Raw genomic sequence first — 115,343 nt, forward strand, 5'->3', positions numbered from 1 at the left:
TTAGGGGCGTCGCCAAGTGGTAAGGCACCGGGTTTTGATCTCGGCATCCGTTGGTTCGAATCCAGCCGCCCCTGCCATTCTCTTATTTTAAAGACAGACTTAATTGCCATGCTTTTTGTTGATTGATCTTGACATTGTATTGCAAAAATATTAAAGTTCTGCCGCATTAGGGGCGTCGCCAAGTGGTAAGGCACCGGGTTTTGATCTCGGCATCCGTTGGTTCGAATCCAGCCGCCCCTGCCATCTATTTAATTACATACCAACCGCCAAGGGTGCTTCATGCCCAATCTTGTCGTTTTTAGTGGAAATGCTCATCCACAGTTCGCTCAAAAAGTCGTAAGTCACTTACATATCCCTCTAGGTGCTGCATCAGTCGGTCACTTTTCTGATGGAGAAATTTCAGTAGAAATTACTGAAAATGTTCGTGGTAAAGACGTATTTATCGTTCAGCCTACTTGTGCCCCTACCAATGATAACCTTATGGAAATCTTGGTTATGGCAGATGCTTTGCGTCGTGCAAGTGCTGGTCGTATTACCGCTGTTATTCCTTATTTTGGTTATGCTCGCCAAGACCGTCGTCCACGTTCTGCACGTGTACCGATTACAGCTAAAGTTGTTGCAGACATGCTTACCACTGTTGGTATTGATCGTGTCGTAATGATTGACTTACATGCTGACCAAATTCAAGGTTTCTTCGATATTCCAGTCGACAACATCTATGGTACTCCTGCTTTGCTTGCTGACTTACGTCAACAGCAGCATGATAACCTTATGGTGGTTTCTCCTGATGTTGGTGGCGTAGTACGTGCTCGTGCCGTTGCCAAACAAATGGGTGACATCGATTTAGCAATTATTGATAAACGTCGTCAAAAAGCCAATGAGTCGCAAGTTATGCACTTAATTGGTGACGTACGAGATCGTGATTGCGTTATTGTAGATGACATGGTTGATACTGCCGGTACATTGTGTAAAGCAGCTGATGCGCTTAAGCAATTTGGTGCACGCCGTGTAGTTGCATACGCAACTCACCCTGTACTTTCTGGCAAGGCTATTGAAAACTTACGTAATTCAGTTATTGATGAATTAGTTGTCACTGACACTATTCCTCTTTCTGAAGAAGCATTAACCTTGGGCAAAATCCGTCAGGTTTCTGTTGCTAGCATGGTTGCTGAAACGATTCGTCGTATTAATAACGAAGAATCTATCAGTGCGATGTTCGATAGTTTATAATACCGCAGCTTTTATAAACCCTGGCCTTGGCTGGGGTTTTCTATCACTAAACTGGTCGCAAGTTTAGTACATTTAAACTTTAATGAGGATTTACTCATGGCAAACTTCGTATTAAACGCTCAAGCGCGTGCTGAAGACAAACAAGGGAAAGGTGCGAGCCGCCGCCTTCGTCACGAAGCATTAATTCCAGCTATCATTTATGGTGGAAATGCTGAGCCTGTAGCTATTACTTTAGAACTTCGTCAGCTTGTAAAAGCTTTAGAAAACAATGCTTTCTTTGAAGAAGTTATAGAAATCCAAATGGGCGACAAAGTTGAAAACGTTAAAATCCAAGCGTTACAACGTCACCCAGCGAAAAACACTCCTATGCACGCTGACTTTAAACGCGCATAAGTGTTGAAAGGCGTAGATTAGTGTCAAATATTTCGCTAATTGTTGGTTTGGGCAATCCTGGTTCAGAATATGCCCAAACCCGCCATAATGCAGGTTTTTGGTTCATCGAACAACTTGCTAATAAGTATGGCATTACATTAAAAAATGATCCGAAATTTCACGGAATCAGTGGACGTGGTAATATAGAAGGACACGATGTCCGTCTACTTCTACCTACTACATTTATGAACCGTTCTGGACAAAGTGTAGTTCCATTTGCAAAATTTTATCAAATTGCTCCCGAAGCAATTTTGATTGCTCATGATGAACTTGATATGAACCCTGGTGTAATTCGTCTAAAAACAGGCGGAGGACATGGTGGTCATAATGGTTTACGTGATATTGTCCCTCATATTGGTCCAAATTTTCATCGTTTACGTATTGGTATCGGACACCCTGGCTCGAAAGAGAGAGTTTCAGGTCATGTACTTGGTAAAGCACCAAGTAGTGAACAAAGTCTGATGGATGCAGCAATTGATCATGCCCTTTCTAAAGTGAAACTACTTGTTCAAGGTCAAGTTCCACAGGCCATGAATCAAATTAATGCATATAAACCCACATAAATTGTTGAACAATCAAGCTTGCTATCTTGCTTTTTTAAGAGCAAAATGCGCATCAGCCACTTTGCCAACCGCAAAAGCTATATAGATTTCACCATAAGATCTTAATCTTCTTAGGTCTACTTAGGAGACGCTAGCCATGCTATCTCGTTTATTAAAATGCAAAATTCACCGTGCAGTTGTAACACATGCTGAACTTCACTATGAAGGTTCTTGTGCAATTGATGGCGTATTGATGGACTTAGCTGGTATTCGTGAATATGAAGAAATTCATGTTTGGAATGTAACCAATGGCAAACGCTTCACGACCTATGCGATTCGTGGTGAAGATAACTCTGGAATTATTTCAGTAAACGGCGGTGCTGCACATCAGGCAGACGTTGGTGATTTAGTCATTATTGCTACATTTGGTGATTTTACTGAAGCTGAAGCAAATATTCATAAACCACGTTTGGTCTATGCAAACCCCAATAATACAGTCAATCACACAGCGAATTGTATTCCTGTTCAAGTTGCCTAATTTATTCTAAGAATAAAAAAAGCCCGCATTAACGGGCTTTTATAATTTTATAAATCCTAAATAGTTCCTTCCCACCAATTCTTTTGCTGTTTGCAATTCAATGGTTGAAGCCCCTCTCCTCGTAAATCAAACAGAATCGCCTCTCCTTTTGTATTTACCTTAAATTCAGCATATTTTGCTTTCTCATAGCATTGAGCTAAACCTTCGGCAAACAAGAAACTTCGTGAAGCGGGATATAAAGCCTGTAAACGATTTTCAGGATTTTTTAAAATTAATCTTTGTCCAGCAAATGAATTATTGATATCTAAAACTGTACGAACTACACGATTTTGTGAATCCAAAATAACTTTTGCTGGAACAGATGAACGATTAAAAATCACCTGATCTAGAGCATCACTCTCACTTCCTGCAAGAGCTTTAAGAGATTGTAAATTTAATTCATAAGCCAGTGCCATATAGTCACCTTGTAAAATTGAACGAGGATCAACAGGCCTGAGTTCAATAAAAATACTTTTACTATGATGCAGATGCCATTCGTTTTTCGCCACTAATCCGGCAAAAAACAAGATAGTGACTAGTGCAAGAATAAGAGAAAAATACTTCTTCATTATTTTTCTCCTTCAATCAAATTGCGTTGATTTTCATGGTGAAGTAACCAATATAAAGCCAACAATACAATGCCAGAAATAAAAATTGATGCACTCTTGGCTAGAAAAGTTACTTGTAAGTTGTAATAGAGCTGCCAGAACACTAAAACAAATACAGCTAAGCTAACTCCATAAACAATATAATCTTGCTTTTTTAATGCCCACGTTAAAATAATAAGCAGAATGAAAATTTCAAAATATCCCAATGCAATAAGTAACGCACCAAAAATTAAAAAGGCGAAAAAAGTGATTCCCTGAAGTTGTCTATATAAATGAAAAATACTAAAGCACAACAACCAGATACTAGGCAGTAAATATAAAATCCATATCTGCTGATCTATCGAGATTTCTGGAACTAAACCCACAAAAGCATCAAAGAAAGAAGCTACCAAAATTACTGCAAGTACACATAACAAAATACTACGCTCATATAGAGCTATTGGTCCACTCTTAGGCAAGAGTACCAAGCTAAAAACCAAGTAGCTGAGCAAAGTTAAATTTAAATAGATCTGAGTAGAATGTATTGACCACAATAAATGGTCTAGTTGCAACAAATAGATAAAAGCTATGCCATATGTAGCGAGCATTTGAATTAAAATGAAGAACCAGTGCGGTTTAAGGAAATAACTCACAAATAGAATAAAAATCTGTGCAATTAAAACCCATAGAATTTGATCTGTTTCTGAACCAAGATGAAATAAAAAAGCGGTCTGCCCACTAATAAATAAACAATAGGCAAATTGGCGAATGAAGTGATGTTGGGTTTTTTTCAATAAAATAGCGGCTATACAAACAAAAATAGCCCCTATAACTAAAGAAACAGCTTCCCAAAATACTAGTGTAAAAGCAGCAAGTGCCAGACCTGCAAGCCAAGCACCAATTGCTAAAGGAATTACATAAAAGCGGCTTTGACGAAAGATTTTTATTAGAAAATAACTAATTAATGCAAACCAAATAAAAATAATGCCCGCAATTAATAAAAAGATGAACTCATTAGAATCTTTAAATAAGTTATTAATGCCATCTACAAGCCATATTGTTGCGGTCACACCGAGAACGGCAGCCATTAAACTAGCACATAGCTGATCGTCTTTTTTGAAAAAATAATAAAAAGCGATTATTCCAGCAAAGAAAGCAGAGATCAGGTAAGGAATATGTTCACTTGATAAAAACTGGATCATTCCCGTTATCGAAATAACTGCAAACCAAGCAATAAAGACGAAACGTAAAGCAGGATATCTCTTTATACATATCCAAAACTCGATAAGGCTTAATAAATTTAGAGCAAATAAATATAAATAAGGAAATTTTTCTGACCAAAAAGTCTGCTTAAAAAATAAAAAAAGTGTGAGCTGACTGGTAATACAAATTAAAGCAAAGATTCCAATATTCGGTCGATATAACCACGGTAGTAAAAGTAATGTCCAAATTAAGAAAAGCAGATAACTGTCTGCACCAGTTTGATAAACCTGCCCGATTACAGCCAAACTTAAGCCTACCATCAAACCGCAAACACCATGTAAAGTCTGCCTAACTCCTTCACTTAAGGTATCTTTTACGCTGAACCATGCTATCACAAGTAATATAAGTGGTGGGATGGCTAGCTGAATACTGTCTGGAAGCATTAACCAGTTAGCAGCAATTAAATAAAGAATACCGACCGCCATAAATACATAACTGAAAATATGGAGATGCTGAATAAATAAAGTATTCCTAAGGGGATAATCGTCTCTTATCTGCATGAAACACCTATTTTATTTATAATTTTCTATAAAAAACATAGCATTCCATTTTCATATCAACAAGTAAGCTCTTGTTAAAAAGCCTAATTCTGTTTATGAAAATACTTATTCATAAAGAAACTTAGCATTCTACAAATGCATCTAGCCAATTTTATCAAGCGCGCTATAATAAAACCCATCGCTTCAGGGCGGGGTGTAATTCCCCACCGGTGGTAAAGTTAATTTTTATGATTAGATTAACAAGCCCACGAGCTTAAATTGTGTAATTTGAGCAGATTTGGTGAAACTCCAAAGCCGACGGTATAGTCCGGATGAAAGAAGACGACGAACTGGGATAAATCCGTTTTATTTCAGTGCCAGCCTGTTTTTACATCAGTCCTGAAATGTTCAACCGTATTTTTACGAGAGCGTTTCATTATGTCTAGCTTAATTCAACCAGAACTTTTTTTCTCAGCCCTCTCTCCTGCTGAACAACGTATTCAACAAGCATTAGAAGATATCCGTCAAGGCAAACCAGTCTTGGTTATGGATGACTTCGATCGCGAAAATGAAGCAGATTTAATTGTTGCAGCCGAAACTTTAACAGTAGAAACAATGGCACGTATGATTCGTGATGGTTCGGGTATCGTATGTTTATGCCTTACAGAAGAGCTAGCAGATCATCTAGAACTTCCCCCAATGGTTTCTCACAACTCAAGCCAGTTCCATACTGCTTTTACAGTCACTATTGAAGCAGCTCAAGGTGTTACCACAGGTGTTTCTGCTAAAGACCGTGTGACTACCATTCAAACTGCAATTAAAGATGGTGTTGTCCCAAGTGATCTTAACCGTCCGGGCCATGTTTTTCCTTTACGTGCCCGTAATGGTGGAGTACTTACTCGTCGAGGTCATACCGAGGGAACAATTGATCTAGCAAGACTGGCTGGGCTTAAACCTGCTGGCGTGTTATGTGAATTAACCAATCCAGATGGCACTATGGCATCTGGCATTCAAGTTTTGGCATATGCTCAAACTCATCACCTAACTGTGATTACAATTGAAGAACTTGTTCAATACCGCCAACAACACGGTATTTAAATGAAAAAAGGTTTGGCTTTATATCAAAGCCAAACCTTTAAATTAAAATTTAATAATATTTAAGATACTTTCTTTTGTGCTGCCTGCTCTTCAACATAGTCCAAAAGTTCAGAAAATTGCGCAATCGTTGCTTTAGGCTGTGCTTGTTCAAGTTCCTCTGGTGTTCCATAACCATAAGTCACTGCAACTGCTTCAATACCATTATGGCGAGCACCCAAAATATCGTATTGGCGATCACCCACCATTAAACATTCTTCAGGATTTAGTTGCTCATGTTCAAGAATATAATGAATGAGTTCAGCTTTATTAGTCCGCTCGCCTGTTAACTCACTACCATAAATATGTACAAAATATTGGCTTAAGTCAAAATGATCCAAGATACGTTTTGCATAAATCGTTGGTTTAGCAGTGGCAACAAATAAACGATAACCTTCTTCTTTTAATGCATTAAGCGTTTGGGCAACTGATGGATATACTTCATTCTCAAATAAGCCCGTAACTGAAAAGCGCTCACGATAAGCAAGTAATGCTTGCTCAGCCAAAGCATCATCTTGAGTAGCTAACAGTTTTGCTAATGACGCTTTTAACGGGGGGCCAATTGTCCAGTCAATATTTAAATCGACAGCTAAAGGATATCCCAGTTTATCCATTGCATAGCGAATTGAAGTATGGATACCAACTTTTGGGTCTGTTAGAGTTCCATCTAAATCAATCAAAATATGTTTTATAGCCATTCAATCACTAACCCAGTAAAGTATTTAATTCAATTGGTCGAGAGTTTAATCAAACTCTCTTATACTAACGTAAATTTAAATTGAAAAGGAAATAACCGTGCGTCCAACCGTACTTTGTTTCTCGGGTTTAGACCCTTCAGGTGGTGCAGGTTTACAAGCTGATATTGAAGCGATTGGACAAAGTGGTGCTCATGCAGCAATTGCATGTACAGCCCTCACCATTCAAAACTCACAACAAGTATTCGGCTTCGAAGCAACCTCAAAAGAACTATTATTAGCTCAAGCAAATGCCGTTGTAGGTGATTTACCAATTAAATGCGTTAAGTCAGGCATGCTCGGCACTACAGATAATATTGCTGCTCTAGCTGAGTTTCTTCGCGCACATCCAGACTATCAATATGTACTTGACCCTGTTTTGGTCGCAAATAGTGGTGGTTCTTTAGGTGATCAAGCGACTCTCGTTAAAGCATTTGTTGAGCTTATTCCCCTAGCCACTATTATTACTCCCAATACAGTCGAATTACGTGCTCTAACAGGCATTGCTGACTTAGAACAAGCAACCAAAAAACTTTTCGAAATGGGTGCTAAAGCTGTATTAGTTAAAGGTGGACACGAAGATACACCAGATCATATAAAAAATAGTTTATATATTAATGGTGAACTTGCGGCGAGCAGCAGTTGCCCACGCTTAGATGGTGAGTATCACGGTTCAGGTTGTTCTTTAGCTAGTTTTATTGCTGGTCGTTTAGCTTTAAGTGATTCTTTAAAAATTGCAGTTCAGCATGCTGAAACATGGTTATTTGGTGTTTTAAAGAACGCCGACACTCCAGTACCAAATGGGCAAAAAATACCAAAAAGATTTTAAAAAAGAAAAAAGGCGCTAAAAGCGCCTTTTTTATTACCCTCAATTATTGAGGAATACGTAAAACCTGACCAGGGAAAATCTCATCTGGATCTTTTAACATTGGTTTATTTGCTTCAAAGATTTTTGGATACTGATTTGCATCACCGTAAAATTCTTTAGCAATTTTTGAAAGGTTATCACCAGATTTCACTGTATAAAATTTGCTTTCTGGTTCAGGAGTTGCAACAGTCATTTGATCATCTACATGTGCCACATGATCAATATTCCCAACAATAAGAATAATTTTTTCTTTATCTGCTTGGCTTTGTACTTGACCATTAATAGTCGCAGTATCAGTTGAACCATTATAGGTTACAGATAAGCCTTCTACCCCTAAACCTAAGCTTTTAATTAAACCTAATAATTTATTTGCGATTTCTTGTGCAGAAGGTTCTGCTGGTGTTGCTGGAGCTGGTTGTGGTTCTGCTGGTGCGGTATTTTTCTTACCAATACCTTTTACAAAATCAAAAAGACCCATCTTTTAGTCCTCATATTCTTGTTTATAATAAAGTCATTAAACTGACCCTTATTGTTATACGTGAAAAAAGAGACACCTCTGCTATCAATTGAGGTTGATCTTGTAAAAATATGTATCTCTTCTTTTATTTTGCTCAAATAAAAAAAGCCACCTTACGGTGGCCTTCTTTTTATTCAGCAATATGCGAATTAACCAAGTTTTTTAGTTACATAGTCAATTGCAGATTGAACTGTAGTGATTTCGTTAGAATCTTCATCAGGGATAGTGATGTCGAAGTCGTTTTCGAAAGACATTACAAGTTCAACTAGATCTAAAGAGTCAGCACCTAAGTCATCCATAAAAGATGCTTCGTTTTTAATCTCTTCAGCTTTAAGACCAAGTTGTTCTGCAACTGCTTGTTTAACGCGTAGTTCGATATCGCTCACAGGAATTCTCCTCATTGCTCGTGGCGTTTGATTTGCCACTAGTTTAATTGAATATAAAAAAATTTAAAAGTTTATACATCAGCCTTAGGCCATGTATAAACCACCATTTACATGTAATACCGTACCGGTAATGTAACCTGCTTTATCACTTGCAAGGAAACTCACCGCATTTGCGATATCTTGTGGCTCACCTAAGCGATTTAAAGCCACTTGATCACTCATTTTTTTGCGAATGTCTTCACTAAGTGCATCTGTCATTTCTGTTGCAATGAAACCTGGTGCCACACTGTTCACAGTGATTTGGCGGCTACCCATTTCTTTTGCAAGACTGCGGCTAAACGCTTCAATACCTGCTTTTGCAGCAGAGTAGTTCGCTTGACCTGGGTTTGCAAAGTGCGCAACAACAGAACTAATATTAATAATGCGGCCAAAGCGCGCTTTTGTCATACCTTTAAGCACACGTTTAGATAAACGATATACGGCTTTAAGGTGAATATTGAGAATGTCATCCCAATCATCTTCTGACATGCGTAGCAATAAATTGTCTTTCGTGATACCCGCATTATTAACCAAAATAAGCACAGGGCCATAGTTTTGTTCAATATGAGAAACGACTGCTTCAATCTCATCGAGATTACGCACATCGAGAGCTAAACCTGCCCCTTGCTCACCAAAGCTTTCACTTAGCTTTTGTGCACCAGATTCAGATGTCGCAGTACCTACAACAAAATAACCGTCTTGAATAAGTTGCTGGGCAATAGCAGCGCCAATGCCCCGACTCGCGCCCGTTACTAATGCAACTTTGCGTTCTTGTGTCATGCAATTTTTCCTTCTGCCACTAAAACAGCATTTAGGGCATCTTCTATTTTACTCTTGCTATCGATAGCAAAAGCTTTTTCTATATTTGGTAAACGCTTCGCGAGATTACTCAATACTGTACCAGGTCCACACTCAACAACGTAGTGAATACCTTCATCCTGTAAAAACTGCATCGTGTCTGTCCATTGTACAGATTGGTACAATTGAGCAGTTAATGCCTGACGCAATTGAGCAACATCGGTAGCTATTCCCGCGTTGACATTTTGTATTACAGGTATGGTAGGCAGCTCAATGGCAGTTTGTTCCAAAGCTTCTGCAAATTTTTCAGCAGCAGGTTTCATCAATGAACAATGCGAAGGAACTGACACAGGTAAAGCAATTGCCTTAGCAGACTGCTCTTTTGCCAAAGCCATTACTTGTTGTACAGATGCTGTACTTCCAGCAATTACGACTTGGCCTTGTGAATTATAGTTTGCAGCTTCTACTGAGCCTTGACCTTCTGCATTCACGATTTGGCAAAGTTCAACCACTTTTTCATCAGCCAAACCAAGGATTGCAGCCATAGCTCCTTGCCCTTGAGGAACAGCGCTTTGCATGAGTTTGCCACGCAAATTCACGAGTTTCACTGCATCTGCCAAGCTCATAGATCCTGCAGCAACTAAAGCGCTGTATTCACCTAGAGAATGTCCTGCAAGGTACTTAGGTGCCAGACCACCTAAATCAAGCCATACACGCCATAGAGCGATACTGGCAGTTAATAACACAGGTTGGGTATTTTCTGTTTGGTTGAGGCCTTCGCCACTTTGCGCAATATGCCACAGATCGAATCCAAGTGCATCCGAAGCTTCAGCAAAGGTTTGCCCAACCCCACTAAACTGTTCTGCTAGTTCAGCAAGCATACCGACTTTTTGTGAACCTTGACCAGGAAACACAAACGCAGTTTTTGTGGCTAAAGCTACTTGTTCAAGACGTTTAGCAGACATAAGAAATCCTTTTTTGGGTTTTCACTCATTTCTGGAGCGGAAATTTAACATGTTATTTATATTTTTATAATTGCGAAAAACAACAAAAAAAGGGAGCTTTCGCTCCCATTTTTTCTATACTTAAGCATCACGCTTAATGCATATCATACAATTATTCAGCATCAGCTGCTTTAGCGAATAATTGACGACCACGGTAGAAACCGTCTTTAGTAACGTGATGACGACGATGAGTCTCACCAGTTGCTTGGTCTACTGTTAATGCATTCTCGGTTAAAGCGTCATGTGAACGGCGCATGTCACGGCGAGAGCGACTTTTACGGTTTTGCTGAACGGCCATGATGGCTCCTTACAAAGATCGAAAAAATGGATCAGAACAAATTCAGTTGTCTTATCTCACAATTATATCACAAATTATGAGTTAAGTTTACCCTTCAAACCTGCCAAAACATCAAACGGATTATCCCGTTTTTCTTCAACAACATCTTGAACGGTAGGTTGATGTTTATTTTCACAAGCATCATGCTTGGGAGATAAAGGCACCAACAATAACAGTTCATCTTCTAGTAATGCGAGCAAGTTAATCGAGGCAGGCGTATCATAATCGCCTTTCGTCGAAGACTCACTTTCACCTAAAACGATGAAATCAGCATCCTCATCCAAGCGCTCTATCAGTGACTCATCATCTATTAATGCAATATGAAAGTCTAAGACAAGAGGTATTTCAACAGGTTCCAAACAACGTTGGCACTCCATTAAAACTATCGTGTCTATATGACCATCCATCCACACAATGCGATGATATGCATCCATTGATAGCTTACAGTCTATGTTGACCAATTGATTATCAATTGATCCAACAGCTTCACGAGCGATACGAGCAAAGCGAGACAAGGACAGTTGACCTGACCATGTAAAGCCTTGTTCAGCCCATTTAAACGGCTCAATCTGTGCCGGAAAGGTATTTGCTGACATAATTAAGGCGGCAATTCTACAAATTCATCGGTACTCTGTCAAAGATTAAGATACAATTTTGCACTTCTTTAGACAGAACTCGGGGTAAATTAAGCAATGCACCTGTTGCAGCCGCAACCTGAAGTTAACACTTCATTACTCGTTTGCACCCATTCAACTCATCAGAACACGCTTGTACCTGACATAGTGCAACTCTCACCATGGTCAAGCTCAAAATCGGAGTCTGAGCAAGTCGATTGGCTTATTTTACACTTTAATCACTGGTTTTCCCACCATAATGTGACATTAGTTCGTGGAGATTTTGAACCAGAATATTTCCCAGCAACAAATCAGGGTCCGGCTAAAATCCAATTCGCCCACGGTTTTTTGAACAGCGCGTTACATGAAATCAGTCATTGGTCAATTGCTGGCGAAAAACGCCGCCTATTACCCGATCTAGGATATTGGTACGCTCCCGATGGCCGTACGCAAGAACAACAAAGTCTATTTGAACAAGTAGAAATTAAGCCGCAGGCAATTGAATGGTTATTTGCGCAGTCTTTTGGTAGAAAGTTTAGAGTCTCGCTTGATAACCTGACAGGTGATGGCGGAGATGGCAAAATATTTAAAGATAATGTTTATGCTCAAGTACAACGTTATTTTTCAGGTGAAGCCAAGTTACCGCGTGATGCAGCAGCATTTATTGGTTTTATTTGCCAATGTACACGTTCAGGCATAGCATTACAATCAAATGAATTTAAACGTGAACTCCTTGATTAATTGACAAAAAAACCACGTTAATCACTTGCATAGGTTATTTAAAAAGCCTAATAATTATTTTAACACTGGCGTGATGGAGTCTCTAAAATATGATGCATTTACATGTACATCCTGAAAATCCACAGCAACGCCTCATTAGCCAAGCGGTTGAACGCATTCGTGCCGGAGATGTTGTGGTTTACCCTACCGATGCTGCCTATGCAATTGGCTGTCAGATCGGTAATAAAAATGCTATGGAACGTATTGCGCAGATTCGCGGTTTAGGGCCAAAGCACCAATATGCAATTATGTGCTGTGATTTATCTGATATTGCAACTTATGCAAAAGTTGATAATGCAACTTATCGGCTATTGAAAGCGAACACCCCAGCCATTACGACTTTTATTTTACCGGCAACCAGTGAAGTTCCGCGTAGGTTAATGCATCCTAAAAAGAAAACCATTGGTTTACGTATTCCAAGCAACCCAATTTGTCAGGCTTTATTAAAAGAACTTGGTGAACCTCTACTCACCAGTACATTAATTTTACCAGGCCAAGAAGACCCACTCGATGATCCATACGATATTGAAAATCAGTTAGATAAGCGAATTGATGTATTTATTGATGGTGGTTTCGGTACTTTAACAAGCACAAGTATTGTCGACTTATCAGGTGAACATCCTGAAATTATCCGCCGTGGTATTGGAGATGTAAGTGCTTTTGAATAAGCACTTACAATTTTCACCAACAGTTTTAAAAAAAGTATTATCACTCAAGAAAATACTCTTTATTTATTTTGGATTTTTTTTACACTTTAGTCGTTAATTAATTTATTAAAAGGCACAATTCATTTAGAATGATCGCCACTATCTGCTGTTCTTCTATTTACAGCTCTCTTTGACTTGAATAACAAGTCTCATGCTTTTGAAAATTCGCGTGGCTTATAATCGTAATGAATCAATCACTTCATCAATCCATGGAAGACGCTCCACACATCCGTGTTTTAGATGAGTGGCATGACAAGATTCCTGAAGATCTCTATATTCCTCCTGCTGCATTTGAGATTTTGCTCGAACAGTTTGAAGGTCCGCTAGATTTTTTAATTTATCTGATTCAAAAAAACGGTTTTGATTTAATTCAAGTCGATATTGCTCCTATAGCAAGTCAATATTTAACCTATATGGATAGCATGAAATCCTTAAATATTGAGCTAACCGCTGATTATATGGTGATGGCAGCCTTATTAGCTGATTTAAAGTCGCGTCTACTTTTACCAAAGCCAACAACGATCAGTATTGAAAAAGATCCCAAGCAGGACCTGATTGATCGACTTGAAACCTATCTACGCATTAAGCAAGCGGCAGAACGTTTAGGTCAAATGCCAATTCTTGAGCGTGATACATTCAATGCAAATGTGAGCTTAGGTCATATCGCTCCTGTTTACGAAGGCTATGATATTTCAGCATTACATGATGCATTGTTCTGTATATTTAACCGCCCAGAACCTGTTGTTCATGTTGTAGCTCAAGAGCCTGTATTACTCGAAGAACGCATTGCATATATTGAAGAGAAATTAGAGTCTGGTGACGTGTTAAGTTTTAAAGAATTACTCAATCCTCTGCAAGGTCGCATGGGAATGGTTGTTACATTTATGGCTGTTTTAGAGTTAACCCGTCAACAGCGAGTTAAAATTATTGCCTCTGGTATTGAAGCTCCTTTAGCAATTCAAGGATCTTCAATATGAGTTTTGAACAAAATAATACTGATTTGTCATTAGCCGACATTCATCACGAAGTTTTATTACAACTTGAAGCAATTATTTTTGCCAGTGATGCGCCCGTTTCAATTGCACGCTTAAAAGAAGCATTTAATAATCAGTATAATAAACAACAGCTTCGTCAACTCTTACAACAGCTCGCGCTATTACAACACGGCCGATCTATTGAATTGATTGAAACAGCGCAAGGGTTTCGCTTTCAGGTAAGATCTAAATATCGTAGTATTATTGCGCAAATTTGGCCAGAGCGACCAACTAAACTGTCGCCTTCATTACTAGAAACGCTGGCCGTCATTGCTTATCATCAACCGGTTACCCGCGCAGATATTGAACAAATTCGTGGTGTGTCTAATAATAGTCAGATTCTTAGAACACTATTTGACTGGAACTGGATTAAAGAAGCCGGTTTTAGAGATTTACCCGGAAGACCCGCGTTGTTAATTACAACGCCACAGTTTCTGAATGCTTTTGGTCTAGCTTCGATAGGCCAATTGCCTCCCCTACAGAACGCCAAGGAAGCCTTTATGGCTCTCGATGCAAATGCACCGAAATCATAAAGAGGTGGACTGTTGATCATTATGTCTAAGGTTGTGCTGTCATGAGTGAAAAATTGCAAAAAGTATTAGCGCGAATCGGATTAGGTTCCCGCCGATATATGGAAGAGGTTATTGCCGCAGGACGCGTGAGTGTAAACGGCCGTGTTGCCCAAGTGGGTGAACGTATTGAACCAGGCGATGAATTACGCATTGATGGCCGTAAAGTTCAGTTTCAAATTGAAGACGAAATTCGTCGCCGTGTATTGATTTACTATAAGCCAGAAGGTGAAATTTGTTCACGTAATGATCCTGAAAAACGCCCAACCGTATTTGATCATTTACCACAAATTGCGAATGACCGCTGGGTAATGGTAGGTCGTTTAGATATTAACAGTACTGGTTTATTATTATTTACAAATGATGGCGAGCTTGCTAATCGCTTAATGCATCCATCAAATGAAATTGAACGTGAATATGCTGTTCGAGTTATGGGTGAAGTAACGCCTAAAATACGCCAAAAAATGGTAACTGGTGTAGAGCTTGAAGATGGTCCAGCTAAATTTGAGTCTTTCTCAGAAATTGGTGGTGAAGGTATTAACCGCTGGTACCAAGTTGTCGTGAAAGAAGGTCGTAACCGTGAGGTTCGTCGTATTTTTGAATCACAAGAACTTAAAGTAAGCCGCTTATTACGTACGCGCTACGGTACAGTTATTTTACCACGCGAATTACGTACTGGCCGCTGGATGGAACTCGATAAAAATGACATCGATAACTTAGCAAAATCTGTTGAGTTAAAACCACGTCAAGGCACAGGTCTATTTGGTATGGCAAAACGCCGTACTGACCGTATGACCGAAAAGCCAATGGCAGCTCGTCGTGGCGGTTACTTACGTCAACAACGTCGTGATGAAGAAAATGAAGCTCCTGTTAACACGGGTAACCAACGTAAATCGACTGGTTTTAACCGTGGTTCTAAGAAATTCTAAAATATTGAATAATATGTAAAAAAAACCGCTCAAATCAGAGCGGTTTTTTTATAGCTTTTTTTTAAATTAATTCATTTTTTCCAGCTCAATCCATTCAGTTTCAGGGAAATGAATTGCTAAATAGTCTTTCAAATAGTTTGAAGTATCTTGAGAAATTAATGGATCTTTTGATTCATCTTTTAAGTTATATACCAAAGCTTTTAATTTCAGCCCACGAGACTTGAGCGCTTCAAGGCTAAGTAAAGTATGGTTAATACTTCCTAAACGGCCCGATGTTACTAAAATAACGGGAAACTGGTGCTGAGCAATATAATCAATGGTGAGTAAGCTTGTAGTTAATGGCACCATTAATCCACCAGCACCTTCTAACAATACAATTTCAAAACGCTCCGCCAGTGTTTGAGTTGCATTTTCAATTTTTTGAAAATCAATTTCTCGATTATCTAAGCGTGTTGCAAGATGAGGCGAAGCAGGATAGCTAAAAATTTCAGGCATGGTGAGCTTGTCATGATCTTCTTGAAACCAACCCTGCCCCATAATTTCACGATGCTTTTCAATATCTTCAGAAATATCAGCATTACCAGTCTGAATGAGTTTTTGGGTAATTACTTTTTTACCCTGCTCAGTCCATAATTTTGCTAAAAAGCCTGTAGCGTAGGTTTTACCAATGTCGGTATCAATCCCACTCACAAAATAGATCTGACCACTCATTTACTTCATTCTCCGGGCAATACAATAAATCGGATGATAGGTTAAGGAATATCCCTCGGCATGCTTAAACTGATCATAATCTTGATAAAACTGCTGTAAAGTTTGCTTAGTCCAACGGTGCTGAGCAGTTGCGGTTACGCCTGTGGCTTTTAAATGCTGCAACACGGCTTTAGGCGAATCAAAATAGAGTTGAGTTTCTGACTCTGACAAATGCAAAATTTCAAAACCAGCATGAGTTAAGGCATTATTCCAATTTTCAATAGACCAATAACTTAAACCTTGGCCTGTTAATTCTTTAATTTCGATTAAGTTCTGAGGGCCAAAAGTTGAAAAACATAACCAACCTTTTTCATTCAAAGCAGCATGGCAATATTGAAGTACACGAGGTAAATCCTGCATCCATTGTAAAGCTGAACCTGAAATAATCATCTCGAGCTGCTGTGGAAACGCTAAAGTTTCAATGTCCCCAATTAACCATTCCAAATCTTCTGGGTGAGTAAAATGCTGCTGCACATCAGCATACAGATCATTCAAAATTAACTCTTCAATCTGAAAAGATGCAGTAATAAGTCGAGTTAAATTGCCAGAACCACAACCAATTTCAAAAACGCGTGACATCGTACTCGGGCAAAATTGCTGGAGTAAAACTGTTAAATTTTGGCAAATTTGTTTTTGAACAATTGCATGCTCTGAATAGCTTTGCCCTGCTTTGGCAAAACGCTGGGCAACCAAGTTTTTATTCAAACTCACAGAAAACTCACCAATTCTTCAAGCTCATGTTGCTGCACCATTGACGTTAAAGAAATACGCAAACGAGAACTATTTTGAGGGACTGTTGGTGGACGTACTGGCATAGCATAGAAACCACTTTCTTGAACCTGTTTTGCCTTATCGATAGCAGCCTGACTTTCTCCCACAATAACTGGAATAATATGGCTGGTCGATGGACTTACATAACCTTTTTGCACAACAGCCTGTTGAAAATACTGACTAATATTTTGTAAATGTTCACGTTGCGGTTGAGCTTGTAATACTTTTTGAAAAACAAAGTTTGCCCATGCCATAACAATCGGCGGTTGAGCAGTACTAAAAATAAGTGGGCGCATTTTATTAATGAGGTAATCTTTAATAATTGGATCGCAAATAATGTAACCACCTACTGCTGCCAATGCTTTACCTAATGTACCGACTAGGAAATCAATTTCCTGAATCACATTATATTGTTCAGCACATCCTAAGCCTTGCTGACCACGAACACCAATTGAATGAGCTTCATCGACATATAACATGGTTTTAGCAAAACGTTTTTTGAGCTGTACTAAAGCGGCTAAATCCGTTTCATCACCATCCATACTAAAAATGCTTTCAGTCATCACAATGATTCGTTCAATTTTGTCATCATCATGATACTTTTGCAGAAGTTGTTCTAAGTGCTTTAAGTCATTATGTCGATAACGTACATATTGAGCGCCAGATAAACGTATACCGTCAATCATGCTCGCATGGACTAACTTATCTGCCAAAATTAAAGTTTTGCTATCAGCAACAGCAGGCAAAATACCAATATTCATGTGATAGCCACTATTAAATAACAGAGCTGACCGACCACCAAATGCTTTACTTAGGCTATTTTCCAACTGTTCATATTCATCAAAGTTACCCGTCAATAAACGGGCCGATGAAGAACTAAAATAACTCCGCTCTAACGGTAAGCTATCTAAAAACTCTTGACGAAGATTAAGATCAGCCGCCAGTCCAAGATAATCATTTGAAGCTAAGTTGAGCATTGTTTTATTTTGAATTGTAATAAAACGGCCATGTTGCACATTTTGGGTAAATTGTCTGAAATTACCTTGTTGTTTTAACTCATCTAACTCGTTAGCAAAATGATCAAGCAATGACATCTTAATGCGCTCCCTGCAACGTTTTAACAACTTCAACCAATTTTTCAAGCAAATCACTTAGTTCTTGTTGAGTGATGACATACGGTGGCATCACATAAACCAGTTTGCCAAAAGGACGAATCCAGATTCCACGGTCTACAAACTCTTTCTGTAAAGTTTTCATATCAACATTAAAGGTAAGTTCTACTACACCAATTGCACCCAGCACTCGTACATCAGCAACATAATCAAGCTGACTTAAAGGCGTTAAATATTGGCTAAGCTGTTGCTCAATTCGCTTAATATTGGCTTGCCAATCTTGTTCAATTAACAATTGCGTACTTTTCAAGGCAACAGCACAAGCAAGCGGATTGGCCATAAAAGTTGGACCGTGCATAAATACCCCAGCCTCACCGCGACTAATCATTTCTGCAACATGCTTTGTGGTTAAGGTAGCCGACAAAGTCATATAGCCGCCTGTTAGTCCTTTACCTATGCACATAATGTCTGGCTCAACTTGTGCATGTTCCCACGCAAAGAGCTTACCAGTACGACCAAAACCAGTAGCGATTTCATCAAAAATTAATAACAGACGATATTTCTCACAAAGCGCTTTAGCCTGACGTAAATATTCAGGATGATAAAAACGCATGCCCCCTGCACCTTGAACAATTGGTTCGATAATGAGTGCAGCAAGGTTTTCATGATTTTGTTGAATAACCTGTTCTAGCTCGGCAATATCTTGAGGATTCCAATCTTCATGAAATTTGGTCTGTGGCGCTGCTACAAAAAGACGGTTGGGTAAGCTTGTGCCAAAAATCTGATGCATACCTGTAACCGGATCACAGACAGACATCGCATTCCATGTATCACCGTGATAACCCGAACGCGTAGTAATAAAATTGGTTTTCTGTGGTTGGCCTTGTGCTGTCCAAAATTGCACAGCCATTTTCAAAGCAACTTCAACGGCAACCGACCCTGAATCTGCGTAGAAAATTTTGTCGAGACTTGGCGGCGTAATTTTTAAAAGAATTTTTCCAAGTTCAATCGCAGGATCATGGGTGAGTCCACCAAACATGATATGGGACATGTTTTGTAATTGGTCTGTCACTGCCTGATTGAGTTCAGGATGGTTATAGCCGTGAATTGCACACCACCAAGACGACATACCATCAATTAAAGTCCTACCATCATCTAGTTCAATCGTTGCCCCATAGGCACGTTTCACTTTAAATGTCGGTAAAGGTTGGGTCATTGAAGTATAAGGATGCCAAATATGTTCCAAATCAAAATTATCGGTCATCCTATTTACCCTTTTACAGCATTCAAATCTTTCATTGAAGACATGTTAAACCTGTTAAGAATGAAAGAAAATTGCGATATCAATCAAAGCTTATTAACTTTGCTGATGAATTGTTAAAAATTGGCAGATTTCTTCAATTGTTCTTTCGACCTGTAGGTAAGGAAAAGCATGTGTAGCATCTGTTAATAGCTTATAACTCATGTTTTTTGTCGCTATATCTTTAAAATTTTCAATAATCTTGCAAGGAATGACGCCATCTTGCTCTGTGAATAAATGAAGCTGTGGACCAGAGTAATTTTTTAAGTTATCTACCAAGTTTAAATGCTCTAACATTTCTAACCCTTGTAATAACAGCTCATACGGAGGCGGGTTTGATATATTTTGCATGTTTAGCCAATCTTTTTTAGCTTGTGCTGAACCTTGAGTAATTAAATAATAAAAGCGTTTTAAAGTCGCTTGTTGGTTTTGCAAAAAAGAAGCCTTAAATTGACTGAACACATCAGCAGGCATTGCAGTTTGCCACGTGTTATTGGCAACAAAACATGGATTAGAAGCAAGCGTAATTAAAGTTTTAGTTAGACCAGTGCTGTTATAAAAAGAATCAACTAAGTGAGTCGCTAACTGACCTCCTAAGGACCAGCCCATTACAACATCAACCTCAGCCACTAAATCAAGCTGTTCCTGGAAACTACCAGTTAAAACATCAAATATATTAATAAGTTGTACATCACAACCCTTCTGTTGCAAATGTAATTTTAATGATTGCAGAGGTTCAATTCCTACACCCCAGCCTGTAATCAATAAAATTTTATTTTGTAACTTCATATGCTTGCCCAGAGCTAGTTTTATAAAGATTATATATTAATATCAATTTAAAATATCTTTTAAAATCAACATAAAAAACAAATCCCAAAGATTAAAATCAAGTATTTACACTTATTTAATATTCTGAAATATATTGATAAATAAGACCTGTATTATTAATAGGAAACATACAAAAATTTAATTATCTAAACATTGAAGCCACTCAAAAAACAACACAATCCACACTTCGCCTATAAATCCATTATGCAATGTAATTAATGTTAATACTTATGTTTTTTTATTAAAAGAAATGACTCATCAATTCATTTTAATGTTAGAAGATTAATTGTTGAACAAAAAATATTAGGAAGGCTAATATGAACAGTCAGAATACAATATCTGATGGGAGAGAAAATAATACATATTTTGTTACACCAGATGATATTATAAAAAATTTATCTTTAGATAAAAATTACTGCTTATTTTTGGATATTGATGGGACGTTAGCACCCTTCCAAATTAATCCTGAGCAAAGTTTTATTCCAAGTACTACATTAGAAATTATAAAAAAAATTATTAAATTAAATATCCCCGTTATTGCTGTAACAGGTCGAGATGTAGACACAGCTTGCAAACTACTACAGCCTATTGAGATTCCTGTTGCTGGCTTGCATGGTTTAGATATTTATTTTGGCTCAGATCATTATATTCGACCAGATTTAAGTTCGATTAATTTTAAAAAATTAAAACAAGATATTATGAAATCTTGTGAGAAATATCCTGAATTATTAATTGAGGATAAAGGATATTCTATTGCCTTACATTATCGAAAAAATCCTGAATTAGAAAATCATGCTATTAATATTATGCATCAGATTATTCCTAATTACCCCCAATTAAAAATAAATAATGGAAAATTTGTTGTCGAGTTAATTCCAACCCAAGCTGATAAAGGTAAAGCAATTCAAACCATATTAAATCATCTTAATATATCTTCAGCTCACCCTATTTTTATAGGTGATGATTTAACAGATGAGTCTGGTTTTATTTGTATTAATCAGAAATTTGGAACTTCAATTAAAGTAGGTTCTGGTGAAACACAAGCTCAATATAGATTAAAAGATATAGATACCGTCACAAACTTTCTTCTTTTATTTCAAAACAGAATAAAAAGCTTATATGTCAAAAATAGTCAAAATCAGAATGGAGAAAAAATATGTCTAAGTTAATTGTATTATCGAATCGAATAAGTATGCCTTCAGGTAAAGCTTCGGCCGGTGGTCTTGCTGTAGCTGTACAAGATGCATTGAATGATAGCAATGGTATTTGGTTAGGCTGGAATGGTCAGCAAATTACCGATAGCGAAGCACCAGAATTCGAACAAGCCTATTCTGAGGGAATTGACTATATTACCTGCCCTCTTACTCATCAACAATACGCGCAATATTATTGTGGCTTTGCCAACAAAGTTCTCTGGCCAGCAATGCATGCTCGAGAAGATCTGATTGAATATGATGGGCAAGAATATAATACCTATCAAAAGGTCAATCGCTTATTCGCTGAAAAATTAAAACAGCTTGCTCAGCCTGAAGATATGATCTGGGTACACGATTATCATTTTTTTAGTGTAGCTCGCTACTGCCGTGAATTAGGCATGCAAAATAAAATTGGTTTCTTTCTACATATCCCCTTTGCTAGCCTGAACATCTGGCGCAAAATTCCCGTAGCCCGCGAATTAATTCAAGACTTAAGCCAATATGATGTCATTGGTTTACAAACTCAGATCGATCAAAATGCATGTATGCAAACTTGTCTAAGTTTGCTCGAAGCTCAGAAAATTCGCCGCGATAGTATTAGCTACAAAAAACGTCAAATACTTATTAAATCTTACCCAATTGGCGTTCAACCAGAAATTATTCAAAAACAAGCACAACAAGATTTATTAAGCCCTTGTGTGTTTAATTTTGAAGAAATACCTCGTCAAAAAACAATCATTGGAGTTGACCGAATTGATTATTCAAAAGGTTTACTTGAGCGTTTTAATGCATTTGCAACCTTTTTAGAAACCAACCCTGAATATCATGGTTTAGTTCGACATCTGCAAGTGGCAACGCCATCACGTACGGATATTGCAGCTTATCAACGCTTATACGAACGTTTTAAAACTAAATTGGAACTGATTAATGAAGAGTTTGCACATGAAGACTGGAGACCTGTAGATTGTTGTTATGATCCAGTTCAACACCATAATCTCATGCATATTTATCGTCACTCTGATATTTGCTGGATCAGTTCATTACGCGATGGTATGAACCTAGTCGCTAAAGAATATATTGCAGCCCAAGACTCAGAAAACCCGGGTGTGCTCATTTTATCTAAATATGCGGGTGCTGCTGAGCAGATGTCTCAAGCCTTGATTGTTGATCCGCAAGATAGAGTGGCAATGATAGATACTTTAAAAATAGCTTTAGAGATGTCTAAAGCGGAGCGTATTAATCATTATCAACAATTGATAGAGGATTTATCTGCATCTGATCTTACTCATTGGCGAAATAATTTCTTAGATGATTTGGAAAAAACACCAACTCTACTGATGAAGCCTCAGCGATTATTACAAGATAATTATCAATCTATTTATCAAGTTTTATAAATCTAAATAAAAGAGCATCAAGAAATTAAATTTCTCGATGCTCTTGAGATTATTTCTATTATTTATAAGTTAATTCGTCTTTGCGAGAGTAAAGCGATTAAGTAAAGCAATAACGAATAACAATACAGCTACCCCTGTTAAAACCGTACTTAAACCAGTCCATTCCCCAATTAAACCAATTAAAGCTGGGCCGCTTAATGAACCTGTATAGGCAATCGTTGAGACTAAAGAAAGTGCTGCTGCTTTAGGCATATCGTTTTGTCGACCTACGCGAGAAAACATGACTGGCACAATATTGGAACAGCCTAATCCTAAAAGCGCATACCCTAATACAACCACTTGCCAGACGGGTGCGGTCACAATAATAACCATACCAATCGCTGCACCAATTGCACTATAGGTTACAACATTTTTTTCGCCCCACTGTTTTAACAAGATATGGCCCGTAAAACGTCCAGTCGTCATGCTCAGAGCAAAAAAGGTATAAGCAAGACCGGCAAAGGCTGGATTAAGCTGATACTTACTTGTTAAATAAATACCTCCCCAATCCATTGCAGCACCTTCTGATAAAAAGGCAATAAAACACATCATGCCAATAAGTAAAATAATACCGTTAGGTCGATAGAATTTTTTAGGTATATCGGTTTCTTGATGTGGCTTTTCATCCTGTTCATAAGACGTTAAACAAGGAGGAATAGCAACTGCACCAATGACAAGCAAAATCATGACAACAGATAAAGTACTCATTAATGGCGAAAGACCTATTGCCAATAATGCAGTCACAAGCATAGCGCCTGTTAAGCCACCAAGGCTGCACATTCCATGAAAACTAGACATGAGCGCTCGCAAGCTATGTTTTTCGACAACCACTGCCTGTAAATTGATAGCGACTCCTAAACATCCTGCTGCCGACCCAACCACAAATAATACTACAGCCATCATCACGATACTGCTCCACATCGTGAGGCTTGGTAATAACACCATTAACAGCATCAATGCCAAACCAATTAATGGACGACATCCCCAACGCTTGACTAAAGCACCAGTTGCAGGCATCGCAATCATTGAGCCAATCCCCATACAAAGCAAAAGTAAACCAAAATCGGCATGATTGAGGTTTAGGCGCTGCTGCGCAAAAGGAATGAGAGGTGCCCAAGCCGCGGTCGCAAAACCTAAGCTAAAAAAGCTGAGTCGTGTTGCAAGACGCTGTGTGCTTAAGAGAGTAGCTGTATCTAAAACAGCAGGTTTGGTAAATAACATATTTCGCGAACTCACCATAAAATCATTGGCGATCCATACCAACCGATTTTCCATAGAAAAACCCTTGCCTCATTAGATTTCTAGGCAAGGGTTTTGTTGGCGAAATTATATCCAATTTCATAAAAAAAACAGGGGGTGTGATACAATTTTTATGAATTTTTTGTAACTGCCAAAGCCTTATATAGTAAGGCTTTGAATATGTTCAATTTGAGAAAAATGTTTTTCTATCTGTTTTATTAAAACTAAAAATCAGATAATAAAAAACCCAGCATTTGCTGGGTCATTTTATTAAATTTGAGATTGAATATAGTTTTGTAAACCAATCAATTCAATTAAACGTAATTGCTTTTCTAACCAGTATGTATGGTCTTCTTCGGTATCTGATAATTGTTGACGCAACATATCACGGCTAATGTAATCGCCTTTCTCTTCACAAAGTTTGATACCTGTCGCTAGCTTTTCACGAACATGATATTCGAGTGCCAAATCAGCTTTTAAACAAGATACAACGTCTGTACCAACATTGATGTCTTCACGATGCATGTTTGGTTTAGCACCTAAAAACAATACACGGCGAATGATCGCATCAGCATGAGAAGCTTCTTCTTGCATCTCATGATCAATACGTTCATAAATTTTATTTAAGCCCCAATCTTCATACATACGAGAATGGATTAGATATTGATCACGGGCAGCCAATTCTCCGCCAATGAGCATATTTAAATAGTCTATGACTTCTGGATTGCCACGCATAATAAATCTCCTATCGTATGAAAACTATTATGGGCAATCTTAAAAATGATTGCAAAGTAAAAAATAGTTAAGTTTATGATTTTTATCAAATTAAAATGAGAAACATACGCATTTGCAGTTTAAGTTAATTAAATTTTCTCTGCAAAAAGAAACGCTTGTCTGATTTATGAGTTCAAACAAGCGTTAAAATATAACTAAAACCATCAATTTATAAATTTGTAACTAAAATCAATGGTTCTTATTTCGGTAGGGTTATTCGCTTAAGGTCTGCCCATAGTTCGCCATAAGTGATAAGAAATCAGTCTCATTCATAACAACAATACCTAGTTTTGCTGCTTTTTCTAGTTTCGAACCAGCCTTTTCACCCGCAACAACACATTTAGTTTTGCTCGACACGCTACCACTTACACGTGCACCTAATGCTTGTAGCATTTGAGTCGCTTGATCACGAGTCATTTGCTCTAATGTGCCTGTTAAGACCCAACTTTCGCCATTTAATGGCTGACGCGTTGGAGCTGTTGGTGCATCCCAATGAATGCCTGCTGCAATTAAGCGATCAAGCACTTCAATGTTGTGCGGTGCCAAGAAAAAGTCAGCAATCCACTCCGCAGTAATATCACCGACATCTGGGGTTTTCTTTAAAGCTTCAACATCAGCCGCTTTAAGCGCTTCTAAAGTTTGGAATGTATTCGCTAACATTCTGGCAGTAGTTTCACCTACCCCACGAATTCCTAAAGCATAAATAAAACGTGCAAGCGTTGTCTTCTTACTGGCTTCAATGGCATCAATCAAATTTTGTACCGATTTCTCGCCCATTTTTTCAATACCGAGTAAAGTTTCTCGGTGCTCATGTAAATGATAGATATCGGCAACATCTTTAAGTAAATCAAGATGTAATAAAGACTCTACCCATCGGTCGCCCAGACCTTCAATATCGAGAGCTTTACGTGATACAAAGTGACGAATCGCTTCAATTCGCTGAGCAGCACAATAAAGACCACCAGAACAACGTGCTAAAGCTTCTCCTTCAGGCATTACAACTGGTGAAGCACAAACAGGACAACTTTCAGGTAAATGTACAATTTCAGCGTCAGCCGAGCGGAATTCTGGCCAAACTTTTTCTACTTTAGGAATAACATCGCCTGTACGATAAACACTAACCGTATCGCCAACACGCACATCAAGACGATGGATTTCACCAATGTTATGTAAAGTTACATTGGAAACTGTTACTCCCCCTACAAATACGGGATTTAAACGCGCTACAGGCGTTAAAGTCCCTGTACGCCCTACTTGCCAATCAATCTGATCAACCGTAGTTAGTGCAGCTTGAGCAGGGAATTTATATGCCGTTGCCCAACGCGGCTCACGACTTAAGAAACCAAGTTGCTGCTGCTGTTTTAAGTCATCAACCTTTACGACCATTCCATCAATTTCAACTTGTAGATCTGGACGTTCTTTTTGAATTTGCTCATAGCGCTGCTGTACTTCTTGAATTGAATTACATAGATATTGACGCTCAGCAATTTCAAATCCAAGTTGTGTGAGCCATTGTAGGCTGTCGTGCATGGTCGTTAAGCTATGATTTGGTTCGCACTGGGCAATACCATACGCATAAAACGCTAAAGGTCTACTAGCCGCAATATTCGGGTCGAGCTGTCTTAAACTACCTGCTGCGGCATTACGCGGGTTGGCAAACGTTTTATCACCTTTTGCTTCCTGATCAGCATTAAGTTTCTCAAAACCAGACTTTGGCATGAGCACTTCACCGCGCACTTCAAGCAAACGTGGAATTTCAAAGTGATCTGAATGCAACACTTTAGGCAAGTTGCGAATCGTTTTGACGTTTTGAGTAATGTCTTCTCCGGTTTCGCCGTCACCACGTGTAACACCACGTGTTAACACACCGTTTTCATACCAAAGCGAAATCGCAAGACCATCAAGTTTTAGTTCTACTTCGTATTGTACTTTTTGGTTTGGTAGTCGCTCTTCTACACGGCGAGCAAATGCAAATAAGTCTTCCTGATTAAAAACATTCCCCAAAGAAAGCATCGGAACGACATGAGTCACACTTTGAAATTTAGAGAGTGCTTGTCCGCCTACTTTTGTTGTTGGAGAGTCTGGTTGAACCTGATCAGGATATTGCTCTTCTAAAGCTTTTAACTGGTGAAATAAATGATCGTATTCACTGTCCGAGATTGTCGGCTGATCCATCACATAATAGGCATGGTTATGCTTTGCAATCAGTTGAATAAGCTGACGCATCTGTTCGATCACGGAAGTTGTTGCCATTATGTTATTCACCATAAAAAAGGGTGGAAATTTCTCCACCCTGAGCTGCGACTAGATATGTTGCAATTATCGCAACGAACGTAAAAAATTAAAACTAGGCAGTCGCATGTGCCGGACGATAATCAATCACATGATGACGCCAGTGCTCTTTTAACTGTGGTGTAAATTCAAGATTATTCTCATCATAAACTTTGCCATCAATTTCACGAGCAATTAAACCGGCAATACTTGCCATCATGTCAAAACCAGTCACAGCTTTACTGTTTGGAAGCGCAAGGAAAAATGCCAACCCTTGAACTTGTTCACTAGATAAGGTTTCAAGGTCAAACCCAGCTGGTCCATTGTCTGTCATACGCAGTACTGAAAACATTAGTACGCTCGGCTCATCCGTATTTTCATAGCGATGGAAACATGACATTTCGCCATAACGTAAACCGTATTTTAATAATACTTTAAGTGCTTTATCGCCAGACAACGCGCGACGCGGATTCGGAAAGACATTTAATGCAATGATCTGTTCAGCGACCGCTAATGCACTTTCATCATCATAGCGTTGCTGTTCATGCAAATGTACGTCCAGAATATTACTCTCGCCTTCAAATTCAGCAATTTCGGCAGTTTCAATATTTGGGTTTAAACTCAACTCAGGCTCAGTTTTTTCGCTTTCAGATTTTAAGTTTTCTTCTGATAAAGCTTCAGCTTCTGATTTAACAGAAACGGTATTAACTAACTCAACTGAACTATCCGTGTTAATGGTAGAGCTTTTTACAGTTTCTTCAGATTTAATTTCATCTGAAGAGTTTTCAACAACTGGTTGAGTTGGTTCGGCTGAAATTGATTTAGCGGGTTCTACAGCCAGAGTTTCTGTTTGTTTTGTTTCACTGGCTTGTACCGATGTAGATTCATTTAACGTCGGCTCTACTCGCTCTGCGCTAGTCGCCGATACACGCTCGGCTTCAGCTTGCTCAAGCTGATCTCGCACATGCCTAGGTATAACTGGTTGATTACTATCAGGATTAATATGCAAATCACTATCTAATGAAGGTTCGGCATGGTTTGACTTTTTTAAAATCATTTTTAAGCCAATTAGCATAATAACAATGGCGACAACGATGCCAATAATCGTATTGATTTCCATTCTATGACTCCGAAACTAACCCGTATTCTTTTGCCTGTTCTAAATCGACAGTGACTAATTTTGATGTACCCGGTTCAGGCATGGTCACACCCAACAAATCAGTCGCCATGGTCATCGCCAGCTTATTATGTGTAATGTAAATGAATTGTACATGTTCAGAAAGCTCTTTTACCAAATTACAATATCTCTGAACATTCGCATCATCAAGTGGTGCGTCCACTTCATCTAACACACAAAACGGTGCCGGATTTAATCTAAAAATCGCAAATACTAATGCTAACGCTGTTAAAGCCTTTTCTCCACCGGAAAGTAATGCTAGAGAACTATTTTTCTTACCCGGTGGTCTTGCCATCAGTTTAACACCAGATTGCCAGTCATCTTCAAGGCTTAAACTCGCTTCACCACCATTAAAGACCTTTGGAAACAGATTTTGCAACTCTTGATTAATCTGATCAAACGTTGTCATAAACAACTTACGGGTTTCCTGATCAATGCTTTTCATCGCATCTTTTAGTTGAGTTACCGTATTTTCCAAATCTTGGATCTGGTGACTCAACTCATCAAAACGCTGAGAAACCTCTTCAAACTCTTGTGAAGCCGCCAAGTTAACCGCACCGATTTTTTCAAACTGTTTCTGTACTTTTTCCAGTTTTTGCTGGTGCTCGGTTAAATCTATCTGTAAAACTTTTTTGATTTCGGCATTTAACTCTTTTAGCTGTTCTTGGTAATGTTCACGATCTGACTTAGCCGCTTGCCATGCCAAACGCTTCTCTTCAAGTTGTTCTCTGAGCTGTTCATCTTTTTGTTGATATTGATGACGCTGATCTGTCAGGGTTTGTTGTTTTTCCTGCACGCTATTGAGTTCAAGCTGCCATTCATTCCAGTTCTTTTGCAACTTTTCAGTTTGAGCAAATTGTTGCTGAAATTCGGACTCAAGATTTGGTAACTCTAACTGAATAGGGTCAACAAATTTTTTCGCCTGCTCCATTTGAGCATTAATCTGCTGATATTGGCTCTGCAAAAATGAGATATCTTTTTCAAGTAATTCAATTTGTTGAGTTGTTTGCGTGCTATTACGACGTAAAATTTCACGTTCTTGTTGCTGATGTTGCAAAGCTTGTTGCTGTTCTTCTAGCTGCTCTGTTAACTCTTCTACCCGAAATTGCAAAGTTTTATAGTCAGGTAGAATGGTTTCAAGTTTGATTGCTAAAGCATGCAAATCAATTTCCAGATCATCTTTTTGCATTGCATCTTCTTCAAGCTGCATGTCTAGCTGAGCTAACTGATCTTTCAATTGTTGTTTTTGCAGTAAAAATGCTTGTGCTGCGGTTTGCTGTTTAGCAATTTGCACATCAAGCTGTTGTAAGTCTTTTTGTTTTTGTTTAACAACTTGCTGTTTCTGCTGCAAGTCAGACTGCAACTGCCCTAGTTTATCTTTTTGCTGAATTAAAATTTGATCTACTGTTTGTAATTCAGGTTGTTGCTTTTCAAGGGCTTGTTCAATTTCATCTAGACGAATTCGATGGCTCAGCATACCTTGTGCACTTTGACTCTCATCATCATACATAAGAGCAATCACCCAATCCTGCCCGACATGATAACCATCTATAGTCAAAATAGACTGACCATGTTGTAGTTGCTTCTGCTCATTTAAAGCACTAGTCAAATTTTGTACAATCGCTACATTCGAAAAGATTGATAACTGTGGTGAAGCAATCCAATCATTTAAACAAGCTAAATTACCTTTAAATTGACTTGTTTGCTCTGAAGGTTTTAACTGGCGAGCAACGCCTTCCTGAAAAGTTTGTTCGGTCTCAAGAATATGAGCTTGTAACCATTTCGCTAAAAACTTTTCAACAATCTGCGCATGTGGTTTGCCTTGCTCTGTTAACTGTAAAGCCTGCATTAAACGTAGTGCATTTTGATGTTGCTTTGGGCTTTGCTTAGCAACAAGCTGGCTTAGATTTTTTTGCTCTGAAAATAAAACCTGTATTTCTGTTTTCAGCGTTTGATGCTGATTTTTACTTGATTGATGCTGCTGTTGAGATTGCTCTAAACGTAGCAATTGTTGCTCAATTTCAGTTTCAAGTGTCGTGATTTCACGACAAAGCTGTTGTTGCTGTTGCTCAAATTCGCCCTGCTCATCTTCATGAACATGCGATTGAATCTGACTTGCTTGATGTTGCAACGTTTCTTTTTGCTGTTCAATGCGTTGAACATTTTTACCTAACTGCTCAATTTGGGCAGACATCTGCATTTTTTGCTGCTGTTGTTTTTCAACCTGAGCTTTTACTTGTTCAAATTGTTGCTGTGCTTGTTTTTGCTGAGATTGTAAATCGGCAAAGTTTTGTTCAGCTTCCGTTGCAGTATGCTCAATTCCAGTTAATGATTCAGTTTGTTCATCTAACTGATTATTCAGTGTTTCAAGTTGCAATTCCGAAAGTTGTAAACGTTCTTTAGTTTGGAATTTTTGCTGTTCTAACTGAACGAGAGTCATACTATTTTGCTGGTATAAACTCTGTTTTTGTTCCAGAGTCATTTTCAGTTCAGATAGTTTTTTCTCAGCTTGTTGCCACTCTTGTTGTAGTGGTGAAGATTGCTGAATGAGGCGCTGAAATAAAGCACTGGTTGCTTCTAAATCATGTTCAATCGTACTTAACTCTGAGCGAACCAATTTAAAAGTTTCACCCAATTCATTCATTTGAACTGTATATTCTTCTTGTAAGCGTACGCTTTTATCTGCCTGAAAAGATAAAATTTCAATTTTCAGGGTACGAATCTGGCTTTCCAGAGTTTTATATTGAACCGCTGTTTCGGATTGACGTTTAAGCGTCTTCAGCTGTGATTTTAACTCGAGGGCAATATCTTCTAAACGTGAAAGATTTTGCTCAGTATGCTCAAGATGTTGCAACGTTTCGCGTCGACGAGCTTGATAACGTGAAACGCCTGCTGCCTCTTCAATAAAGATACGCATTTCTTCAGGCTTGGCATCAACCAAACGGTTAATCATGCCTTGTTCAATCACTGCATAAGAACGCGGCCCTAACCCTGTTCCTAAGAAAATATCGGTGATATCACGACGGCGGCAACGTGTGCCATTTAAGAAATATTCGGACTTACCTTCACGGGTGACCTGACGACGAACGGCCAACTCATTATAAGCATTATATGATCCGCCCAATTTGCCATAGGTATTATCAAAACGTAGCTCAACACTCGCTACACCCACTGGCTTACGCTTGGAGGTTCCTGTGAAAATAATATCTTGCATGCTACCACCACGTAGCTGACGAGCATTTGATTCGCCCATCACCCAACGAATGGCATCAATTACATTTGACTTGCCACAACCATTTGGACCAACCACTGCTGTGCGGTTAGCCTTGAAATTTAAAGTTGTACTATCTGCAAAAGATTTAAAGCCGGAAAGTTTTAAACTGCTTAAACGCATAATGCCCTAACTAGCGGCGTGAGCGTCTTGCCCAGGCCAATTCAATCTGTTTCATTCGTGTCAGCGATTCCAACACAAGGTTACGTAAGTGTCGACAAAAATCTTCCATAAATAAAGCGGCTTGTTGTGATTTTCGGATCAAAATTGCATCAGTCACGAGTTTAAATAATTCAAATGCTTCTTGTAGTTCCCGCTTTGAGGTATTTAAGGTCAAAAAATAACTACGACGTAGTGAAGGTAGTAACTCTTTATAAAACTTCATTAGGTAAGGATTACCGACCATATCTTGCTGTTCAGCGAGATATTGAAAAACACCATCATAAAATTTTTCGATATCACCTGCTTTTACATGCTCAAATAATTGTTCTAATAAGAGCTGCAATTGATCTGCTTCATGTGCTCGCCATGTTTCACTGATGCGTTGAACAATATGCCCCAATAACATCATATTTGTGTCAAACAGTGCTTTAACCTGCTGTGCAGACATTTCTGAAACAATTGCCCCGCGGCGCGGAAATATCTCAATTAAATGAGTACGCTCTAATAATAACAATGCTTCACGAACTGATCCTCGGCTCACATCCAGCTCTTTGGCAATACGTAACTCTTGAATACGCTCGCCTTCAACCAGCTCACCACTAATGATCTGTTCGCTAATATATTTGACAATTTGCTCAGAAAGACTTTCTGTCTCTTCGAGATTCATAAATCACCCGCTACTTTTTATATGCATTAATCCATGCTTTTCTTTCGCATCCTTGTTTTTAACTGATCGCACCGATTAAAAACTATGTCATTGTCTGACAATTTTATTGCATTTTAAGCCAACCCATTTAAAAACAACACCCAAATCGGATGAATAAAAGCCCCGAATGTTCTTATTTTATTGAATAAAAAAAGCTCGAATTTCTAAAAACTCAAGCTCTTAAATCATAGTTCTAGCAAGATGAATATTTTATTTTCTAGTGCATAATCCCTTTATATATAAAGTAAGTACCTACCACCACTAACAAACAGGCAAAGCATTTTTTCAACATTTGTGGTGACAATGCATGAGCAACTTTTGCGCCAAACTTGGCTGTAACAAAACTCATGACACTAATGCCAATAAACGCATAGATGTGCACATAACCAATCGTGTTAGGTACAGAGATGTGTTCTTTTGCACCAAACCACATAAAGCCAATTGCACCCGCAACAGCAATGGGTAAACCACAAGCAGCAGAAGTTGCGACTGCTTTTTGCATAACAACGCCATGACGGTTTAAATATGGAACAGTTAAGCTGCCGCCCCCAATACCAAAAATTGCAGAGGCAATACCAATACCACCACCCGCCATAAATTGCATAGGTGTTGAAGGAAGCTGACGTGTTGGGTCAACAACCACATTTGCCCCTTTAAACATACGATAGGCCATCACAACCGCAAAAACACCAATAATGAGCTGTAAATGCTGACCAGACATCAGATCGGCAATACCCGCTCCTAAAAATGAACCAATCACCAGCCCAGGTGCTAAATTACGAAAAACAGGCCAAAGAACCGCACCCTTTTTATGGTGGGCCGAAACTGAACTAAAGGACGTTACGATAATGGTTGCAAGCGATGTTCCGACTGCAATATGCATGATTACCGCTGGGTCATAGTGCAACTGGGTAAAAACGACATAGAGGATTGGTACAATAATTAGTCCACCACCAACTCCAAACAAACCGGCAGTAAAACCAGCAATTGCGCCAATGAGTAAATATATGATTAACTCCATAAATGTTTTACCACTCTGCTCATATTCAACATGGATTTAGAGACTCGCCAACTACAACAACTTTTAAGCGCAAAAAACCAGCTTCCAGAAGTGGTTTTATTAAAAGCAACCACAACTTCGACCAATGATGATATTCGTGAAATTGCCAAAAAAGGCATTACAACGGGCTTGGTTTGCAGTGCTCAACAAACTCAAGGGCGAGGTCAACATCAACGGCAATGGATTTCACCTGAAGGAAACATTTATTTAAGCACATTGGTTCAAACTCGAACACCCTTAGATGGTCGCTTAGCACTTGAAGTTGCTCTAAATATTCTGCAAATCCCCCAGTTACAAGCTCTGAATTTGCAAGTGAAATGGCCAAATGATTTGTATAGTACGCATGGAAAATGGGGTGGAATTTTGGTCGAACCGCTTTCCCAGCATCAGGCTATTGTGGGCGTAGGCATTAATTTAAAAACACCACCAGTGACTGATAGTGATCAACCGATTACATCTCTAGAGGATTTAGGTCTAGAACAAATGAGTCGTCTTGAACTCATTTCAGAGCTTTATGTGGCGATTCAAAATGCAGCTCGCTGGTTTGATCATGGTTGCTACAACTTGGCTGGACGTTTTAATCACCATGCTGCATGGCTTAATCAGTTGGTGCAGTTCGAACATAGTCAGGGATTGGTACATGGTCGTTTTGTTGGAATTTCCAATGAAGGTGCAGTAATTCTTGAAACTCCTGAACCTCAGCAGTTTTATCAAGGTCGCTTAAGACCACAAGCAAATCAATAAACAGGTGTTCTTCCATGAAAAGTTTATGGCTTGATATCGGGAACACCCGTTTAAAGTATTGGATTACTGAAAATCAACAGATTATTGAACATGCAGCTGAGCTACATTTACAGTCCCCTGCCGATTTATTATTGGGTTTAATTCAACACTTTAAACATCAAGGTTTGCATCGCATTGGGATTTCTTCAGTACTCGATACCGAAAACAATCAACGTATTCAGCAGATTTTAAAATGGCTCGAAATTCCTGTTGTTTTTGCCAAAGTTCATGCTGAATATGCTGAGTTAAAGTGCGGCTATGAAATTCCAAGTCAGCTCGGGATTGACCGTTGGCTACAAGTACTCGCTGTAGCTCAAACAGATGAAAACTATTGCATTATTGGTTGCGGAACAGCGCTTACGATTGATTTAACGCAAGGCAAACAACATTTAGGTGGTTACATCCTCCCTAATTTGTATTTGCAGCGCGATGCGCTTATTCAAAATACAAAGGGCATCAAAATTCCAGACTCAGCTTTTGATAATTTAAACCCAGGCAATAACACAGTCGATGCAGTACACCATGGTATTTTGTTAGGCCTTATTAGTACGATTGAAAGCATTATGCAGCAATCTCCTAAAAAGTTGCTCCTTACGGGTGGAGATGCTCCTATTTTTGCTAAGTTCTTGAAAAAATATGATCCGGTCGTAGAAACTGATCTTTTGCTCAAAGGACTACAACAATATATTGCTCATTATCCTAAAGACTAAAATACAGAACAAAATAAAAGGCGCTATCTGCGCCTTTTATTTTATAAGTTTATTTCTTTTGGTCATTGTTGCCAAACAGTGGGCCCATTCCGCCGCCACCGCCGCCGCCAAATTGTTTTTGCATATTGCCTAATGAACGCATCATTTTGCTCATACCAGATGGATTCGCAAATTTCTTCATCATTTTAGCCATTTGTGCTTGTTGCTTAATGAGTTTATTCACTTCAGCAACATCCATACCACAACCAGCTGCAATACGTTTTTTACGACTCGGATTCATCAAGTCTGGATTACGGCGTTCTTTAACGGTCATTGACTGGATAATAGCTTCCATTTTCTTGACCTGTTTTTCAGGATTTGCTTGCTCAATCGCTTGCTGAATTCCTGCACCGCTCATGCCAGGCAACTTATCTAAGAAGCCCATCATGCCGCCCATACTTTTCATTTGCTCAAATTGCATCAGCATATCTTCAAAGTTGAAGCTGCCGCCTTTTTGCAATTTTTTAGCCATTTTTTCGGCTTTTTCTTTGTCGATTTTGCGTTCAACTTCCTCGACTAAAGAAAGTACGTCACCCATGCCTAAAATACGTTGAGCAACACGATCTGGATGGAATGGTTCTAAAGCATCAAGCTTCTCACCCATACCTAAGAACTTGATTGGCTTACCCGTAATTGCACGTACAGAAAGCGCTGCACCACCACGTGCATCACCATCAGTTTTAGTAAGAATCACACCCGTAAGTGCTAATGCATCATTAAACGCTTTAGCTGTATTTGCAGCATCCTGACCTGTCATGGCATCAACCACGAACAAGGTTTCAGTCGGCTTAACGGCAGCATGTAATTCTTTAATTTCGTCCATCATGTCTTCATCGACATGCAAACGACCTGCGGTATCGACAATCAATACATCAGCAAACTGGATTTTTGCTTGTTCAATTGCACGATTAACGATATCAATTGGCTTTTCAGAAGCATCTGAAGGAATAAAACCGGCACCAACTTCTGCTGACACAGTTTCTAACTGTTTAATCGCTGCTGGACGGTAAACGTCCGCAGAAACCGTCATTACTTTTTTCTTTTGACGTTCTTTTAAGAAACGTGCCAACTTAGCGGCAGTTGTTGTTTTACCCGCACCTTGTAAACCAGCAAGTAATACAACAACGGGAGGCTTAGCACTTAAATCAAGTGTTTCATTCGCCTCACCCATCATCTTGGTGAGTTCGTCATAGACAATTTTTACAAATGCCTGGCCTGGTGATAACTGAGTCATCACTTCTTGGCCCAATGCCTCTTCCTTAACTTTCGCGATAAATTCACGAGTTACAGGTAACGCGACATCGGCTTCAAGAAGTGCCATACGTACTTCACGTAAGGTATCTTTAATATTGTCTTCGGTCAGCTGCCCTGAGCCAGTAACATTTCTTAAACTCTGTGTGAGTCGTTCTGTTAAGGTATCAAACATTGCAAAATCCGCTTAAAATGGCTAGTTGCAAAAAAATCTTTCTCGAAATAGAAAATTTATGCATAGAATGCTATAGGATACTTTAGTTCGCAGCGAATTTATATCTTATATAGATGAATTAATCCTGAAAAAGGTTTGACATGATTAGCCTCCCCTTGGTTTACACAATTTTGGCACTCATCGCATATACCACTTCTTTCTGGTATTTGTTTATTCGTTTAATGTCAAAACGTGAACCAAACCCATGGTTATTTGCTTTTATTGCGACTTTGGCACTTCTGCTGCATGGTACAGTTTTATGCCATGCCATGCTGACACCAGCCGGCATTAACTACGATGTTTTTAATTTAGTATCGTTTACATCGTGGCTTATGCTGTTGTTAAGTTTAATTTTTAGTATTTTTCGCCCTATTGTACCGTTGAACTTATTAGGTATTCCTGTAGCGGCTATTGGCCTTATTTTAGGTTTTGCATTCAGCCGACCAAATCAATTTATTGAGCAGCATTCATTAGGCTTAGATACTCATATTATTCTTTCACTTTCTGCTTATGCAGTTTTACTGATGGCAACCATTCACGCTATTTTGCTATGGTTCCAAAATCGTGAACTCAAAAAGAAACAAAAAAAACGTTTTTGGGTCAATTTACTTCCGCCAATTCAGGCGATGGAGTCTTTGTTATTTGATCTGATCATTACTGGATTTATTTTATTAACGATTGCACTCGCTTTTGGTTTCTTGACGATCGATAGCTTCTTTGCACAGCATCTCGCTCATAAAACCGTATTTAGTATTATTTCTTGGTTTATCTATGGATCACTCTTGATTGGCCATTACAAACTTGGATGGCGAGGTCAAAAAGCGATTCGTTTTACCTTAATCGGTTTTGTGCTTTTGGCGATTGGTTTTATTGGCAGTAAATTTGTGCTTGAAATGATCTTAGGCCGTTAAATAAATTAAAACTTCTTCGATACTAGACAGCGTTATACATATCCCGTATAACGCTGTTTTCTTTTTGCTCAGGTGACACAGACTGTGAAACTCATACTCGCTCCAATGGAAGGTTTAACTGACCCGATCATGCGGGATACACTCACATCTGTTGGTCATTTCGACTGGTGTGTGACCGAGTTTATTCGAGTTACAGACAGTATTTTGCCAGACCATATTTACTATAGTTTTTGTCCAGAATTAAAAAATGACGGTAAAACAGCAGCTGGTACACCTGTTCATGTCCAATTCTTAGGTAACAATCCAGATATGCTGGCAGCAAATGCAGCAAGAGTTGTAGAGCTTGGTGCACCAGCAATTGATCTAAATTTCGGTTGTCCTGCAAAAACTGTAAACCGACACAGAGGCGGCTCTGTTCTTCTTGATGAACCTGATGTTGTACATATGCTCATTAAAGCAGTCAGAGATGCGGTACCTGCACACATTCCTGTTTCAGCAAAAATGCGTTTAGGTTATCTCGATGAAAACCACACCATGGAAAATGCCCACGCTGTTGAAGATGCTGGTGCAAGCTGGTTAACTGTACACGCTCGAACTAAAGCAGATGGTTACACACCTCCTGCTTATTGGGAAAAAATTCTGCCCATTAAAGAAGCTTTAAAAATTAATGTAATTGCCAACGGTGAAATCTGGAACAATGCTGATGCTAGAGCCTGTCAGCAACAGTCTGGTTGTGACGACTTAATGATTGGTCGTGGTGCGGTAACGACTCCAGATTTAACACAATGCATTCGCCAAAACATGGATGAAGCGTTATTTAGTTGGGAACAACTGGTTGATTTACAAATTCGCTTTTTAAACGGTCAGGCAAAGACAGAAATTGGTATGGTTGGTCGTTATAAGCAATGGTTAGGCATGATGACGAAAGCCTACCCTCAAGCGAAAGAATTATGGGACCAAGTTAAACGTATTAAAGCTTTGGATGAAATTGTCCAACAGTTAGAACACACCAGATCAGAAAACATTTAACGCAGTATAGTCAAAAAAAAGAGGGCGATTGTTTTTACAACCGCCCTCTTTCGTTTTTCAGGTTAAGTAATTATTTTTTCTAAAAGCCACTTACTTTCATTTTAAAGTCAGTTACAGAAACACCAGTGACACCAAAACTCCCCATTGAGCCATTCGGTAAATTATTAAACGTTGTTGTATTTTGGGTACCCATATTTCCTAAAGTGACATTATTAAGTGAAGCATCAAATTTACTTGATACGCCTGTATTTCCAAAAGTTAATCCAGTTGGATCAACACCTGCATAGAAACCATCAAGTACAAAACCTGTTGAGGTATTTGTGCCAGCAAATTTAAATCCAAATGTAGCACCCGTATTATCAGACACTAAAGTAATTGGACAACCTGCAGCAGCAGAACAAATAGATTGAATTGCCCCTCCAAATTTAACCATAACTGATTGAGCAGCATGGCCAAGCTGAATATTTAAACGAGGTTTATTAGTTTGTACAAAGTTAATATCCAGATTGCCAGTAGAACGGATCAGCTCTTTTACACCCGTATTTACTGTCGTTCCCGAACTAAAAATTGATTTTGGTGCATAGCTTGTTAGTGCGTAATCGGATGGACTAGATAAGGATGCACTTGGGGCTAAATAAACTGAAAATGGTAAAAGTCGAATACCATTTACATCACTCCCCATGGATACCGCTAAATTTAAAAAAGGATTTCCACCACCAGCATCGACATCCATTGCAATATTAAAAGAAGGATTACTCGATACGGCAGCTTTAATAAACTCTATGCCAGGAACCGGATTAGTAGAATTCCCTGCAATGACAAAGCCAGCCTTACTGTTATATGAAGTTGAAGCGATACCATTTGTATCAATCAGAGCGACTTGATTAAATTTAACTTTATCAGCCTGAATACCTAAGGTTAAACCATTTTGGCCCGTTGCTGCCGCAAGGCTTTGATCATCCAAAGGCTGCATTGCAAAAACACTTGAACTACTGGCAAGTAGCAACCAGCACCCTATATTTTTATTCTTCATGTCGCTCTAATCCTTAAGAGACAAACGCTTATTATTTGTTCAGACTATCAGAATAATATACAAGTACAAAACAATTATCCCTATAACCCGACGAATGCAAATCTAATCACATTAAAATAAAAACCACATAAAAAGTGGCAATGACTGCCATTTTTTGATTAGTTAAAAGCACCATTTCTAGGCACAATACTAAAGCTACTATTTAAACGTCCACCAGTAATCGCAAGCTCACCTAAACGTGCACCTGCACCAGTTGAAGGTGGGTAAAAATTAATATCTTTAACACGCAATGCGCCGTCGATACTCTTATCAGGATTAAAATAAACCGCCGTATTTACGCCAACTTTACCTAAACCACTTGCACTGTCTTTACCAACAACTAAAGCAGTATTAAACGCAAGCTTTCCAGTAATATTATCAAAGCCAATTGCAGAACCATCGATCGGATCACTAATTTGAACCGTATTTCCAGTTGCTGTGGCAGGCATGGTGAAATCACCGAGTACAGTTAGAGCACTACCATCTGCAATTGAACTGTTTGGCACGATCGATAAGTTAAGATCTCCACCTAAACGCAGTTTTAGACCAAATAAGACATCATTATTTCTGGCAAAGTTATCAATTGGTGAGGTACATGAACCGGTAGCTGGACAAGTTTTATATTTTGCCCCAGGTAAATAACCTGCTGCAATTTCAGTTGATAAAGCAAGTAGCATCTCTTTTAAACTAATATTAAGACTGCCATTTTCTAAACCAATGCTTCCATTGCCTTTGACGAACATATCAATGTTACGTAACCCCATATAATAATCAGTCGGGTTACCCGCATTATTCGCATTTGGAGAACCATCAATTAATAAAATTGAGGTCGTTTTAGTTCCAGTCGCATCACGTCCAGTAGTTCCAGCAGCAATACCAAAACCTAAACGCGAAGTCGTTCCTGATGCAGCAACAACATTCTGAACAGGTTTACCATTGGCATCTTTTGTATAGTAATAAGCACTATTTGCTGGCGCGTCTAAACCATAAACAGCAGCATTAGCATTTAAGTTATAAAAAGGTAATGCCAAGCCCCACTGGTTGTTTGCACCATTGTCTGCAAACTGATTTGCAGGAGCGACATTCGCACTTGTCGTAAAACGACCACGTCTTGAAAATGCTTGAAACTCTGCTCCACGCATAGCAAGAATTAAACTGAATGGATTAGTAACCGTATCACGGTGAATGTTATGTTGATAATCAGCAGCTGTTGTTAAAGTACCACTGCCTAAACGAATTGCATTTAAAGTCGCGTTGTTTGGCATTAATAAGGTTTTTGTATCAGCAAGATTTAGATAAATATTTCCGCTGTCAAAATAACCACGCGTAGCTGAGTTAAGACCAGTTAAATTGCCAAACTCGAAACCGTAAGCATTCAGACCCGCTCCACCAATTTCTAAAGTGGTCGCTTTGCCATCTGTGCCTAGCATTGAATCATTATCTTTGGTGAATTCACCTTTCATACGAAAGGCAATGCCAGAATTACCTAAAATACTATTACTTGAACCTGTACCCGCAGCGGTATTTGCCGTACCTAATGTTGTTGAATCTGACGTACCGTCCATACCACGGAGTTGTAAATAACTATTTACCATACGTCCGCTAGCACCTAAACGAATCAAACCTTTCGCATTTTGTGGGCTATTAGTTGCATCTAAAGCATAAGGGTTAGTTTTATCTACATTCGAGCTGAGCATCACCTCAATATTCAGGCCTGAATTGGTTACTTTTCCGCTACTGTCAACATATGTACCCGCAGTTAAACCAGAAGCTGAATCTGCTACACGGTTAAAATCAACATAGCCATAGGTACTATTCGGAGTTTGCCCTACACCAGCAACATTAGTTCCAGTATTTGTCTGTAAAACTAAGCCACGAGTTGGGTCAATCAACATGGCCCCTTTACCAACAAAATTAAAGTTAAAATTTCTTAAAATTAACTGATTTAGCTGGCTGCGAGCATCCAATTGCCCTAGATAAATATTGGCATTATTAATACCAAGCGTCATGCTTGACTGACTATTTGCATTAAATAGCCCATCTTGGGTTGTAAGTGCCAAATTTAAAGGAGAAGTCGTTTGAATAGCCAACTGCCCTAAAGTTGGCGAGCATGTAGCTGAACTATTACAAACTTTAAAACTATTTACGGTAATAAGTGATGGACTACTTTGCATAGAAAAGTCTAGTCCAGTTTTACCCGTAGTTGGGTTACTCCCTACATCTAAACGATAATTAGTGCTTAAAGGTTGGCTAGATGCATTACTTTTTTGGACTTTTACACCACTTGCTTGAGCTCTTAATACCTGATCAGCACTTGTTGGCGTACCAGCATGGTCATCCCAGTAAGCATTATCAATATTAATTTCATTAAACGTAGTTTGAATAGAGATCCCATCTTGTCCATTGACGGCACTCAAATCAGCATCTGTTAAAGCTTCTAAAGCATAAATTTGACCACTCACTAACAACATGCTGGTTGCTAATGTATTTAAAATAAACTTTGAGCTGTGATTTTCTTTATTTTTTTTCATCACTTCAGTTCCTTTGAAATCTACATTACCCCTTAACAACGAGGATGGCTACCATCACAGCTAAAGACCATGACTTTTCCTTGAATAGCCAAATTCCCATTCATCATTAAACCCATGAACCCAGTTTCACGCCCATAGTCATAGGCTGATGGAGTTGCTGTAGCAACTTGCTGTGCAGCACTATTAGCAGTCGCAGCATATGTCGGTTTTTTGAAATATGCATAATCATACATATTTGCGCTCGAGCCTTGCGTTGTTGTTGAGCTGGTAAAGTTATCTTGTTCAATCGATAAAGCATTGAAGCCAAAATTACGAAATAAAATAGGTTGAGCTGAGCTAAAACTAAGCTGAATAGCAGGCTTAATAATTTCAGTATTACTTTTATCCAGATACTTTAAATCAGCACCATCCAAGCCCATTTTTTGAATATTTAAAGTTCCTTGTACACCTTTAAACACAAGCCAAAGTTTATTACCACTATCGCTATTTTCTGCCCAACCACTTGGTTTAGTTGCATCTGCTTGTACGAAACGTTTGTTAATCGCCAAGCCTAAATGACAGAACTCTACGTTCTCACAGACACCACCACTCCCATTATCAAATATACCGTTACTCGTCTGGTTTAAATTGAGCATTAAAGATAAATCAGCACCAGCCTGACCATTAATTGCCTGCAAAGCGTCATTATCTAAAGTTTGCAGCTCCGCATGAGTAACCGTTGCGCAAAGAGCGAGGATCAAAGTACTTAATTTTTTCATATTATTATCCTCCTCTTATAAACCTTTGGTTGTCAGTTTCAAATGTTGGATTAAAACACCGTCAATAACACCTGAACCCATGTTATTACTAATGGCTGAGCTAATTTGTGCCCCAGATAATTTATAGGTGTTCAAATCTGCATTTGGTGTGGTGGTAGACCAACGTCCATTGTTATAAAGTGCATCTGGTAAAGGTGTGGCAGTTGGTACAACATACTGAGCGCCATTTCCGGCATCAGCTAAGGTATAACCTGTATTATTTACTGTCGGGTTGTAATAAGAGGTATTGTCAATACTCGCCCAGTTAGCACCTTGAGAGTCAAATTTTAAACCTGTGCCTGCATTTCCAGTCCAGCCCGATGCTGTACGGTACTGCCAAGTATCATAACAAGTACTTAAGTTCAAAAATCCACAGCTATAACTGCCTGCACGACGTTCTTGATTTTGCAATTGGTAGAAGTTTTTAGTCTGCGTTATAGCCGCTACAGTGCCCGTAGGTAGTTTACCAAATGAAATACCGACCGCATCTTGTGTACTATTCCCTTTAAATGCTTCTAAAGTATTGTTCGAAGAATTATAAACAGTTGAACCAATTGAAATACTGCTATGTGTTGCACTAGAGCCTTGGTAAGTTTTACCACCTAACGTGACACTGGTGCCACATTGGTAAATATTACAAGTAGAACCTAAATAACTCGTATCGGCACCACTATAGTCTGTATAAATTTTCTTATAAATTTCAGGTTTATTCGGAATGCGTGCAAGTTCTAAACTAAAGTTTTTACCATCTGAGCTTAAAACTAGTGGTTGATATAAAGAACCCAAAACAAGGTTAATATTCGGGTTATAGAGGTATAAACCTTCATTTGCATCAAAAGTTGGAGCAAGCCCACCATTAATTGCAGGTGTTACCAAATTACCTTGAGTAGTTCCAGATTCACGCGTGCTCAAACGTAATACGTTATTCATAGCGCTGTCTGTTGGGGCAGTCCATGAACCAGTTGAAGTAACCGTCGTAGTTTGACTGCGAATCCGATATAACCAATCAGCGCTTGGAGAGTTATTACTTGGGGCACCCGTATATTGGGTACTATAACGATTTACCCAAGGCCCTACCGAAGATGTTGGAGTATTTGAAGTAATTGTCGCTCTTAAATTAGATGCATCACCGCTATTTAAACGAATAACACCAGCGAAACCTAAAGTATCATTATAAAAAGGACTCATTCCACCAGCAGATGTTGCGCCCCCTAATGTTTGGAAAAGCTGTAAACGACTACCATTTAAGCTAAAGTTATTCCAAACTCCTTGTAAACGAAGACGGTTTGCACGGCTTGCATCCGTACTCGTACCAATTAAGCCATTTGAGTCGCCATAATTAAATTGGTCTGCTGCACCATTTATTTTATTTGGATTTCGGACAAAGATATCTGACCATAAACCTAATTTCAGCTTATAGGCATCTATACCTGCGGAATCCTTCGTTCCAACCTCATATAAAGGAGCTTCCAAAGCTAAATAGGTTACTTGGCAAGATGGATCACTCGCACCACTACAAGTAGCCGCACTGAAATTAGGTACTGAGTTTTCTGTCGCGACTTTAAAAATCCATGGGTTGACGGCAGTCCCCCAACTTGAAATTGCAGCAGCAGTGTCAGTAGAAGCGATACGGCTATTCGTATCATTATCAGATTTGGAAAGCGCTAAACCATAAAGAAAAATATCTGCTTTACCAACAGCGCGATCACCGGAATCGACAGAGCCATTTTTATTGGTATCTGCTGCTGTCATACTTAAAGGACCGACAGGTACATAATTGATATAACCCGTGTCTTTAGTACGATCTGTTAATATCTGACTTGAGGTTTCATTAGCACCTGCGCCACGAAATACCATATAAGCATTCTGCGGCAAGATAGCAATACCTTCACCTGTAGTTGCACTTAAGCCCGCATCAGAAAGTTCTTCGAGTGCGAAACTAGCTTGGCTTATACAAAGCCCGATTAAACTTGCCAAAACGGTTTTTTGAAACCTTACCGTATAATTAAGTGTAGTCATCTTGACCTTCCTGTTTTATACGATGCCGCGCACCATATTTATTTTTCTTTAACAATCCTTGATGCCAGGTGAATCTATCCTTTTCACCTTAGGCAAAGAGGCAAATCCAAAAGATATTGCCAACCTTTCCACATTTCTATTATGCGGAATATTTGCACAAATGCAAAAAAAAGCATGTAAAAAATTACTTTTCCGATGAATGTAAAACAACTTAAGTTGCCTTCTCGGAATTTAACAAAAAGTTAAACCTGAACCATGGCAGTTTGGCTTAAAGTTTTGATTCGTTAACTGCAAGTTGCTTAAATTTAATGTGAGCGGACTATTTTTCAAATCAACTGTACCAATATTTACATCTAAATCCCCCAGCTTTAATAATCCTCCTAAATCAGAGGTTTGTGCTGGGTTAGCTTGTAAATAGGCAGAAACAGCCGTTGAAATTTGTGGAAAAAGAGGTGAAATATCAATCGCATCTTGCGGAATGATATTACCGACGTTAACTGGATTTGCAAAAGACATCCACCAACCTTTTTGAGCCACATCATCTGCTTTAGCGCCTGGCCATTGAAGCATTTGATTTTGTAGAGCAAGGTACATGGGTGAGTTAATTGGTAAATTATGAATAAGTCCCAATGACTGAGTTAAATTTAAATTCGCTGTAATATTTGAAATTGTACCATTCATATATACATTAGAAAATTTAGAACCTTGGCCTGCAATGAGACATGCTAATACACTACAGCTTGTTACTGTGGCTTCAACTTTACCACCCTGAGTATAAATACCTGTTGGTTCAGGATAAGCTGGGTCGTGTGGACCTGCCGCATTGTATTGCACAACACCATCTACTGGGTACGAACTACTATGCCCAACATAAATATTAGGGACTTTTACTGGAGCAGATAAAACTTTAGAACTGACTCGATTACCATTGACCTGAATTGGGGCAATTTCAAAATAGTTATTTTGAATGCCTGGAATATTAAATCCACCATCTGAAGTAACAAAGCTTACCTCAGCGGCCCCTCCTAAACCCAAAGCCTGTAAACGACCTGTAACTGCATTTGTTCCATATAAATTGTCCCGTGTAGCAGAAGTTGTCGCGTAACCTTTAATTAAACCACTGCTATCAGATTGAACTTTCATATAACCAGAAATCGAGTTAATGCCATTTGGCCTAGATGTATTTTCAGTACCTGCTGTAAGCAAGCCGATAAATTTCTCAGCACTTAATCTTAGACCTGCGACTTCACGGGTTGATGCAGAATTAGGATTTTTAATTGCAAACTCTATGAACGGATTTGTTAAAACAGCAGAAGACGAAGCACGCTCTTCACTAGACATCGCCAAAGGATTACCATTCGTATCGAACTTTTGACCACTTAGGCTTAGATTATCAATATCAATATCACAGCCACCCGCACCGTTAACACCACCACAACCTAACTGTAATTTACGAATATTGGTATTAATTTCTAATTCAGCTTCCAAGCCTAATTTATAGAAGCCAATATTACTACTATTGTCGCGTAGTTTTTCTAAATTTGCAGAATCCGTAGGCGCAATATAAGACATACTCATCAATGCTTGACCACGAGTTGCGGATAGTTCCGAATCTGACATAGGGACTAATGTAGAGGCAGCATACGCTGAAGAAAAGCATAAGCTTCCAAGCGCTATCGCTACATGAAGAGACGTAAACTGTCGCATGACCGACCTCCGTATCCTTGGGGGCTTAATCCTGTTTAATTTCTTTTTATTTGGTCTGTCTGAGTTTAGTAGATAACTAAGTAACCACTACAAAAAGACAACCTCTATCCAATATATTTGCTTTTAAATTCTGTGACGCAGAACAAAAAAACAAATCAATTATTGATCATATTATATTATTTCATACAAAAGGAAACTGTCATTTTTCACTATTCCGATAAACGCACTTCATGTAAATTTTATTCATAAAAGTGGGCCACCTAAGCGACCCATTATTTTAAAACTCTTCTTTATTTAAGAAAAATTATGTTTTAGGAAGTGTAACGCCTGTTTGACCTTGGTATTTACCACCACGATCTTTATAAGATGTTTCACAGACTTCATCACTTTCAAAAAATAGCATTTGTGCTACACCTTCCCCTGCATAAATACGGGCAGGTAAATTAGTGGTGTTTGAAAATTCTAAAGTGACATGACCTTCCCATTCCGGTTCTAACGGAGTCACATTCACAATGATACCGCAGCGAGCATAGGTCGACTTACCTAGGCATACAGTCAACACATTACGAGGAATACGGAAATATTCAATTGTACGTGCTAAAGCAAATGAGTTTGGCGGAATAATACAAACGTCAGACTCAATATCGATAAAACTTTTGTCATCAAAATTCTTTGGATCGACAATTACAGAATGTACGTTAGTAAAAACTTTAAATTCACGGGCACAGCGTACATCATAGCCATAGCTAGAGACCCCGTAGGAAATCAACTTTTCACCATTTTCATCAAAACGGACTTGATTCTCTGCATAAGGTTCAATCATGCCGTGTTTTTCGCTCATTTCGCGAATCCAACGATCAGACTTAATAGCCATGTATTTTCTATCCAAAAGGTAATTTCATTGATTGCGACGTACTTTAACGTAAAAAAGCAATTATGAAAACAAGGCTTGAGCTACTCTTCTCAATAAGAATAGCTCAGCAAGACTTTTAAAGGTTGAGTAAAGCAGAGTAGCTAATAGGAATTGAAAAGCTGACTAAAACGAGTGAAGCTGTTTTTTGCAAATTAGTCTGATTTAACCACGCAACTTTCTTAGAAGCTAAAAGTGATCCTAAGAAAATCCAGAATAATGCAATTGGCGTAATAAGCGCTAAGTAAGCCATCATATGAATCAAATAAATATGAAAATTGCTCCATGCAGCCACAGGAAAAATTGCTGAAGCAAAGAGTAAGGCTTTAGGATTCAGTAAGGTTGCACAAAATAATTCACGAGTACGGATCGTAGGCTGATTTAATTCAACTTCTTGATTTGCCGTATGCCATAACTTAATGGCTAAGAAAATAATATAGCAAGCACTCAATAGCTTAAGAATAGGCGGCAGCAATGGCAATGTGGTAGACACTTTACCAATCAGCATTCCCCATGCAGAAATAGCGATTACATAACCCAAAACTTCTGCTGGAATAAGTTTTACCGATTTCCGTAGTCCTACTTGCACGCCTGAAGAAGCGAGCAAAGTGTTAGTTGGACCAGGTGTAAGTAAAATTGTGGCTACTAAGCCAATAAAAAGCCATGAAATCATTGAATGACCTCACAATATAGTCATCTCAGATTAATAGATATCCTGTCACATGGCAAAAAGTAATTGTAAGACAAAGTTTTTAAAATCGTTTTTTAATTTAAAATAAAACAATTAAAAACAAATGCTTATAAAATTACCACAAAAATTGGTAAAGAAAACTTTACGGTCAGTTGTTATGTTTTTCAAATAATTTCGTACTTAAGTAACATAAGTATTTTTATTTTAAGTCTATTTTTCCATCAAAAGTCTTTATAATAAAAAATATATAGTGATGGTAAGTTTAAATTTTAAGCTTTTAATAAGTTTCAATTCATATATTGTTTCTGATTTTTTTATATAGAGCACCGCGCTCTACTACCTTAATGATTATGGCAAAGCACTTTTTTCAATCTTGGCTTCCCTCACCCGAGAAAGTTTCAAATATGAAATTTCTAAGGATTTTTGGTAAAAAGACCTTGAATCCTGTGCTTTGGTACGTCAATCGAAAATCAATTACCCGAGCTGTTTTTGTCGGAACCTTTTTTGGTTTACTGCCTATTCCTTTTCACAGTGTATTTATTGTGATGGCGGTCTTACTATTCGAAGTCAATTTACCAATTAGCTTAATGCTGGCTTGGCTTAGTAATCCTCTTACTTTAGTTCCAATTCTTTATATTGGTTTTTGGTTTGGTGCGCATATTTTTCATGTGCATATGATTAATAAAGAAATGCTGCTGGGTGTATTGCACCAAATTTCCCGCTGGATTACTCATTTCGGGCACGGGCACATTGATTTTAGTCTTGCGAAAATTTTAATGACAGGCCTAGTTGTCGAAGCTTTCGTATTTGCCGTCATTTTATATCTATCTACAGAAATTTTCTGGCGTTGGATGGTTATTAAAAACTGGAAAAGTAGACATCGTCATAAAAAGCAAGAAAATGAGGCTTTATAAAAACTCCAATCTTCTTGCTTAGTTTTAAATTATTATTTTGGTAGTTTTGATTTCATATACTCTTCGGCTACATTGAGTACATACTCTTGGCAAGCCTCTCCTGTACCAGGGTCATAAGCTCCGTTATTCGTAATATTATTAGATAAGATTCGAATTCCTAGAAAAGGAACATTCAACTGACTTGCGATTTGGGCAACTGACGCTGCTTCCATTTCCTCAACTGAAGTGCCATAACGTTGGTGGAAAAATTGAATACGATCAAGTTCGTTATTCCAAACATCTGCTGAACCAATTGTTCCCTCAACCACCTCACCTTTGTCATAACGGACTTTATGTGCCGCCATTAATAGCTCTTGATCACCTTCAAATTTGCGTATTGCAATCGGTTCCGGATCAGACTCATCTGTTGGCAAAACATCAAAAGCTTCAACCCAAGTGAGTGAATTTGACCCAGCACCCAATGGCTGTTTAGGGGTTCTAAATGCACCAATATTGGTCGCATATTTTCCTAAAACAATATCGTAAACGTGTAGATCTGGGTCGTGCCCACCGGCTGTTCCCTGATTAATGATCGCAATCGGTTTATAACGCTCGATAGCTAAAGCAGTTGCCGCAGCTGAGTTACTCATACCCATGCGAGTTTTAGAGATAATCATTGGATAACCGTTATAGGTACCCTTCCAGAACTTCCACCCACCAATTTCTTCAACAGTCTTATTCTCTAATTTTGAAGCCATTCTTTCCGATTCTACTGGCAAAGCACCCTGAATAATAATCGGCTGTAGTTTCTGTTTTTGTTCCTGAACGGTTGGTGTTTGTGCAACAGAAGAATCGTCATTATTGCATCCGACTAAAAATAAGGCACTACATAAACTGATTACGCCAAAAGCACATTTAAATTGCATTTTTTACCCTTTCTTTTTAAAAAGTGTAAAGTAGCAATCTACATGCCAATTTCAAGTTTAGCTTTGTTATTATAATTCAGTAATTTAATTTTTTATTTTAACCAGACAATAAAAAACCCGACTTAAAGTCGGGCTCTAATAAATTAAAAAATCCGCTTGTCATCACGTGTACGTTGAGGAATTTTTTCAATCTGTTCCCACATAACTTTAGCAATATCAATATAACTATCAGCTGCATCATCCATTGCTACAACACTTGGTTTACCCTGATCAGCATGCTCACGGATCTGAGCGTTTAAAGGTAAACGACCTAACAATGGAATGTGGTACTGCTCAGAGAGCTTATCACCGCCACCAATACCAAAAATTTGTTCTTCATGACCACAGTTAGAGCAAATATGGGTCGACATGTTCTCAACAACACCTAATACCGGAATGCCAACTTTGTTAAATAACTCAATTCCTTTTGTAGCATCTAGTAAGGCAACATTTTGTGGTGTAGTCACAATGATTGAACCAGTCACTGGAATACGCTGAGCAAGCGTGAGTTGAATATCACCAGTACCCGGTGGCATATCAATCATGAGTACATCTAAATCAGGCCAAAGCGTTTGATTAAACAATTGCATTAAAGCACCCGTTGCCTTTGGCCCACGCCACGCAACAGGTGTGTTGTTATCACCAGTTAAATGTCCAATCGATAAAACTGCCATTCCATAAGCATCTAAAGGCACGAAATTTTCACTTTCAATAAGAGGTGTTTTGCCTGCATTGCCTAACATTGTTGGAATACTTGGGCCATAGATATCAGCATCCAAAACCCCAACCTTAAGTCCCATTTTTTGCAAAGCAAGTGCTAAATTAACAGTAGTTGTCGATTTACCAACGCCACCCTTTCCAGATGAAACTAAAATAACATGCTTAATGCGCGGATGAAGTGGAACATCTCTTTGTTGAGGAGCAGCTTTTTGAATAGGAGGATTATTCGGATCAGGTTCTGATTTAGCTGATGCATCTAGCACAGGCGGTAAATTTGAACCTTCTTGTGTAGGGCGCTTCTGCTGAACTACATGCAGGTTTAATTCTTCAATACCACACTTTTCTAAAGCACCCACCAAATCATCATGAATTTGTTGCAAGTGCTCTTTTTCATCAGGAAAGGTATTAATGGTGAGTTGTAATACTCGACCTTGAACTTGTAGCTGACTAATGCGCTCTTTTAAAGCATCTTTTGAATGCGGTAGTAAATAATTTTGGAGTACGGTTTGGATTTCATCTTCTTTCACTTCTTGTGCAGGTGAAAAAACAGACTTCAATGAAGAAAGCCAAGACATATTGTTTACTCCAAAAACAGATCATTACAGCTTAATGGAGATAGTGTAACAGTATTGGTCCGCACTCGCTCACCTTGGGATGAATAATTACTCACTTACAATCTCATCTTTTAGGTCAGGAGTGCGGATTTTAGTTTAGATCAGCTTATTCAGCAGAATCATGGTTTTTCAATTTATTTAACTTATCAGTTGCTGTTTTCTTCAACTCGTCAAATTTTGCTGTTGCTTGAGTTTTTAACTCATCAAATTTTGTTGCAGCCTCATCTTTTAGCTCTGCTGCCTTAGCTTTGGCATCATCAAGTTTATGGCTTGCCTCAGTACGTAAATGATCGAACTTGTCTTGCAGAGTGTGCTGAGCATCTTCAAGTTTGCCTTTCAAATCACTTGCTTTATCTTCAACCGCCTCTTTACCAGCAGCTTGTTTCTCTTTTACATTTTCCTTTAAATCATCCAAAGCTTTTTCGCCTTGAGCTTTTGCATCTGCCGCTTTTGCCTTTAATTCGTCTACTGTATCTTCAACAGCTTCTTTACCCGCAGCTTGTTTAGCTTTTACGGTTTCTTTTAAATCATCCAAAGCTTTTTCACCTTGAACTTTTGCATCTGCCGCTTTTGCCTTTAAATCATCTAATTTATTTTCAGTAGTCATCGTTGTTATCCTCGTAGTTAATTAAAAAATTACCTGAATAAGTTATTAGTTATACATCGTTATGGCTTGTTTTCTGACCGTAACTGCAATTTGAAACAAAGACAATACAGGAAGATTCAAATATTTTTCGATTTGTTTATCTGTTCTAAAGAGAAATAACTTCCCCATTAAAAACCGATTTTTACAAATACTCATTGTTACCCAACAAAGATTATTATCCCGCCACTCAAGCACAGCTCTCGTCTTGCGCTCGGGCAAAGATTATTAACCTTTGCTTATCCCACCACTCAAGCTTAGCTCTCGTCTTGCAGTCGGACAAAGATTATTAACTTTTGCTTATCCCACCACTCAAGCACAGCTCTCGCCTTGCACTTGGACAAAGATTATTAACCTTTGCTTATCCTCGCTCATCAGTTAAAATCTTCCACCTTATAAATACGAATGAGAGAATGAAATCCGTGCGTAAAATTTTAGTCACTAATGCCCTTCCTTACGCTAATGGTCCAATTCATATGGGTCATTTACTCGGTTACATCCAGGCAGATATCTGGGTTCGTGCCATGCGGGCAATGGGTCATGATGTGACTTATGTATGTGCGGATGATGCTCATGGTACTGCCATCATGCTACGTGCTGAGGCAAACGGTATTAGCCCAGAAGAGCAAATTGCGAATGTTCAAAAAGAACATATTCGTGATTTTGATGGCTTCGGTGTACATTTCGATCACTATGATTCAACTCATAGCGATGCCAATAAAGCACGTTCAACAGATATCTATATTAAAAACCGTGAAGCTGGAAATATTGCAGTTCGTCCTGTAACTCAATTATTTGACCCAGAAAAAGGCATGTTCTTGTCTGACCGTTTCATTAAAGGTACATGCCCAAAATGTAAGTCAGAAGACCAATACGGCGACTCATGTGAAGTTTGCGGTACAACTTATAATGCAACTGAGTTACTTAACCCACGTTCAACGTTAAGTGGCGCAACACCAGTTGAAAAATCTTCAGATCACTATTTCTTTAAATTACCGAACTTTGCTGAATATTTACAGAAATGGACCCGTGATGAAGGTCGCTTACCTGTTTCAATTGCAAACAAACTTGATGAATGGTTTGAATCTGGTTTAGCAGATTGGGATATTTCTCGTGACGCGCCATATTTTGGTTTTGAAATTCCAGATGCACCAAATAAATACTTCTATGTTTGGGTAGATGCACCTATCGGTTATATGTCTAGTTTTGAAAACTACATCAAAACTAAACGTCCAGATTTAAACTTTGATGATTTCTGGAAAAAAGACAGCCAAAACGATGTTTACCATTTCATTGGTAAAGACATTGTTTATTTCCATGCCTTGTTCTGGCCTGCAATGTTAGATGGCGCAAACTATCGCACTCCAACTGGTCTTTTTGTAAATGGTTTCTTAACTGTGAACGGACAAAAAATGTCTAAGTCTCGCGGTACTTTTATTAAAGCAGAGACTTATTTACAGCATTTAAACCCAGAATATTTACGTTACTACTTTGCATCTAAACTTTCAGATAAAGTTGAAGACTCTGATTTAAATCTTGATGATTTTATTCAAAAAGTAAACTCTGACTTAGTTGGTAAAGTCGTCAATATTGCTAGCCGTTGCGCTAAATTTATCAATAGTAGCTTCAACAATACTTTATCTGCTGAATGCGCAGAACCTGAATTGGTACAAAGCTTTATTGATGCAGGCGATTCAATCGCTAGCGCATATGAAGCACGTGAATTCTCAATGGCTATTCGTGAAATTATGGCGCTTGCTGACCGTGCAAACCAATATATTGACGAGAAAAAACCATGGGCTCTTGCTAAACAAGAAGGTCAAGAGCAACAAGTTCTTGATGTGTGCTCAGTCGGTATCAACTTGTTCCGTCAATTAGCGGTGTACTTAGCTCCTGTTCTTCCAACTTTGGCGGAGCAAGTTCAAGGTTTCTTAAAACTTGAAAGCTTTAATTTCGAGTCACGTAAACAAATTCTTGTAAGCCATGAAATTGCGCAGTTCCAACCGCTCATGCAACGTGTTGATCCAAAAGCTGTTGCTGCAATGGTTGATGCATCTAAAGAGTCTTTAGGTACTCCTGCTCCAGAAGCAACTAAAGCAACGGCGAAAAAGGACAAATCTGCTGAGAAAAAAGCAGCTCCTGCTCCAGCAGTAGGTGAAGCAGAAATCATTGGTATTGAAGATTTCTTAAAAGTTGACTTGCGTGTTGCTCAGGTCGTTGAAGCAGGTACTGTGGAAGGTTCGGATAAATTACTTCAACTTACTTTAGACGTTGGCGAAGCTGAACCACGTAATGTATTCAGTGGTATTCGTAGCCAATACGCACCAGAAGACTTAAAAGGCAAATTGGTCATTATGGTTGCTAACCTTGCGCCACGTAAAATGCGTTTCGGTATTTCAAACGGAATGGTACTTGCTGCTGGAAATGGTGAAGGTATTTTCATTATTTCTCCAGATACCGGCGCGAAACCAGGCGATAAAGTTTCATAATCAGCCTTAATAAAAAAGCTTCCTAAATTGGAAGCTTTTTTATTTTATAAATATCAGAACTGAGTGAATCAAAGTATTAAATAAATTTAGAAAGCGAGTGCTTTCAAATTATGACCACGGCCACCCTTCACAAGGATTATTAAATAAAACATGTATGTTTCCTAACTCCTCATTTGTTAAATAACCATTCTTATTTTCATCTAGATAATGAAATAGCTCTGTTTGCTTGTTTTCACCTTGAAAACGTTTATCGCTCGGCCAGTTGTAAGGATAGAAATCTTCAACACGTTGAAATTCTTTTAGGCTGTACATGCCATCATGATTTAAATCATATTTTTCCTGAAAAAGCTCCCAATCTAAAGAAGCAGGTTCACATGCACTTACCATATTCAAAATACAGTAAGTTGCACATCCAGCAAGTAACTTAATAGTTAGATTGCTCATGATTATTCGCTTGTATATCGGAAATTTTGTAATCCTTTTCATGAACAGGAGTACCAACAATACTCATGGTCCGCTCATTTGCCGGTGGTTGCTTGCTCATCGTTCTCATCTCACATCCTGTAGTTAAGATGAGAAAAACTACAGAAATGCTCACCATTAGTTTTTTCATAGCGTGATCCTCATTTCTTTTTGTTTTATTTATTAAGTTACCACTTTTAAAGTGTTTAAGTGCTAAAAAAGATATTTCAATTTGTATATATTTTACGCAAAAATAAAGCCAGACTATAAATAGCTGGCTTTGGATTTTTTAGATATTGTAATTAAAGACTTATTATTTGAAGAAAATTAACTTTAAGCCTAATAAACTCACAATACTTCCAGCAACTCGGTCAACGCCAGTTTTTGCTTTTAAGTACATTGTTCTAGGCTTCTCTGAAGATAACAGCATTGCCACACATGAGTACCAACCAGCATCAATCATAAAACAAATCACTGGTAATGCGACGTAGTAATAATTTGGGATTTCTTTTGGCAACAAAGCAGTAAATACACTCGCTAGAACGACTGCAATTTTCGGATTACTTAACTGAGTAATCAAACCATATCGATATGCTTGTTTATAAGTCATTTTCGATTTTGCATCGTTTTCAACTGCAATTGGTTCTTTGGCATGTTTAATAATTTTAAAAGCAAGCCATAGTAAATAAAGCCCACCACCGATTTTTAAAATCAAATATGCAGAAGGCACTGCCAATAAAACTGCTTGTAACCCCATAACAGCTAATAGGCCAAACAGAGCTGCGCCTGTCCCCGTCCCTAATGCTGTAAACAAACCATGTTTACGTGATTTAGAAATTGAATTTTGCGCTACATAAATAAAGCTTGGCCCAGGACTTATTGCTCCAAGCATCAATGCCATCGCAATTGAAAAAAGAGGAATAAGGGACTCAAACATTGTATTGACCTAGCATCACGCAATTGCGCGGTATTCTAGCAGCTTTTTATGACGCATATAAAAATGCAGAAGATATAAATAATGAAAATTGAATTTTCATGTTTTTACAATTTATATCTTCACAACGGACAAAAATGTCCGTTAAATATATAACCTTTGAAACTCCCCAATCGATGACATGAGTAAACGTCAAAAAATTGCTGCCCATAATCGGGATGAATTACTCAATGCAGCCGAAGAATGTTTTCGTATTCATGGCATTAATGTCCCTTTACAAGTTGTGATTGACCACGCTGGTGTTGGCCGAGCAACGTTTTATCGTAACTTTGGTGATCGCAAGGCTTTAATTAGCGCGCTTTTAGAACATGCGATTACACAGTTAGAGCAAAAAGCAGCTCATTTTCAACAATTCGAGGACGGTTTATTTCGTTTAATTGAAGGACATATTGGGCAACTTCCTAAACTCGCAATTTTGCAAGATTTTTGGAGAGTCATTGATCGACAAGACCCAATTATGTTAAAAATTTATGAACGGCGAAATAATGCACTTAACCCACTGATTGAAAATGCGATAGAACAAAAATTGTGCCGAGCTGATTTCACTGCCGATGACTATGCAATGGTCACTGCAATGTTGGGTTCTTCATTTCAAGGACATGAGCCAGAAGAACAGACTCGCTTAGCAAAACGAGCAATTGAATTACTATTTCATGGTATTCAAATACAAAAAATTCGAGGGATAGAATGAGTAAAACGCCTCGTTATTTAGAAACACCACCCGACTGGACACCAGAAGAGCAACCGACTCTACCTGGTTCACCAGCAGCTATTGCGCATTCTGTACCTAAGCGGTTTATTTACTTTTTTATTGGTTTATTCATCGCGCTATCGGCAAGCTTAAGTAATGGTTTTATTACGGCAAATTTACCCTTAATCCAAGGCGAATATGGCCTGACGCCTTCCGAAGCTGCTTGGCTGCCTGCGGCCTATGTCATGGCAAATGTCAGTTCAAACCTGATTTTATTTAAAGCCAGACAGCAATATGGTCTGAGAGTATTTTCAGAAATAGGGCTCGTTATTTTTATTGCCGTGCTGGTTTTGCATATTTTTGTACATACCTATGAAATGGCCCTATTCGCTCGGGTTGTGGCGGGTTTGGCTGGTGCACCACTCAGCTCTTTAGGTATGTATTACACCATGCAAGCCTTTAAAAAAGCAGACATGGCAAAAGGAATATATATCGCCTTCGGCTTTCAGCAACTTGGCGTACCGTTGGCTTGGATTATTTCTCCATTTCTTGTCAGTACAGACAGTTGGTCTGTTCTTTACACCTTTGAACTTGGTTTAGCACTTTGTTGTTTAGCGATGGTGGTTTCATTGAAATTACCACGTAGCTTAAGAATTTATGTTTTTGAGAAGCAAGATTTCTTTACCTTTGCCTTATTGGCTCCAGGTTTTGCCTGCTTGTGTATTGTGCTCACGCAAGGCCCAATTTTATGGTGGTTTAATAGCGAATGGCTTGCTTACGTCTTAATTGCAGGTTTTAGCTTAGTTGTTTTAGGTTTGCTCTATGAACACTATCGTGCCAATCCATTAATTATGACACGTTGGTTAGGTGCTTCTTCGACTCTACGTTTCATTTTCGGTGCTTTTGCCATCCGACTTTTAATGTCTGAACAAAGCTATGCTGCTGTTAACTTTTTAAAAACAATGGGAATGGGTCCAGACCAATTTGTGCCACTTTATGTTGTCATATTAGTCGGGATTTTAAGCGGAACACTTTTTAGTGCACTTACCTTTTCACGCGAACGAATTATCTTTCACTTACTTTTTGCAGAATTCTTAATTCTGGTTGCCTGTGGGCTAGATTACCACTTAACCAGTGATGTTCGACCTGTGAATTTCTTTGCAAGTCAGTTTTTAGTCGGTTTTGCTGGTGGCCTATTTATTGGTCCATTGCTTCTGATTGGCTTTGCGCAAACGCTTGCTAAAGGCCCATCTTACGTAGTGACCTTTATCGTATTATTTTCTGCGACCCAAACTTTCGGTGGTCTTGTTGGGTCTTCTTTTTTCTCGACCTATCAACAACATCGTACGCAAAACTATCAGGCAGAGATTATTAAAGATTTAGAACAAGCGGACCCTCTAGTTGCTCAAAGGCTCTCTACCTATCAACGCAGTGCATCCATCACCACTACTGACCCAGTATTACAAACAGCTCAATCCATGCGCTCGCTTAATCAAGTGGTCACTCGTGAAGCCCAAGTGCGTGCCTACAATGATGTTATTGCTTTAAACGGTATTTTTGCCGTCGCCCTACTCTTATGGGGTGGATTTAATATTGCACGTAGTAAATATCTACAACGCAGAGGAATTAGCCGTCCTTAATGGCTTTCGTATTTGATGAAATAGAAATTGAGATTGATATATGTCAGATGATCAAAACAAACCGGAAAAAACACCTGCTCAGGCAGCTGCCAACGAGCCAACACCTGCACCTGCACCTGCACCTGCACCTGCACCTGCAAGTAAACTGATTCCGACAAAACGCTCAACTCTATTATGGATGTTAGGTGTTCTTATTGTCGGTATTTTAGTAATTTTATGGGCGTGGAGAATCGGACCTTTTGCAACCAGTGTTCAGCAAACTGACAATAGTTATGTCAAAGGTAAAACCACAATTTTATCGTCACAAATTAATGGTTACGTTAAAGATGTAGTCGTTAAAGACTTTGATCATGTCAAAAAGGGTCAAGTGCTCATGCATATTGATGCAACTACTTATGATCAAAAAGTAACTCAAGCAGCTTCTGGCGTTGAGCAAGCTAAAAATACTTTAGCCAATCAAACTCAATCCATTGCTCAAAAACAAGCTGACATTGTGGCAGCTCAAGCCAAAGTAGATCAGGCAAGAGCTCAATACGAACTTTCTTTAGCACAGCTCAAGCGCTATCAACAGCTAGGAAATAGTGGCGCAGCTTCTAAATCTGAGCAAGATAAAGCCGCAGCAGATGCTGAAAATAACCTTGCAGCACTGAAGCAGGCCGAAGCCAATGTGTTAGTTGCAAATGAAGCACTTAAAACAGCACAAGTTGCAGAAGCTGGTTTAGAAGCACAAGTTTCAAGTGCTAAAGCACAGTTAGACCAAGCACAAACCACTAAAGACTATAGCGTTATTGTTGCTCCGATGGATGGCCAACTTGGTGAAGTTAACCCTCGTGTTGGGCAATATGTGGCAGCAGGCTCACAGTTACTTTACCTTATTCCGCAGCAAACTTGGGTGATTGCCAATTTTAAAGAAACCCAAATTGCCAATATGCGAATTGGGCAAAAAGCATGGTTTACAGTCGATGCCATGAAACACAAAAAATTTACAGGACATGTTGAGCAGATCTCGCCTGCTGCGGGTTCCGAGTTCAGTGTGTTAAAACCTGACAATGCGACAGGTAACTTTACTAAAGTTGTGCAACGAATTGCCGTACGTATCACCATTGATCCAAATCAGGAAGGAATGGAACATTTACGCCCTGGCATGTCAGTGGTTACTTCTGTTGATACAAATTCGTAAACAGCTTTTTAAAGTTCTATTTAAAAAGCTACAATGTGATCAATCATTATTTTCTCAATTTCTAATGTTTGATCACATTACTCAATCAGTTCCTTATCAACATATTCAACTACCCTATCCCCTGCATCTCGACATTAAGCGGTTAGACTTAATTCACCCTCAAATCTCGGGTAATAAGTTTTTCAAACTAAAATACAATCTGCTTGCAGCAAAACAACAAGCGTTATCAGGCGTTTTGACTTTTGGCGGGGCTTATTCAAATCATATTGCAGCAACTGCCTATGCAGCTCATCTTTTTGGCTTTAAAAGTGTAGGCATTATTCGTGGGGAAGAATTAGCAACCCAGCCTCTTAACCCAACCTTAGCCAAAGCTCAAAGTTTAGGAATGCATTTACATTTTGTCTCGCGCACTGAATATCGTTTGAGAGATGACGTAAACTACCTTCAACAATTACACAATCAATTTCCTGAAACTTTCATTATTCCTGAAGGTGGTTCTAACGAGCTAGCAGTTCAAGGATGTCAGGAAATTCTCAGTCAAAGTGATTTGCAAAACTATGATGTGATTTGCTGTGCAGTTGGAACTGGAGGAACGATTTCAGGGCTGATTGAACGAAGCGCACCGCATCAAAAGGTTCTAGGATTTTCAGCATTGAAGGGCGACTTTCTACAACAAGAGATTCAGCAGTGGACTAAAAAACAGAATTGGTCGCTGACAGATGCTTATTGCTGCGGGGGTTATGCGAAAACTTCACCTGAGTTATTGGCATTTATAGAAAATTTCGAAGAGCAACATGCGGTACCCCTTGAACCGATCTATACGGGAAAAATGATGTTCGGTCTGTTTGACCTTATCAAAAACAATTACTTTCCTGAAAGAACACGTATTCTGGCAATTCATTCTGGTGGGTTACAGGCAGATATAAGAAATAAATAATATCAATCACTTACTCATTTTTAAGCCGGGTCGTTCTCTACCGTGATAAATGTCTTTAGCACGCCTAAGGCTCGGCATGATAGTATATGCCCCTTTTAAATTTTCAAGATTAATCGAGAATCTCTTATGTCTAACAGTCATGTCGATGTCATTGTCTTAGGTGCAGGCGCTTCTGGACTCATGTTGGCTGCACATGCTGCTAAACGCGGGCGCTCGGTTTTAATTTTAGAAAAAGCCAATAAAATTGGTAAAAAGATTTTAATGTCAGGTGGCGGTAAGTGTAACTTTACCAATCTGTATGTCGAACCTGATAACTATATTTCTCATAATCCACACTTCGTTATTTCTGCCTTGTCACGCTATAGCAACTGGGACTTTATCGGTTTGGTGTGTGATTATAAAATTGCCTATGAAGAACGTAAACATGGGCAATTATTTACGCTAAACGGCGCTAAAGAAATTTTAGAAATGCTTGTGAATGAGTGTAATAAAACTAAAAATGTAGATATTCAAACCCATTGTGAAGTTGGCCAAATTACGCCATTGGAAAAAGGTGGATTTTCACTAAACACCAATCAAGGACATTACACTTGTGATTCTTTAGTTATTGCCACTGGAGGCTTATCGATTCCAACATTAGGCGGTTCTGGTTTTGGCTATGAAATGGCACAAAAATTTGGACATCAAGTTTTCCCAACGCGTGCAGGTTTAGTTCCATTTACTTTTTCAGATCACATTAAAGAAGTGACCACACGCTTAAGTGGTAATGCTTTGGATGTGACGTTAAGCAACTCAAAAAATAGCTTTACTGAAGCGTTATTATTTACACATCGTGGCTTAAGTGGACCAAGTTCTTTGCAGCTTTCAAACTATTGGAATTCAGGAGAAAGTTTTAAAATTGATTTCTTCCCTAGCCAAGATTTAGCGACTTATTTAAAAGATAAAAAGAAAGCACAACCGAAAGTTTTATTACGTACCCTTCTTAATGAGTTTACTGCCAAAAGTATTATCCAAGAGTTACAACAACTCATCTGGTCAGAACAGAGCGAAATAGCGATTGGCAATATCAGTGATGCACAGCTAGACCATATTGCCGAGCAGATACATGGCTTTACAGTTAAACCGTCTGGAACAGAAGGATATCGTACCGCTGAAGTTACTTTAGGCGGAATAGATACAACAGAAGTATCTTCTAAGACCATGGAAAGTAAAAAGCAGAAAGGACTGTTTTTTGTTGGAGAAGTGCTTGATGTCACTGGCCACTTGGGGGGCTACAACTTCCAGTGGGCATGGTCTTCTGCCTATGCTGCTGCCCAATATGTATAAGCTAATTTGAGTTTTTCGAACTACTTGATGCGTTCGATGAATCTTGTGGCTGAGAAGTAGTCTGTTTTGAGCTTTCCGACTTACTAAATACAAATTTATAAGCACTTGCTAAAAAACCCACCGTAATTCCGGCAATGACAATCGGTGCTAAAAAACGACCTGGTTTCTTCATCGTATTTTCCTCACTTATTTGTTTTTATAACGGCCAAAAAAGAACGACCACTCAATATAGAGTGGTCGAACTTATCACAAAAATCAAAGATTTTTTGTACTGTTTATCTGAAATTTAATTTAATTCCCTTAAATTTCATCATTTTCGCCTGTAGAACCAAACGGTTTATTTACAGGAGGGTGCGCTGGATTCACCTGTACAGAATCTGCTGGTTTTGCATCAGATGGAGCTGTTGATGGTGGAGTTGTTGGCATAGATGTAGTTGTTGACGTACTTGGAGCTGAACTACTCGTACTAGAAGGTGGTTGATAAAGAGGATTGGGTTGATTCGCTTCTTTTTTAGCTTTATCAAGCAAATCAGTTAAAAGTCGTTCTGCTGGTTGACGACCACCTAAACCAAATGCAAGAGCGAAAGCCACGGCAACCGCGCCTAGAGTCAAACCAAATGCAAGGTTAACAATTGAATCCGCAATACCCATCGCTCTTAGACCAAGCGCAAGTACAAGACCAATAATTAAAACACGAACTAAACTAGCTAACCAACGCGAGCTATTATATTCACCACGTTGAACTACATTCGCTACAACATTCGCTAGCCAGAAACCAATCACTAGAATTACAGCACCCAAAAGAATGTTTGCACCGAAATGGATAAACATTGCAATTAGACCACTGATTTGGTCGAAACCAAGACGATCTGCTGCTTCAGATACTGCAAAAAGCATAGTAAAGAATACGATTAGGCACCCGACAGCACTAGAAACTTTAGTTTGGCCTAAAAAGCGTTGTACATCTAATTTGGCAGGAATTTCATCAACACCAGTTCCAGCAATTAACTCTGCAACCAAACGCCCAACAAAGCGAGAAACAATATAGGCAACCAGTAAAATTAAACCAGCCGCAATAATGTTTGGAATGGCTTGCAAGATTTCATTCAACATTGCTGTCGCTGGCTGAGAAATTGTCTCAATCCCTAAAGCTTCGAACGCTACAATTAATGTGGTAATGATGATGATGGCAAAAACAAATGAACCTAAGAATTTGCCTACATTAGAACTTTTGAAAAGACCAATTTTTTCCGCTTGAGCTTGAACACCTAAGCTATTTACTAGACCTTCAACAATACCGCGTACAATTTTTGCCAAGATATAACCAACAAAAACGATAACGCCTGCAATAAAGATATTTGGTAAGAAAGCTACGGCATCATTTACCATATTTTGAACTGGAATGAGTAAGCCTGTTAATCCTAATATTGAAAGAACAATCGGAAGGAAAAGTAACAATACAAGCCAGTAAAGAATCTCGCCAATGTTTTGGCTAATTCCACCTACACCCACTTCATTACTTAATTTATCGTCAAGTTGGGTTCTGGATAAAACATTGGTAATGCCTGCCCGCACCAGTCGAGCAACGATCCAACCAATAAAACCCACCACCACAGCAGCAATAATATTTGGAATGTAGACCAGTACCTGATTCACCATATTGCTAAATGGACCACTCACTCCACTAATGTTGAGCACATTTAGAGCCGCGACAACAGCTAAAATCAAAATAAACCAGAATACAACCTTGGAGATCAGGCCCTCAATATTTGGCGTTCGGCCAGTAGCTGAAGATAGTTTGGCATTGGTATTTACTTTTTGTAGAAGCTTTTTCACACCTGCTGCTACCAATAATGCAATTATCCAACCAACCAATAAAATCACTATTGCAGCCAGAATAGGATGAAACTGATCCCAGTAATACATCGCATCAAATTGAGCGCCGCGAGGCCCATTAAAAAATTCATTCATATTGTTATGTCCTCAATTGTTATGTTCTTTTCAGTGTTATCTCTAGGAAACACCATTCGTTGTAAAAATGACAATGAATGCGGTCTATCTCACATTATGTTTTGAATATTTTCTAATCAACACACTTCTGCATAAATACAACAAATTGATGCAAAAGGTTGCAAAAAAGCCTTCAGGTTTACACCTAAAGGCTTGATATCAAGATAAACTGATTGGCTCATTACCCTATATAGGTCTTTAAATTCAAATCAGAACTACCCTTAATTACATGTGGTGTGGTCTCATTTTGAAAAGCTCCCTCTTGTTTAGGAGTCTGGTTGTGGTCAGCAACCATATAGACAATAAGTGCAAGAAGAAAAAGCCCAACAATAATTAAAATATAAACTGGCAGTCTTCTTTTTTTCGCAGTTTCTTCAGGACTCGTCACATGAGGTGGTTTTGAAAAGTCATGCATCTTCTTTCCCCTCTTCTATTATCATTAACTTTATATTCATCATAGCAATTTGCTTTGTTGCATTGTGTGAAAAAGCATTATTCGAAGGTGTCTGTGATTGCAAAACTCTACTTTTAAAATAATAAAAACAGTATAAAATTTGCACACATTAATTTAGACAATTAAAAATAATTTCTCGTTATTTACCAACTTCTTCTATGTCCCATTTGTAATACAATATGTTTTAGCGCTTACTTTTTATAAAATAGGCTATAATAAGCCCCCTTGTTTTAAAGCTGCTCTATTTTATGATGTATCGTCAGCAAAACGTAACTCTTGATCTCGACACTGACGTCACACATCAATGTTATTTACACCAGACGAGAGATGAACATCTCATTGGTATTATTGAATTTAATAAGCCAAGTTATGAACTCAAATGGGGTGATCTAGAGTATTTTCGTCGTCGTACTGAAGAATTTTCAGTGATGCCTTTTCCTGACTGCATTAATGCCATGATTGTTGATATTCGTAATATCAATATTTTTCTGGACAATGAAGTTCCGATTTTACCTTGGCGTTTACTTGAAGAAGACTGTCCTGTTCGCTTAGTTGTTCCCCAAGACCGTTTAGAACATTATGCAGGTCTTTTTGAACCAACTTGGCTTTCAAGCGATGTAGACAGTGCTATTTCCGAAATTCGTGAATTTATGGATATGTTTGTCCATTAATAAACATATCCATAAAATAATTTTAAAGTTCTTTTAATTGTCGTTTGTTACCAGTAATTTTCTACTGCAATATTTCCCTCACCTCGACGATTCATCGTCAAACCACGGCGTTTTAAAGCCTCTTTCGTGTCATCTACCATTTCTGGATTTCCACAAAGCATGACATGGCTTGTTGCAGGACTCAGCTCTATACCAGCAACTTTTTCTAATTCACCGTTCTCAATCAAAACCGGCAAACGGTCATGCAATTGTGCTGATGGATCACGAGTGATAATTGAAATAAATTTAAAACCGACGTGCCCTTCCCCAAAACTTTCAGCAATCTCTTGAATACGATCTACATAAGCTAATTCAGCGGCGGTACGAACACTGTAGACCAAATTGATTTTTTGATATTTAGACCATGTATCGAAGTCTTGCAGCATCGACAAAAAAGGTGCTAAACCAGTACCCGTTGCTAATAACCATAAATCATGCGGTAAAGGCTGCTGATAACGAGCTAAAGTAAGATAACCATAAGGTATTTTTTCTAAGTAAAGCTCATCACCTACCTTCAAATGTTGAAGATTTGAGGTAAATGCACCATCTGGGACCACAATCGAGAAAAATTCTAGCGTTTCATCAAATGGAGAAGACACCACCGAATAGGCACGAACAACAAGTTCATCCCCAACTTTCAGTCCAATACGCGCAAATTGCCCAGCAGTAAATTTAAAATGTGCAGGGCGAGTCATGGTGAAACTAAAAAGAGTTGGGGTCCAGCGGTGTACAGATAAAACTTTTTCTACGCTAAATTTTTCAATTGACATGATTTCAACGTGGCATGAAATAGTGCGCTCATGTTAGCATGACAGTCGAAATAATGAATACTTTTAAACGTTAAGGCTTTTTAAACATGCGCATGACATTACGCCAGTTGGCTGTTTTTGTAGCAGTCGCTCAAGAAGGAACTGTCACCAAAGCCAGTGAAGCGGTCAGACTGACGCAAAGTGCAGCAAGTATGGCTTTAGCCGATTTAGAGGATGGTCTTGGTGCTCCTCTATTTGATCGTTTAGGTAAACGACTACAACTCAATGACCTTGGTCGCTTTCTATTGCCTCAAGCGCTAGAAATATTAGGTCGCTGTGAAGCTTTTGAGCAAGCTGCAAAAGGTGAGTTACAAAGCATTGATTTACGTATTGGGGCAACTCTAACGATCAGTGATTATCTCATGCCAGATTTAATGGCGAACTTTTTACAGTATCACCCTAAAGCGCACCTGCAATTACAGGTGGGCAACACACGCCAAATGATTGAAGCAGTCAATCAGTTTCAGCTTGATTTGGCATTAATTGAAGGCTCGTGTCACCTGCCTCAACTTCAATGTATTCACTGGCGAGATGACGAGCTTGCTGTATGCTGCTCCCCTAATCACCCTTTAGCACGTTTAAATCGACCTTTAACAGCACATGATTTTTATCAAGTTGAATGGATTTTACGTGAAGAAGGTTCGGGAACTCGTGAAGTGTTTGATAATGCTATTTTGCAAGACCTCCCAGACGCTAATATTCGCCTAACCCTAGGTCACAATGAAGCAATCTTGAAAATAGTTGCTGGTGGTTTAGGAATGTCTTGTATCTCTAAACTCGCTATTGAACCTTTAATTGAAAAAGGACAACTCGTTATTTTAGAAACACCATTCTGGCAACTTACTCGCCCACTTTACATGTTGGTACACCGTCAGAAATACCAAGGTCCTGGCCTCAAAGCATTCTTACAATTCTGTGAAGATCAAGTTTAAGACCTGATCTTCTAATACCATCTTGAGTCATTTTCACAAGGCTCACCATTCTTTTCATTTTATTATTTATTACTTAAGACAATTAAGGGAAGCTTACACCTCCCTTAATTTATATTACTTACTCGTTCTTCACGCCATCAAGAATCTTCTCTGCCGCTCTTAGCTAAACTCGACACCAAGCTAGCTTTGAAGATTGAGAACATGATTAACGTCGGAAATGTGATAACAACTCTGACGTAATCGCTTTATTATGATCGGTGATTTGAGTTTTTTTGGTTTTAGACGGATTAGGATCGATACGCTCAATCTTAATAGCCTTAAATTTCCCCTGATTATCTACAGCAAGAAATTTCACTTTTTCATTTCTTTTCGGTTCCCCTTCTGATGCAGGAAAATCCGAAATATGAAAGAAAATATCTCCTTCAGCCGTTCCAATAAAACCAAATCCTTTTTCAGGATCATATTGTTTAACTTTTCCGGTATAAAACTCTTGCTTCATGATCTTTACCTTACTTTTTCAATACTGATATTACAGCAGAAAATTAAAAAGAGACTTTCAATCCGCCCTCAAAACTTTACGGTTTGATTAAGTCTCTTTTTATCGTTATTTCAAAAATTAGTCTTTTTGGACACTACCAAAAATTTTATCGCCCGCATCACCTAAGCCAGGAACAATATAGCCTTGTTCATTTAAGCCGTTATCAATAGATGCTGTATAAATCTGTACATCTGGATGAGCTGCTTCAACTTTAGCAACACCTTCCGGAGCAGCAACTAATACCATAACACGTATATCTTTACAGCCACTTGCCTTTAACACATCAATGGCAGCAACTAATGAGTTACCTGTTGCCAACATTGGATCGATAATCATTGCAAGACGATTAGCGACATCTGGAACTAGTTTTTTATAATAAGTACGAACTTCTAGTGTTTCTTCATTACGTTCGAGACCTAATACACTCACTTTTGCACTTGGAATCAAATTAAGCACGCCATCCAGCATACCAATGCCTGCACGTAAAATCGGTACAATCGTTATTTTTTTACCAGCAATACGCTGCGTAGCAACTGTTCCAGCCCATCCATTAATTTCACAATCCACAACTGGTAAATCTTTTGTTGCTTCATAAGTCAACAACATAGTCACTTCCTGAGCAAGCTCACGGAAATTCTTAGTACTGATGTCAGAACGACGTAACAAACCTAATTTATGACGAATAAGTGGGTGACGAATTTCTTGAATGGCCACAGATGTTACCTAAAAATATATAAACGTATTTATTATAAACTTTTTTTAATGCTCAATAAAAAAAAGCCTCCAGATTTGGAGGCTTTTTTGTACACTAGAATTAGTGTTGTTGTGAAAGCATGAAATGTAATGGAGATAAAATTTCTGCTTTTAATGCCAAATTAATCAGTGGATCTGGATAAACACCCAAAATAATAACTAACGCAGCAGCAGCCAATACCATTAAACCACCTACTTTTTGACCCCAATGAGCATCTGCATCAATACGAGGAGTTTCTGGTGGTGTCATATACATTACAACCATCACACGTAAGTAGTAGTACAAACCAATACCACTACCCACAATAATCATTGCAGCCAAGAACCAGTGTTGAGTTGTTACAGCAGCCATTACCACCAAGAACTTACCAATGAAGCCTGCTGTTAATGGAATACCAGCCAAAGATAACATCATGACTGTTAAAGTTGCTGTAAGTACTGGACGACGCCAGAACAAACCACGGTAGTCTGCAAGACTTTGTGCTTCATCTACGTTGTTATATGGGCTAGACATTAACGCTACCGCGCCAAAAGCACCGATAGTTGTTAATACGTAAGAAACCACATATACAGTTACGCTACCCAAGCTCGCATAAGTCATGCTAATTAAAGCAATTAACAAATAACCAAAATGAGCAATAGATGAATAACCAAGAATACGTTTTAAGTTAACTTGGCGAACAGCGAGTAAGTTACCAACTAAAATCGACAATACTGCAATGATTGTCAAAATAGTAACTAACGAATCCACCATAATTGCGCCTGAAGCAAGCATGTAGCGCACGAACAAACCAATTGTTGCAACTTTAGCAGCGGTCGCCAAAAAAGTTGCCATTGGTGCTGGTGCACCTGCATATACATCTGGTGTCCATTTATGGAACGGCGCAAGCGATAATTTAAACGCAACAGCAAAGATAATGAGTGCTAAACCTAATAACACCATTGGCTGTTTGATTGCGCCAAATAAAGCCTGTACAGAATCATAGAATGAAAGTGAACCAGTATATGCATAGATATATGCCATACCCATTAACAACATTGCAGAAGCTGTCGCTGAAAGTACAAGGTATTTAATACCAGCTTCAAGTGAACTACTACGTTGATAAGTATAAGCAAGTAAGCCGTATACAGGGATCGACATTAACTCAAGGCTAATGAAGAACGATGCATAGTGAGAACTTGCAACCATCAACATTGCACCTGCTACTGAAGCAAGTAACAAAAGATAGAGTTCTTCGCGGTTATCTTTATAGGTTTCGATGTAAGCGTGAGACAAAGTACAACAAGCCAATGCCGCAATCAAAATCATAAATTGATAAAACATGGTAAATGGATCAACCATAAACATGCCCATCACATTTGACGGTACAAACTTACCGCCAAATACTGCAAATAAAATATAAAGTGCAGCGAGGTTTAAACCAACAACAGAAGCTGTTGCGATTAAATTATGATTACGCTTAATTGAAATTAACAGCATGACGACGATTGTTGTCAAAGCAACAATCATCACCGGAGCTAAAGGCATAAGCGTAGCAAGTGATACTGTGAAGTTCATGATTATTGGATCTCCACATGGTCAAGTTGAGTAGCTGTTTGCTGAACAGTTTCAACGACTTCTTGAACTGGCATAGAACTATTGACAAACCACTGCATGCTTGAATGAGATACATCCAAGAATGTTTGTGGGTAGATACCAAGCCAAACGAGACCAATCGCACAAACCATCAAAATACCAACTTCACGAGCAGATAAGTCTTTTAGTGGACTAGTGTAGTGTTGCTTTTGTTCAGGATTTGGTTCACCAAATAAAGTACGGTGAACCAAAATCAAGCCGTATAAGCCTGCAAATACAAGGCTGATAGAAGCAAGAATCGTGAATACAGGATATTTATTGAATGAACCCATCAAAATCAGGAATTCACCGATAAAGTTACCCAAACCTGGCACGCCTACAAGAGCAGCCACGAAGAACATCAAGAAAAATGGCAAATACTGAAGCTGGCCACGAAGACCACCCATTAAACGTAAATCACGTGTATGTAAGCGTTCGTAGATTTGACCAGACATAATGAACAATGCAGCTGATGACAAACCGTGTGCCAACATCATGATCATTAGACCTTGGAAGGTCAAAATATTACCTGCATAAATTGCTAGTAATACGAAGCCCATGTGTGAAATCGACGTATACGCAAGTAAACGTTTCATATCAGTTTGCTGGTAAGCACACCATGCGCCGTAGAAAATACCAATCAAACCTAAAATAATCGCAATATCTGCAAACTGAGCAGAAGCTGCTGGGAAGAAAGGAATAACAAAACGAAGCAAGCCATACGCAGCTGTTTTAATCAAGATACCCGCTAAGTCTACAGAACCTGCTGTAGGTGCTTGAGCATGCGCATCTGGTAACCAACCGTGTAATGGGAATACTGGTAACTTCACCGCAAAACCGATGAAGAAACAGATCATGAAACCATACGCTAAGCTAGGAGGTAAGTGGTTAGCTACAGCTAATAAATAGTTGTAATCAAAACCGATCATTCCAGTCATCATGTAGCCATAAACTACAAGACCAAGAATACCGATTAACATCACTAAACCAGCAATTTGCGTATAAAGGAAGAACTTAGTAGCTGCGTAAACACGTGAACGACCGTTTGAACCTTTATGACCCCATAACGCAATCAAGAAGTAGATTGGTACAAGCATCATCTCCCAGAAGAAGAAGAACAAGAACAGGTCAATCGCTAAGAATACACCGATAACGCCACCTAAACTCCATAAGAGGTTTAAGTGGAAGAAACCAACGTTCTTTTGAATTTCGCCCCATGAACAACCAACAGCAAGTACACCAAGTAGCGCTGTTAGTAAAACCATGAGTAAAGATAAGCCATCCACAGCAAGGTGAATGCCGATACCGAGTGATTGAATCCACGGTAAATAGAACTCAGCAGACCAAGTTGGGATTTTTGAGCCCATCTCATAGGTATAAGTTCCACTTTGCCAAAGTGCAAGACCTAAGCCCAAAGTAATGAGCATACCAATTAAGGCAATCCAGCGTGGCAAAGTTTTGTCAAGCTTATCGACTAACCAACAAATAAAACCAGCAATGAATGGAACAAGAATCAGCGCGGGTAAAATTAAATTGTTTTCCATTTTATTTCCCCACTACCTGAATAACGATCAAGATCATCAATAACACCACTACACCGAGTGACATACTTGATGCGTATTCACGCAATGAACCGGTTTGACGTGAGCTTGTAAAACTATTTCCGCCTTTCACAAGTGCAGGAAGAACTAACCACAAACTGTCAATCGGGTCACGGCCAAAGATTTTGGCGAAGAATAAATAAGGTTTAACAAAAACGATGTCATACAATGCATCAAAACCAAAAGCGGTACGGCAAATATGTGCCAAACCTGAACCCAAACTTGTTTGAGCGAATGATTTCACTGCACCATAAGCAAATGCGAATAATGCTATACCAACAACTAGACCAACTAGCGCAATTCCTACTGCTAAATGCTCTGCCCCATGCATGCCTTCAACAAATTGTTCAGCTACATGGAATTCAGGAATTTTTGCAGTATTAAGAATACCAGCTACAGGTGCTTTTAATACGGCACCAACAAAAGTAGACAGTACAGCTAAAATGCCTAATGGAGCCCAATAAGTTGCACCTTTAATTTCATGGTAAGGCGTGTTTTCTTGACCAAAGAATACAACCCAGATTAAACGGAATGTATAGATTGAAGTCAGAAATGCACCTGCTACACCCACCCAATATAAGGTGTGATATAGAGCAACTGATTGACCTTGTACCCAAACTTCACCAAGAATCGCATCTTTAGAGAAGAAGCCAATGGTCAAGAATGGAATCGCTGCTAATGCACCACCACCAATCGCGAAACAAGCAAATAGGAATTTGTTACGTTTGAACAAGCCACCCATTTTGAAGATGTTTTGCTCGTGGTGATAAGCCAGAATCACTGCACCAGAAGACAAGAATAATAATGCCTTAAAGAATGCGTGAGCCAACATGTGGAACAAGCCAGCTTGATAAGCTTCCGCACCTACAGCCATAAACATATAACCCAACTGACTCATTGTTGAGTAAGCCAAAATACGTTTGATGTCTGTTTGAACGAGTGCAGCAAAACCTGCAACTAACAAAGTCACAGCACCTGTTACCGAAATGAATTGCATCACTTCAGGCGCAAGTTCGAATACGCTAAATAGACGACAGCATAAATACACACCAGCCGTTACCATTGTCGCAGCATGGATTAATGCAGAAACAGGTGTTGGACCTGCCATTGCATCTGCTAACCATGTTTGCAATGGAATTTGAGCAGATTTACCAGCAGCACCTAAGAACAACATCAATGCAGTCCAGATTGTAAGTGACGAGCTCTTCGTCATTACTTCTGCTGCGTGTTCAACGATATACTGAGTATTCAGCGTACCAAATTGTTGGTAAAGCAAGAATAAAGCGATAAGTAAGAATACGTCACCTACGCGGGTAACTGTAAATGCTTTGATCGCAGCCCAACCATTTGCAGGGTTTGCATAATAGAAACCGATAAGCAAATAAGAGCAAAGACCTACGCCTTCCCAACCTAAGAATAACAACGCTAAGTTGTCGCCCAATACAAGCACAAGCATGCTGGCAACAAACAGGTTGAAATAAGAGAAGAAACGCGCATAGCCCTCTTCACCACGCATGTACCATGATGCAAAGATGTGGATTAAGAAACCAACACCCGTCACCATGCCCATCATGAGTAAAGATAAGCCATCTAAATGTAAGCTAATGCCTGGCGCAAAACCACCAACATTGAACCATGTCCACAGGTTTTGAACAAAAACTTGCTGACCACTCGTGGTAAATGCCATGCCAGCAATCAGAGCAAATAATGCAGATAAACCTACAGAACCAACACCAATAATTGCTGCAACATTTTCAGAGAGCTTGTCTCGTCCTGCCGCCAATAAAATAAAACCGATTAGCGGAAATAATATTGTTAGATATAAATAACTCATCCGCGCATCTCACTAGCAGCATCCACATCCAAATGATGGAAGCGATGATAGAACTGAAGGACAATCGCAAGACCGATACATGCCTCTGCTGCTGCAAGGGTCAAAATCAGAATGAACATCACTTGTCCATCTGGTTGTGCCCATACGCTACCCGCAAGAACAAATGCCAATGCAGCAGCATTCATCATGACTTCAAGGCTCATTAACATAAATAATAGGTTGCGTCGAACCATTACACCGTAAAAACCGAGTGCAAAAAGGATGGTTGCAACAATCAAACCATGTTCTAAAGGAATCTGGCCCATTATTCTTTTTCCTCTTCTGCACCTGGTTCACGTTTACCTAAGTGGTATGCTGCAACAAGGGCTGCTAGCAATAACATCGCGGCAACTTCAACCAATAGTAAATAGTGAGTAAAGAGTGCTTGACCAACTAATTTTGGTCCAATCACTTGTGCCCCAAGTGGTGCTGAAATTGTGGTGTATTCACCACCAAGCATCCAAACTAAAAGCAAGCCGAGTAAGAAACTCATTAGGGCTGGATATGCCCAAGCATCTGAAGAAAGCCATTTACGTTCTTGTTCAACGGTGTGTTGACCTAAGTTAAGCATCATCACAACGAAGACAAACAGAACCATAATTGCTCCGGCATAGACGATGATTTCAAGAGCACCTGCAAAAGGCGCCCCCACGATCATGAAAATACCAGCAACAGCAAGCAATGAAACAATAAGACTAAGCAAAGCGTGTACAGGGTTCGTGTTAGTCACTACACGAACCGTAGAAACGATGGCCACGAGTGCCATCAAATAAAACGGCCACATCATGGTAATAGACTCCGTACATCGATTGGTGCACTTTCTTTTTGTGCTTGACCTTTCTCTTTACCGTTAATCGCCATACCCGTTACACGGTAGAAGTTGTAGTCTGGATATTTTCCCGGACCTGAAATGAGTAAGTTTTCTTTCTCATAAACAAGGTCTTGACGTACATATTCACCAAGCTCGAAATCTGGTGTCATCTGAATCGCAGTTGTTGGACAAGCTTCTTCACACATACCGCAGAAAATACAACGTGAAAAGTTAATACGGAAAAATTCCGGATACCAACGTCCATCTTCTTTTTCTGCTTTTTGCAATGAGATACAGCCAACTGGACACGCAACCGCACATAGGTTACATGCCACACAACGCTCTTCCCCATCTGGGTCACGCGTCAACACAATACGACCACGAAAGCGTGGCGGCACAATCTGTTCAGCCGGTACTTCTGGATATAAAATCGTGTCACGTTTACGCGTTACATGGCTAAATACCATAAACAACGAACGTACAATCGATCCGAATCCAGCTAGAAATTTATACATTTTGTACTCCCTGCTGTCCTAGGCCTGATTCATCAGAATCACAGCACCAGTCACTAACAAGTTGACCAACGCCAATGGCAAACAAATTTTCCAACCAAAGTTCATGACTTGGTCATAACGTGGACGCATTAAAGAACCACGAGCCAAAACAAACATCATTACAAAGAATGCTGTTTTAATCACAAACCAGAATACTGGCGGAACAAATGGAATTTCTAAATTGAATGGTGCTAACCAGCCACCGAAGAATAAAGTTACGATCAATGCAGAAATAAGTACCACGTTGACATATTCAGCAACGAAGAACATACCCCATTTCATACCACCATATTCAACATGGTAACCTTCAGCCAATTCTTGTTCTGCTTCTGGTTGGTCAAATGGATGACGGTGAGTTACCGCAACACCAGCAACCACAAAAATCAAGAAACCTAAGAATTGTGGAATGACGAACCAAACATCACGTTGTGCTTCAACAATTTCACGAAGGTTAAATGAGCCTGCAATTGCAACCACACCCATCAATGAAATACCCAAAAACACTTCATAAGAAATGGTTTGAGCAGCTGAACGTAAACCACCAAGCAATGAGTATTTGTTATTTGAAGCCCAGCCACCAAACAATACTGCATAAACTGCAATACCAGCCATTGCCATGAAGAACAACAAACCGATACTCATATCGGCAACACCCAGTGAAGGACTCACCGGGATTACCATGAATGAAAGAACCGCTGTTGCCATTGCAACAGCTGGTGCTAAGCGGAATGTAAGTTTGTCAGCAAATTTTGGTGTCCAGTCTTCTTTGAACATGATCTTGAGCATGTCGGCAACGATCTGGAACATACCACCAGGACCAACACGGTTTGGACCATAACGGTCTTGCCACCAAGCAAGTAAACGACGTTCAATAAAAGACATCAACGCTGCAACTAAAACAACAACAAGCAAAATCACAACTGCTTGAACTACAGCGTAGGCAATTGGCCAGTTCTCAGCCCAAAGTGGCGTTTGACGTATAATTTCTTGATTCATGAATTACACTCCTAAAGCCACTGAAACAGGCTCAGCTAGTGACACCATTGGTGCTAAACCAACTGGGTAACCAATATAACCTGTAGGTAAATATTCAATTACTTGTACAGGCAAGCTCACTGTGGTTTCGCCTGCTTTTACTGTAATGCGTTGACCTTCTTGAAGGTTCAAACGAGTTGCATCTTGTTCGCCCACTGCAAACATAGCTTCTGGAATACGAGTTTCCATTGCTGGTGTTTTAATAGTGAATTCACCAGAACCAAAAATATGATGCATTGGTACTAAGCGGAAACTTTCAGTGTTTGCAACTACAGGCACTGGAGCAACATAGCTACGTGCAGGACGTTTTGCCAAGCGATCGAATAAACGAACACCCGAATCACCACCTTTTAAGTGACCACCCACTTCATCTTGGTATTTGTTCCAAGATTGTGGAGAGTTCCAGCCCGGAGCCCACGCAAAGGGTACCAATGAGGATGCTTTTTGCGGACCAACATAACCTTCCATTGAGAATGTTAATGCTGAATCTGGATCGGTAGGCTGTTTCGGTTCATGAACTGATAACGGCGCACGCATTGATGTACGACCTGAATAACGGCGTGGTTCACGCGCAATTTTCAAACCATGTACACGGTAACCTGCATCAGGTGCCACATCTTGAATTGCTTCAAGAACTGGTACATTTTTCACGATGCTTTCAATCACATCATCAAGCAATGTCCAATCTACAGCCTTACCTTTAATGCCAGTTTCAATGGCATGTAACCAGCGCCATGATTCTTTAATTGCATATTCAGGCTTGTAGTAACTTGGATCGTAAACTTGATAGAAGCGCTGTGCACGACCTTCTTGGCTTACAACAGTACCGTCACCTTCTGCAAAGCTTGCTGCTGAAAGAACGATATCAGCCTGTTTCACAGTTTCAGTTTCACTGTGATCAAGCACGATTACTGTTTCAGCTTTATCTAGTGCAGCTTTTACTTGAGCAGCAGGTAAACGACGGAACAAGTCATTTTCAACAATAACAAGTGTGTCGTAGTCTTGAGCAAATGCTTGTTCAAGGCTTAAGCCGCCAAACAATGCCAAGCCCATAGAGTTCACTTCAGGAACTACAAGACTTAAACCAGCTTTAGAACCTAAGTTCTGAGTCAACTCAGCCGCAGCTTCCATAATAGAAGCATCTTGCAAACTTGTGCCCGCAATGATTAATGGTTTGTTTGCTGCTTTTAAAGTGTCAGCAATGGTTTGAGCAAATGCTTTTGCATCGTCATCCAGACCAATTAATACATCACCTTTCACTGCTGCTGCTACGGCAAAGCCTAAACGTGCAATATCATTTGGTGAAGCAACAACTTCACCAGTTGCAACGTCGGCAAGACGAGTTTGAGTTGCAGCCAAGATATAGATCGGAGATTTTGCTTCTTGACCAATACGTTGTAAAGGTTCAGCCAACCAATCTGGAGTACGTGTTTTCGCAGCCATTTCACGAGCTTTGTTTTTCGCAGCTTGGCGAACAGACAATGCCATACGTGGAGCAGTTTGAGTTAGGTCTTCACCTAAAATCAGAACAGCATCATAGCTTTCAATTTCACGCATATTCGGGTTGTAAATACCCTCGGTTTGCATGATAGATGCAGCAAGCTCAACAAGTTTTTGCTCTTTTTGAGCAACACCAGTTGAGTAGTTTTCCTGACCTACAAGCTCACGTAATGCGTAGTTCGATTCCAAGCTTGCGCGTGGAGAACCAATACCCAAGACTTTTTTGCCTTGAAGCTTTGCAATCGTTTGATCTAAAGCTTGATCAACAGAAACAGTTGCAACAGTTTCACCGTTACGGAACTGAGGCTGACGTGGACGGTCTGCACGGTTTACATAACCTGTGCCAAAACGACCTTTATCACAAAGGAAGTACTGGTTAACCGAACCATTAAAACGGTTTTCTACACGACGGATTTCACCATAACGTTCACCCGGAGAAATGTTACAACCAGAAGAACAGCCTTGACACACGCTTGGTGCATACTGCATGTCCCATTTACGGTTATAACGCTCTGAATGAGTCTTATCAGTGAATACACCTGTTGGACATACTTCAGTCAAGTTACCCGAGAATTCAGATTCTAAAGTACCTGATTCTGGACGACCAAAGTAAACACGAGATGCATTGGCATACACACCAAAGTCTGTACCGCCCGCATAATCTTTGTAGTAACGAACACAACGGTAACAAGCAATACAGCGGTTCATTTCATGTGCAATGAATGAGCCGAGTTCTTGATTGTAATGCGTACGTTTTGTGAAGCGGTAACGACGACGGTCATGACCAGTCATCACAGTCATATCTTGTAAATGACAGTGACCACCCTCTTCACAGACTGGACAGTCATGCGGGTGATTCGTCATCAAAAATTCAACAATAGATGCACGGAAATCCGTTGCTTCTTTGTCTTCAACTGAGATATAGGTATTGTCAGATGCTGGTGTCATGCAAGACATGACCAAACGACCACGCGTATCTTCTGGATTCGCATATTGCGTAACAGCACATTGACGGCAAGAACCAACCGAACCTAAGGATGGATGCCAACAAAAATATGGGATGTCGATGCCCAGACTCAAACATGCTTGTAGCAAGTTTTCCGAGCCGTTGACTTCATACGATTTTCCATCGACATGAATTGTAGCCATAGTCGAATTCCTTAAACTTGTTCTACGTTGCTGGTTTGCACGACAGGACGAGTCGTCACTTTCGCTTCAAACTCACCACGGAAATGTTTGAGTGCGCCCATAAGCGGCTCCATCGCACCTGGTGCGTGGGCACAGAAAGTTTTACCGATCCATAATTTACGAGTCAATTCTTGTAAATGGTCGATATCTTCTTTCTTACCTTCGCCTGCTTCAAGTGCTTTAAGCGCTTTAACAGCCCATGGCAAACCATCACGACATGGTGTACAGAAACCACATGATTCACGCGCAAAGAATTCTTCTAAGTTACGAGTGAGTGATACCATGCATTGAGTTTCATCTACAACCATTAATAAACATGTTCCCAAACGAGAACCTGCTTTCATAATCGTGTCTGCATCCATTGGTAAATCAATGGTATCAGCTGGTAAAAAGTCAGTTGAAGCACCGCCCGGTAACCATGCTTTAAGCTTTAAGCCTTCTCGCATACCACCAGCATGATCTTCAATCACTTCACGTGCAGTTGTACCAAATGGCAATTCCCAAAGACCTGGGAATTTCACTTTACCTGACGCACCATAAATTTTAGTGCCTGGGTCTTTTGATTTACCTGCTGATAAACCGATATACCACTCTGGACCACGAAGCATAATTGCTGGCAAGTTGTTATAAGTTTCAACGTTGTTCACAATTGTTGGACGGCCCCATGCTCCTGCAACTTGCGGGAACGGTGGCTTAGTACGAGGGTTAGCACGACGACCTTCAAGCGAGTTAATCAATGCAGTTTCTTCACCACAGATATAACGCCCTGCACCCGTATGTACGTGCAACTCAAAATTCCAGCCAGAACCTAAAATATTTTCGCCTAAATAACCTTTAGCACGAATCTGTTCTAACGCTTCATTTAGATATTGAGCAGCCTCGATGTATTCACCACGGATAAAGATATAACCATGAGTCGCCTCTAAGGTATAACCCGCAATTAACATCCCTTCGATCAATTGATGTGGAAGTTTTTCCATCAACAAACGGTCTTTAAAGGTACCCGGTTCCATTTCATCGGCATTACAGATCAAATAACGTGGACCACCATCATTTGGTGCCATTAATGACCATTTAATACCCGCTGGGAAACCCGCACCACCACGACCTTTTACGGTTGCAGCTTTAATCACGTCTAACACTTCAGCAGGTTTCATGCCTAATGCTTTTTTAAAGCCAGCATAACCTTCAAGTGCTTCGTAATCATCAGCACCACGAACTTCTTCACGTTTACTTAAACGCCAAGTTAGTGGATGAGTTTCTGGATTACCGTCGCCATAAATTGGTTTTGGTTCAGTATTCATACATACTTCTCCAATAACTGTTTGACTGATGTCACTTCAACTAAACCGTGAGTATCTTCATCAATCATTAAAGTTGGGCCTTTGTCGCAGTTGCCTAAGCAGCAAATTGGAAGCAGCGTAAAACGACCATCTGCAGTCGTTTGACCAAACTGAATACCTAATTCGCGCTGGAATGCTTCAGCAAGTGTTTCTGCACCCATCAAGAAGCAAGCAATTGAGTCACAAAGCAAAATTACGTGACGACCTACCGGTTGACGATAGATACGGTTGTAAAATGTTGCAACACCTTCCAAATCAGCAACACTCATCGACAATAACTGTGCGATGGCATTCATTTGAGCGTCATCTACCCAACCATTACGGCGCTGTACACACTTCAATGCATCCAAAGAGGCTGCACGAGGGTATGGATAGTGACCAATGTGATGTTCGATATCGTGAATTTCGTCCGCAGTCAAAATCCCTTCAACATTCACACGTGGCTTTTTATCAGTCAAAATCATCATTATGTGTTACCTCTTAGCGATCCACGTCAGCCATAACCACGTCAATGGTCGCCAGATAAATGATTAAGTCAGATACCAAACTACCGTTAATCACTGCAGGCATTTGCTGTAAGTGAGTAAAGGTCGGTGTACGAATACGAGTACGATAACTCATCGTCGATTTATCTGAAGTCAAGTAATACGTACTTGCGCCTTTAACCACTTCAGTCATAAATGATGACTCGCCCGCTGGCATGACAGGACCCCATGAAACGCTCAAGAAGTGCGTAATCAAGGTTTCAATATCTTGTAATGTCTTATCTTTCGGTGGTGGAACAGCCAATGGATGATCCGCTTTATATGGACCAGAAGGCATGTTATCCAAACACTGTTGAATAATTTTTAACGACTCAGTAATTTCACGGAAGTGAACGAGTACACGTGCATATGCATCGCCTTCATACTCAACTGGCACATCAAAATCGAAGTTTTCATAGCCACTGTATGGACGATATTTACGAACGTCAAAATCAATGCCTGTCGCACGTAAACCAGTACCAGTTACACCCCATGCGAGTGCAGATTTGGCATCGTATTGTGCAACGTTACGCGTACGACCAATAAACACAGAGTTTTTCAATGCTGCTGTGTAGTATTCGTTTAAGCGCTTAGGCATCCACTCTAGCAATTCTTTAACAAGTTTTTGCCAGTTGTTTGGAAGATCGTGTGCTGTACCACCAATACGGAACCATGCTGGATGCATACGGTAACCCGTGATTGCCTCAACAATGTCGTAAACTTTTTGACGGTCTGCGAACATATAGAATACTGGTGTCATACCACCGGCATCCTGAATTGCCGTACCACAGAATAACAAGTGGTTATTAATACGGAACAATTCGTTCAACATGACACGAATCACTTGCGCACGTTCAGGAACTTTAATACCTGCCATTTGCTCTACAGCCATTACATATGGCATGTTTTGAGCACAACCACCTAAGTAGTCGACACGGTCAGTATAAGGAATGAAAGAATGCCATGTTTGACGCTCAGCCATCTTTTCCACACCACGGTGGTGATAACCAATATCAGGAACACAGTCCTTCACTTCTTCGCCATCTAACTGCAATACAACACGGAACGCACCATGTGCAGATGGATGGTTAGGACCCAAGTTCAGGAACATGAAGTCTTCGTCAGCGTTACCACGCTTAAGACCCCAGTCTTCTGGCACAAAGCGTAAGTGCTCTTGTTCAAAGTCTTGTTTCGCTTTGTCTTGCATGTACGGCGTATATTCCGTCGCACGTGCTGAATATTCTTTACGTAAAGGATGACCTTCCCAATACGTTGGCAACAAAATACGACGGAGCATTGGATGCCCTTCGAAATTGATACCGAACATATCGTAAGCTTCACGTTCATACCAGTTGGCATTTGGCCAGATATTAGTCGCTGTCGGAAGGTTAAGATCATTTTCGTTCAAGGCAACCTTGATACGAATGTCACTATTACGCTCAAGCGATAATAAATGATAGAACACAGTGAAGTCAGATGCTGGTAAACCATCGCGATGAACACGTAAACGCTCATCCATCGCAGATAAGTCAAACAGCATTACATATGGACGTTCCACTTTACGTAGGAACATAAGGACTTCTTGCACGCGTGCGCGCTCAACCCAGACTGTTGGAAACTCTTCAAAAGTCGCCTGCACGTAAAAGTTCTCACCAAATTTGGTTTTGAGTTCTTCTACGATTGCAAATGCTGGGCGTGAATCAACTGGTGTTGACTCTGGCATAGCAATGTCAGTTTCAGCCATTGGCTTGGCTTCCTATTTAATACAAATTCTGTCAATTTTCTCGATGAACATATCGGTTAGATATGTCAAAGCACCGTCAAAAAATTATTTAATCTCATCCATAGAGCGTAAGTTTTTAACGGCAATACGCTGCGCATTCTTACGGTCACGTTCTGGCATCATCTTTGGCTTATACACTGGCTGAAGATCATCACCGATCACGGCAGAAAGCGGGCGTCGCTCTAATTGAATCTGGTCTTGTAAAAGCATTAAAGCTTGAATTAATGCTTCAGGACGAGGTGGACAACCTGGGACGTACACGTCAACAGGAATAATTTTGTCTACACCTTGAACCACTGAATAGATGTCGTACATACCTCCAGAGTTTGCACAAGCACCCATCGAGATGACCCATTTAGGCTCTAACATCTGTTCATATAGACGCTGAATAACTGGTGCCATTTTTACGAAACAGGTCCCTGCAACAATCATCAAGTCAGCTTGACGAGGTGAAGCACGGATAACCTCTGCGCCGAAACGTGACAAGTCATGCACACCGGTTAAGGTCGTTGCATACTCAACGTAACAACATGAGGTACCAAAGTTAAATGGCCACAAGGAGTTTTTACGCCCCCAGTTTACTGCTGTATGCAAGACATCCTCTAAACGAGTCATGAATACGTTTTTATTCACTTCCTCTTCTAGTGGATCTGTCACGATTTGACGTTCTTGCAATGGGTATTGGTCAGCATCCGGATTCGCGCGGGTCAGAGTATATTTCATCCCGACTTACTCCTTTTCAGATGACAATGCAGGTGTAGTTTTTGACTTAACACGACCTGATGATTGAGCTGGAATCTGGCCTGTAGGGTCAGTTACGAGCTCTTCAATAGAGTTAAAGCGTGTAATTTCAGCAATGTTCATTGTTGGTGAACCGATTTTAATCGTCTCACCTGCTGATTTACGGCGATCTGCTGGTGACCAACTTAAAGCACCTACAGAGAAGGCATAAACAAGCGCAATCAATAAATCAACGACAAAGATCACGACAGTGGTATATCCCAACCACCCTACTTCACGCACAGAAGTAGACCATGCATAGAGGTAAAGTGCCTCTAAGTCGAAGACAACAAAGAAAATTGCAACTAAATAGAACTTTGCAGACAGGCGAATGCGAGCGCCACCAGCACTCACGACACCCGATTCAAACTGCTCTTGCTTAGCACGCCCCCACGATTTCCCCCCGAGGAGTAAGGGAACTGTGAGCATAAAGACGCAAAGAAATGTAACGCCGATCACGAAGGCGATAATCGCCCAGTCGTATGGAGTAATGGCACTCATGCGGGGATAACTCCTGGCAGGCCTATTATTTAACAAAGAATGTATGTATTGGCCTTCAAATACACCAAACACAAAATTAATCCCGCCAATTGTACCTGATTTCTAATTTCGCATGCTAGTTGAAGCGTCTTAGTCTTTCGGATGATTTTCTTGGTAAAACTATTCTTCTATGGGTTGTAAGGGGGGTTTCACCGCACATAATCGGTTTATTTAATAGTTTTTTTGTTTATGATGATTTTTTTCATTTTTTAATTTTAGAATAATTACACAGTTCATCCATCATTAAGTTTTAATAACTTACTTTTTTATAATATTAGTTTGTTTTTTATTGTATTCAGCTTCTCCTCTGAATTATGATGAATGTTTAGTCATGCATAATATTTTATTACTCTTGGATAAGAGTGTTTATCATTAAGGGCAGCTGATGCCATACTCACTTCGTGAATTTTCATTTTCCTCTTCTTTAAAATTTTTTCTCCTGTTTGGCTTCATTATTACGGTATGTTGTTTTATTGGCATCGCATCGCGTCCTTTAAGTTTTCTCGCGTTCTTTTGGCCTGCCAATTCTGTTTTGCTCGGGTTACTCATTCGCTTTCCAAGCACACGTCGGCTCAGTGCATTTTTAGGTGCCTATATAGGATATGTGATTGCCGATCTAATTCAGGGTACTCCATTTGTTCTCACACTCGTTTTAACAACATCAAATTTTATTTATGTTGTGACCACCCTCGCACTCTATACTTTTTTCAACCAAAATATTAAAGCAGCCTACAGAGGTTATTCTTACCTTTTTTTATTTGCTTTATGCGGAGTAGGAAGCGTAGCAGGCGCATTGTTTGCAGCAACTTTTGTGCCCATGTTTAATACCAAATTTATGCTTGGTAATTTATGGGATGAATTCGGTTACTGGTTCACTTCAGAACTGCAAAATGCTTTACTTCTTTTGCCAATCATATTGAACCTACCTCAATACAGTCAGGTAAAACATTACTTTTCGAGAAATCGTGGCTTACAAGCGATTGACCTTTTACCCTTTATAGCTGTCATCATTTCTATTGCCGCCAGCTATTATGACTCAGGTCCTGGTTCGTTACTCTACCCAATTGCTGCACTCATCTGGTGTGCCATTCGCTACAAACCGATTATTGTTGCACTCATTACGACCTTTACCAGTGCCTATATTATCTATCATGTCTCTGGACATTACCTTTTGCTTTATCCAAACGAATATTTAAGCAACACCATGTCAATTCGTATTGGCTTAATCATGATGACGATTGCACCTCTTACCGTCTCTAGCATTAGTGTTTTACATTCAGAATTAATTCAAAAGCTTCAACACGCCATTGCACATGATGAGCTCACCTCAAGTCTCACTCGACGCCAATTTTTGCAATCGGTCAGACTACTTCAAGAAAAAGTACACAAGGAAAATAAAACTTCCGCCTTTTTCATGCTGGATGTGGACCACTTCAAACAAGTTAATGACAACTACGGCCATCAAATAGGTGACCGTGCTCTACAAACCTGTGTCACCACCATCCAAAACATTTTGCACCCTCATGATTTGTTGGGAAGATTTGGCGGTGAAGAATTTGCAATTTTCATTGCAGATACAACTAAAGAAAGTGCCTTTGACCTTGCAGAGCAAATACGAATTAAAATTAGTCAGCAACCGATTTATATTTATGGAAAATTACCAATTTTCATACAAGTCAGTATTGGTATAAGTTTATATTCCCCTTCATCCCATAGAGCGATTGAAAATTTATTTAAAGAAGCAGATGACGCTTTATATCAAGCAAAACGCCAAGGGCGTAATCGGGTCTTTATATCTTTATAGGTTTCCATTTAATCATCTAGTGTAATGAATTTTATACAATAACCTGTGTTTTGCCATGTATGCTAATAACAGATAATAAGGAGAAAAATGCATGACTCTAGAATATACGCACAAACCAAACTATTACTTGTTTGCGCAGTTACTTGTGCGACATATAGAAAGCTATATTCACAAACATCCAGATGCGAACAATGCAATTTTTGACTTGCGAGATGTCTATGAAATATTTAGACAGGATTTTGCGTCAACCACAACAAACCTAGAAGGTATTTTGCATATTGCGGATGAATATAAAATAGAAACGATTAATGGAGATCAACCTCTTATTCAAAAATACCAGATTGATGCAAAAAACAATTCATTACTGATCGACTTTAATTCCGATGCGTTGACTAGCTTAAGAAGCGGAAAACCTATTTTGGAACCAGATGCAACTCAATTATAAGTAATGTAATAAAAAAGCACCTTTATGAAGGTGCTTTTTTATTGGCTTTCAAAGGAGGTTGTTTAAAACGTTTTGCAGGCCATGTCATGATAAAGCGAGCTCCACCTAAGGTAGGACTCTCATCTACTTTAATTTCACCACCGAACCAGTAAGCAATACGACTTACAATAGACAACCCTAGGCCATATCCACCCGATGCACGCGTACGACTGTCATCTAAACGGGCAAAGGCTTCAAATACTCTTTGACGATCTTGTTCAGGAATTCCGGCACCATCATCTTCAACACAAACAAAGGCCATGCCATCGCTGTGAACACCACCTGTAATGCGAACTTTATTATCGCAATAACGAACAGCATTACCCACCAAGTTTTGAACAACACGGTGAAGATAACGACGCTCTGCATCTACTTTTAAATAAACAGGAGGTGCAACAAGTTCAATTTCTTTTTGCGTTTTTAAAGCTTCAGTTTCTACCGCAACCTGATCTAATACATCAAATAGCGCAATTTCAGCAAAATCTAATGAAGGTGTACCCTGCTCTAGTTTTGCATAAGTCATGATTTCATCAATTAAGGTATTGAGCGCTTCAATATCTTTATCAATCATGTCGACCTGATGCATACGATGGTTGTAATCGTCTTCCTCTGCCAACATCTCTGTACCAAAACGGATACGGGCAACCGGCGTTCTAAGCTCATGAGATACAGCTCTCATCAACTCGCGCTGAGCCTCAATTAAACGCTGAATATGATCAGACATATTGTTATAACTTGATGCCAAGTTTGCCATTTCGTCACTTCCCTCAATAGGAACACGCAATGACAAGTCACCTGACTTCATGCGGTTTAACGCATAACGAACTTGGCGAATTTTACGCTCTAACGGCAAGATAAGACCATAAACACCCAGACTCAGTAAGAATAGGCTAAATAAGGTAATTCCAGCAGAAAGCTGTAAAGGCATCCAGTTAAACATTGGAACCGGTCCAAGAACCAGAACTTGTGTCGGATGATTTGGAATTGGAGATACGATTGAAATGGTTGTGCCACGCATTGTTGCACTATCTTTGTACAACATGACACTTTGGTCTTGGCGTAAACGACCAATTTGCTCAGAGTCTAGATTAATATCTTGAATGTTGTGGATATTAATTGGATATGAGAAATGTTTTTGAATCTTAGCAAGATATTCTTGTTCTTGCCCCGGATAAAACATTAAATAATCAAGTACAAAAATAGGGAGAGCCTTCATTTGGCGCTCACTAATTTTGTCTACTTTTATTGATAAAAAGTGCTGAGGGTCATCACGCAAACCAATAATAATATACGCAATACTATTACTGGCATCGTAACGAACTACAGACTTTTGAGCTTCGATCCGTTTTTTCTCGGTACGAGATAACTCGACCTTGCTCGCATCAGTGTAATAAATTGGGAGTTCCAATAAATCTGATGCATCTGAAACCCAGTCTATTTTCTGCTGCTTCCCTGGTTGTCGAGCGACTCCCTCACTAATGACATAGGAAATACCATCAGTTAAAGATTCACGGTATTCTTGTGCCCGTTGATAATTGATAATTTGTACAAGCAAATAACCAAAAACGGCAACCAAAACAACAAGAATTACCAGTCCCGCATAGATTCGCAGGAATATGCTGTGTTTAAACACTCGACCAACCTTATAGGAAGTTTATTCAGACCTTATAACCCATTGGTTTCTTTAACGAACAAGTAACCTTTACTACGCACTGTTTTAATACGCTTTGGATTTTCAGGATCATCGCCAATTTTTGGACGAATACGTGAAATACGGACATCGATTGAACGGTCCTGACCATCGTATTCGATACCGCGTAAACGTTCGAAGATATCTTCACGCGATAAGATACGACCAGCATTTGATGCAAGCAACCATAATAGGTCATATTCTGCGCTAGTGAAATCAACAAGCTCACCATGCAACGTTACAGAACGGCCGCCATTATCAATCACTAAATCATCAAATTCGATACGCTGTGCAACTTCGTCTTCAACAGTTTTATCTGTACGACGTAATAACGCACGGATACGGGCTAATAGCACACGCGGTTGAACTGGTTTAGCGACATAGTCGTCCGCACCCATTTCAAGACCAAGTACCTGATCCATATCTTCTGTACGTGCAGTCAACATCAAAATCGGTTGGTGATAATGTGGACGAACTTCACGGCAAACGGTTAAGCCATCGGCACCCGGCAACATGACATCCAAAACCACGAGGTCTGGTTGTTCACTAATAATACGACGAATTGCACGGTTACCATCAGTTTCTACACCAACTTCCAAGCCGTTGCGGATTAAATACTCTTGAGTTAATCGTGCTAAACGCTCGTCGTCTTCAACGATCAGAATCTTTGGTAACTTTTCTTCTTGGCTCATATCATTGCCCCTATAAATCTCATTACATGCATCTTAAAAATCTTGCAGATACATTCGTTTATCATTTGCAATATACACACGTTTACATTGTAAACAAGTAGGCGTTCACCAAACTGATACATGACAACCGTGTTTTGTTGCATTTTATTAGCCTTTGAATTTTCTCGTGTTTTTAACATTTAGTTATTGTTATTAAATTTCATATTCTATTCATATTTCCAATGTATGAATATTAAACAAATTATTTCTCTACCTACATTAATTGTATTTAAGTGCTTGTTTTTTGAGTTATCCACAAACTTATCTATAAGCGTTTTTTCATAGCTTTGCTATGCTATCTCCCATCAAATCATACAGATAAAAAATTACTAAAAAGTCAAGATTGATCTGCTATGAAAAATCCCGTATCTTGTGTTCAAAATAAACTTTAACTACTAAGTCTTGTGTTTATCCCTCAAACATCGTGGCATACTTTTTGCTCGGTTCAAACGGTCTATAAACATAACAAAAGTGACAATGGAGCTATGCTGGCATGAGCGTAATTACTTCGACTCCCGGTCAAATTCAAGTGATCAAACGCACTGGAGATGTTGCTGCATTTGATGCAGAGAAAATTTCTGTTGCGATTGGTAAAGCTTTTCTTGCTGTGGAAGGTCAACAGAGTTCGGATTCAAGCCGTATTCACGACCGTATTACCCAACTGACGGAAATGGTATTAAATACTTTCACTCGCCGTTTACCATCGGGCGGTACGATCCATATTGAAGAAATTCAAGATCAGGTTGAACTTGCTTTAATGCGTACCGGAGAACAGAAAGTTGCCCGTGCTTACGTGATTTACCGTGAACAACGTACGACTGCTCGTCAGCAAACGAACTCAAACCACCATCCTACGTTACAAGTGACCGATGCAAACGGTCAGCTTCAGCCACTTGATTTAAGTGCATTGCAAACAACGATTGCTAAAGCAGCTGAAGGTTTGGAAGGTATTGATGTTCAGGCTATTGTCGATGAAACCGTTAAGAACTTATATAACGGCGTAAAAGAGAGTGATATTGCCACTACGATGATGATGGCAACACGTACTCGTATTGAACAAGAACCAAACTATACTTACGTGACTGCACGTTTGCTTTCTAGTGAATTAGTGAGCACAGGTTTAGCGTTCTTAGGCTTACCTACAGATACTCCTGAAAACACTGCACTCGAAGCCTTCTTGAAAAAAGGTGTAGAGCTTGATTTGCTTTCGCCAGACTTGCTTGATTTCGATTTAGAGAAACTTGCAGCAGCAATTCAGCCAGAACGCTCTAATCAGTTTACCTACTTAGGTTTACAGACTTTATTTGACCGTTACTTCATTCACTCAAATGGCGTTCGCTTCGAATTACCGCAATTGTTCTTTATGCGTGTGTCGATGGGTCTTACGTTAAACGAGCAAAATAAAGAAGAACGTGCAATCGAGTTCTATAACTTATTGTCTAGCTTCGACTACATGGCGTCTACGCCTACCCTGTTTAACTCAGGTACATTACGTCCACAGCTTTCTAGTTGTTACTTAACAACCATTGGCGATGACCTCTATGACATTTATGGCGCAATGCGTGACAACGCAATGCTTTCTAAATGGGCTGGCGGTTTAGGTAATGACTGGACACCTGTTCGCGCATTGAACTCTTACATTAAGGGTACAAACGGTAAGTCTCAGGGTGTTGTTCCATTCTTGAAAGTTGCGAACGATACAGCTGTTGCAGTAAACCAAGGTGGTAAGCGTAAAGGTGCCGTGTGTGCATACTTAGAAACTTGGCACTTAGACATCGAAGAGTTTTTAGAACTTCGTAAAAACACTGGTGATGACCGTCGCCGTACACACGACATGAACACTGCGAACTGGGTTCCAGATTTGTTTATGCAACGTGTATTTGAAGATGGTGAATGGACATTATTTACTCCTTCTGAAACTCCAGACTTGCACGACTTAACAGGTGCTGAATTTGCTGAGCGTTATGCTTACTATGAGTCTGTAGCGAAAGAAACCAACATGCTACATAAGAAAATACGTGCTAAAGACTTATGGCGCAAAATGCTTTCTATGTTGTTTGAAACTGGTCACCCGTGGATTACATTCAAAGATGTATGTAACTTACGTTCGCCACAACAACATGTTGGTGTAGTTCACTCATCTAACTTATGTACTGAAATTACCTTGAATACAAATCAAGACGAAATTGCAGTATGTAACTTGGGTTCGATCAACCTTGTACAACACGTTCAAGGTGGTGTGTTAGACCGTGAGAAGTTAGCTCGCACAATTAAAACAGCAGTACGTATGCTCGATAACGTTATCGACATTAACTACTACGCTGTGCCACAAGCGAAAAACTCGAACTTGAAACACCGCCCAGTGGGTATGGGTATCATGGGCTTCCAAGATGCTCTATATGAAATGAACATCGCTTACGGTTCAGATGCTGCTATTGATTTTGCTGATGAATCAATGGAAGTAATTAGCTACTACGCGATTGAAACTTCAAGCAACTTGGCTGTTGAACGTGGTGCTTACTCAACATTCAAAGGTTCATTGTGGGATCAAGGTATCCTTCCAATCGACTCTTTAGAAATTGTTGCGAAATCTCGTCCAGAGCGCATGTTCGAAGTTGACCGTACTCAACGTTTAGACTGGGACACTTTACGTGCCAAAGTTCAAAAAGACGGTATGCGTAACTCAAACGTGATGGCGATTGCCCCTACAGCAACCATCTCTAACATTTGTGGTGTTTCTCAATCGATTGAACCAACATTCCAGAACTTATATGTGAAATCTAACTTGTCTGGTGAGTTCACTGTAATTAACCCTTACCTCGTTCGCGCATTAAAAGATCGCGGTCTTTGGGACACAGTGATGGTTAATGACTTGAAACACTTTGAAGGTTCAGTACAAAAAATTGCTCGTATTCCTGAAGAATTAAAAGCAACATTTGCTACTGCGTTTGAAGTAGATACACGTTGGATCGTTGATGCTGCTTCACGCCGTCAAAAATGGATTGATCAAGCTCAGTCGCTTAACCTTTACATTGCTGGTGCAAATGGTAAGAAACTTGACATCACTTACAAGATGGCATGGTTACGTGGTCTTAAGACGACTTATTACCTCCGAGCTTTAGGCGCAACTTCTGCTGAAAAATCGACAATCAACACAGGTGCTTTAAACGCAGTTAAACCTGCGACTGTTGAAGCGGCGGCAGTTGCTGCCCCTGTTGTAGAAGCGAAGAAACCAGAAGCTGTTGAAGAAGATGGTTTTACCCAAGCAGCTCCAGTTCCAATGGCTTGTTCAATCGATAACCCAGATTGTGAAGCTTGCCAATAACATTCAATAAAATTGCTCTTTTTCACTAAAGAGCAATTTTAAAAGAGGTAAAGATTATGCTTTCTCATCTCAGCCATAACTATATGCTTGGTGTTGGAGTTTTAATCTTTGCCTTTCTTTTCTTTTATATACCACTGATTTACGCATTTTTCACAATACGTAAGCAACAGCGTAAGCAAAATAAGTTGTAGTGAGTAGAGACCAGAGGCACAAAATTTGGTCATGCATCAATAAAACTTAATTTTGTTTACACATTAAAAGCGTATAGTAGGGACATCTTCGTTTAAGAGATGTCAAATATAGATATACACAACGAAGAGAGAACAAAAATGTCTATCCTTAGTTGGGACGATTTTGAAGATGATTCGCAAAAACCGGCTGCACCTGAACACAAGTCTGCGCCCATCCAACCGGAAAAAACGTCTGCTTCGCAGAATGTATCTGCTGCGCAGTCATCATCGCAGAGCATGGCAGCTCCACAATCCGCTGGAACCCATTCCGTGCGACCAACAGTTGCCTCCGATACGGTGGCTAGAGCCTCTGCAGCCTTAGAACATTTAGATGTTGCCCCTGGCCTTGAAGAGCTAGAAATGGGCGCGCAACGTGTTCAAGTTGACGACAAAGCAATGATTAACTGTCGTGCAGACTTGAACCAGCTTGTTCCATTTAAATACGAATGGGCTTGGCAGAAGTATCTTGACGGGTGTGCAAACCACTGGATGCCGCAAGAAGTAAACATGAACCTCGATATCGCGCTTTGGAAGTCTGAAAACGGCTTAACTGAAGATGAGCGTACGATTGTTATGCGTTCTTTAGGTTTCTTCTCTACTGCGGACTCTTTGGTTGCAAACAACCTAGTATTGGCAATTTACCGCCACATTACGAACCCTGAATGTCGTCAGTACATTTTGCGTCAAGCATTTGAAGAAGCGATTCACACTCACGCTTACCAATACTGTATCGAATCTTTAGGTATGGATGAAGGCGAAGTCTTCAACATGTACCGTGAAGTTCCATCTGTTGCACGTAAAGCAGCGTGGGGATTGAAATATACTCAATCTTTAACTGACCCTAATTTCCACACAGGCACACCTGAAAACGACCAGCGTTTACTTCGTAACCTGATTGCATTCTACTGTGTTCTTGAAGGGATCTTCTTCTATTGTGGCTTTACTCAAATTTTGAGTATGGGTCGTCGTAACAAGATGAACGGTGTTGCTGAGCAATTCCAATACATCTTGCGTGATGAGTCTATGCACTTGAACTTTGGTATCGACATGATTAACCAAATCAAGATTGAGAACCCTCACCTTTGGAGCGCAGAGTTCCAACAAGAAGTGGTTCAAATGATTGTTGAAGGCACAATGCTTGAAATCGAATATGCGCGTGACACAATGCCACGTGGTGTATTGGGTATGAACGCAAGCATGATGGAAGAATATTTGAAATTCATCTGTAACCGCCGTTTATCTCAGTTAGGTTTACCAGAGCAATTTGCTGGTGTGACGAATCCATTTGCGTGGATGTCTGAAATGATGGACTTACGTAAAGAGAAGAACTTCTTTGAAACTCGCGTAACTGACTACCAAACTGGTGGTGCGTTAAGCTGGTAAGTTTAAGCATCTGCTAAATAAAAAACCGCTATCTATAGCGGTTTTTTATTACTCAAAATTTCAGAATTTCTTAAATATAATCAATCTTTTCCTGAGTACAAAACTGAGCCAACTAAAACCGCTTGGCCTGCAATACTGACATGTAATGTTGAATCTATTTTCTCAACTGTCACTAAAACTCGCCCCGGTCTTTGTATGGCGAGACCTTGATATCCCCAATAACTTATCTTCTGGTCACATTCGATTAAATCGTGATGAACAAGGTAGGCCCCCGCTGGACCATTTGCATTACCAGTTACAGGATCTTCATTAATACCGATTGCAGGTGCGAACATTCGGCCATAGGTAATAGGTTCTTGCTTACTACCTTCCAAGACAAATGGGAAAAACCCATTGCAACCTATTTCAGCACTGATAGCTTTCAATTTTTCATTGTTCGGCGTTAATCCATCAAGCTTACTTCTACTCAGCATTGGCACCATCACCTTGGAATGCCCCGTCGTGACAACTTGTATTGGTAAGTCAGCAAAATCACTCTCGCTCACACCCAGTGCGCTTGCAACTTCACTCCGTTGATTCGCATTAAAAGGTGGTAAAAACTCTACGCGACCTTGAGTCATTTTCACCAATAACGCTTCTGGACTTCCAAATATTGAAACGGGTAAATGACCAGCCCCCGTTTTTGCGATTAATGGATAGTCTGATTGATGGCCTGTAGTTGCACGTAAAAAATGAGTAGCGATTGTCGCATGTCCACAGATCGGGACTTCATTTGTTGGCGTAAAATATCGAACATGTATGTCATGGCTTTGATCTTTAGGTAACAAAACAAAGGCAGTTTCTGAATACCCTGCGAATGCAGCAATATCTTGCATCTCTTGAGTTGTAAGATGGTCAGCATCTAGAACAACCCCTGCTCGATTTCCTGTATTTGGTTTGGTGGTAAATGCATCAACCACATAAATGGTCGTCATGGCAGAACTCCTCTGTTGTTAATATTGTGATCTCAGAAATAGCTCCTGCCATAACCAGAAAATCTTATTTAATTGCAGCAATGCATGTCGTAGCTCTAAAAAGTTTATAGTCGCCTCATATAATGATTTTTTGAGTCCTTGTAGTGCTTGTTTGAATTGTATAAATCTAGACAGCAGGGATACTATAGTTTTTATTGCAAACGCATTTTCTAAATATGGAAAGGTATGAACTGGGACGATACTAAAATTTTGTTAGCTATTGGGCGAACTGGCGGATTGAGCCGCAGTGCAAAATTGCTTGGTATTAGTGTTTCTACCGTACATCGTAGAGCCGTTGAACTTGAGAAAAGTCTCAATGCGATTCTTTTTTCCCGAGACAGTGATGGCTATACACTCACCCACGTTGGAAAACATTTTTTTTCTTTGGCTGAAAAAGCAGAAGAGCATTTAATAGCGATGGAACGTTACAACGATCAAGGGCAACAATCATTGTTCCGCATTGCTTTACCTGAGTTAATCGGGCAACAGTTGCTTCAATCAAAGCTAACAGCATTGCAATTGAAGCATCCAGATTTACAATTAGAAATCTCAACGAGTGTCGTTCCTGTTGATTTTTCCCGACGGGAAGCTGACATTATTCTTCGACTTGTTCGTCCAGAAAGTGGGCGTTACATTATTCGACGCCTTGGCCAACTGGAGTATGGGCTTTATTGTAGTAAGGATTATCTCTCCAGTTTCACAGAACATGCTGAAACTGATGATTTATTGAATCATCGTATAATCGGTTGGGATAGAAGCCTTCAATATACTTTTTTAGCACAATGGATGCGTGAACTCACCCGAGATGTAGCCCCTGCTTTGTCTTTTGATAACATGCACTCGCAACTAAGAGCAGTCATTGAAGGACAAGGAATTACAGCCCTACCTTGTTTTGTTGCAAAAGCTTCAGGTTTAGTGCAAATACTACCTGAGCAAACTTTAAAACAAGATGTGTGGTTAATGCGTCATTTAGATACGAAGGATAGTGACTATTCAACGTTGATTAGTGAGACGATTGAAAAAGAACTACAAGAATATCTGTTGTAATAAAAAATTAGCTTTTATTCTGATATTTAAAAGCCTTTAAAAGTAATATTAAAACAACCACCACTAGCCAGATTAAAATTAAATACCTCATCAATAAGGTGGGGAACATAACCCAAATCCACCAAGAAGCAATTTTTTCTTCACTAGTTGAAAAATTAATTACACTCCCTTTTTCATCTTCAAAGAGAACACTGCTAGCCACAATTTTATTACCATCAAGAAATATTGAAGGATAAGGGAAAAAACTTCCTTCTAATTTAAGCAATTTTCTAGGTCTATATAATTCACAGAATGAACCATTTTCATTTTTAAAATATGCACAATTAATTAAAAATTTTTTATTTCCCCTTTTTATTATCAGTGATGTCATACGCCCATGTTTAATTTTAAATTCAGGCTCATAAACAACAAAACCCTCTTTTTTAGGAGTAAAAACTATACTTGGGTTAAGAGCACAAAGTAGTACGATCAGACAAAAACTTAAGGTAAGGACAATAACAAAATTTTTATAAACATACGAATATAATGAAAAAAATGGATCAACCACTTCCCTAGAGATCCACGTTTTAAGTTTATAAATCACATCTACCCCCACTATAAAACAATAGTAAAAAAGCCAGAGGCCAATAAAACACCAATGCTAAAATTACCAATGAAATCAATAAAATTTACAACATATATATTTTTTAGCTTTGTATAGTTTTTCACTTGTCTCACTAAAAAAAATAACAAAAAGAATAAAAAATAGAGTACAGAACTGTTAACTGAGTATAGGTCATTAAAATAATTTACTCCTTTACTTCGTTTAGCAAGTAGATAAAACATAAAAATAGAGTACCCCGTCAAACCTAAGAAAATTGAAGTAAATGCACTTACCTCTGCTTTACTCATAATTTCATCTTTCATAAATTCCCCAATAAAAAAATAATTATTTAGTAAAATAAAAAATGTGATTTTATAGCAAAATCAATAATCTTTAATACAAATCCAAATAACCAAACACAGCTTTTTCAACTCGCTGCTGTAAATGACTTAAATCACTTTCCCCTGCTATGCCTGCCGCGTTAATCATTCCTTTGCTTAAAGCAATTACATCTTGTGCGGCTAACTGTGCATGTGAAATGCCAGAACGTATAAACAGATCAGAAATTATGGTTTCAAGTTCGTATTGATGCTCATTTTCCTCAATGTCTTTTCCAATGATTTCAGAAGCAAATTCTAGAGTTCGTGCCAACTGTGGTCGACTCAATTGATGTTGCACAGCGGCTTGTATGACGAGTTTTAATTTTTCTTTTAAGTCTGCAGCATCGTGTTGCTGTATGGCTTCAACAATACAATTTGAAAGCTCAGCCCGCTCACGTCGAATTAACTCGACGATTAAAGCATCTTTAGAAGGAAAGTACTGATATAGGCTACCAATGCTTACGCCAGCAAGTTCAGCCACGGCATTTGTGTTAAATCCAGCAAAGCCTAAAGACTCTAAAATGCGAGCAGCCGCCTCTAAAATAGCTTCAAAGGTAGCCACTGAGCGTGCTTGACGTGGGCGTTTACGTGGGTCTGGAAGTGTTTCTGACATGAGCCGAAATGCGAGTATGTAATGTGAGTAATCACTCATATACTGACTGAGTCATGTTGATATGACAAGCAAATGCTGTCTTTTCAGTTGAACTACAACTCGGCTCAGTTATGGAGTGATTATGTCTAGAACCTATACTTTTTTTATTCATTTAAGAGCATTACCTGCTTGGTTGGCTTTAGCTCGTGAAAAGCGTGCTGAGTTTAGTGTACAAAAGCTTGAAGCTATTTTTGAGAAGTACCCGACTGTAAAAGTTCGCTGGTATGACGTTGAAGCATTTAGCACTAAAGCCAGTGATATTGCTGTGTTTGAGACAACATCTCTGCAAGATTATTATTTTGTGATTGATGCGATTCGAGACTCTGAATTTTGTACAGTACCCTACTTTGAGTTTGTAGAAATTATTCCTGCCATTGAAGATGGATATGTGGAGTATGAAAGTTCTTTATAGAGGTTGTCGATAACCTAATTAACTTTACACGACCAGTAGATGACTTAGTTCTAATAAAAAAACCGACAGTCAGTCGGCTTTTTTATAAAAAATTAAATTAAATGTATTTCATCTTCAAGAAACCACTCTTTTTCAATTAATTGCTTCTTTAAAAATGCTGGGCTTTTTGTATAACAAACTACCGCCAAACTTTTTTCAGCACGGCTACAAATTACATAGAATAATCTTCTGGTACGAGATAGAGCACTATCAAGTCCTAAAGACTCATTCTTTCTGTCGGTTACACTTAAATCCTTAATTCCTAGAAACTTTTCATAATCAAATAAAAAACCTCCTGCTTCATCATCATCTAAAATTGCCATTACTCTTTCAAACTGTAAACCTTTCACCCCTTGATGAGTATCGAATGCCGAACTTCCATCTATATAAGATGCATATTTAAATAGCTGATCTGTTTTTGCATCTAAGGCTTGGCTATATGCAATAAGTTCGGAGGAGGTACTGTCTGTATCTGTAGCATAGCTATCTAAAATTGATGCCTGTATTAATAATGGTGGAATATTTAAGAGGTTATTTTCATAAATATAATTAAGAATAATTTTTATAGAATTATTACTATTCATCAAAAGATCAAACAATTCATTTTTTTTATCTCTTATATTTTTCAAATAATTCAACTGATCCTCTATAGTAGAGAAATTACGAAAAACATCTGAACTTTCTCTTAGTATCTTTATGATATTAAAATCATTTTTAGACTTTACAGAATTAATAAATTCACAAAATGTACCCACTAAAAATCTTAAAGATTGAGTATCAGCAGCACTCAACTTACTTCGTAATGCCGAATCGTATAATGGTTTATAAAACTTATGGAACCCAGAGCGAGTTGCAGCCATATGATGTTCTAAAATCAAAGTCTTTATCTCAGATCTTATATTCCATTTATCATCATTGGTTATTTCTTTCATAGTTTTACAGATTTCAGCTTCAACTAACAATTTATCTAAATTCTGATTATTTGTATCAATAATTAAACAACGAGCAAACCCATCATCCTTAACTTTAGATTCTTGTTGAAATTTATCGGCTTCGAATCTTATTTTATTAATCAATGTCACTACTCTTTTCGGACATCTCCAGTTTTCAACCTTTTCTGGACGTTTCCAATTTTCAGGAACAAATCCACCTAAATCTTTCTTATTATTAGTAAAAATTCGCTGCATATTATCACCAAACAATCCTATTACAAACTGATTATGAAATTCAATTTGTGTTTGGACTAATGCATCAATTACCTTTTCATAAGTATCTTGAGCTTCATCTAAAAAAAGAATAGGAAATTTATTCACCAGAATTTTTTTAAATGACTTTTTTTCTAATAATAATTTTGAAAAAATATCTATAACTTCCGAGTGTTCCAATGAACTTTCTTCAACATTTGACGAATTTGGATTATAAGTAAAACACCTAGTTGATTCTAATAAAGATAATCTTTTTAAAGACTTTTTAACTCTCTCTTGCCTGCTTATACTGGTTTTATTGTTTAAATCTCTAGATTTTTTTAATGCCTCTTCCTCTTCACTAATAATTACTTTTAAATTTTCTTTAATAATTTCTTTAATTTCCTTTGTAAAGGGTGATATTAAACTCCAAGCAAAACTATGTATTGTACTAACAAAGAAATTATCATCGAAATTAATTCGCTCTTTAATTTCATCACAGGCAGCATTTGTATATGTTATAACAGCGAGCTTTTTATTTTCTCGACTAAGAGATAAAAGTATATCTTCTTTTATTTTCTTTAATACCTGATGTAATGTATGTGTTTTTCCTGCACCAGCGCCTGCGTATAGAATAAAACTTTGTGGAGGAGATGACGATACATAATCAAATATTAAATCTTCTAAAACTATAGGATTAGCAGACTTCATTAGCTTCTCCTTGTGCTAACTCATCAATGCCTAATATTTTATTTTCCAACCAAATTAGACCCTCATCAATATATTTTGGTGTTTTTAAATCCTTAGGCTCTAGACCATAAATTAAATCCATAGCCATATCCACTTTATTACTTTCTAAAGCTAAAAAAACACTTTTCCTAAAATCATCAAACTCCTCGAAATCTTCAGCTTTCATCATTTTAAATAGAACTCCAGTTGCTTTAATTCGAGTATCCTCTTTATCAACATCTGTTTTAAAAATAGTATTAATCAAATTTCTATTTTCAAAATAAATAGACTCTTCAAATGTATAAGGAAATACTATTTTATTTTTACTCTTAAAATCTAAAGTGACTTGAGTCTGGTAACTTACCCTTATATTCCCAATAGTTTTTTCTTCATACGTTAAATTCAATAGTTCATCAATCTTATCTTTAATAGGAAACCATGTTTTTAAAGTATCATTATTTGTTAATTGACTTGTATTCGGTAACGGTATACTCTTTTTATACTTCACTTTTTCAGTATTATTTTTATTTATTTTAATATTTCCATCTTCATCCGTTTGAATTACTCGACTAACTGAATCTAGATCTGTGATAATTAAACAAGGTAGATCAAGTTTTTCAATTAAGTTCTTTAATCGATGAGCATGTGCCCCCCCAACTGAGAGTATAGAGATATAACTGCTATTAAGTTTAGGAAAGTGATTCTTAATAAAATGGGGTAAGAGTAACCTTTCAGCATCACCTTCAACTAAAATAACTCCATTTGCAAAAAATAAATCACAATGAGTAGTTCTAATATATCGAGTTACAAACTTCTCATTCTGTGATGAGTTTTCATCAAAAGTTCTTGAAAGATCTACTATTTCTGCATGTGGTATTGCATCACTATTTTTCCTTTTAAAGTAACGCAGATTTGAGAAGTCTAGCTCTCGAGCTAAATAACTTGAATGAGTGCTTACCAATAATTGTGTTCCGCAATGACTAGGTTGACCCATACACAAGGTCTCATATGCTTTCTTTATAAAGACTTGCTGTACTTGAGCATGTAAATGAGCTTCTGGCTCTTCAATAAGAACTAAGTGTAATGGTTCAATAGGATCTTGATCTAGTTTATTCTTTCTTAACCAAGTTTCACGAAAATCTATCAATGTTAAAGTAATAGAAATTAGCCTTCTAAAACCTAATCCATTTAATCCTTCAGGAATTCTAATTTCTTCTTCCCCATCATTATTAATCTTAAAACGTATTGCACTTTCATGACCTAATGTCTCAATTTGGTCAATCTTACTGGAAATACTAATATTAGGATCATTTTTACTTCCAGGATAACCTAAGTCTCTTATCTCACTTAATACTTCAGAGAAAGTTTCTGTTAACGTCGTATCAAAAGCACTTTTAGAATCATTTATTGCTTTAATTGCTACTAAATCATTGGCTGTTTTCTTACGATCATCATTATCAAAATGTGACTTATAAAAACTTTGAATAATACTCGATAGTAAGTTTTTTGCACCATTACTATTAAAAAATCCAGCATCCTCACCAATTACATTTATTTTTATTAAATCTTTCAGAGGTTCACTAGTCTCCAATAAAATCTCTTCTGTATTTTCAGAATAAGGATCAATAACATATGATTTTATTCTAAAATATTTATCTAGATGTCGACTTAAGAACTCTTGTATATTTTCATTTGGCCAAAAATTGCTAATCGCAATTTGATCATTCTGCGAGATGACTCTTTTATTCTCATTGCATAGTTCAACAAAATCATTTCTCAATTCCTCTATATTTTTAGGTTCAAATCTTAATCTCAAACCAACAAACCCTCCATCCCAATCCAATGAAGGTAAAAACTCTATTACATGATGAATTTCAGAAGAATCAACATTTATGATTAAGTCTAGACTAGGACAAAATTTTTTCCATTCTTCTAATTCTTCTTCTGGATTCATTACAACTGCTTTATCAAACCAACATTGGGCTTTTTTGTTTAATTTTCCCCAATTATCAAATGTAAAATCTGTATACTTAAAACCTTCCTTTGAAGCCGTATCATTAGAGGATCCATGTTTTAAAAATAATTTTAAAACTTTTATTGCTGAGGTTTTTCCACTGTTATTTGCCCCTACTAAAATAGTTTGATCTGATGAAAAACTAAGTGAACAATTTTTTAATTTCCTGAAATTTCTTATGTCAGCCCTAACTAATTTCATTTTTTATTCCAATTTTTTATTAAACATAGCCTTAACATTACAAAAATATTTATAAATCTTCTACAATTTTGTAAAAAAAATTAACACTAAACAATAAAACTTATCTCTTAAAAAAATTATTCGATTTTTTTTACTTTTGCTACTTCAGAAAGCCTAATTTCTAATTCTCTTATAATTTTAGAAAGGTTTTTAGAAGACCGATCTCTTCTCAATGATCTTAAGTATTTAGATTCCATTGAAAAATATTTATTTCCCATTATTTCTCTATCTGTTTTATCTAGTCCTTCATAGTTATAAAAGTTATGTTTATAAAAAGGAAATATTTCCCCATTTTCTTTATAAACTAAAGCTTTTAATTGAAATAAACTTATTATCTCAATAAATTTTTTATCATAAGTCAAAAAAGCTGGAAAAAAGTAACATTCTTGATCACTCATTTTAAAAGTCGCATTTTGTTCGAGCTGTCTGAAATGTAGGACATCCCAAACCATACCTTTTAAAACGGGAAATAATTTTGCATAATTCAATTGAATTTTCGAGAAAAAACCTAAACTATTTTTTTTACTAAAAAACTCTAAAGCTAACATAGTATCTCTAAGATTTATGTTAGCTATTAGCTCATCATGATATTTAAAATATAAATTCAATTTCTCAATTAAACTATTATTTTGATTTTCAAAATGAATTATTACTATGACTAAAAGTGTAAAGTAAACATAGTTAAAGCGTTTATTTAAAGCCTTATGGAAATTATCATCTGATAATTTATATATTTCATAAGATATACGTGTTTGAGCTAGCATATTAAGCTCTTCATCTGATAGTTTTGTTCTTAATACTCTATTCTTTTCATAAAGCGATACATCAATATTCTTAAAAAACTCATATGCTTTAATTTTTTTAAATATTTTTTCACTATTTCTTAGGTTCACAATATTAAAAGAGTTTTCAAATTGATACGGAAAATTATCATAATTAATATTATTTAAAACTAGAAAATCTACAACCTCCAACATATCGGCAGGAATTCTAGTTAATTTATTTTCTATATAAGGTTCTAGATAACTAACTGCTTGAGTATCCATTGAAACAGAGTAATCTGTATGAATTTTTGAATTTTCAGATTTAAAATTTTCAATAAGTGACACTTCATCTAAAACGAAAACTCGATTAGATCCGAATAAACTACGTATTGCTCCGCCATTAGAAAAATTTTTATCTAAAGCTTTACCCGTAATAAAACCTTCATTTGAATCAGCTGTTAAAACAAACTTATACCCTTTTAAATAACTTAAATTTTCTCTATAAATTTTAATAGCTTCTCTCAAAGTTGTACTATTTACAATTTTATCTATTAACTCAAGTTTATAATTATCATCAGTGTAAATCATTTGTAATATATCTCTTTACAGTATTAATTATATTATCAACTTTAAACTACTATCCATGATATAAAAAAGGCTAAATTTTCAATTATTAACTCTGGAAACTGCAAGATCATATCGCTTTCCCCCAAAACCTCTCCAACACCACATCCCTTTCATCCACACTATTTGAACTTAAAACTTGTAGCATCAAGCCATCAATTAGGTTTAAAACCATGTTGGCATCGGGATTAAATGCATTGGTCTCCAGACTAAAGACCAAATCAAAAAGCTCTCGAAGTAGCCATTTTCGATATTCAACGGCCATGTGGTAAGCCGTTGGATAAAGCTGTTTTATTTCAAAAATGGCTTTAAACAAAAGGTGGTAAAAGCTATTTACATCGACATGTAAACGCACAATTTCTTTAAGTTTATCGCTTGGTTTTGGGTAGCGGTGTGAATAGACAATTGCCAGCACTTCTTCTTTCAGTCGGCTTTTTTGAAAGCTTATGCAGGTTTCAACCAGCTTTTCTTTCGAGTGGAAGTAGTTATAAAGCGTGGCTTTTGGAATTTTAGTTGCTTTGGCAATTAGGTCTACGCCCGTGTTGTGAAATCCATAGAGATTAAATAGGTCTATCGCGCTATGAATAACTTTTAATTTTTTTGAAGCCGTTTCTAAAGGTGGCATAGTTTTACCATTATAAAAATAAGTTGTTATGTCTGGCTGAGATAAAAAGCCTGTGCCCTTTCTGGGAGAAAAAAAGGCACAGCAAAGCCGTAAGACGGTGCTTGGCACATCTCAAGTTTTATTGTTGATATGATTTTTTAGCCGTAATGACTTAAAGTCTGAAAAGCGGTTAAGCCTTCAAACTGTTTAAAGATGAATTAAGTGGTGTCGTTATAGCTTTTGGCAATGAGTGCCAAGAAATGATGGATGTGCATAGCCAACTCCTGATTTTGGGAGTTCTGCCAAAGCATTCATTTGGAATTATGGTGGCAGAACGAAAGAGGGTTGACAGACTGGCCTTAAGATCCCAGCACACCCGAGGGTGTCCCCCTTCCGTCCTACCGCTACAAAAAGGGGGACGAGTGAGTCTACATCAAAAAAATGACTTTTTTCAATGCTCTTAAGGACGGCCTGTCAAAGCCGACTGGCAATGTGGCCAGCAGGCAAAGGATAATCCGAGAGTTGATAGGTGTCAATGTAGCTTTTATGACAAGTATTTAAATTTCTTATTGTTTTTCATTAGATTAACTTAATTATTATTTTAAATATTATATTTAATTGTATTTTTAAATTAAGTGAAGCGATCCATGCTTATTCATTTCTATCTTTTAACTTTTTAATGTGCGAATACACAGCGGAAAGTCGGTTTAGACAATTTCCGTCTGCCCCACTTGGTGATAAGCACGATTAAAATAAACCAAGCTTTGATCATGCTGGCTTTGTTTAATCGCAACAATCGGACAAATAAGAATGGTGTGTGTGCCGACTTGTTGAATTTGCTCAATCTCACAATCGAAACTGACCAAAGCATCGTCTAACACAGGTGAACCCGTTTCTAACTCAATCCATTCGCCATGTTTAAAGCGTTCTTCTGGCGTGAGCTTAGATGAAAATGCTTTTGAAATATGTTCGTGGTGTGCACCTAAAACATTCACAGTTAAGATTTTGTTATCTAGGAAATGTGCATGTGAACTCGCAGATTGGTTCATACACACCAATAATGTCGGAGGTGTGTCAGTCACACTACAAACAGCAGAGGCAGTAAATCCAAAACGGCCAGACATGCCTGCCGTAGTCACAACACTAACCGCACTTGTGAGTAAAGACATTGCATTTCTAAAGTCTGTTGCTTGAACCATGACATTATTCCTAAATTGAATCGTACCTTGTCCTGAGTGTTTGCTATACCGCCCAACTCCATCAGGAAGGTACTTTATCAACATGAGTCCTGATTAGAACTACATGTAGTAAGTAAAATGAGGGTTACTTGTTTGATTATCAACTGCCATCAAAAAAGTAACCCTTTATACCACTTATTGGTAAATATTAAGCAGTAAGATCAAAACCAGTAAGTTCTCTGCGAACGATTTCTGCACCTGCCGTTAAAGCATTTAGCTTGCCACGTGCCACTTCACGTGAAAGAGGTGCCATACCGCAGTTTGTGCAAGGGTAAAGCTTGTCAGCATCTACAAACTGAAGCGCTTTACGAAGTGTGTTCGCCACTTCTTCTGGTGTTTCAATTTGGTTAGAGGCAACATCAATTGCACCGACCATGACTTTTTTACCACGAATGAGTTCGAGTAAATCGATAGGCACATGTGAGTTGTGACATTCTAACGAGATGATATCGATGTTAGATTTTTGCAGTTTCGGGAAAGCTTCTTCGTATTGGCGCCATTCCGAACCTAATGTCTTTTTCCAGTCAGTGTTGGCTTTAATGCCGTAACCATAGCAAATGTGAACCGCAGTTTCACACTTAAGACCTTCAATTGCACGCTCTAAAGTCGCAACGCCCCAGTCATTTACTTCGTCAAAGAATACGTTAAATGCAGGTTCGTCAAACTGAATGATGTCTACACCAGCAGCTTCTAACTCACGCGCTTCTTGGTTCAAAATTTTTGCAAATTCCCAAGCAAGTTTTTCACGGCTCTTGTAGTGACCATCGTAAAGCGTATCAATCATGGTCATTGGGCCAGGTAATGCCCACTTAATTGGTTGATCAGTTTGCTGACGTAAAAACTTAGCATCTTCAACAAACACAGGCTTTTGACGAGACACCGCACCTACTACAGACGGCACGCTTGCATCGTAACGGTCACGAATTCGAACTGTTTCGCGCTTCTCAAAATCTACGCCATTTAAGTGTTCAATAAACGTGGTCACAAAATGTTGGCGGGTTTGTTCACCATCGCTCACAATGTCGATGCCAGCAAGGCGCTGTTCGTGCAACGCTAAACGTAAAGCGTCCTTTTTACCTTCAGCTAAGCCTTCGTTTTCGAGTTTCCACGGCGACCAAAGCTTTTCAGGTTCTGCAAGCCAAGACGGTTTAGGTAAGCTGCCAGCAGTTGAAGTCGGTAATAATTTTTTCATGATCAATGACCTATATGTTGATTAATTAAGAGCGTAATTAGCAGACCACTGCTCAAGAATCGCTTGGTATGGTTTGATAAATTGCTCTTCAACAAACTTCCCTTGCTCAATAGCGAGGCGGCTACGTTCTTCACGGTCATACACAATTCGAGTAAGTGAGTAATCTTCGTTCTTCAAGCTTGGCTGATAAGATTTTCCAGCAACTGAATTTGCGTTGTAAATTTCAGGGCGGTAAATCTTTTGGAACGATTCCATGGTGCTAATGGTGCTGATCAACTCAAGGTTGGTGTAATCACTCAGCAAATCACCCGTAAAATAGAACGCCAAAGGTGCAGCACTGTTTTTAGGCATGAAATAGCGAACCTTTAAGCCCATTTTTTGGAAATATTCATCAGTGAGTGAATAGTCTTCTTGCTTATATTCGACACCCAAAACTGGATGTTCGTTTTCAGTGCGGTGGTACACTTTAGTGGTTGAAACACTTAAGCAAATCACTGGCGCTTTTTTAAAGTTGGCTTTGTAAGTCTCAGAGTTAATAAAGCTCTTAAACAAGTTACCGTGCAATTCGCCAAATTTCTCTGGCGTGCTAAAAGTAGACTGATTTTTATTGTGGTCTAGCAACAGCACACTAAAATCATAGTCACGTACATAAGACGAGAAGTTGTTGCCTACAATGCCTTCAATACGTTCATTGGTCTTTTTATCAACAATATTGGTTTTCAATATTTCGATTAAAGGAAGCGCACTGTTATTGCTTGCAGAGTCAACATTCATTTCAACTGAAATGATTTCAAGTTCAACACCATAGCGGTCGCCTTTAGGGTTGTCCCAATGAGCTAAGGCATTAAAACGATTGTCGATCATCTGTAATGTATTGCGCAGATTTTCTTGGCGGCTCATCCCTCTCGCTAAGTTAGCAAAGTTGGTTGTAATACGCGTATTGTCTGCTGGACGATAGTTTTCATCGAAACAAATACTCTTAATCGTAAATGTAAATTCTTTACTCATTTTGATCAGTACCCTAATTTCTGAGATAAACCTAAAAATATTTCGAGCTCTTTTTAAACTTCCAGCCTTGTCAGATTTGTGCCTTAAGGTCTTATCAAAAGTGGATGACTGGAACGCTTCAGAGCGTGAATAGATTTATACCGCAATCACAACATGAATAAAAATGATTTAGTCTCATTCAAAACTGAGTTAAATTCATGTTTAGGGTTTAATAAAGAAGTGTGAAGTTAAATATTTTTCATCTTAGTGAATTTTAGACAGCAGAAATTCAATATACGGCGCTCGAAAACCACCTTAACAAATTTAAATATTTATTATTATATTCAACAATTTAAACAACATAACTTTAGATGGAATGGCTAGACTTAAAGTAATTTATGCTGACTCTCATTCATCTCTGTTTTTAACCATTCTAAAAATATGGTTTTACGTGAATCTTCCTCAAAAGCACTATGAGAAAGTAAAAAATAGGCTGAATTATCTTGTACAACAGGTGAAATTTTTTCCAGTACGTTCCACTCAAGCTCTTTTTCAATCATATAAATTGAGATGACCGTTGCGCCGAGTCCAGCTAAGCAGCCTTCTAAACATAGATAAAAATGTTCGAGTTCGACTTTAGCGTAGCCTTTTAAACTCTGCTTTAGCTCAGCAATGCGGCTAATGCTTTTGAAAAAATTTGGCCTAGAGGTCGAGATGAGTAAGTCGTTTGTTTCCGATGGCTTGGTTGCTTGAACTAGAGCGATATATTCATCGGCAATTTTTTCACTATAGATATGCTCTCCCCAATCAAAATCATTTCGGCGAATCGCGATATCAATATTATCTTTTTCAAAGTCGACCACCCCACCTGCGGTGAGCAACACAACCTCAAAATCATGACCGAGCTTTTTAAATTTTGATAACCGTGGAATGAGCCATTTCATGGAAAGAGTCGGTTCACACGACAAGACCAGTTGTTTGTTTTCGGTTTTAGGCTGGCTGAGTTGTATTAAACATTCATCGAGTTGACCAAAAACCTGATGGCAACAACTCAATAAAATTTCACCCTGCTCAGTCATCACAAGGGTTTTATTTTTACGGTCAAATAAAGTCGTATTTAAAGCTTCTTCTAAATTATAAATCTGTTTACTGACCGCACTTTGCGTCACAAATAATTTCTTTGCAGCTAAAGTGACGCTACCATACTTCGCCACGAAATAGAAAAATTTTAGTGAATTCAGCGATATTCTTTCGATCATTCCAAAAACTCATAGATATGAAGTCGTTTTTATTGATTTTTATTTTTAGGTTTCTGTTCAAAATAAAAATCATCTTTATTAAATCCTATTTTAGATGATAAAAAACATATTGAATATCGATATCTATCTTCGCAAACCTAAAACCCAAACATCTCTTGCAAAAAGAAGAGCAATTTTAAGTAGCGTTTTCACCCTCTTACACATATTCCAAAAAGTACAGAACAACTTCCTCATTTTAAGTGAGGGCGCAAGATAATGGCAGAGTTTATTGCGGTTATTCTCATTACGATTTTGGCAGTGGTAAGCCCCGGCGCTGACTTCGCGATTGTGACCAAAAACAGTTATCTATACGGCAGAAAAATAGGTGTGTTCACTTCACTCGGAATATCACTTGGCGTGTTGGTGCATGTAACCTACACATTAGTTGCCGTTGCCTTTGTAATGACTTATACACCGCAAATTTTGAATATTGTTAAGTACATTGGTGCGCTTTACCTAATCTATATTGGCTATAAAACCTTTACTCAAAAACCTGTTTTAGACTCTGCTGACCTAACCTCTATCGGTACTTTGCAAGCGATAAAATACGGCTTTTTTACCAATGCCCTTAACCCTAAAACCACGCTATTTGTGATTAGCACCTATACGCAAATTGTGAGTTTAACTACGCCTAAAACTATTCTTTTGGCTTATGGCTTTTTTATGTCTTTTGCGCATTTCTTATGGTTTTCATTGGTGGCTGTGCTGTTTTCATCCATACTGTTGAGACAAAAAATGTTAGCCAAGCAAGTGCAAATTAATAAGGTGATTGGTTCAATTTTATGTGTATTAGGTGTGATTCTGCTTTTTACTAAGTTTCAGTAAAAAACTCATTTTATGGAAGAATAAGTTGCTTATGCTTATATAGGGTTTGTACTTTTAGAAAGGCTTTTTATAAGACTTTTCCAAAAGAGCTATTTAATTTTTAAGAAACTTTTATATTTTTTGCTGTTAATATTAAAACGCATGATAGATTTTCCAATCCTTCATATTTCTATAAATCAAGGATGATGAGCGAATACATTTATTATGGAAATCAAACAAATAAAATATTTTTTGACGGTGGTTGAAGCAGGCAGTATTGGTAAAGCTGCCCAAAAACTCGATGTCGGCGCTTCGGCCATTAGTCAGCAAATTAGTAAGTTAGAACAAGAGTTAAGCATTCGCTTATTACAGCGTAATGCTTTTGGCGTCACGCCTACACCCGCGGGTCTGGCCTTTTTAAAACACTCTCAACTTATTTTGCGGCAGATTAATTTTGCGGTAGATGCTGCTCATTCGGCACGGCTTTCAGGTCATGTGAGTCTTGGTTTTCCACCGACCATTACCGCTTTAATTGGCATCCCTTTAATGAAACTAATGTCTGAACGCTATCCAGACATCCGCCTAGAAATTGTGGAAACACTGTCGGGTAACCTGATTCAGTCGATTAATTCACGTCAGCTTGATATCGCTATTATTTTTACCAATGAAATTGATAAGCAATGGTCCATACAACCACTGGTACGCGAGCAAATGTATTTAATGGCACGCAAAGAAGTGTTAGAAAAATATGGCCTCGCTGAGTGCATCAAAAGCGGAATTATTCGGTCTCAACAAATTGGTGATATTCCTTTAGTGTTGCCACGTCAGCGTCACAGTTTAAGAAAACTGCTTGAGCACAAGATTGGACAGCTCAACGTCGTCTATGAAATTGATGGCCTGCACTTACTCATGGACAGTCTGATTCACCTTGACCTTGCTAGTGTTCGTCCCGGCAGTGCCTGCCTACAAGAGTACAAACACAAGCTTCAATTACTAAAACTGATTGACCCTGAAGTTGAGCGAATCAATTACTTGGTCAGCCTTGCCGAAGAAGAATTATCACCTGCCGCACTCGCTGCAAAATCGGCAATTAAAGCCTGTGTGAAAGAGTTGATTCAAAACCAAATTTGGCCGTGTTCTGAAATTATTTTATAAAGGGTCATTAATTTTATTAAAGACCTAATTAATTTTGCCCTCTCACTCCCTCCTGCTTTTTAAGATTACATTTTCATCTGAATGATAAGTGAATTTCTGTTTATCGAATTATAGATGTGTAGTTTGAACTGGAAACAAGGCATCACATTTTCTACGAAGGACACCTTTAAATCTCATCTCTAACCCATTTGCTATTTAGGTTTATTGAATGAGTCGATTTAAGGCCCTCTATTGAAAATCGTGAATGTTTCCATTTTGTCAGGCCAAGGAGGTCTCCAATGGATGTCGTGAATAACCGTAGGGCTACTTTTAAAAAAATATTAAATGTAACGAGTGGCAACTTTTTAGAACAGTACGATTTTTTTCTTTTTGGTTTCTATGCCACTTATATCGCAGCAAAATTTTTCCACTCTGAAAATGAATATGTCTCTTTAATGATGACATTTACCGTATTTGCTGCGGGCTTTCTTATGCGTCCTCTCGGCGCTATTTTCTTAGGCGCTTATGTCGACAGAGTTGGACGACGTAAAGGTCTTATTGTGACTTTAAGCCTTATGGCAATCGGAACCATCTTAATTACCTTTGTACCGGGTTATGAGACGATTGGTATTCTTGCTCCAATTTTGGTCGTGATTGGACGTCTATTACAAGGCTTCTCGGCAGGTGTTGAATCTGGCGGTGTGTCAATTTATCTCGCTGAAATTGCAACAGATAAAAACCGTGGGTTTATCACAAGTTGGCAATCTGGCAGCCAACAAATTGCGGTTGTGTTTGCAGCATTACTTGGCTACTGGCTCAACACCATTTTAACTCATGCTCAAGTGGGTGAATGGGGCTGGCGTATTCCATTCTTAATTGGTTGTTTGATTATTCCTTTAATCTTCTTGTTCCGCCGTACATTAGAGGAAACTGAAGACTTTAAAGCACAAAAAACGCATCCATCAACCAAAGAAATTTTCAGCACGCTTGCGAGCAACTGGCGCATCGTACTTGCGGGCATGATGATGAGTGCCATGACCACAACTACTTTCTATTTCATTACGGTTTACACCACGGTGTATGCAAAACGTACTCTAGAAATGTCAGTAACAGATAGCCTTTTAGCGACTGTATTTGTGGGTTTATCGAATTTCTTCTGGTTACCAATGGGTGGCTTACTTTCAGACAAAATTGGTCGTCGTCCAGTTTTAGTCGGCATTACAACCCTTGCCATCTTTACAACGTATCCAGTTTTAAGCTGGTTGGTAAGCGACATTAGCTTTACCAATCTGATTATTACGCTTGCTTACTTCTCATTCTTCTTTGGTCTGTACAACGGCACCATGGTCGCAACGCTTGCCGAAGTAATGCCAAAACGCGTACGTACAGTCGGCTTCTCTTTAGCATTCAGCCTTGCAGCAGCTATTTTTGGTGGCATGACTCCAATTGCATGTACATATCTAGTTGAACACACAGGTAACGCAAGCACACCAGCTTTTTGGCTGATGTTAGCAGCGGTATGTAGCCTAATCTCAAGCTTGTATTTATGCCGTGGTTCTAAGCAGAAGAATGCTGACCCGATTGCTGAACCTGCGAAGGTTAGCGCTTAAAACAACAACGACTTAACCTGAAATTTTAATGAACAGTACGGCGCATGTTGCAGCCGTACTGTGCTCTCCTATCATTAAAGCGAGATACTATGAAAAAGTCCCCTATCTTCATGACCATTTGCCTAGCTGGTGCAGGCTTAGGATCAACGCTTGCTAACGCAGATACACTCGAAGTGATTAGCTCAGGCGGTTTCTATTCATCTATGGAAAAACTCATTCCGATATTTGAAAAACAAACTGGTCACACGGTTCACCTTTCATCGGGTTCATCAATGGGCGCATCGCCTACTGCGATTCCAAATCGACTCGATCGTGGTGAACATTTTGATGTGGTGGTGTTGGCTGCACCTGAACTGAACAAGCTTGCAGAAAAAGGTTATGTCGACTCAAATTCACAAAGTGCTTTAGTCAATTCAAGCATTGGCATGGCTGTACCTAAAGGTGCGCCAAAACCAGATATTAGCTCTGCAGCAAAATTCGAAAAAGTTTTATTAAATGCTAAGCATATTGGCTATTCAGCAAGTGCGAGCGGCACGCATCTTGAAAAAGATGTTTTCCCAAGCTTCCCACCTGTCGAGTACAAAGTCATTTCTAGTAAAACAGAAAAAGTGGTAGGCGACCGCGTTGCAAAACGCATTGCTGAAGGCCAGTTTGATATTGGTTTCCAGCAAATTAGTGAAATCAAGCCTTTTACTGGCCAATATGGTCAAGTTGATTTAGTCGGTCCAATTCCTGCGCCTTATCAAAAAGTCACTGTGTTTGCAGCGGGCATTGGTAAAAACTCTGAACATGAAAAAGTCGCAAAAGAACTCATCAAATTTGTGAAGTCACCACAAGCAACACAAATTATTGAAGAACAGGGTCTAGAGCAGGTTAAACAATAAAAGCTCTAAAAGGCAACGTCTTGAGGTGATGTTGCCTTTACTCTGTTGGTGGTTTACTCAGCGTAATAGAACAAAATGTATAGTGATAAACCAGTGTAGAATAATTAACAAAGGTTAAAGTAGTATTTGCCGTGGAACTCAAACAATTAAAGTATTTTATTGCGGTGATCGAGTCAGGAAGCTTGGGTAAAGCTGCAAAAAATCTCGATATTGGAACTTCTGCATTAAGTCAGCAAATCTCAAAATTAGAAAGCGAGCTTTCTATTCGCCTTTTACAACGCACTGCCCTTGGTACAGTTCCCACCCCTGCGGGTTTAGCTTTTTTTCAACAGGTTCAACTGGCGCTTAGGCACTTAGACCATGCTGTAGACTCTGCACACTCTTCACGTTTAAGTGGTCACGTTACCGTCGGTTTTTCACCGAGTGTCGCGTCGGTTATAGGCACTCACTTTTTAAAACTCATGAGAAACCGTTATCCCGACATTAAAGTCCGTTTAATTGAAGGTTTATCGGGTGACCTCAAGGCATTAGTTAATGCAAGGCAGCTTGATGTTGCCATCATCTTTAGTGACGATGTCGACCCACAGTGGGCCATACAGCCTTTAGTCAAAGAACAGATGTTTTTAATCTCACCTAAAGAAGTGCTGAGCCAGTACCATCTTGAAAGTTGTATCGACACTCAAACGATTACTCATCCACAGCTTAAAGAACTTCCGCTTATTTTGCCGAGCCAACGACATGGGCTGCGCTTGTTGCTCGAACAGAAAATTCATCAGCTTAAAGTGGCCTATGAAATTGATGGATTACATTTGTTAATGGAAAGCATCAGCCAACTCGAAATGGCAACCATTCAACCTGCGGGTGCATCGTTAAACTCACGGCAAGACTTATGTTTACTTCGCGTTGTGGAACCTGCAATTGAACGCATTAACTATTTAATTAGCCTCTCTGAAGAAGAAATCTCACCTGCTACTTTAGCCACGAAAGTGGTGATTCGTGCCTGTGTGACCAACCTGATTAATGAAAAACGCTGGCCCGGTGCGGAACTCATAAACACTTAAGCCTTTAGTGTTTATTTTTACTAAACACCCATTCAAGCTTAGCCCCTCACTTCACCGTCCCTTTTAAAGCTACATTAGCCTTAGCTGAGAAAGGGAGAAATCCATGCATGATGTGATTGTAATTGGTGGTGGGAATGCCGCACTGTGTGCCGCGCTCACGGCAAAAGAAAGTGGCGCGTCTGTGCTCATCATAGAAGCAGCGCCTAAAGAATGGCGTGGTGGTAACTCACAACACACTCGTAACCTCCGTTGCATGCATGATGCCCCTCAAGATGTATTAGTCGATGCCTACCCAGAAGAAGAATATTGGCAAGACCTACTTAAAGTAACTGCCGGAAAAACCAATGAGCACTTAGCTCGTCTGGTCATTCGTAGCACGGCAACCTGTCGAGACTGGATGCGTAAACATGGTGTGAATTTTCAGCCGCCACTATCGGGTGCTTTACATGTTGCACGTACCAATGCCTTTTTTATGGGTGGCGGTAAAGCCCTCATTAATGCGTATTACCGTAGTGCCCAAGAACTTGGTATTGAGATTTTATACAACACAAAAATTAAAGATCTAAAGTTAAATCAAGGACATTTTGAAGCCGCAATTGCGGAAGATGGTCGTGTGTTTAAAGCGAAAAGCTGTGTATTGGCCGCAGGTGGTTTTGAGTCAAATCTGGAATGGTTAAGAGAAGCATGGGGACAAAATGAAAACGGCGAATGGCCTGCCGATAATTTCATTATTCGTGGAACCCGCTTTAATCAGGGCAACTTACTCAAATTTATGATAGATCAAGGCGCCGATATTATTGGTGATCCATCACAATCACATTGCGTCGCTGTGGATGCACGAGCACCGTTATATGACGGCGGCATCTGCACTCGTATTGACTGCGTTTCATTGGGAATTGTGGTCAATAATAAAGCCGAACGTTTTTACGATGAAGGCGAAGACTTCTGGCCAAAACGTTATGCGATTTGGGGTCGCCTTGTCGCCAAACAACCGCAGCAAATTGCTTATTCTATTATTGATTCAAAAGCTATTGGTCGCTTTATGCCACCTGTGTTTGCGGGTGTAAAAGCAAATAGCATTCAAGAACTGGCCGAAAAAATCGGGCTAGATGCAAAAGCCTTCTGTCACACCGTAGAAGAATTTAACCAATCTTGTGTGCAAGGCACCTTTAACCATACGGTTTTAGATGACTGCACCACCGAAAATATTGTTCCCAACAAAACCCATTGGGCAGTTCCTCTTGATCGCCCACCCTTCTATGCCTATGCGCTTAAACCCGGCATTACCTTTACCTATTTAGGCTTAAAAGTTGAAGACGATGCTGCTGTACGTTTTAACAATAAAGCCAGCCGCAACCTATTTGTCGCAGGTGAAATGATGGCAGGTAACGTACTCGGTCAGGGTTATACCGCTGGCGTTGGCATGTCGATCGGAACGACGTTTGGACGCATTGCCGGAAAAAATGCAGCCCACTATGCACTTTCACAAGGAGTTGAACATGAATGCTAGTACTAAAGCCTTAATTCCAGTTGTTCAGCTCTCTGACCATGAGCAGGAAGTTCAAAGAGCCTTACAGATTTGTAATGCTTGTCGTTACTGTGAGTCGTTTTGTGCTGTATTTGCGGCGATGACCAAGCGTCTGGAGTTCAATCAAGCCGATATTCATTACCTCGCAAATCTGTGCCATAACTGTGGTGCTTGTTTACACGCTTGCCAATATGCCCCGCCGCACGAATTTGGTGTCAACATTCCAAAAGCGATGGCGCAAGTACGTTTGGAAACTTACCAAGAGTTTGCTACACCGCAGCCTTTAGGCCGACTTTATAAGTCTGTCGGGATTCCTTTTGTTTCGGCGTTATCAATTATTTTCTTTTTATGCATGTTAGCTGTGGTGTGGTACAAAGGCATCGACCTGTTTGCAGGCTATCAAGGTAATTTCTATGCGATTTTCCCGCATAACTTTTTAGCGCTACTGTTTGGAGCGACCTTTACAGTTGCAATTGTTTTACTCGGCATTGGGA

General features: G+C 38.9%; 109 protein-coding genes, 2 tRNA genes and 1 riboswitch (1 of these 112 only partly in view). Of the genes, 42 read left to right on the forward strand and 69 right to left on the reverse strand.

The genetic code is table 11. The features are described 5' to 3' along the window. Window positions 1-2 precede the first annotated feature (2 nt). The 6 genes from F935_RS11410 to panD all read left to right on the forward strand — a co-directional run bounded on the left by F935_RS11410 (window position 3) and on the right by panD (window position 2,742). Window positions 3-77, forward strand: a tRNA-Gln gene (locus F935_RS11410). Between the two features lie 91 nt (window positions 78-168). Further along, window positions 169-243 (forward strand) — tRNA-Gln (locus F935_RS11415). Window positions 244-279: 36 nt separating this feature from the next. Next, window positions 280-1,230: a ribose-phosphate pyrophosphokinase gene (locus F935_RS11420; protein ID WP_016139071.1), complete on the forward strand. Its 951-nt coding sequence runs from the start codon at window positions 280-282 to the stop codon at window positions 1,228-1,230. A gap of 96 nt (window positions 1,231-1,326) precedes the next feature. Further along, complete coding sequence (gene rplY / locus F935_RS11425; protein WP_016139072.1) at window positions 1,327-1,623, forward strand: 50S ribosomal protein L25; 297 nt, start codon at window positions 1,327-1,329, stop codon at window positions 1,621-1,623. Between the two features lie 20 nt (window positions 1,624-1,643). Further along, the gene (gene pth, locus F935_RS11430) at window positions 1,644-2,225 is read left to right on the forward strand and encodes an aminoacyl-tRNA hydrolase (protein WP_003653332.1); all 582 of its coding nucleotides are present in this window, start codon (window positions 1,644-1,646) and stop codon (window positions 2,223-2,225) included. A 136-nt stretch (window positions 2,226-2,361) separates the two neighbouring features. Then, window positions 2,362-2,742, forward strand: a complete 381-nt coding sequence (gene panD, locus F935_RS11435; protein ID WP_002120296.1) for an aspartate 1-decarboxylase — start codon at window positions 2,362-2,364, stop codon at window positions 2,740-2,742. A 56-nt stretch (window positions 2,743-2,798) separates the two neighbouring features. On the opposite strand, the gene F935_RS11440 is transcribed toward panD, so the two are convergent. Continuing rightward, on the reverse strand, window positions 2,799-3,350 hold the full coding sequence (locus F935_RS11440; RefSeq protein WP_016139073.1) for a GDYXXLXY domain-containing protein: 552 nt from the start codon (window positions 3,348-3,350) through the stop codon (window positions 2,799-2,801). Further along, on the reverse strand, window positions 3,350-5,131 hold the full coding sequence (locus F935_RS11445) for a DUF2157 domain-containing protein (RefSeq protein ID WP_016139074.1): 1,782 nt from the start codon (window positions 5,129-5,131) through the stop codon (window positions 3,350-3,352). Before F935_RS11445 ends, F935_RS11440 begins: the two co-directional genes overlap by 1 nt. A 176-nt stretch (window positions 5,132-5,307) precedes the next feature. After that, a riboswitch (FMN riboswitch) is annotated at window positions 5,308-5,458 on the forward strand. Window positions 5,459-5,548: 90 nt separating this feature from the next. Here F935_RS11445 and ribB point away from each other — a divergent pair. Next, complete coding sequence (gene ribB, locus F935_RS11450) at window positions 5,549-6,208, forward strand: 3,4-dihydroxy-2-butanone-4-phosphate synthase (RefSeq protein WP_016139075.1); 660 nt, start codon at window positions 5,549-5,551, stop codon at window positions 6,206-6,208. A gap of 59 nt (window positions 6,209-6,267) precedes the next feature. Here the strand turns inward: ribB and F935_RS11455 are convergent, their stop codons facing one another. Further along, window positions 6,268-6,942 (reverse strand): HAD-IA family hydrolase, encoded by a 675-nt coding sequence (locus tag F935_RS11455; RefSeq protein WP_016139076.1) that lies wholly within the window; start codon window positions 6,940-6,942, stop codon window positions 6,268-6,270. Window positions 6,943-7,039: 97 nt separating this feature from the next. Here F935_RS11455 and F935_RS11460 point away from each other — a divergent pair, with 97 nt between their 5' ends. Beyond that, complete coding sequence (locus F935_RS11460) at window positions 7,040-7,807, forward strand: hydroxymethylpyrimidine/phosphomethylpyrimidine kinase (RefSeq protein WP_016139077.1); 768 nt, start codon at window positions 7,040-7,042, stop codon at window positions 7,805-7,807. 43 nt (window positions 7,808-7,850) lie between these two features. On the opposite strand, the gene lysM is transcribed toward F935_RS11460, so the two are convergent. The 6 genes from lysM to F935_RS11490 form a co-directional block, all read right to left on the reverse strand. Continuing rightward, window positions 7,851-8,324, reverse strand: coding sequence for a peptidoglycan-binding protein LysM (gene lysM / locus F935_RS11465; protein WP_016139078.1), 474 nt, complete (start codon window positions 8,322-8,324; stop codon window positions 7,851-7,853). 188 nt (window positions 8,325-8,512) lie between these two features. Then, window positions 8,513-8,749 carry an acyl carrier protein gene (acpP, locus tag F935_RS11470; protein WP_004641570.1) on the reverse strand — a complete coding sequence of 79 codons (237 nt, stop codon included), beginning with the start codon at window positions 8,747-8,749 and terminating at the stop codon, window positions 8,513-8,515. A gap of 84 nt (window positions 8,750-8,833) precedes the next feature. Further along, a complete protein-coding gene (gene fabG / locus F935_RS11475; RefSeq protein WP_016139079.1) occupies window positions 8,834-9,568 on the reverse strand; it encodes a 3-oxoacyl-ACP reductase FabG in 735 nt (244 codons plus the stop codon). Beyond that, window positions 9,565-10,551: an ACP S-malonyltransferase gene (fabD, locus tag F935_RS11480; RefSeq protein ID WP_016139080.1), complete on the reverse strand. Its 987-nt coding sequence runs from the start codon at window positions 10,549-10,551 to the stop codon at window positions 9,565-9,567. The genes fabG and fabD overlap by 4 nt, the downstream gene beginning before the upstream one ends. Before the next feature lie 151 nt (window positions 10,552-10,702). Continuing rightward, window positions 10,703-10,888 (reverse strand): 50S ribosomal protein L32, encoded by a 186-nt coding sequence (gene rpmF / locus F935_RS11485; protein WP_000290730.1) that lies wholly within the window; start codon window positions 10,886-10,888, stop codon window positions 10,703-10,705. Window positions 10,889-10,962: 74 nt separating this feature from the next. Further along, on the reverse strand, window positions 10,963-11,523 hold the full coding sequence (locus F935_RS11490; RefSeq protein WP_016139081.1) for a YceD family protein: 561 nt from the start codon (window positions 11,521-11,523) through the stop codon (window positions 10,963-10,965). Between the two features lie 96 nt (window positions 11,524-11,619). Here F935_RS11490 and F935_RS11495 point away from each other — a divergent pair, with 96 nt between their 5' ends. From F935_RS11495 to rluB, 5 genes are all read left to right on the forward strand, one after another. Then, a complete protein-coding gene (locus F935_RS11495) occupies window positions 11,620-12,282 on the forward strand; it encodes an elongation factor P hydroxylase (protein ID WP_016139082.1) in 663 nt (220 codons plus the stop codon). Window positions 12,283-12,371: 89 nt separating this feature from the next. Then, entirely contained in the window at window positions 12,372-12,989 is a 618-nt protein-coding gene (locus F935_RS11500; RefSeq protein WP_003653356.1) for an L-threonylcarbamoyladenylate synthase, read from the forward strand. A gap of 224 nt (window positions 12,990-13,213) precedes the next feature. Next, window positions 13,214-14,005, forward strand: a complete 792-nt coding sequence (locus F935_RS11505) for a segregation and condensation protein A (protein ID WP_035366239.1) — start codon at window positions 13,214-13,216, stop codon at window positions 14,003-14,005. Next, window positions 14,002-14,595 (forward strand): SMC-Scp complex subunit ScpB, encoded by a 594-nt coding sequence (gene scpB / locus F935_RS11510; RefSeq protein WP_016139084.1) that lies wholly within the window; start codon window positions 14,002-14,004, stop codon window positions 14,593-14,595. The genes F935_RS11505 and scpB overlap by 4 nt, the downstream gene beginning before the upstream one ends. Before the next feature lie 41 nt (window positions 14,596-14,636). Then, window positions 14,637-15,560, forward strand: coding sequence for a 23S rRNA pseudouridine(2605) synthase RluB (gene rluB, locus F935_RS11515; protein ID WP_016139085.1), 924 nt, complete (start codon window positions 14,637-14,639; stop codon window positions 15,558-15,560). Between the two features lie 66 nt (window positions 15,561-15,626). Here rluB and bioD read toward each other — a convergent pair whose 3' ends face one another. From bioD to F935_RS11540, 5 genes are all read right to left on the reverse strand, one after another. Then, complete coding sequence (gene bioD / locus F935_RS11520) at window positions 15,627-16,271, reverse strand: dethiobiotin synthase (RefSeq protein ID WP_016139086.1); 645 nt, start codon at window positions 16,269-16,271, stop codon at window positions 15,627-15,629. Further along, complete coding sequence (bioC, locus tag F935_RS11525) at window positions 16,272-17,021, reverse strand: malonyl-ACP O-methyltransferase BioC (RefSeq protein WP_016139087.1); 750 nt, start codon at window positions 17,019-17,021, stop codon at window positions 16,272-16,274. It abuts the gene before it with no gap. Then, window positions 17,018-18,175: an 8-amino-7-oxononanoate synthase gene (locus F935_RS11530; RefSeq protein WP_016139088.1), complete on the reverse strand. Its 1,158-nt coding sequence runs from the start codon at window positions 18,173-18,175 to the stop codon at window positions 17,018-17,020. The genes bioC and F935_RS11530 overlap by 4 nt, the downstream gene beginning before the upstream one ends. Before the next feature lies 1 nt (window position 18,176). Then, entirely contained in the window at window positions 18,177-19,457 is a 1,281-nt protein-coding gene (bioA, locus tag F935_RS11535; protein WP_016139089.1) for an adenosylmethionine--8-amino-7-oxononanoate transaminase, read from the reverse strand. A 93-nt stretch (window positions 19,458-19,550) separates the two neighbouring features. Beyond that, the gene (locus F935_RS11540) at window positions 19,551-20,282 is read right to left on the reverse strand and encodes an alpha/beta hydrolase family protein (protein WP_016139090.1); all 732 of its coding nucleotides are present in this window, start codon (window positions 20,280-20,282) and stop codon (window positions 19,551-19,553) included. A 356-nt stretch (window positions 20,283-20,638) separates the two neighbouring features. On the opposite strand from F935_RS11540, the gene otsB reads away from it, so the two are divergent. Both otsB and F935_RS11550 read left to right on the forward strand, forming a co-directional pair. Further along, window positions 20,639-21,490 (forward strand): trehalose-phosphatase, encoded by an 852-nt coding sequence (otsB, locus tag F935_RS11545; protein WP_016139091.1) that lies wholly within the window; start codon window positions 20,639-20,641, stop codon window positions 21,488-21,490. Beyond that, window positions 21,478-22,911 (forward strand): alpha,alpha-trehalose-phosphate synthase (UDP-forming), encoded by a 1,434-nt coding sequence (locus F935_RS11550; RefSeq protein ID WP_016139092.1) that lies wholly within the window; start codon window positions 21,478-21,480, stop codon window positions 22,909-22,911. The genes otsB and F935_RS11550 overlap by 13 nt, the downstream gene beginning before the upstream one ends. A gap of 69 nt (window positions 22,912-22,980) precedes the next feature. On the opposite strand, the gene F935_RS11555 is transcribed toward F935_RS11550, so the two are convergent. The 7 genes from F935_RS11555 to F935_RS11585 all read right to left on the reverse strand — a co-directional run bounded on the left by F935_RS11555 (window position 22,981) and on the right by F935_RS11585 (window position 33,571). Continuing rightward, window positions 22,981-24,171, reverse strand: a complete 1,191-nt coding sequence (locus F935_RS11555; protein WP_080645755.1) for an MFS transporter — start codon at window positions 24,169-24,171, stop codon at window positions 22,981-22,983. A gap of 288 nt (window positions 24,172-24,459) precedes the next feature. Further along, window positions 24,460-24,924, reverse strand: a complete 465-nt coding sequence (ftn, locus tag F935_RS11560; RefSeq protein WP_001214863.1) for a heteropolymeric bacterioferritin subunit Ftn — start codon at window positions 24,922-24,924, stop codon at window positions 24,460-24,462. 252 nt (window positions 24,925-25,176) lie between these two features. After that, window positions 25,177-27,216, reverse strand: a complete 2,040-nt coding sequence (gene ligA, locus F935_RS11565; RefSeq protein ID WP_016139094.1) for an NAD-dependent DNA ligase LigA — start codon at window positions 27,214-27,216, stop codon at window positions 25,177-25,179. A gap of 94 nt (window positions 27,217-27,310) precedes the next feature. After that, window positions 27,311-28,354, reverse strand: coding sequence for a cell division protein ZipA C-terminal FtsZ-binding domain-containing protein (locus tag F935_RS11570; RefSeq protein ID WP_016139095.1), 1,044 nt, complete (start codon window positions 28,352-28,354; stop codon window positions 27,311-27,313). A 1-nt stretch (window position 28,355) separates the two neighbouring features. Then, window positions 28,356-31,805: a chromosome segregation protein SMC gene (gene smc / locus F935_RS11575; protein WP_016139096.1), complete on the reverse strand. Its 3,450-nt coding sequence runs from the start codon at window positions 31,803-31,805 to the stop codon at window positions 28,356-28,358. A 10-nt stretch (window positions 31,806-31,815) separates the two neighbouring features. After that, window positions 31,816-32,511: a GntR family transcriptional regulator gene (locus F935_RS11580; RefSeq protein ID WP_016139097.1), complete on the reverse strand. Its 696-nt coding sequence runs from the start codon at window positions 32,509-32,511 to the stop codon at window positions 31,816-31,818. Between the two features lie 256 nt (window positions 32,512-32,767). Further along, on the reverse strand, window positions 32,768-33,571 hold the full coding sequence (locus F935_RS11585; RefSeq protein WP_016139098.1) for a sulfite exporter TauE/SafE family protein: 804 nt from the start codon (window positions 33,569-33,571) through the stop codon (window positions 32,768-32,770). Between the two features lie 30 nt (window positions 33,572-33,601). Here F935_RS11585 and F935_RS11590 point away from each other — a divergent pair, with 30 nt between their 5' ends. After that, entirely contained in the window at window positions 33,602-34,354 is a 753-nt protein-coding gene (locus F935_RS11590) for a biotin--[acetyl-CoA-carboxylase] ligase (protein WP_016139099.1), read from the forward strand. Window positions 34,355-34,368: 14 nt separating this feature from the next. Further along, window positions 34,369-35,103: a pantothenate kinase gene (locus F935_RS11595; RefSeq protein WP_016139100.1), complete on the forward strand. Its 735-nt coding sequence runs from the start codon at window positions 34,369-34,371 to the stop codon at window positions 35,101-35,103. 49 nt (window positions 35,104-35,152) lie between these two features. On the opposite strand, the gene ffh is transcribed toward F935_RS11595, so the two are convergent. Then, a complete protein-coding gene (gene ffh, locus F935_RS11600) occupies window positions 35,153-36,568 on the reverse strand; it encodes a signal recognition particle protein (protein WP_005048705.1) in 1,416 nt (471 codons plus the stop codon). A 140-nt stretch (window positions 36,569-36,708) separates the two neighbouring features. On the opposite strand from ffh, the gene F935_RS11605 reads away from it, so the two are divergent. Next, window positions 36,709-37,518: a cytochrome C assembly family protein gene (locus F935_RS11605; protein ID WP_016139101.1), complete on the forward strand. Its 810-nt coding sequence runs from the start codon at window positions 36,709-36,711 to the stop codon at window positions 37,516-37,518. A gap of 84 nt (window positions 37,519-37,602) precedes the next feature. Next, a complete protein-coding gene (locus tag F935_RS11610; RefSeq protein WP_016139102.1) occupies window positions 37,603-38,547 on the forward strand; it encodes a tRNA dihydrouridine synthase in 945 nt (314 codons plus the stop codon). 79 nt (window positions 38,548-38,626) lie between these two features. Here the strand turns inward: F935_RS11610 and F935_RS11615 are convergent, their stop codons facing one another. From F935_RS11615 to F935_RS11645, 7 genes are all read right to left on the reverse strand, one after another. After that, window positions 38,627-39,580, reverse strand: a complete 954-nt coding sequence (locus F935_RS11615) for a DUF6160 family protein (RefSeq protein ID WP_016139103.1) — start codon at window positions 39,578-39,580, stop codon at window positions 38,627-38,629. A 158-nt stretch (window positions 39,581-39,738) separates the two neighbouring features. Then, window positions 39,739-42,150 (reverse strand): DUF6160 family protein, encoded by a 2,412-nt coding sequence (locus F935_RS11620; RefSeq protein ID WP_016139104.1) that lies wholly within the window; start codon window positions 42,148-42,150, stop codon window positions 39,739-39,741. Between the two features lie 32 nt (window positions 42,151-42,182). Beyond that, the gene (locus F935_RS11625) at window positions 42,183-42,908 is read right to left on the reverse strand and encodes a DUF6160 family protein (protein ID WP_016139105.1); all 726 of its coding nucleotides are present in this window, start codon (window positions 42,906-42,908) and stop codon (window positions 42,183-42,185) included. Window positions 42,909-42,923: 15 nt separating this feature from the next. After that, window positions 42,924-44,966 carry a hypothetical protein gene (locus F935_RS11630; RefSeq protein ID WP_016139106.1) on the reverse strand — a complete coding sequence of 681 codons (2,043 nt, stop codon included), beginning with the start codon at window positions 44,964-44,966 and terminating at the stop codon, window positions 42,924-42,926. 231 nt (window positions 44,967-45,197) lie between these two features. Continuing rightward, the gene (locus F935_RS11635; RefSeq protein WP_016139107.1) at window positions 45,198-46,673 is read right to left on the reverse strand and encodes a hypothetical protein; all 1,476 of its coding nucleotides are present in this window, start codon (window positions 46,671-46,673) and stop codon (window positions 45,198-45,200) included. Window positions 46,674-46,977: 304 nt separating this feature from the next. Further along, complete coding sequence (gene dcd / locus F935_RS11640; RefSeq protein WP_016139108.1) at window positions 46,978-47,547, reverse strand: dCTP deaminase; 570 nt, start codon at window positions 47,545-47,547, stop codon at window positions 46,978-46,980. A gap of 115 nt (window positions 47,548-47,662) precedes the next feature. Then, window positions 47,663-48,256 (reverse strand): LysE family translocator, encoded by a 594-nt coding sequence (locus tag F935_RS11645; RefSeq protein ID WP_016139109.1) that lies wholly within the window; start codon window positions 48,254-48,256, stop codon window positions 47,663-47,665. A gap of 362 nt (window positions 48,257-48,618) precedes the next feature. Between F935_RS11645 and F935_RS11650 the strand changes: the two genes are divergently transcribed. Next, window positions 48,619-49,188, forward strand: a complete 570-nt coding sequence (locus tag F935_RS11650; RefSeq protein WP_035366244.1) for a DUF2062 domain-containing protein — start codon at window positions 48,619-48,621, stop codon at window positions 49,186-49,188. Window positions 49,189-49,220: 32 nt separating this feature from the next. Here the strand turns inward: F935_RS11650 and F935_RS11655 are convergent, their stop codons facing one another. From F935_RS11655 to F935_RS11665, 3 genes are all read right to left on the reverse strand, one after another. After that, window positions 49,221-50,093 carry a 5'-methylthioadenosine/S-adenosylhomocysteine nucleosidase gene (locus F935_RS11655; RefSeq protein WP_016139111.1) on the reverse strand — a complete coding sequence of 291 codons (873 nt, stop codon included), beginning with the start codon at window positions 50,091-50,093 and terminating at the stop codon, window positions 49,221-49,223. A gap of 143 nt (window positions 50,094-50,236) precedes the next feature. Continuing rightward, the gene (apbC, locus tag F935_RS11660; RefSeq protein ID WP_016139112.1) at window positions 50,237-51,427 is read right to left on the reverse strand and encodes an iron-sulfur cluster carrier protein ApbC; all 1,191 of its coding nucleotides are present in this window, start codon (window positions 51,425-51,427) and stop codon (window positions 50,237-50,239) included. A 145-nt stretch (window positions 51,428-51,572) separates the two neighbouring features. Continuing rightward, window positions 51,573-52,073, reverse strand: coding sequence for a hypothetical protein (locus tag F935_RS11665; RefSeq protein WP_016139113.1), 501 nt, complete (start codon window positions 52,071-52,073; stop codon window positions 51,573-51,575). A 458-nt stretch (window positions 52,074-52,531) separates the two neighbouring features. Here F935_RS11665 and metG point away from each other — a divergent pair, with 458 nt between their 5' ends. Next, entirely contained in the window at window positions 52,532-54,598 is a 2,067-nt protein-coding gene (metG, locus tag F935_RS11670) for a methionine--tRNA ligase (protein ID WP_016139114.1), read from the forward strand. 108 nt (window positions 54,599-54,706) lie between these two features. On the opposite strand, the gene F935_RS11675 is transcribed toward metG, so the two are convergent. The 3 genes from F935_RS11675 to F935_RS11685 all read right to left on the reverse strand — a co-directional run bounded on the left by F935_RS11675 (window position 54,707) and on the right by F935_RS11685 (window position 55,997). Then, a complete protein-coding gene (locus F935_RS11675; protein WP_016139115.1) occupies window positions 54,707-55,042 on the reverse strand; it encodes an EF-hand domain-containing protein in 336 nt (111 codons plus the stop codon). Beyond that, window positions 55,023-55,211: an NF038215 family lipoprotein gene (locus F935_RS18910; protein ID WP_003653431.1), complete on the reverse strand. Its 189-nt coding sequence runs from the start codon at window positions 55,209-55,211 to the stop codon at window positions 55,023-55,025. The genes F935_RS11675 and F935_RS18910 overlap by 20 nt, the downstream gene beginning before the upstream one ends. A 162-nt stretch (window positions 55,212-55,373) precedes the next feature. Continuing rightward, the gene (locus F935_RS11685; RefSeq protein WP_016139116.1) at window positions 55,374-55,997 is read right to left on the reverse strand and encodes a LysE family translocator; all 624 of its coding nucleotides are present in this window, start codon (window positions 55,995-55,997) and stop codon (window positions 55,374-55,376) included. 178 nt (window positions 55,998-56,175) lie between these two features. Here F935_RS11685 and F935_RS11690 point away from each other — a divergent pair, with 178 nt between their 5' ends. From F935_RS11690 to F935_RS11710, 5 genes are all read left to right on the forward strand, one after another. Continuing rightward, window positions 56,176-56,745, forward strand: coding sequence for a TetR/AcrR family transcriptional regulator (locus F935_RS11690; protein ID WP_016139117.1), 570 nt, complete (start codon window positions 56,176-56,178; stop codon window positions 56,743-56,745). Continuing rightward, the gene (locus tag F935_RS11695; RefSeq protein ID WP_016139118.1) at window positions 56,742-58,385 is read left to right on the forward strand and encodes an MFS transporter; all 1,644 of its coding nucleotides are present in this window, start codon (window positions 56,742-56,744) and stop codon (window positions 58,383-58,385) included. Before F935_RS11690 ends, F935_RS11695 begins: the two co-directional genes overlap by 4 nt. Window positions 58,386-58,425: 40 nt before the next feature. Next, window positions 58,426-59,565 carry an HlyD family secretion protein gene (locus F935_RS11700; protein ID WP_016139119.1) on the forward strand — a complete coding sequence of 380 codons (1,140 nt, stop codon included), beginning with the start codon at window positions 58,426-58,428 and terminating at the stop codon, window positions 59,563-59,565. 64 nt (window positions 59,566-59,629) lie between these two features. Continuing rightward, complete coding sequence (locus tag F935_RS11705) at window positions 59,630-60,502, forward strand: 1-aminocyclopropane-1-carboxylate deaminase/D-cysteine desulfhydrase (protein WP_016139120.1); 873 nt, start codon at window positions 59,630-59,632, stop codon at window positions 60,500-60,502. Window positions 60,503-60,628: 126 nt separating this feature from the next. Further along, on the forward strand, window positions 60,629-61,828 hold the full coding sequence (locus tag F935_RS11710; protein WP_016139121.1) for a BaiN/RdsA family NAD(P)/FAD-dependent oxidoreductase: 1,200 nt from the start codon (window positions 60,629-60,631) through the stop codon (window positions 61,826-61,828). Between the two features lies 1 nt (window position 61,829). Here the strand turns inward: F935_RS11710 and F935_RS18515 are convergent, their stop codons facing one another. The 3 genes from F935_RS18515 to F935_RS11720 form a co-directional block, all read right to left on the reverse strand. Further along, entirely contained in the window at window positions 61,830-62,000 is a 171-nt protein-coding gene (locus F935_RS18515; protein ID WP_004794296.1) for a hypothetical protein, read from the reverse strand. A gap of 128 nt (window positions 62,001-62,128) precedes the next feature. After that, window positions 62,129-63,799, reverse strand: a complete 1,671-nt coding sequence (locus F935_RS11715; protein WP_016139122.1) for a mechanosensitive ion channel — start codon at window positions 63,797-63,799, stop codon at window positions 62,129-62,131. A 220-nt stretch (window positions 63,800-64,019) separates the two neighbouring features. Continuing rightward, window positions 64,020-64,253: a hypothetical protein gene (locus tag F935_RS11720; RefSeq protein WP_016139123.1), complete on the reverse strand. Its 234-nt coding sequence runs from the start codon at window positions 64,251-64,253 to the stop codon at window positions 64,020-64,022. 290 nt (window positions 64,254-64,543) lie between these two features. Between F935_RS11720 and F935_RS11725 the strand changes: the two genes are divergently transcribed. Continuing rightward, window positions 64,544-64,963, forward strand: coding sequence for a hypothetical protein (locus F935_RS11725; protein WP_171068138.1), 420 nt, complete (start codon window positions 64,544-64,546; stop codon window positions 64,961-64,963). Window positions 64,964-65,010: 47 nt separating this feature from the next. Here F935_RS11725 and F935_RS11730 read toward each other — a convergent pair whose 3' ends face one another. Beyond that, window positions 65,011-65,772 (reverse strand): ferredoxin--NADP reductase, encoded by a 762-nt coding sequence (locus tag F935_RS11730; RefSeq protein WP_016139125.1) that lies wholly within the window; start codon window positions 65,770-65,772, stop codon window positions 65,011-65,013. 86 nt (window positions 65,773-65,858) lie between these two features. Here F935_RS11730 and gigC point away from each other — a divergent pair, with 86 nt between their 5' ends. Then, window positions 65,859-66,743: a LysR family transcriptional regulator GigC gene (gene gigC / locus F935_RS11735; RefSeq protein WP_016139126.1), complete on the forward strand. Its 885-nt coding sequence runs from the start codon at window positions 65,859-65,861 to the stop codon at window positions 66,741-66,743. Between the two features lie 205 nt (window positions 66,744-66,948). Here gigC and F935_RS11740 read toward each other — a convergent pair whose 3' ends face one another. The 15 genes from F935_RS11740 to ndhC all read right to left on the reverse strand — a co-directional run bounded on the left by F935_RS11740 (window position 66,949) and on the right by ndhC (window position 83,142). Continuing rightward, on the reverse strand, window positions 66,949-67,242 hold the full coding sequence (locus F935_RS11740; RefSeq protein WP_016139127.1) for a cold shock domain-containing protein: 294 nt from the start codon (window positions 67,240-67,242) through the stop codon (window positions 66,949-66,951). Between the two features lie 117 nt (window positions 67,243-67,359). Continuing rightward, complete coding sequence (upp, locus tag F935_RS11745; protein ID WP_016139128.1) at window positions 67,360-67,995, reverse strand: uracil phosphoribosyltransferase; 636 nt, start codon at window positions 67,993-67,995, stop codon at window positions 67,360-67,362. Window positions 67,996-68,095: 100 nt separating this feature from the next. After that, the gene (gene nuoN / locus F935_RS11750; RefSeq protein ID WP_016139129.1) at window positions 68,096-69,592 is read right to left on the reverse strand and encodes an NADH-quinone oxidoreductase subunit NuoN; all 1,497 of its coding nucleotides are present in this window, start codon (window positions 69,590-69,592) and stop codon (window positions 68,096-68,098) included. Window positions 69,593-69,594: 2 nt separating this feature from the next. After that, on the reverse strand, window positions 69,595-71,193 hold the full coding sequence (nuoM, locus tag F935_RS11755) for an NADH-quinone oxidoreductase subunit M (RefSeq protein WP_016139130.1): 1,599 nt from the start codon (window positions 71,191-71,193) through the stop codon (window positions 69,595-69,597). A gap of 1 nt (window position 71,194) precedes the next feature. Further along, window positions 71,195-73,084, reverse strand: coding sequence for an NADH-quinone oxidoreductase subunit L (gene nuoL / locus F935_RS11760; protein ID WP_016139131.1), 1,890 nt, complete (start codon window positions 73,082-73,084; stop codon window positions 71,195-71,197). Then, on the reverse strand, window positions 73,081-73,389 hold the full coding sequence (gene nuoK / locus F935_RS11765; RefSeq protein WP_003653467.1) for an NADH-quinone oxidoreductase subunit NuoK: 309 nt from the start codon (window positions 73,387-73,389) through the stop codon (window positions 73,081-73,083). The genes nuoL and nuoK overlap by 4 nt, the downstream gene beginning before the upstream one ends. Then, on the reverse strand, window positions 73,389-73,907 hold the full coding sequence (gene nuoJ, locus F935_RS11770) for an NADH-quinone oxidoreductase subunit J (RefSeq protein ID WP_171068139.1): 519 nt from the start codon (window positions 73,905-73,907) through the stop codon (window positions 73,389-73,391). Before nuoJ ends, nuoK begins: the two co-directional genes overlap by 1 nt. Next, a complete protein-coding gene (gene nuoI / locus F935_RS11775) occupies window positions 73,907-74,449 on the reverse strand; it encodes an NADH-quinone oxidoreductase subunit NuoI (RefSeq protein WP_016139133.1) in 543 nt (180 codons plus the stop codon). The genes nuoJ and nuoI overlap by 1 nt, the downstream gene beginning before the upstream one ends. Window positions 74,450-74,467: 18 nt before the next feature. Beyond that, a complete protein-coding gene (gene nuoH, locus F935_RS11780) occupies window positions 74,468-75,484 on the reverse strand; it encodes an NADH-quinone oxidoreductase subunit NuoH (RefSeq protein ID WP_004703499.1) in 1,017 nt (338 codons plus the stop codon). Window positions 75,485-75,487: 3 nt separating this feature from the next. Further along, window positions 75,488-78,172 (reverse strand): NADH-quinone oxidoreductase subunit NuoG, encoded by a 2,685-nt coding sequence (gene nuoG, locus F935_RS11785; RefSeq protein ID WP_016139134.1) that lies wholly within the window; start codon window positions 78,170-78,172, stop codon window positions 75,488-75,490. 11 nt (window positions 78,173-78,183) lie between these two features. After that, window positions 78,184-79,515 carry an NADH-quinone oxidoreductase subunit NuoF gene (gene nuoF, locus F935_RS11790; protein ID WP_016139135.1) on the reverse strand — a complete coding sequence of 444 codons (1,332 nt, stop codon included), beginning with the start codon at window positions 79,513-79,515 and terminating at the stop codon, window positions 78,184-78,186. Then, window positions 79,512-80,021 (reverse strand): NADH-quinone oxidoreductase subunit NuoE, encoded by a 510-nt coding sequence (gene nuoE / locus F935_RS11795; RefSeq protein WP_016139136.1) that lies wholly within the window; start codon window positions 80,019-80,021, stop codon window positions 79,512-79,514. Before nuoE ends, nuoF begins: the two co-directional genes overlap by 4 nt. A gap of 13 nt (window positions 80,022-80,034) precedes the next feature. Next, window positions 80,035-81,822 (reverse strand): NADH-quinone oxidoreductase subunit C/D, encoded by a 1,788-nt coding sequence (nuoC, locus tag F935_RS11800; protein WP_016139137.1) that lies wholly within the window; start codon window positions 81,820-81,822, stop codon window positions 80,035-80,037. An 84-nt stretch (window positions 81,823-81,906) separates the two neighbouring features. Continuing rightward, window positions 81,907-82,584, reverse strand: coding sequence for a NuoB/complex I 20 kDa subunit family protein (locus tag F935_RS11805; RefSeq protein WP_002050353.1), 678 nt, complete (start codon window positions 82,582-82,584; stop codon window positions 81,907-81,909). Window positions 82,585-82,590: 6 nt separating this feature from the next. Beyond that, window positions 82,591-83,142 carry an NADH-quinone oxidoreductase subunit A gene (gene ndhC, locus F935_RS11810; RefSeq protein WP_016139138.1) on the reverse strand — a complete coding sequence of 184 codons (552 nt, stop codon included), beginning with the start codon at window positions 83,140-83,142 and terminating at the stop codon, window positions 82,591-82,593. Between the two features lie 424 nt (window positions 83,143-83,566). Between ndhC and F935_RS11815 the strand changes: the two genes are divergently transcribed. Further along, window positions 83,567-84,985, forward strand: coding sequence for a GGDEF domain-containing protein (locus tag F935_RS11815; RefSeq protein WP_016139139.1), 1,419 nt, complete (start codon window positions 83,567-83,569; stop codon window positions 84,983-84,985). A 91-nt stretch (window positions 84,986-85,076) separates the two neighbouring features. Further along, a complete protein-coding gene (locus F935_RS11820) occupies window positions 85,077-85,430 on the forward strand; it encodes a hypothetical protein (RefSeq protein WP_016139140.1) in 354 nt (117 codons plus the stop codon). A gap of 22 nt (window positions 85,431-85,452) precedes the next feature. Here F935_RS11820 and bfmS read toward each other — a convergent pair whose 3' ends face one another. Genes bfmS through F935_RS11835 form a run of 3 tightly spaced genes read right to left on the reverse strand, consistent with a single transcriptional unit; the run spans window position 85,453 to window position 88,030 of the window. Beyond that, window positions 85,453-87,102 carry a sensor histidine kinase BfmS gene (gene bfmS, locus F935_RS11825; RefSeq protein ID WP_016139141.1) on the reverse strand — a complete coding sequence of 550 codons (1,650 nt, stop codon included), beginning with the start codon at window positions 87,100-87,102 and terminating at the stop codon, window positions 85,453-85,455. A 32-nt stretch (window positions 87,103-87,134) separates the two neighbouring features. Further along, complete coding sequence (gene bfmR, locus F935_RS11830; RefSeq protein WP_003653488.1) at window positions 87,135-87,851, reverse strand: response regulator transcription factor BfmR; 717 nt, start codon at window positions 87,849-87,851, stop codon at window positions 87,135-87,137. After that, complete coding sequence (locus tag F935_RS11835; protein ID WP_035366252.1) at window positions 87,848-88,030, reverse strand: hypothetical protein; 183 nt, start codon at window positions 88,028-88,030, stop codon at window positions 87,848-87,850. Before F935_RS11835 ends, bfmR begins: the two co-directional genes overlap by 4 nt. A 353-nt stretch (window positions 88,031-88,383) precedes the next feature. On the opposite strand from F935_RS11835, the gene F935_RS11840 reads away from it, so the two are divergent. The 3 genes from F935_RS11840 to F935_RS11845 all read left to right on the forward strand — a co-directional run bounded on the left by F935_RS11840 (window position 88,384) and on the right by F935_RS11845 (window position 92,828). Further along, complete coding sequence (locus tag F935_RS11840; RefSeq protein ID WP_016139142.1) at window positions 88,384-91,215, forward strand: ribonucleoside-diphosphate reductase subunit alpha; 2,832 nt, start codon at window positions 88,384-88,386, stop codon at window positions 91,213-91,215. A 56-nt stretch (window positions 91,216-91,271) separates the two neighbouring features. Further along, entirely contained in the window at window positions 91,272-91,406 is a 135-nt protein-coding gene (locus F935_RS18520) for a hypothetical protein (protein WP_016139143.1), read from the forward strand. A 138-nt stretch (window positions 91,407-91,544) separates the two neighbouring features. Next, complete coding sequence (locus F935_RS11845; protein WP_016139144.1) at window positions 91,545-92,828, forward strand: ribonucleotide-diphosphate reductase subunit beta; 1,284 nt, start codon at window positions 91,545-91,547, stop codon at window positions 92,826-92,828. Window positions 92,829-92,908: 80 nt separating this feature from the next. Here F935_RS11845 and F935_RS11850 read toward each other — a convergent pair whose 3' ends face one another. Continuing rightward, a complete protein-coding gene (locus F935_RS11850) occupies window positions 92,909-93,802 on the reverse strand; it encodes a PhzF family isomerase (RefSeq protein WP_016139145.1) in 894 nt (297 codons plus the stop codon). A gap of 225 nt (window positions 93,803-94,027) precedes the next feature. Here F935_RS11850 and F935_RS11855 point away from each other — a divergent pair, with 225 nt between their 5' ends. Continuing rightward, complete coding sequence (locus tag F935_RS11855) at window positions 94,028-94,888, forward strand: LysR family transcriptional regulator (RefSeq protein WP_016139146.1); 861 nt, start codon at window positions 94,028-94,030, stop codon at window positions 94,886-94,888. Between the two features lie 7 nt (window positions 94,889-94,895). Here F935_RS11855 and F935_RS11860 read toward each other — a convergent pair whose 3' ends face one another. The 3 genes from F935_RS11860 to F935_RS11870 all read right to left on the reverse strand — a co-directional run bounded on the left by F935_RS11860 (window position 94,896) and on the right by F935_RS11870 (window position 96,464). Further along, window positions 94,896-95,471, reverse strand: a complete 576-nt coding sequence (locus F935_RS11860) for a hypothetical protein (RefSeq protein ID WP_035366524.1) — start codon at window positions 95,469-95,471, stop codon at window positions 94,896-94,898. Window positions 95,472-95,482: 11 nt separating this feature from the next. Continuing rightward, window positions 95,483-95,794 carry a hypothetical protein gene (locus F935_RS11865; RefSeq protein WP_016139148.1) on the reverse strand — a complete coding sequence of 104 codons (312 nt, stop codon included), beginning with the start codon at window positions 95,792-95,794 and terminating at the stop codon, window positions 95,483-95,485. Between the two features lie 70 nt (window positions 95,795-95,864). Further along, complete coding sequence (locus F935_RS11870; protein ID WP_016139149.1) at window positions 95,865-96,464, reverse strand: TetR/AcrR family transcriptional regulator; 600 nt, start codon at window positions 96,462-96,464, stop codon at window positions 95,865-95,867. 121 nt (window positions 96,465-96,585) lie between these two features. Between F935_RS11870 and F935_RS11875 the strand changes: the two genes are divergently transcribed. After that, window positions 96,586-96,915 carry a darcynin family protein gene (locus F935_RS11875; protein WP_016139150.1) on the forward strand — a complete coding sequence of 110 codons (330 nt, stop codon included), beginning with the start codon at window positions 96,586-96,588 and terminating at the stop codon, window positions 96,913-96,915. Between the two features lie 92 nt (window positions 96,916-97,007). On the opposite strand, the gene F935_RS11880 is transcribed toward F935_RS11875, so the two are convergent. From F935_RS11880 to F935_RS11915, 8 genes are all read right to left on the reverse strand, one after another. Beyond that, the gene (locus F935_RS11880; RefSeq protein ID WP_016139151.1) at window positions 97,008-98,849 is read right to left on the reverse strand and encodes a UvrD-helicase domain-containing protein; all 1,842 of its coding nucleotides are present in this window, start codon (window positions 98,847-98,849) and stop codon (window positions 97,008-97,010) included. Further along, on the reverse strand, window positions 98,836-101,082 hold the full coding sequence (locus F935_RS18525; RefSeq protein WP_016139152.1) for an ATP-dependent nuclease: 2,247 nt from the start codon (window positions 101,080-101,082) through the stop codon (window positions 98,836-98,838). The genes F935_RS11880 and F935_RS18525 overlap by 14 nt, the downstream gene beginning before the upstream one ends. A gap of 116 nt (window positions 101,083-101,198) precedes the next feature. Next, window positions 101,199-102,473, reverse strand: a complete 1,275-nt coding sequence (locus F935_RS11890; protein WP_016139153.1) for a hypothetical protein — start codon at window positions 102,471-102,473, stop codon at window positions 101,199-101,201. Window positions 102,474-102,579: 106 nt separating this feature from the next. Beyond that, a complete protein-coding gene (locus F935_RS11895) occupies window positions 102,580-103,134 on the reverse strand; it encodes a TetR/AcrR family transcriptional regulator (protein ID WP_016139154.1) in 555 nt (184 codons plus the stop codon). A 686-nt stretch (window positions 103,135-103,820) separates the two neighbouring features. Beyond that, complete coding sequence (locus F935_RS11900) at window positions 103,821-104,312, reverse strand: flavin reductase (protein WP_004794389.1); 492 nt, start codon at window positions 104,310-104,312, stop codon at window positions 103,821-103,823. A gap of 187 nt (window positions 104,313-104,499) precedes the next feature. Next, window positions 104,500-105,543, reverse strand: coding sequence for a methionine synthase (locus F935_RS11905; protein WP_016139155.1), 1,044 nt, complete (start codon window positions 105,541-105,543; stop codon window positions 104,500-104,502). Between the two features lie 21 nt (window positions 105,544-105,564). Further along, window positions 105,565-106,551 (reverse strand): DUF1852 domain-containing protein, encoded by a 987-nt coding sequence (locus F935_RS11910; RefSeq protein WP_016139156.1) that lies wholly within the window; start codon window positions 106,549-106,551, stop codon window positions 105,565-105,567. Window positions 106,552-106,916: 365 nt separating this feature from the next. Then, window positions 106,917-107,789 carry a LysR family transcriptional regulator gene (locus tag F935_RS11915; protein ID WP_016139157.1) on the reverse strand — a complete coding sequence of 291 codons (873 nt, stop codon included), beginning with the start codon at window positions 107,787-107,789 and terminating at the stop codon, window positions 106,917-106,919. A 255-nt stretch (window positions 107,790-108,044) separates the two neighbouring features. On the opposite strand from F935_RS11915, the gene F935_RS11920 reads away from it, so the two are divergent. From F935_RS11920 to tcuB, 7 genes are all read left to right on the forward strand, one after another. Further along, window positions 108,045-108,653 carry a LysE family translocator gene (locus tag F935_RS11920; protein WP_016139158.1) on the forward strand — a complete coding sequence of 203 codons (609 nt, stop codon included), beginning with the start codon at window positions 108,045-108,047 and terminating at the stop codon, window positions 108,651-108,653. A gap of 204 nt (window positions 108,654-108,857) precedes the next feature. After that, on the forward strand, window positions 108,858-109,787 hold the full coding sequence (locus F935_RS11925) for a LysR family transcriptional regulator (RefSeq protein ID WP_004641378.1): 930 nt from the start codon (window positions 108,858-108,860) through the stop codon (window positions 109,785-109,787). Between the two features lie 278 nt (window positions 109,788-110,065). Continuing rightward, window positions 110,066-111,376 carry an MFS transporter gene (locus F935_RS11930; RefSeq protein WP_016139159.1) on the forward strand — a complete coding sequence of 437 codons (1,311 nt, stop codon included), beginning with the start codon at window positions 110,066-110,068 and terminating at the stop codon, window positions 111,374-111,376. A gap of 89 nt (window positions 111,377-111,465) precedes the next feature. After that, on the forward strand, window positions 111,466-112,260 hold the full coding sequence (locus F935_RS11935; protein ID WP_016139160.1) for a substrate-binding domain-containing protein: 795 nt from the start codon (window positions 111,466-111,468) through the stop codon (window positions 112,258-112,260). 131 nt (window positions 112,261-112,391) lie between these two features. After that, the gene (locus tag F935_RS11940; protein WP_016139161.1) at window positions 112,392-113,321 is read left to right on the forward strand and encodes a LysR family transcriptional regulator; all 930 of its coding nucleotides are present in this window, start codon (window positions 112,392-112,394) and stop codon (window positions 113,319-113,321) included. 103 nt (window positions 113,322-113,424) lie between these two features. Next, window positions 113,425-114,831: an FAD-dependent tricarballylate dehydrogenase TcuA gene (gene tcuA / locus F935_RS11945; RefSeq protein ID WP_016139162.1), complete on the forward strand. Its 1,407-nt coding sequence runs from the start codon at window positions 113,425-113,427 to the stop codon at window positions 114,829-114,831. After that, on the forward strand, window positions 114,821-115,343 hold the beginning of the coding sequence (tcuB, locus tag F935_RS11950; protein WP_016139163.1) for a tricarballylate utilization 4Fe-4S protein TcuB. 611 nt of this gene lie beyond the right edge of the window; 523 of the gene's 1,134 nt are visible here — the first part of the coding sequence; its start codon is at window positions 114,821-114,823; its stop codon lies beyond the right edge, outside the window. Before tcuA ends, tcuB begins: the two co-directional genes overlap by 11 nt.

This window comes from Acinetobacter calcoaceticus ANC 3811, from assembly GCF_000399665.1.
GTDB lineage: Bacteria > Pseudomonadota > Gammaproteobacteria > Pseudomonadales > Moraxellaceae > Acinetobacter > Acinetobacter calcoaceticus_B.

What these genes read in the sequence shown, in the direction of transcription:
- F935_RS11675 (WP_016139115.1), bottom strand. Translation starts at nt 55,042, where the DNA reads ATGAGCAATCTAACTATTAAGTTACTTGCTGGATGTGCAACTTACTGT.
- F935_RS11490 (WP_016139081.1), bottom strand. Translation starts at nt 11,523, where the DNA reads ATGTCAGCAAATACCTTTCCGGCACAGATTGAGCCGTTTAAATGGGCT.
- F935_RS11580 (WP_016139097.1), bottom strand. Translation starts at nt 32,511, where the DNA reads ATGAATCTCGAAGAGACAGAAAGTCTTTCTGAGCAAATTGTCAAATAT.
- F935_RS11440 (WP_016139073.1), bottom strand. Translation starts at nt 3,350, where the DNA reads ATGAAGAAGTATTTTTCTCTTATTCTTGCACTAGTCACTATCTTGTTT.
- nuoN (WP_016139129.1), bottom strand. Translation starts at nt 69,592, where the DNA reads ATGAACTTCACAGTATCACTTGCTACGCTTATGCCTTTAGCTCCGGTG.
- F935_RS11840 (WP_016139142.1), top strand. Translation starts at nt 88,384, where the DNA reads ATGAGCGTAATTACTTCGACTCCCGGTCAAATTCAAGTGATCAAACGC.
- fabG (WP_016139079.1), bottom strand. Translation starts at nt 9,568, where the DNA reads ATGACACAAGAACGCAAAGTTGCATTAGTAACGGGCGCGAGTCGGGGC.
- F935_RS11925 (WP_004641378.1), top strand. Translation starts at nt 108,858, where the DNA reads ATGGAAATCAAACAAATAAAATATTTTTTGACGGTGGTTGAAGCAGGC.
- bioD (WP_016139086.1), bottom strand. Translation starts at nt 16,271, where the DNA reads ATGAGTGGTCAGATCTATTTTGTGAGTGGGATTGATACCGACATTGGT.
- nuoL (WP_016139131.1), bottom strand. Translation starts at nt 73,084, where the DNA reads ATGAGTTATTTATATCTAACAATATTATTTCCGCTAATCGGTTTTATT.
- F935_RS11445 (WP_016139074.1), bottom strand. Translation starts at nt 5,131, where the DNA reads ATGCAGATAAGAGACGATTATCCCCTTAGGAATACTTTATTTATTCAG.
- F935_RS11895 (WP_016139154.1), bottom strand. Translation starts at nt 103,134, where the DNA reads ATGCCACCTTTAGAAACGGCTTCAAAAAAATTAAAAGTTATTCATAGC.
- ffh (WP_005048705.1), bottom strand. Translation starts at nt 36,568, where the DNA reads ATGTTTGATACCTTAACAGAACGACTCACACAGAGTTTAAGAAATGTT.
- F935_RS11710 (WP_016139121.1), top strand. Translation starts at nt 60,629, where the DNA reads ATGTCTAACAGTCATGTCGATGTCATTGTCTTAGGTGCAGGCGCTTCT.
- F935_RS11730 (WP_016139125.1), bottom strand. Translation starts at nt 65,772, where the DNA reads ATGTCAATTGAAAAATTTAGCGTAGAAAAAGTTTTATCTGTACACCGC.
- F935_RS11590 (WP_016139099.1), top strand. Translation starts at nt 33,602, where the DNA reads ATGGATTTAGAGACTCGCCAACTACAACAACTTTTAAGCGCAAAAAAC.
- F935_RS11455 (WP_016139076.1), bottom strand. Translation starts at nt 6,942, where the DNA reads ATGGCTATAAAACATATTTTGATTGATTTAGATGGAACTCTAACAGAC.
- F935_RS18910 (WP_003653431.1), bottom strand. Translation starts at nt 55,211, where the DNA reads ATGAAAAAACTAATGGTGAGCATTTCTGTAGTTTTTCTCATCTTAACT.
- F935_RS11540 (WP_016139090.1), bottom strand. Translation starts at nt 20,282, where the DNA reads ATGAAGTTACAAAATAAAATTTTATTGATTACAGGCTGGGGTGTAGGA.
- F935_RS11715 (WP_016139122.1), bottom strand. Translation starts at nt 63,799, where the DNA reads ATGAATGAATTTTTTAATGGGCCTCGCGGCGCTCAATTTGATGCGATG.
- F935_RS11615 (WP_016139103.1), bottom strand. Translation starts at nt 39,580, where the DNA reads ATGAAGAATAAAAATATAGGGTGCTGGTTGCTACTTGCCAGTAGTTCA.
- F935_RS11805 (WP_002050353.1), bottom strand. Translation starts at nt 82,584, where the DNA reads ATGAAATATACTCTGACCCGCGCGAATCCGGATGCTGACCAATACCCA.
- ndhC (WP_016139138.1), bottom strand. Translation starts at nt 83,142, where the DNA reads ATGAGTGCCATTACTCCATACGACTGGGCGATTATCGCCTTCGTGATC.
- rpmF (WP_000290730.1), bottom strand. Translation starts at nt 10,888, where the DNA reads ATGGCCGTTCAGCAAAACCGTAAAAGTCGCTCTCGCCGTGACATGCGC.
- nuoE (WP_016139136.1), bottom strand. Translation starts at nt 80,021, where the DNA reads ATGATGATTTTGACTGATAAAAAGCCACGTGTGAATGTTGAAGGGATT.
- ftn (WP_001214863.1), bottom strand. Translation starts at nt 24,924, where the DNA reads ATGCGTGGCAATCCAGAAGTCATAGACTATTTAAATATGCTCATTGGC.
- F935_RS11915 (WP_016139157.1), bottom strand. Translation starts at nt 107,789, where the DNA reads ATGATCGAAAGAATATCGCTGAATTCACTAAAATTTTTCTATTTCGTG.
- nuoJ (WP_171068139.1), bottom strand. Translation starts at nt 73,907, where the DNA reads ATGTGGCCGTTTTATTTGATGGCACTCGTGGCCATCGTTTCTACGGTT.
- dcd (WP_016139108.1), bottom strand. Translation starts at nt 47,547, where the DNA reads ATGGCTATTAAGTCTGATCGTTGGATTCGCGAAATGAGCGAAAAACAC.
- F935_RS11665 (WP_016139113.1), bottom strand. Translation starts at nt 52,073, where the DNA reads ATGACTACTGAAAATAAATTAGATGATTTAAAGGCAAAAGCGGCAGAT.
- F935_RS11845 (WP_016139144.1), top strand. Translation starts at nt 91,545, where the DNA reads ATGTCTATCCTTAGTTGGGACGATTTTGAAGATGATTCGCAAAAACCG.
- F935_RS11685 (WP_016139116.1), bottom strand. Translation starts at nt 55,997, where the DNA reads ATGTTTGAGTCCCTTATTCCTCTTTTTTCAATTGCGATGGCATTGATG.
- F935_RS11700 (WP_016139119.1), top strand. Translation starts at nt 58,426, where the DNA reads ATGTCAGATGATCAAAACAAACCGGAAAAAACACCTGCTCAGGCAGCT.
- F935_RS11875 (WP_016139150.1), top strand. Translation starts at nt 96,586, where the DNA reads ATGTCTAGAACCTATACTTTTTTTATTCATTTAAGAGCATTACCTGCT.
- F935_RS11850 (WP_016139145.1), bottom strand. Translation starts at nt 93,802, where the DNA reads ATGACGACCATTTATGTGGTTGATGCATTTACCACCAAACCAAATACA.
- F935_RS11630 (WP_016139106.1), bottom strand. Translation starts at nt 44,966, where the DNA reads ATGACTACACTTAATTATACGGTAAGGTTTCAAAAAACCGTTTTGGCA.
- nuoM (WP_016139130.1), bottom strand. Translation starts at nt 71,193, where the DNA reads ATGGAAAACAATTTAATTTTACCCGCGCTGATTCTTGTTCCATTCATT.
- F935_RS11585 (WP_016139098.1), bottom strand. Translation starts at nt 33,571, where the DNA reads ATGGAGTTAATCATATATTTACTCATTGGCGCAATTGCTGGTTTTACT.
- apbC (WP_016139112.1), bottom strand. Translation starts at nt 51,427, where the DNA reads ATGTCTTGGCTTTCTTCATTGAAGTCTGTTTTTTCACCTGCACAAGAA.
- ribB (WP_016139075.1), top strand. Translation starts at nt 5,549, where the DNA reads ATGTCTAGCTTAATTCAACCAGAACTTTTTTTCTCAGCCCTCTCTCCT.
- bioA (WP_016139089.1), bottom strand. Translation starts at nt 19,457, where the DNA reads ATGACCGATAATTTTGATTTGGAACATATTTGGCATCCTTATACTTCA.
- lysM (WP_016139078.1), bottom strand. Translation starts at nt 8,324, where the DNA reads ATGGGTCTTTTTGATTTTGTAAAAGGTATTGGTAAGAAAAATACCGCA.
- F935_RS11595 (WP_016139100.1), top strand. Translation starts at nt 34,369, where the DNA reads ATGAAAAGTTTATGGCTTGATATCGGGAACACCCGTTTAAAGTATTGG.
- panD (WP_002120296.1), top strand. Translation starts at nt 2,362, where the DNA reads ATGCTATCTCGTTTATTAAAATGCAAAATTCACCGTGCAGTTGTAACA.
- F935_RS11635 (WP_016139107.1), bottom strand. Translation starts at nt 46,673, where the DNA reads ATGCGACAGTTTACGTCTCTTCATGTAGCGATAGCGCTTGGAAGCTTA.
- tcuA (WP_016139162.1), top strand. Translation starts at nt 113,425, where the DNA reads ATGCATGATGTGATTGTAATTGGTGGTGGGAATGCCGCACTGTGTGCC.
- F935_RS11625 (WP_016139105.1), bottom strand. Translation starts at nt 42,908, where the DNA reads ATGAAAAAATTAAGTACTTTGATCCTCGCTCTTTGCGCAACGGTTACT.
- F935_RS11855 (WP_016139146.1), top strand. Translation starts at nt 94,028, where the DNA reads ATGAACTGGGACGATACTAAAATTTTGTTAGCTATTGGGCGAACTGGC.
- F935_RS11655 (WP_016139111.1), bottom strand. Translation starts at nt 50,093, where the DNA reads ATGCAATTTAAATGTGCTTTTGGCGTAATCAGTTTATGTAGTGCCTTA.
- nuoF (WP_016139135.1), bottom strand. Translation starts at nt 79,515, where the DNA reads ATGAATACTGAACCAAAACCAATTTATGGCGACGGTAATCCAGAAACT.
- F935_RS11865 (WP_016139148.1), bottom strand. Translation starts at nt 95,794, where the DNA reads ATGAAAGATGAAATTATGAGTAAAGCAGAGGTAAGTGCATTTACTTCA.
- F935_RS11620 (WP_016139104.1), bottom strand. Translation starts at nt 42,150, where the DNA reads ATGAAAAAAAATAAAGAAAATCACAGCTCAAAGTTTATTTTAAATACA.
- nuoH (WP_004703499.1), bottom strand. Translation starts at nt 75,484, where the DNA reads ATGAATCAAGAAATTATACGTCAAACGCCACTTTGGGCTGAGAACTGG.
- F935_RS11530 (WP_016139088.1), bottom strand. Translation starts at nt 18,175, where the DNA reads ATGTCATTGCTTGATCATTTTGCTAACGAGTTAGATGAGTTAAAACAA.
- F935_RS11910 (WP_016139156.1), bottom strand. Translation starts at nt 106,551, where the DNA reads ATGAGTAAAGAATTTACATTTACGATTAAGAGTATTTGTTTCGATGAA.
- F935_RS18520 (WP_016139143.1), top strand. Translation starts at nt 91,272, where the DNA reads ATGCTTTCTCATCTCAGCCATAACTATATGCTTGGTGTTGGAGTTTTA.
- nuoC (WP_016139137.1), bottom strand. Translation starts at nt 81,822, where the DNA reads ATGGCTGAAACTGACATTGCTATGCCAGAGTCAACACCAGTTGATTCA.
- F935_RS11705 (WP_016139120.1), top strand. Translation starts at nt 59,630, where the DNA reads ATGTTTGATCACATTACTCAATCAGTTCCTTATCAACATATTCAACTA.
- F935_RS11690 (WP_016139117.1), top strand. Translation starts at nt 56,176, where the DNA reads ATGAGTAAACGTCAAAAAATTGCTGCCCATAATCGGGATGAATTACTC.
- F935_RS11495 (WP_016139082.1), top strand. Translation starts at nt 11,620, where the DNA reads ATGCACCTGTTGCAGCCGCAACCTGAAGTTAACACTTCATTACTCGTT.
- F935_RS11905 (WP_016139155.1), bottom strand. Translation starts at nt 105,543, where the DNA reads ATGAAAAAATTATTACCGACTTCAACTGCTGGCAGCTTACCTAAACCG.
- bfmR (WP_003653488.1), bottom strand. Translation starts at nt 87,851, where the DNA reads ATGAGCCAAGAAGAAAAGTTACCAAAGATTCTGATCGTTGAAGACGAC.
- F935_RS11570 (WP_016139095.1), bottom strand. Translation starts at nt 28,354, where the DNA reads ATGGAAATCAATACGATTATTGGCATCGTTGTCGCCATTGTTATTATG.
- F935_RS11820 (WP_016139140.1), top strand. Translation starts at nt 85,077, where the DNA reads ATGACTCTAGAATATACGCACAAACCAAACTATTACTTGTTTGCGCAG.
- F935_RS11935 (WP_016139160.1), top strand. Translation starts at nt 111,466, where the DNA reads ATGAAAAAGTCCCCTATCTTCATGACCATTTGCCTAGCTGGTGCAGGC.
- nuoI (WP_016139133.1), bottom strand. Translation starts at nt 74,449, where the DNA reads ATGTATAAATTTCTAGCTGGATTCGGATCGATTGTACGTTCGTTGTTT.
- F935_RS11815 (WP_016139139.1), top strand. Translation starts at nt 83,567, where the DNA reads ATGCCATACTCACTTCGTGAATTTTCATTTTCCTCTTCTTTAAAATTT.
- F935_RS11740 (WP_016139127.1), bottom strand. Translation starts at nt 67,242, where the DNA reads ATGAAGCAAGAGTTTTATACCGGAAAAGTTAAACAATATGATCCTGAA.
- smc (WP_016139096.1), bottom strand. Translation starts at nt 31,805, where the DNA reads ATGCGTTTAAGCAGTTTAAAACTTTCCGGCTTTAAATCTTTTGCAGAT.
- F935_RS11500 (WP_003653356.1), top strand. Translation starts at nt 12,372, where the DNA reads ATGATGCATTTACATGTACATCCTGAAAATCCACAGCAACGCCTCATT.
- F935_RS18525 (WP_016139152.1), bottom strand. Translation starts at nt 101,082, where the DNA reads ATGAAATTAGTTAGGGCTGACATAAGAAATTTCAGGAAATTAAAAAAT.
- F935_RS11645 (WP_016139109.1), bottom strand. Translation starts at nt 48,256, where the DNA reads ATGATTTCATGGCTTTTTATTGGCTTAGTAGCCACAATTTTACTTACA.
- F935_RS11420 (WP_016139071.1), top strand. Translation starts at nt 280, where the DNA reads ATGCCCAATCTTGTCGTTTTTAGTGGAAATGCTCATCCACAGTTCGCT.
- F935_RS11920 (WP_016139158.1), top strand. Translation starts at nt 108,045, where the DNA reads ATGGCAGAGTTTATTGCGGTTATTCTCATTACGATTTTGGCAGTGGTA.
- F935_RS11930 (WP_016139159.1), top strand. Translation starts at nt 110,066, where the DNA reads ATGGATGTCGTGAATAACCGTAGGGCTACTTTTAAAAAAATATTAAAT.
- F935_RS11555 (WP_080645755.1), bottom strand. Translation starts at nt 24,171, where the DNA reads ATGTTATTTACCAAACCTGCTGTTTTAGATACAGCTACTCTCTTAAGC.
- F935_RS11880 (WP_016139151.1), bottom strand. Translation starts at nt 98,849, where the DNA reads ATGAAGTCTGCTAATCCTATAGTTTTAGAAGATTTAATATTTGATTAT.
- scpB (WP_016139084.1), top strand. Translation starts at nt 14,002, where the DNA reads ATGAGTTTTGAACAAAATAATACTGATTTGTCATTAGCCGACATTCAT.
- F935_RS11505 (WP_035366239.1), top strand. Translation starts at nt 13,214, where the DNA reads ATGAATCAATCACTTCATCAATCCATGGAAGACGCTCCACACATCCGT.
- F935_RS11720 (WP_016139123.1), bottom strand. Translation starts at nt 64,253, where the DNA reads ATGCATGACTTTTCAAAACCACCTCATGTGACGAGTCCTGAAGAAACT.
- rluB (WP_016139085.1), top strand. Translation starts at nt 14,637, where the DNA reads ATGAGTGAAAAATTGCAAAAAGTATTAGCGCGAATCGGATTAGGTTCC.
- ligA (WP_016139094.1), bottom strand. Translation starts at nt 27,216, where the DNA reads ATGGCAACAACTTCCGTGATCGAACAGATGCGTCAGCTTATTCAACTG.
- F935_RS11605 (WP_016139101.1), top strand. Translation starts at nt 36,709, where the DNA reads ATGATTAGCCTCCCCTTGGTTTACACAATTTTGGCACTCATCGCATAT.
- F935_RS11870 (WP_016139149.1), bottom strand. Translation starts at nt 96,464, where the DNA reads ATGTCAGAAACACTTCCAGACCCACGTAAACGCCCACGTCAAGCACGC.
- F935_RS11695 (WP_016139118.1), top strand. Translation starts at nt 56,742, where the DNA reads ATGAGTAAAACGCCTCGTTATTTAGAAACACCACCCGACTGGACACCA.
- F935_RS11650 (WP_035366244.1), top strand. Translation starts at nt 48,619, where the DNA reads ATGATTATGGCAAAGCACTTTTTTCAATCTTGGCTTCCCTCACCCGAG.
- nuoG (WP_016139134.1), bottom strand. Translation starts at nt 78,172, where the DNA reads ATGGCTACAATTCATGTCGATGGAAAATCGTATGAAGTCAACGGCTCG.
- otsB (WP_016139091.1), top strand. Translation starts at nt 20,639, where the DNA reads ATGAACAGTCAGAATACAATATCTGATGGGAGAGAAAATAATACATAT.
- F935_RS11550 (WP_016139092.1), top strand. Translation starts at nt 21,478, where the DNA reads ATGTCTAAGTTAATTGTATTATCGAATCGAATAAGTATGCCTTCAGGT.
- rplY (WP_016139072.1), top strand. Translation starts at nt 1,327, where the DNA reads ATGGCAAACTTCGTATTAAACGCTCAAGCGCGTGCTGAAGACAAACAA.
- F935_RS11900 (WP_004794389.1), bottom strand. Translation starts at nt 104,312, where the DNA reads ATGGTTCAAGCAACAGACTTTAGAAATGCAATGTCTTTACTCACAAGT.
- fabD (WP_016139080.1), bottom strand. Translation starts at nt 10,551, where the DNA reads ATGTCTGCTAAACGTCTTGAACAAGTAGCTTTAGCCACAAAAACTGCG.
- nuoK (WP_003653467.1), bottom strand. Translation starts at nt 73,389, where the DNA reads ATGGGCCAGATTCCTTTAGAACATGGTTTGATTGTTGCAACCATCCTT.
- gigC (WP_016139126.1), top strand. Translation starts at nt 65,859, where the DNA reads ATGCGCATGACATTACGCCAGTTGGCTGTTTTTGTAGCAGTCGCTCAA.
- F935_RS11835 (WP_035366252.1), bottom strand. Translation starts at nt 88,030, where the DNA reads ATGTTAAAAACACGAGAAAATTCAAAGGCTAATAAAATGCAACAAAAC.
- F935_RS18515 (WP_004794296.1), bottom strand. Translation starts at nt 62,000, where the DNA reads ATGAAGAAACCAGGTCGTTTTTTAGCACCGATTGTCATTGCCGGAATT.
- F935_RS11725 (WP_171068138.1), top strand. Translation starts at nt 64,544, where the DNA reads ATGTATCGTCAGCAAAACGTAACTCTTGATCTCGACACTGACGTCACA.
- F935_RS11890 (WP_016139153.1), bottom strand. Translation starts at nt 102,473, where the DNA reads ATGATTTACACTGATGATAATTATAAACTTGAGTTAATAGATAAAATT.